We start from the raw sequence: 115,343 nt of genomic DNA, 5'->3' as shown, positions 1-115,343 counted from the left end.
CGCAGAGCTGTTGCAGCATCTCTGATTTCAAAGTCAGCTAAGGGGTAGTAGTCTTCAAGCATCCGCAGCACAAGATCAGTAGCACCGACCTTGAGCATAGTGGTTGTCTGAGACATATTCGAATCGCCGTTAATCACGTGCAGACGGCGGTAGAGTGAGGCGTCAGCATGCGGTTCATCACGGGTATTAATCAGGGGGCGGGCACGCGTTGTCGCCGTTGAGGAGCCTTCCCAGATATGGTCGGCACGCTGAGAGAAAGAAAAACTAGGTTCATTCTGAGGCCCCAGCGGACGACCGGACCACTCTGGCGGACCGGAAGGGTGAGTTTTGCCCGCCCCGACCATAATCTGACGTGTAATCAGAAAAGGGATGAGCGAGCGTACCAGTCTGCTAAATTCCACTTTTCGTTCAAGCATATAATTTTCATGCGACCCAAAGGAGTTACCCGCTGAATCCACGTTGTTCTTGAAAAGGAAAATCCGCCCGTCAAAGCCTTCAGCTTCGAGGTTATCCTGAGCCTGGTTCACCAAATCGTTGAAGAGGTATTCACCGGCTTTATCGTGAGCGAGTAAATCACGCAGGGTAGCGGTTTCGGCCGTTGCATATTCAGGGTGAGAACCAACATCAAGGTAGAGACGACCGCCATTGGGCAAAAAGATATTGGTGGAGCGCCAACTATCAACCACAGGTTTGAAGAGCCTACGGGCCGCCTCCTCCGGTGCAAGAGGCCCAAGCCCGCGTGGGATATATCTGATTCCGAATTCGGTTTCAACACCAAAGATTCTACGTTCCATCATTGCCCTTCTTTACGTCCTCTTCGATGAGGGCAGTATTTTATTCGCCGCCCTTTTGAACGAATCCCTTGACGAAGTCTTCAGCATTTTCTTCCAGAAGACCGTCAATTTCAGCCAGAATGTCATCGACTTCTGACACTAGGTTCTGATTAACCTCTGCGGTCTGGTGAGAAATTTGAAGCTGACTCTGCTCAAGGGGCGCACTGGAGCTCATCTGCTGTTGAGCTTGCTGTTGTTGACGTTCCACGGTGGAATCTCCTTATAAGTTCTTGCTCTGAATGGTATCGGTTATAAATTTTAGCCGTTGAGGATTTCAAATAGCTGGTCAGCATGCTCCAAGCCTAGATGAGGTTCTACCACCTCAGCGTTGAAGCCAAGAGGTTCATCCATCTGCAAGCGGTGCAGGTCTACCGAAAGAGGGTTACGTACTGAAAGCGTATCCCAGTTCGCCCCCACCACCTCGTCCGGCCAGGTAGTAATCAGTTTGCCGCGCAAAAAAGCGCGGGTATCACGCGGTGGGTTGGCAGCGGCCTCAGCAATCTGTGACTCGTCAAAGATGGTGCCCAGCCGCCCCAGAGCGACCAGCTTATGGTAGAGACCCTTTCCGGGCCGGACATCTGAATACTGCAGATCAATGGCTGCAAGTTTGGGGTCACTCCACTCCAGGCCTTGCTTTATATAGCCCAGCATCAGTGAATACTTGGCCACCCAGTCGAGGGTGCCAGCCAGTGATAGGGGGTCATGTTCGAGCGCATCCAAAATGTTTTCCCACAAATCCAACACTTCGGCCGTAGCAGTATCTGGGGTTTCTTCCAGGGATCGAGCAGCCTGTAGGTAACTGCGTTGAATATGCAGCGCAGTCGTCTCTCCCCCGTCAGCTAGGGGCAGTGTAGCTCTTAGGGTGAGGTCATGGCTCACCGTATGCATAGCTGAAACCGGGTCAGCCAGGACGATAACCGGCGCTGCCCCCGCTTCAATGAGATTGAGTACCAGCGACATCGTTCCAAACTTCAGCAGATTAGAATAGTGCGCCAGATTTGCGTCCCCAGAAATCACGTGAAGTCGCCGGTACTTTTCGCTGGATGCGTGCGGTTCATCGCGCGTGTTAACCATGGGGCGGCGAATGGTTGTTTCTAAACCAACGGTTCGTTCAAAGAAGTCCGCTCGCTGGGAAATCTGGAACCCAGCTTTTTCACCAGCTGGGCCGATGCCCACCCGGCCGGCCCCAGTCATGATCTGACGGGTGGCAAAAAAGGGTAAGAGAGCCTGAGTTAGAGCTTCAAAGTCTATGTCTCTGGGCAGGAGGTAGTTTTCGTGGGAACCGTAGGACTGGCCCTTACCATCGGTGTTGTTTTTATAAAGGTTAACCACTGGCATAGCCGACTGCTCGGTGGCCGCTACGCCTTCAATCGTAGCCACGGTCCGCGCCGCTATATAATCCCCCGCAGCGTCCCACAGGACACAGTCCCGAGGGTTACTGGTCTCGGGAGATGAGTACTCAGGGTGGGCATGATCCACATAAAAACGTGCACCGTTGGGCAAAATGGAGTTCATAGTGACAGCATCCCAGTCAATGCGTTCGGCGAAGTGACCGGCCTGGCTCAGAGCCTCAGCCGCGATGTCCTCGCTGGTGAGCACCCTAGACTCATGAGTGAGTTGGCTCCGGTGGGCGTCCTGACGTGCCATGCTAAAGCCGCGGGCATCATCCAAGGGAGTCTCTGAAGCATACTCCCACTGGGCTTCAACCTGGGCAGCTAGCTCTTGTTTAAAGAGCGTGTCGTAAGTGTTAACAACGAAAGCTGAAAGAACCGTGGGGTTAGCGCTTGGTTTCTGGGGTGCAAAAACCCCGTATTCAGTTTCGGCCCCCATAATGCGTGAAACACTCATCACTAAACCTCGCTCACAGCTCTAGCCGGCGCAACGTTGATGACCCGTTGGCGAACGTTGAGAGTCGAGAGAACATCTTGAATTTCAGAAATCTGAGGAACCTCAACCTGGTCTTCAAATTCAACACGGGCAGCCTCCAATAAGTGCTGAGTGGTAATACCTTTGGCCCCGCCGGCTAGAAATGACTTAATCGCTTGCTTCTTGGCATGATCCACGATATTTCGCACGACAGCGCCCGAGAGGAAATCACCGCGGGTCAGCCAACGGCTCACCCCATTTTCAAGGTTAACGCGAATATAACGGTTCTTAGGATCAGCTGAAAAGAGTGCATCAACAACCGTTTCAATCATGGTCTCGATCGCAGCCTGCTTGGAACCGGCACGGGTTACTTCTTCATCATTGATGGGGAGACCCTCGGTGAGATAGAGAGCAAAAATTTCGGTAGCGCCCGCTCGATCAGGTCGGTTGATGCGGATCTTCACATCAAGGCGGCCCGGGCGAAGGACTGCGGGGTCAATCATATCTTCACGGTTGGTCGCGCCAATGACAATCACGTTGTCTAGGGACTCGACACCGTCAATCTCCGCTAAAAGCTGCGGGACGATTGTTGTCTCAACATCGGAGGACCGGCCGGTGCCACGGGTCCTGAAGAGGGATTCCATCTCATCGAAGAAAACTACCACCGGGTTGCCTGCTTGAGCTTTTTCGCGCGCTGCTGAGAAGATATCGCGAATCTGCCGCTCGGTCTCCCCTACATACTTATCTAAAAGTTCTGGGCCCTTGATATTCAGGAAGTAGCCAGTCTTCTTACTCTTTCCTGAAAGTTCAGCAGCGCGTGCAGCTAATGAGTTGGCCACTGCTTTGGCAATCAAGGTCTTGCCGTTGCCGGGCGGGCCGTACAGCAAAATACCTTTGGGAGGAGTCAGTTCATGCTCTCGGTAGACTTCAGGGTGCAAGAAGGGAAGCTCGACCGCGTCCCTCATCAGAGCAATCTGAGAACTAAGACCACCAATATTTGAATAAGTGATATCGGGGACTTCTTCAAGAACTAGCTCCTGAGCATCAGTAGATGGAACTAGAGATGTAACCATTTGCAGCCTGTTGTCATAAGTCACCGAATCCCCCGTCGTCAGGGTACCGGCATCCAGAGCACCAGAAATACGAGCTACGGCTTTCATCTGATTGGGCATATCGACCACAACGTGCTCTGTATCGAGCACCTCCCGGATCGTAACAACATCCCCATAACCTTCAAAGCCCAGAGAGAGTACCGCTTGGGTGTTCTCATTGAGCAGGACGGTCATCCCCGGCTTGACCTCAGACAGTGAAAGGAGCGGAGAGGCCGTGATACGCACCAATCGTCCTCCCAGCAGTACATCAAGGTGCTCCTCACTTTCAGCCGGGGTCTTACCTTCCGCTAAATCCTGATACGTTATGGCGCCATCATGCACAGATATCACCAGGGCAGAGTTCAGCGGGGGTGCAACATCCTGAGATAGTGCTAGGCGCAAATGCTCCATCTCGTTCTTGGTTTTCGTCAGAGCATTCACCAGTTTTTGGTTGCGCTCCCCCGCGACCCGTAGCTGACGGTCCATGTTGCGGCGATTATCATTAGCGATATTAAGCTGTCGTAGCATCCGGTCATAGTCCTGCTGCGATACATTCCGCTGCTGGTTATTCTCGCTCATGAAACCCCTGCCTTCTCTCTTCTCCACGACCCCGGTAAAAACCTACTGCCCTGCGCTCGCAGTGAGTACACGGCAAGGCCTCTCGTTACTGTTCGCCCGTCTGAGCCTGTTCGGTTGCCTGAGCAGCTTTCACCGCTAGATTTTGGGCATCACGCCCGGCACGGCGCAGCTTACGATCAGATACATTTCGCTCACCTAGTGATGCCGGAGTCCAAGCATTCATATCTTCTTCCGAAAAATCAGTCTTAGAAGCTCTGCGTTTGGGAGCTAGCCGCTCCGCACCGTCAGCAAGACGACGAGAGGTAATAAGAAAGCCGGTGTGGGCCACCATACGGTGGTCGGGTCGAACTGCAAGACCTTCTACATGCCAGCCGCGCACCATAGTCTCGTGGGACTCAGGCTCGGTATAACGACCATCAGCTCGCAGGGCTTCAGCCACACGTGAGAGCTGGGTAACGGTAGCAATGTAGCAGATTACCACGCCGCCGGGTGCCAACGCTGTAGCTACCGCGTCTAAGCACTCCCAAGGGGCGAGCATATCAAGCACAGCTCGATCCACTGAGCCTGGCTGCTCAACGGAGCCCAGCTCTTCTGCCAAGTCCCCCAGCGTGAGTGACCATGCGGGGTGCTCGCCACCAAAGAAAGTTTCGATGTTTCCTCTAGCAATATCGGCAAATTCTTCACGACGTTCAAAAGAACGCAGGTGTCCATAGTCACCAACCGCACGAAGCAGAGCGATTGATAGAGCCCCAGACCCAACGCCGGCTTCAATAACGCGAGCCCCAGGGAAGATATCAGCCATCGCTACAATCTGGCCGGCATCCTTGGGGTAAACGACCGCGGCGCCGCGAGGCATCGACAGCACAAAATCCTTGTAGAGGGGGCGCAATGCCTGGAACTTAATGCCCTCAGAGTTCTCGATGACCGTACCCTCAACGTTGCCGATCAACTCGCTGTGGTTAAAGAAACCGCGGTGTGAGTGATAGGCACCGCCTTCGGTGAGGGTGATGGTGGTGATGCGTCCACGCTCGTCAGTGATCTGCACGCGCTCACCAGCGCGGAAGGGGCCTCGGCGGTTGATGCTGCCGGTAGGGGTGGTCATAGGGTTATTATCTTCCGTCAAAAATAGGTTTTCTACATTATCTCAGATTGCACCAGGTAAGGCACACCAGCGGATATTGCCCAACTAAGCGGGGTGCGGTGGGCGCTTCACAGAGGCAAGAAGCACCTCGGTAATATCCTTATGACTAATCACGCCAATCGTAGCTCCCCGATCTGTAACCGCCCACAGAGGGGCATTCTGCCGGTAGTGTGCCGGCAATTGATGGTAGCGGTAACCGTTATAAGCATCCATAATGTCTACCGATGAAGCTGAACCGGGGATACTACCAGGAGCAAGGGGGCTAGCTATCGATGCCAATGGCTGGTTGGCTAGACTCAGGGCAGATCGTAGAACGATAGGTTCTACAACAGACGACGGCGAGGCGGCAGATCCATCGTTCAGGAGCAGGTATGACCTTCCGTCCCATCTCGCTAAGACCTCGCCAATCTTTACTTCGGAGTCAAAGTATTGAACTGGTCTCATGAGGGAGGCCGCGGTCAACGGATTATGAGGGTTCCTCTCCTGGGAGAGGATTTTAAGGGACCCAGAAGCACCACTCCAGAGGAAATAAGCTAACGCCAAGGTAGCTACCACGATCACCGGTGAATTCCACAGCCCTAGGAAGACAACAATTCCAACCATCAGAGCAGTCACTGCAATACCGGTGTAGGAAGTCACACGCATGGCTAGGCTGCGGCTTCTTGAAACGTGTGCCACAGCTGCTTCAAGGGCGTGTCCGCCATCCAACGGGTAAGCAGGGATGAGGTTGAAGGCTCCAATTGCCACATTGACCTGGGCTGCTATTGAAAAACCCAAAAAATCAGCTGTTCCAGTGAGAGACCACACGAGCTGACAGACTCCGGCCATAAGAAAGTTCGCTAGTGGCCCCACCAAAGACACCATGAGCGACGTCATGGGAGTACCGGTGTTCATGCTGGTTTGCCCGCCCCAAACTGTCAAGGAGATGGATCTGACCTCTAACCCCCTTTGAGCACCAACTACCGCATGAGCCAGCTCATGCAAAAAGACACCCAGCGCTAGTGTTACTGCCACCACCGTTGCAGCCGTAAACCCGTCAGCAACGGTAAGAGCGGGCCAGGCGGAGAGATGAGATCCATACCCCACAATAAGAAGAATCATGAATATGAACCACGATGCTTTGAGATAAATGGGAGCTCCGCGATAAGAGCCAATCTGCAGTCCCGAATGCTGATTCACTGGTGAGTTACCTTCCCAGAGTTTCGTTTACTTGCTCCATCAGTCTACGGGTGATTGCTGTAGTTTTTTGGCGTAGCATATAACGGTGATGCACCAGCAAATACCTCAAGACATTCTTGCCCAGACGAGCGCCCGTCAGGGAAGCCCAGACGATAAGCCCTTAACTGCACTTCTCATCGCTTTCGAAGGGTGGAATGATGCAGGTGAAGCCTCAACGGAGACCTTGAGGCTGATTTCATCTCACTACGGCGCCTCCCCTCTCCCAGGGTTTGAGACCTCTGATTACTTTAGCTACCTGAACACCCGCCCCATGTTTGAATCCTTCAGCGATGGAACCGGGGCGGTTAGATGGCCGGCCATCACCTTTTCAGAAGTTAACCTCAAAAGCCCAGAGCGCCGATTACTGATTCTCACCGGACCAGAGCCCTCCCTCAGGTGGCAGAGCTTTATTGATAACATCTTCAACTTCGCCCAAGAGCAGGGCGTTGACCTCATCCTGCAATGCGGTGCCCTTCTTGATGAAGTCCCCCACTCTCGCCCCTTTCCGCTCAATATCACCAGCATGAACCCCGATGTTCTCGCCGTTGAAGGAGTGAAGAAAGTAACCTACAGCGGACCTACCGGGATTATTGGGGTCACCGCTCACGAGGCAGCGCAGCGGGGCTTAACCTCCGCGTCACTCTGGGTATCAATCCCCCACTACATCAGCCACCCGCCCCATCCTAAGGCGGTCTTCACCCTCATGAGCGCTCTGGAGAGCATGCTGGGGATCTCGCTACCGGTAGATCAACTGGCTGAAGACATCTTGGCCTGGGAACGAGGGGCAACCGAACTCCTTGAAGAAGAACCCGAGCTACGCTCCTATGTTCAGCAGCTCGAAAGCTCTGCCGAGGCTGAGGACGATCTCGCAACCTTTGACCATGTGGATATTGCAGCTGAGTTTGAAAAATTCCTCAAACGCAGAGATGACTCCTAAATTTAGGTGAAACGCTAGGGACGCCGGTGGTTGAACCACCGGCGTCCCTGTCTCTTCTTGAGTTAAACCTATATAGCTAGACCAAGCCGAGCCATCAGCAAATTACCGACCAGCTCGCTACCGCCGCCACCGTGCTCAAGCACAGAAAAGGCCCACTGATCGATAGCAATCAAGGCAGCAGGGACGTTGAGGTCATCGGCAAGAAGTTCTCGCACCGATGCCAAAAGCTTAAGAGCTGCTTCATCTTCCTGTGTGTCAGCGTGTTCCAGAGCTGCAGCATAGGTGTCAAAGCGCCCCTGCGCTTTCTCTAGTAAATCTTCGGTCCAGAACCAGTCGGTGCGATAGTGGTTATCCATAATGGCAAGCCGTAGGACAGCGGGATCGATTCCCTCTTGCAGAAGTTTAGAGACTAACACCAGGTTACCTCGTGACTTGCTCATCTTCTCGCCCTCTAAGCCCACCATGCCAGTGTGGGCGTAATGCCGTGCCATGGGCCGCCCGGTCAGAGCGAAACCGTGGCTGGACCCTAAATCGTGGTGAGGGAACTGGAGGTCAGAACCTCCGCCTTGCACAGAGAAGGGAGAGCCCAAAAACTCCTGAGAGATGACCGTACATTCAATATGCCAACCAGGACGCCCAGCACCCAGCTCCCCCCCTTCCCAGGAGGGCTCACCGTCACGCGCTACCCGCCACAGAAGCGGATCTAAGGCATCTTTCTTTCCGGGGCGTCGAGGGTCACCGCCGCGCTCCCCAAAAACGGTGAGCATCTCTTCATGACTCATATGCGCAACATGGCCGAGAGTCCAGCCCGAGCCCAGTCTCTCATTGAGCTGCGCTGCTGCCTCCAAATCAAAATAAATATCGCCATCAGGGTGCACCGTGCCATCCTCAGCGGTAAAACCCGGGACTCGGTAGGCATAACCCTGTTGCATCAGCTTTTCAACAGCGTCAACCACCAGCGCAATTGAATCGACAACGCTAACATAGTGGTCAGGAGCAATGATGTTGAGCGCTTCCATATCAGTACGGAAAAGTTCAGTCTGCTCTTCGGCTAGCTCAACCCAGTCAACGCCCGTCGCTGCAGCGCGCTCAAGCAGAGGGTCATCAATATCAGTCACATTCTGCACAAACTTCACGGGTACCCCAGCATCGCGCCAGGCCCTATTGAGCACGTCAAAAGCAACATACGTTGAAGCATGACCCATATGGGTTGCATCGTACGGTGTAATACCGCAGACATAAAGCCCCGCCTGCTGCTCACGCTCGAGTTCCACATGCTGTTGGGCAGCTGTATCAAAAATATAAGGTAGAGGGGCTGCCCCCGGCAATGATGGAATAGTGGGCTGATCCCAGGCTCTCATGGACTTCCTAACAGTGATTCTCTTAAAACAGTTATATAAAACAATACCCGCCCGGTAATCATTCCGAGCGGGTAAAAAAGGTGAGCCAGATTAAGCGGTGAGGACGCCGGTGCCCAGCAGGATGTAAAGCACTAGACCGAGCGCAATACGGTACCAGACAAAGAGGCTGTAGCTGTTGTTAGAAACGAATTTCAAGAACCAACCAATGATGAAGTAGGCAACAACGAAACCAACTGCCGTTGCAAGCATGGTCGAGCCAAACCCGTAATAGCCGGTGAAGCCATCTCCAATACTGCCAACAAGCTTGTAGAGGCCAGAGGCAAAGACTGCCGGGATAGCCAACAAAAAGGAATAGCGCGCTGCAGCTTCACGGGTATAGCCCATAAGCAAGCCAGCAGTGATGGTGCCACCTGAGCGGGAGACACCTGGAATCAGCGCCAGTGCCTGCGCGAAACCAAAAAGAATACCGTGCTTAACGGTGAGTTCTTTTAGCTCTCGCTGCTCTTTGCCAATACGGTCTGCAATACCAAGAATGATCGCAAAGACAATCAGCATAGTGGCAGTGATCCATAGGCTACGGAAGGAGGTGTCAATGTACTCTTCTAGCAGGAGTCCGAGGATACCGATGGGCAAAGAACCAATAATAATGAACCAGCCCATACGAGCATCTGGATCCTTCTTATCGACCTTACCGGTCAGTGAGCCAAACCAGTTCTTGATAATGCGCATGATGTCTTTCCAAAAAAACACCAGTACCGCAGTTTCAGTACCTAGCTGGGTAATCGCAGTAAAAGCAGCACCAGGATCTTCGTTGTTCGGCAGGAACTGCCCCACGATTCTGATGTGCCCCGATGAAGAGATCGGCAAAAATTCTGTTAGACCCTGGACTAGACCCAGGATTATCGCTTGTAACCATTCCACGTTTGAAAACTCTACGGGAGAAAAAGGGAAAGCACAGCACCCAAAAGGGTGCTGTGCCGGGAATAACAGAAAAACCAGACCCTCAATCAGCCCATAAAGCTAGATGAGAGGTCAGTTAGCGAGTCTACTTTTCTGCGTCCTGAGATTCGAAGTCCTGGTCGTCTTGATCCTCGAAGTCGTAGTCAAACTCTTCTTCGTCATCATCGTCTTCAATGAATACCTCAAGAGGAGTTACCTCTTCAAAGGTTTCAAAGAGGGCTTCTTCATACCGTTCGAAGGCGTTAGCGATAGCAACGTATGCATTTTCGATAGAGGCATCCTGCTCACCTCGGCTGTTTGTGATGGCGGTAAGGTGCTCTTCGAGAGCGGACGTCAGAAGTGCCAGTTCGGCGCGAGGATCATTACTCATACAATAGACGTTATCGTGAAAAGTCTATTCCGCGAAATACCCCGGGAGGTTAATTTTGAGGGAACACACCATTGGCTATGCAGAAGAGCAGGTTGCTGGCTCTCAGCAACGCTTTGAGTACATGATCGTAACGGTCGAGTCTCACGAAAATCTCAAGGACGCACGGGCAAGGTTACGAGAGCACTCTGAATACGGTCGGTGGGAATTAGCACGGTCCGTTATTCTTTACGGCGGCCGCCGAAAGTACTGGTTACGGCGACGGGTAATGAAGCTGCAAAAGACAGTTCATTTTGTCTAGATTCTTACAGCTTCTTTTGCGCTAGCTCAGAGTTTCTGCATACAGAAAAGGTGGAGGTGTAGCTAGCTACACCTCCACCTCTATCACCAGAAATCTCTGTTGCTTTAGAAACCCAGCGTCTTGAGTGATTTATTGATTGCCTCAGCTGATGCACGCAGGCGCCCTACCTCGGCTTCGTCCATGGGGACATCAAGGACGCGCTTGACGCCTTCTCGGGAAACGACTGAAGGGAGTGAGAGAGCTGCTTCACCTTCGATGCCGTAGCGTCCCCTAATCTGGGTGGCGACATTGAGTACAGCATCTTCACCCTTGAGGACGGCCTCTGCAATTCGGGTAGCTGAGATACCGATGGCGTAGTTGGTTGAGCCCTTGCCTTCAATCACCTTGTAGGCAGCTCGCATCGCCTGCTCAGCAAGTTCTTCCTTGACCTCATCGGTAAATACTTTTTCGCCAGCTTCGTTGGTCCAGTCATTGAGAGGAACCATGCCGATGTTAGCTGCTGACCACACCGGGAATTCTGAGTCACCGTGTTCGCCGACAACATTGGCGTGAACTGATTTGATGGAAACACCGGCCTTTTTAGCTATGAGCCAGCGCAGGCGTGATGAATCAAGGACGGTACCAGATGCGAAGCAACGCTCAGTGGGCAGACCAGTGATGTTTTGGGCAACTACTGCAAGCACATCGCAGGGGTTGGTAACAATCATAAGAATGGCATTTGGGGCCACTTCCATAACTCGGGGAAGCATAGCCTTGAAAATATTGACGTTGGCTTCTGCTAGTTCCAGACGCGGCTGACCCGGCTTCTGGCGAGCACCAGCGGTGACGATAATCAAATCAGCGTCACGAAGAATCTCAACGTCGCCGCTACCGGCAACCTGAGCTTCATGAGCGAACATAGTGCCGTGGGCAATGTCTAGCCCTTCAGCTTCAGCGCGATCACCGGCAATATCGTAAATGACGATTTCGTCTGCCGCACCGCGCAAGGTTGCTGCGTATGCTGTAGCTGATCCAACACCACCAGCGCCGATTACGCCGAGCTTGGTGTGCTTCTTATCGAGAGCCATGATGGTCCTTTCAAGGGGACTTTAGTAGTCGAATTATTGTGTTCGGTACTTCTCCAGTATGCCACTAAAAAATGATGGTTTTCGTTGTTTTACCTGTGGTTAACTTTGGGTTTTCCCTACCATAACCAAACAAAGCTCACAAAAACAAATATGTGCATCGTGACCCTTTGTTGAAGGTCACACTGCATCCATCGTGACCAACAACAAACCACCAACGTGAATTTTTCTGCAGAACTGCAAATAGTATTGTTAGGTTCCTTCAAAAACTTAACACTCCTATCTTAAAGGTTCTCGTGACTGCTACCTCTGTACCACCTACTGCCCCATTGATGACCCGCCGGCAAATTATGTTGGTCATTGCGGGCCTGATGGCAGGCATGTTCCTGTCTTCACTCGATCAGACGATTGTTTCAACCGCGATTCGCACCATCGGCGATGATTTGCACGGCCTTGAACAACAGGCCTGGGTCACTACCGCTTATATGATTACATCGACGATCACTACTCCCATCTACGGAAAGCTATCTGATCTCTTCGGCAGAAGACCTCTATATCTTTTTGGCATCGCTGTCTTTATTGCGGGCTCGTTTCTCTCGGCTTTCTCAAGTTCCATGGCTATGCTGGCTGCTTTTAGAGCATTTCAGGGTATCGGTGCTGGAGCCCTGATGTCACTCCCTATGGCAATTATGGGCGATATGCTAGCCCCTCGTGAACGCGCAAAATATCAGGGCTATTTTCTAGCGATCTTTGGTGTTTCTTCTGTGCTGGGCCCGCTGATTGGCGGCCTTTTTGCAGGAGCTTCAGAAATCCTGTGGGTCACCGGCTGGCGCTGGGTCTTCCTAATCAACGTACCGATTGGCTTCATTGCTCTGGCAATGGTGTGGAAATTTTTGCATCTCCCCCACCGAGCAACGCCCTCTACCAAGCCTCGGGTGGACTGGTGGGGTTCAACCGCCATCATCGTCGCCCTCCTGCCTCTTCTTCTGGTAGCAGAGCAGGGGCGCGAGTGGGGCTGGAGCTCCGCTATCTCCGTTACCTGCTTTGCGATCTCGGCGGTCGGCCTTGCTGCTTTTATTATCATCGAGTCAAAGATGGGGCCGGACGCCATCTTGCCACTGAGCCTATTCAGAGCAGGGGCATTCAGCATGTCCTCCATCCTCGGTTTTCTGGTTGGTTTTGGCATGTTCGGTGCCATGATGACCATTCCTCTCTACCTACAGATTGTCGTTGGACTAACCCCCACTGAATCAGGCTTCGCCACCTTGCCCATGACACTCGGGATCATGATTGCTTCGATTGTTTCTGGGCAAATCGTGGCACGCACCGGCCAGTACCGTATCTTCCCCGTCGTAGGTACCGCCCTCATGGCAAGCGCCTACTTCTATCTAACCTTCCTCACGGCTGATCGCCCCTTCTGGTTCCTCATAGTAGGCATGTTCATCATGGGTCTGGGGCTCGGCCAGCTGATGCAGTCCATCACTCTTGCCGCCCAGAACTCGGTCTCCCCTGCCTATATGGGTGTGGCGTCTTCAGGTGCTACCTTCTTCCGACAGATTGGTGGCACCATGGGCACCGCAGTGCTCTTGTCCATTCTTTTCACCGCTATGCCGGCAAATATCACTTCAGCGATGTCCAATGAGCATGATCTCAAGAACGGCCTGGACGCAGCCCTCACCCCCTCTGTAGCCCAAGCTTCAGAGAATCAGGGGGTTATGCAGCAAATATGGCGCCCCATAGTTGACCCCCTACAGACTGAAGTTCAAGAGCAACTAGATCAGGTCACCCAGCAGGCTCGTACTGCTGCAACGGATGCTGTAGGTCAGCAGATTTCTGCAGCCGCTCAAGCACAGGTAGATGCAGGTACGATCCCTGCTGAGTCACTGCAGACTTATATTGACGACCAGGTTGCACAGGCTGCCCCGTCTGCAGAGGAGCAAGCTTTAGCCACTGCCGCTGACCAGGCTCACGCTATGATTAGGGACGGGTCGCTTGCCGTCGACTGGTCAGATGAAGAGCAGCGAACTTATTGGGTTGATTTGCTGGCGCCCAAGATTGCTGAGTCTATCAATGAGCAGTCTAGCGATGAGGGCGGGCAAAACGACTCGGCATCTACGTCAGATACCTCGTATCTCAACGGTGCCGACAGCCGCCTTACACGCCCCTTTATGGTGGGCTTTACTCAATCGGCGCTGTCTGTTTATTGGGTGGGTCTGATTGCTACCCTACTGGCCTTTGTGTTGGCGCTTTTCTTCAAGACCCCACCACTACGTACCGCCTCCGGCCTTCAGGAGTCTGCGGACGCCGCGCGTCGCGGTCAGTCGGAGCAGATAAGCTAGAGCGACTGCACTGAGGTAGTAGAAGCATTGAGGAGGGTTCCCCACAGTTGGTAGCCCTCCTCGAGCTTTTGAGGTGTGATGCAAAAAAATCCCCGGTTCATAGGAACCGGGGATGATCTCTGTGCGCGAGGGGGGACTTGAACCCCCACCCTCTAATACGAGGACTAGCACCTCAAGCTAGCGCGTCTGCCTATTCCGCCACCCGCGCAAGGTGTTTACTCAAGCTATAAAAGCTCTCGTAGGCAACGAATAGATACTTTACATGTCTCTGAGCGAACTGGCAAATCAAAGCCCCCCACGCCGTCCGAAGCTTTAATCCGTACCCTTGCAACTTGCGTGCTCGAGCAAAAAAAATTCACCAAAAGCGCCCACCAAAAATAATCAGTTTAACTGATTAGATAACTTGCTAAAAAAATCCCCGGTTCATAGGAACCGGGGATGATCTCTGTGCGCGAGGGGGGACTTGAACCCCCACCCTCTAATACGAGGACTAGCACCTCAAGCTAGCGCGTCTGCCTATTCCGCCACCCGCGCAAGGTGTCTTACCAGCAAGCTTTGCAGCCCACTCGTTTGGCAACAAGTAATAACTTACCCCCACCTGACCGCCGCCCGCAAATCAAAACCACCGCATTTACCTTAAGATGCGTCACACCCAGCTTTCACTCTTTTGCCCTCCGACTACTTCCCTGCTTCTTTACACAACTCTGTCGAGTGATGAAGGAGTTTTCGGCTGTCTGCAACTACGATAAGTGATGTGAATAACGAGAATCTGACCCAAGAAGAAGCCAGCTACCGCGCCAGCATCATCACCGTAGACACCTACGATGTACATGTTGATCTGACCAACGCGACAAGTGACTTCGACACCTACCCCACCGCAACCACCGTCAAATTCGCCGCTACCCCCGGTGAATCAACCTTCATTGACTACATTCACCATTCCCTGGATTCAGTCAAACTCAATGGCGAAACGCTGAATACAGAGGATGTCGTCGAAGGCTCACGAATTACCCTGCCCAACCTACAGGCAGAAAACCAGCTGACCATCAAAGGGCGCTCCTACTTCAGCCGTTCGGGCGAAGGTCTACATCGGTACGTTGACCCCGCAGACGGCAAAATCTACCTCTACACTCAGTACGAACCAGCTGATTGTAGACGTGTCTTTCCTGTTTTTGAGCAGCCTGACCTCAAAGCGATCTTCAACTTCCGTGTCACCGCCCCAAAAAAGTGGGTGGTGAGTTCCAACGCTGAACTGGACCGTGAAATTGAGGACCCCTCAGATTCCAGCATCACCAAGCGGGTATTCAAACCAACCGCCAAGATTTCCACCTACATCACCACCATCCTGGCAGGTGAGTACTTCACTGCGTTTGATACATACACCCCTCAAGCCAAGGTCAATTCAGGGACAATCCCGCTGGTTGTTTACTGCCGCCAATCTCTCAAAGAACACTTTGACTATGGGAACATCTTCACCGTTACCAAGCAGGGCCTCGACTACTTTCAAGACCTCTTTGACTACCCCTACCCCTACCCCAAGTACGAACAGGCCTTTGTTCCCGAATACAATCTGGGGGCCATGGAGAACCCCGGACTGGTGACCTTTACCGAGGCTTATATCTACGTTTCTGGTGCCACAGCATCTCAGTATGAATCCCGTGCTAACGTTATTTGCCACGAAATGAGCCACATGTGGTTTGGTGATTTAGTCACCATGAAATGGTGGAACGATTTGTGGCTCAAAGAATCCTTTGCCGACTTCATGGGCCACCTGGGTGCCCGTGAGGCTAACGGGTTCGAGGACGCCTGGGTCACCTTCGCCAATTCACGTAAAGCTTGGGCCTACCGGCAGGACCAGCTACCCACCACGCACCCCATCGTGGCTGACATACCCAACCTTGAAGCTGCCCGCCAAAACTTTGACGGAATTACCTATGCTAAGGGTGCCTCGGCTCTCAAACAGTTGGTTGCTTACGTGGGCTTTGACCGCTTCATTGAAGCCGCTCGGATGTACTTCAAACGCTTCGCGTGGGGTAACACCACGCTAGAGGATTTTCTGGGTGTACTGAATGAAGTCTCAGACAGGGACGTGCTCTCCTGGGCCAGCGCCTGGCTTCAGACCAGCGGGCTTTCAGAGCTTTCAACCCGCCGCGTTTTTGACGATGCCGGTAAGCTCTCCGAGCTGCGTCTGACCCAAACACTGCCCCCCGGCGTCCCCCCAGAAATCGGACGCCCTCACCAGCTTAAGCTTGCGACCTATAGCCTCAAGGAAGATAAGCTGCAGCAGACCGGGCTCGTCAGTGTTGAGGTTCCAGCAAATACCAACAATGTCATCCTGGATCTAACCAATGAAGAGAAGTCTCTGGTCGAAACCGCTGATCTGCTTCTGCTCAACGCTGAGGATCTGACCTACGCCAAAATCAGTCTGGCCGAGAACGAAGGCCGCGCTCTAGCACTGATTCACGTTTCCACCATCGATGATGCCCTTTCCCGCGGCTTAATATGGGTTAGCCTGTGGAACCAGGTGCGCGATGGCAAGCTACCCGCTCGTCTTTTTGTGAATGCGGTGGCGCATGCCGCCTCCCAAGAGAGCTCTGCAACACTGCTCTCTAATTTATTGAATCAAGCACAGGGAGCCATCTCGCTTTACACACCGGCAACCCAGCGTGCGGAACTCTGGGATTCTCTCTATTCTGCATTGGAACACGCCCTTGAAACAGCAGCACCCGGCAGCGACACCCAGCTCATTACTCTGCGTGCATTACTTGCTATCTCCGCCCACTCCCCACTGGGGTTGGAGCTCCTCACTGATGTAGCCCGGGGCGCCTGCCAAAGCGTGCCCGGTGATATAAGCGCAGCACCGGGTGTTAGCTACAACCAAACCCTTGGCTGGAATGCTTTGGGAGCCTTGGCAACGCAGGATGCACTAACTCGTGAGACTCTCCATCAGGCGCGTGGCTACAATTCATCTGCGACCTCGGAACGAGGTTTTGCTTATGCTGTGGCAGCCGCTCCGAGGGCCGAAGCAAAAGAGGCAGCTTTTGAAGCTGTTATAGGTGACGAGGATCTGTCTAATGAACTTCTCTCAGCAACCGCCAGCGGCTACCAGCAGGGCCCAGAAAGTCTCCGTACGATTCACCGTGACCGTTACTTCGAGCTGTTGCTGCCCACGTGGGAGCAGCGTTCAATCGGCATGGCTACGCGAGTTATTCAGGGGCTCTACCCTAACGCAGATATCGCCGAAGGGACGGTCAACGAGAACCCGCTGATTGCAGCCACCGAAGAATGGCTGGCAAAGAACCCAGCAGCGCCAACAGCGCTGATACGCGTCATCCTTGAACTTCACGATGACGCCGTTCGTATTCTGAAAGCCCAGGCCACCTCGCACTAAAAAGAGTGCGAGACTTTGGTTACTAGCATCCTCAGAAAACCGTGAGAAACTGCTATTGACGCCGGTTTTGGTGGGGCACTTACCCGCCAAAACCGGCAAACCGTGAGAAGCTAGATACAGTAAAAACTTGCAGCTAAGGAGCGGACTTTGACCGACTACGTACTAGGCGATCGCGGCACCGTGCACATCATTACTGATGATTTCTATGATGCCGAAATTCTTCAGGTATTTGAAGAACTCCAGATTGATCGTGAACGTGTTTGGAACGGTGAAGCCCGTCTAGTGCCTGAACCGGATAACCCCTATCAGCCTCACACCATTGCTGTATATGTAGATGACCTCAAGGTAGGCCGTTTCTCTGAAAAAGACGCTGACAGCTACTGGGCCCCCATTACCCGTGTGGTGGCATCGGGTTATGAAGCTGTAGCTCACCTGCAACTGACCGCTGTGCTACGCAGGCTGAGTGGGGATAGCTTTATTGAAAGTGCCGGTACCCTATCTCTGAGCGCACCAGGTTCCCTCTTCCCGCTTAATCAAGCACCAACTCAGGCAGCTCTTTTGCCCCAGGGCTCCTCCATCAAAGTACTGGACGAGAAAAACCACTCAGAATACCTGCACGGCATTCTGCCTGGCTCAGGCGAGGGTCGTTTGATCCTCTCCCTAGAGAACAATCCCATCAAACACAGCGATGGTCGGCTAACAGAGTGCGTTGAAGTTTTCCATGACCGCAAAATGGTAGGACGCCTTTCAACCCAAATCTCTGAGCAACTCGCCCCTGTCATTCGTTATGCCTACGATCACGATAAGCTAACCAGCGCTTGGGGTACGATTCGCGGTAATGCCTTTGAACTTTCGCTGACTGTTCAGGCTGTGCGCCCCAGTGAAATCAGTGACGAGTGGTTTGAGCACCTGCCAAACAACGTCCCAGAGCTCCTGCCTTTGGCGGATACCTATGATGTTCCAGATGCCTATGTGGCAACCGACGGTGAACTTCACAGAGCGAGCACAACTAAGAAGAAGAGAGGCTTCATTGGCTCACGGCCTGCCTCTGAAACCGATAATGTTCAGGATTCCCAGGATCAGGATTCCACTGCTCCAGGTGCCCCGCTAGGTTTACAGCGCATTGCTGTGCTCTTGGGCGTGGTAGGCGGCATTGTGTTGGTAATTGGTCTGGTCCTCATTTTCTACAAACCCATGCTCGGGATCCTTGGAGTAGTTTTGGGCGCCTCAGTTGCTTTCCTTGCTCTCTTCTTTGGTAGGGAGAACTCCTATGATGAAGAGGCAGTTTCTGAAGACCCCCTTGAACACTAGATTGGCCTAGATATCACCCTTATCCCAACGAATAAAGCTGTGGCGGTCCTCCCCTGGGGGGAGGACCGCCACAGTTTTTTAGCAGCTATACTGTTGAATCGCTAGAAGCTCACGGGCTTAGTCAGCACCGTAGCTTGAGATGTAGCTACCCATCGTGTTGGTGCGCAGTGCGTTCGATAGAGCGCCGGTAGCTTGACTATCGAGTACCACGATCGACTGACCGTCAGCAGACCAACCGGTGCCAGCATTAGGCAGGGTCATTGAAACTAACTGGGTGTTACCGTTGCTGAGAACAGGTTGAGCAATGCCCACAATCTGACCGGCAGATAAACCTGAATCTACTGTCATGTAGGGAGAAATGGATTCAATGACCGGTAAGAGCTTGGATGCCGAGGACAGTGCACCCTCGGAGCGCATCTGGTTATAGACTCCGCGTAGGAAGGCACGCTGGTTACGCACTCGCTGGTAGTCACCGTCCGAGAAGTTATAGCGTTCGCGAACAAAGACCAGGGCCTCGCCACCGGTCATCTTATTGGGGCCCTGAGTAAAACTGTAACCTGGTGTTGATGCGGTAAAAGCTAGCGGAACATCGACGGTCACGCCACCGAGAGTATCTACCAAGGCTTTAAATCCTTGGAAATCAATCTCAGCTACGTGGTCCATCTTGATTCCTAGTAGCTGCTCAAGAGTGGCTACCTGCAGTGAGACCCCACCGTAGTTTAGGCCGGCATTAACCTTTGCTGAACCATAGCCGGGGATGTTGACCCAGGTATCTCGCATGATGGAGATGAGATAGGCAGCAGAGCCGTCCTCAGGAATGTGCAAAACCATGATGGTATCTGCGCGTGCACCTGAGACCTGTGCAGCTTCAGCACCGGAACGCTGATCAGATCCAAGGAGCACGATGTCAGTAGAGCCGGTCTCTACGGGTTGGCTGGTTGCTACGCCACCTTCAAGTGCATCGGGAATACCGTTACCGTTGGCATCTCCTTCGCTGGCATTGGTATCTGCCAAATCTGAGCCGTCAGCATTAGTAATTTCCGTGTCAGCTCCGCTCTCAACGAGATCACGCAGGGCAGCATCGTCACTAATTGATAGGGCTGATCGGAATTCTTCAAGATCAACACCCTCTAAAGAAGTACCCGGAATGGTTTCTCCGTTGGCTGCAATTGAAGGTGAGAGAGCTTCACCCTCAAACTTCTCGGTACCATTGACGGCCCTAACCACTGTGAAAATGTAAACGCCTAATGCTAGCAGTAGCGCAAGAAGCAAAATAAGCAGAACGAGCAGAATTTTATTGCGTTTTTTCTTAGGTTTTACTTCGACCGCACTAACAGACACGGCACCTCCTGGGGTATGCAAGCGAAATAAACGCACCTATAGCGGGGCTGGTGCGCTTTGAATTGAACCTAATTCTACTGTTTTTAGATACAAAAACACCCCGCCAGCGACAAAAAATCGCGTTGCGGGGTGTGATGTTCAGCCTGAACTGCTGAAGAAAACTTATGCCTTCTTGCCGAAGTTAGCGAAGCGAGCATTGAAGCGCTCAACGCGGCCGGCGGCGTCCATGATGCGCTGCTTACCGGTGTAGAAGGGGTGTGAAGCTGATGAGATTTCAACTTCAACGAGGGGGTATTCGTTGCCGTCTTCCCACTTCTCGGTCTTCTGTGAAGTCATGGTTGACTTGGTGAGGAAGCTTTCGCCTGATGCGAGGTCGCGGAACAGAACGTAGTTGTAATCCGGGTGGATATCCTTCTGCATTTCTTACCTTTTCCTGCCCTGGATTTTGCCAGTGCATTTTTTGTAGCTACCGGGGCTGGTGCCTACCGGTGGTTGCGGTTTAACAACCGAGGATCAACTTTACCACGGCTGTGAGAGCTTGTAAGCGGTCGTGAGACGGTGCTTGGTCACTTTCCAACTGGGTCAGGCTCAGGACGCAGTTGGGCGGGTTTCCCAGAAAGCTACGGCACTGGCTGCAGCAACGTTCAGGGAGTCGACGCCGTGGCTCATGGGAATCATGACAGTGTATTGGGTAGCTGCAAGTGTTTTTGGTGAAAGCCCATGCCCCTCAGTGCCTAGAATCAGAGCTAGTTTCTCGTCTTTTCTAGCCGAAAGTTCCGAGAGGGTTAAAGAGTCAGCTTCTAAGGCTAGGGCAGCCGTGGTAAAGCCGGCGCGGTGAAGGATATCCAGATCAGCTGGCCAGTTCTCAAGACGCGCCCAGGGGACCTGAAAGACCGTTCCCATGGACACACGGATGGAACGGCGGTAAAGAGGATCAGCGCACCTGGGCGTCACCAGAATGAGGTCTACGTTAAGAGCAGCGGCTGACCTGATGATGGCACCGACATTGGTGTGGTCAACGATATCTTCAAGAATGGCGATGCGGCGGGCATCCTTGACGAGCTCTTGAAGATCTGCAGGTTCAGGGCGTGCTATCGCGGCCAGTGCTCCGCGGTGCAGGGCGTATCCAGTGATGTTTTCAAGTTCTTGGTCAGTGCCGATATAAACCGGGGTGTTGGGATAGTGAGCGAGAACGTCGTGCAGGTCGTCCGCCCATTTTTCGCTCATCATAAAGGCGATCGGTTGGTGACCTGCTGCCAGCGAACGGCGGATGACTTTTGAGGATTCTGCTATGTAGATGCCCCACTGGGGTTCCTGCTGGGCACGGAGTTTAACGTCTGTAAGGTCGTTAAAATATCTACTTTGGTGCTGCGGCGCGCTGGTGAGGGGCTGAGTGTTGGGAAGGGCTTGGACGCGGGCACTACGGTCTGCCAGGTCTTGGGCGCTGAGCTGTTTGGGTTTCATGAAGGCTTTCGGCACTGGGTATGAGTAGGCCCCGGTGGTTGATACCGGGGCTACTGGAAGTAGTGGGGTGAAATTAACGGGCGAAGGCGCTGAATCTGCCGTTGCTGTGGGTGGTGAGGTCGAGGTCTAGCCCATAGGTGGCGGAGACATTTTCAGTAGTGATGGTCTCTTCGATAGGGCCAGCTGCCACTACTTTGCCGTCGCGTAGAAGAAGAGCGTGAGTAAAGCCAGCGGGGATTTCTTCGAGGTGGTGGGTGACTAGGATCGTCGCGGGAGCCGCTGGGTCCACGGCAAGGTTGGTCAGGCGGCCAACTAGGTCTTCGCGTCCTGCGATATCCATGCCCGCACCAGGTTCATCGAGGATGAGCATTTCGGGGTCGGTCATGAGGGCTCGGGCGATCAGGGCTCGTTTCTTTTCGCCTTCTGAGAGGGAGCCGAAAGTACGATTAGCCAGGTGGCCAATACCCCAATCGTCAAGGAGAGCCCTAGCCTGGTGATCGTCGAAAGAATCGTATTCTTCGTTCCAGCGCCCCGCAACACCGTAGGCTGCAGTGATGACCACGTTGAGCACGGTTTCTTTGGTAGGAATTTGAGCAGCGACGGGGGCCGATGAGATGCCGATACGGGGGCGTAGTTCGAAGACGTCGACGGCTCCGAGGATTTCATCCAAGATATCGACCTCGCCAGCGGTCGGGTGCAGGCGGGCGGCTGCGATGGAGAGCAGGGTGGTTTTTCCTGCACCGTTGGGGCCTAGTACCACCCAACGTTGACCGTCTTGGACGGTCCAGTTAATGGTGTCGAGAATATTTTTGTTCCCTCTGCTGACGGTGACCCGGTTGAGTTTTAGTACTGATGCCATGTTGGCTATTTTAGTCTTTTTTGTTCTGGGGTGGGTAGTTAGTGTCGATGATGGTTTTTTAGCGTGGTGGAATTGGTCAGTGTGCTGGGTGGTGGGGTGCTGCACAGTAATATGGGGGTATGTCTACTTCTTTTAATATCGTTGCAATTTCCCGTGTTGATGCTCCTGTGCTGGCTAGTGAGGAGCAGATTTTTGAGACTCTGAGCGCTGTTCCCGGTTTGGAGATTTCAGCTGGTCTGCTAATGGAGGTCCCAGAATCCTCCGTGGAGGGTGAGGTTCATGGCCCCGCTTACCGAGTGTATTCTGCTGCTGCTGAGTATTCTCAGGGCACATTGGAGGATGCCCGCGGGTCGGTAGGGCTACTGAACCCTGCAGATACTTTGGGTTTTGATGTCAACATCGTTCCCGCTCACCTGGCTGAGGATGAGAAAAAGTTGCTCATCATGGATGTCGATTCAACCCTCATACAGGCTGAGGTTATTGATGAGCTTGCCCTGGTGGCTGGCTCTGGTGAGCAGGTGGCTGACGTGACAGCACGTGCGATGGCTGGTGAACTGGATTTTGAAACCTCCCTCCGCGAGCGCGTTGCTACCCTTGAGGGTTTGGATGAGTCTGCGCTGACCGGTGTTGCTTCTTCGGTGCGTTTTTCAGCTGGTGCCCAGAAGTTGGTGGAGGTTTTCTTGAAGGCAGGTCACGAGGTGTGTGTGGTTTCGGGTGGTTTTGTGCAGGTGCTCTCCCCTATCGCTGGCAAGCTGAATCTGTCTAAGGCTCGCGCTAACCTTCTGGAGGTCGCAGATGGGCGTCTGACGGGCGGGGTTACTGGGGAGGTCGTGACTGCTGAGATTAAGCGGGATTCTTTGAAGGAGTGGGCTAAGGAGTTTGATGTGAAGAAGCAGCAGGTTATCGCTGTGGGTGATGGTGCGAATGACATTTTGATGCTGAATGAAGCGGAGCTGGGTATTGCTTTCAATGCTAAACCGGCCCTCGCTGAGGTTGCTGATGCCCAGCTGAACCTGATGCGTTTGGACGCTGTCCGACACTTTGCGGGGCTCTAGTTAGATTCCTTATTGGTACATTCACTAAAGGACGCCGCCCCGTAAGGGACGGCGTCCTTTTGTATTCAGCTCGGTGGTTGGGTGGGGCTACTTGATGAAGCCGCCAGCGCCGCCTACGAGTTCGACGTGGCCGGTTTCTACATCAGCGGTGACCATCTTGGCTACCTCGGCTGCGAACTCGGCAACGGTGTAGAGCTTGCCAGCTTCTTCGCGGCGGGCCTCAATAGCACCGGGGTGCAGGCGGTTGAGCAGAGCAGCGGTCACAGTGCCTTCGATCATGTCAGCGGACACTACTACCAGGGAGATGTCTTTCTCTGCGAGCGCAGGGACCTCTGCTAGTAGGGCGTCTTCGCCGGCGCGCTTGGATTCTGCGACGGGGGTGTATTCGGCCATGGTGGGCACTTCGCGGATGAAGTGTGCCTGGTGGCTGGTGACGAAGACGATGCGACCGCCGGGGTTCATCTTTTCTGCGGCTAGGCGGGCTAGGCGCAGTTGGGAGTCGCGGTTGAGGGTCATGGCATAGTCTTCGGGCATGCCGGATTCCATGCCGCCGGATGCGTTGAGGATGAGGTAGTCGAGTCCACCGAAGTTTTCGATGGCGGTATCGACGAGGGCCTGAGCATCCTCTGCTTGGGTGACGTCAGCGCCTACTGCAATGGCCTTGCCGCCGGCTTCTTCAATGCCTGTTACAACCTTGTTGGCGCGGGGCGCTTTGGATCGGTAGTTAACGACCACGTTAGCGCCTTCACCGGCAAGCAGGGCAGCTGTTTCGGCGCCGACTCCGCGGGAGGAGCCGGTGATGATGATGGTTTTATTGGTCAGTGTCATGTTTGGTCCTTGCTTGTGGGTTGGGTGCTGGGTGGTTAGTGGCCCATACCTAGGCCGCCGTCGACGGGAATCACGGCGCCGCTGATGTAGCCTGCGCCGTCACCGGCGAGGAAGAGGGCAACGTCTGCGATTTCTTTGGGTTCTGCAAAGCGGCGGGCGGGGATGGCGTCGGTGTACTGCTTTTTGAGGTCATCGGCGAGGGCGTCGGTCATGTCGGTTTTGATGAAGCCGGGTGCGATGACGTTGGCGGTGATGTTGCGTGAGCCCAGTTCGCGGGTGATGGAGCGTGCCATACCGACGAGACCAGCCTTGGAAGCTGAGTAGTTGACCTGGCCGGGGTTGCCGTAGAGGCCTGAGACGGAGGAGATGAAGATGATGCGGCCGCGCTTATTTTTGAGCATGCCCTTGGTGGCGCGCTGGGCGACGCGGAAGGCTCCGGTGAGGTTGGTGTCGATGACGCTGGTGAAGTCGTCTTCGCTCATGCGCATGAGTAGGGTGTCTTTGGTAATGCCGGCGTTGGCGATAACAACACCAATGGGGCCGAATTCTGCTTCTACTTCTTTAAAAGCGGCGTCGATGGAGGCGGTGTTGGTGACGTCAGCTTTGACGGCGAGGAAGTCTTCGGGGGCGTTGCCGGAGCGGTAGGTGATGGCTACGTTGTAGCCGGCGTTCTTGAATTCGGTGGCAATGGCTTTGCCGATGCCGCGGTTGCCGCCGGTGACGAGGACGGTCTGGGTTTCTGTCATGGGTTCACCTTCACGTGATGGGGTGGGGTTTCTGGGTCTATCTTACGCCGCCTGACATGGGTGTGTGTCATTGGGCCAAGGGGCGCGTGTTATTTGCACCGGTCTGTTTAGATTGGTGGTTGGCTAGGGATGGAGTGGCAGGTGGGTCTAGACTGGTGTTGTTAGATAAAAAGGGCTGTGCAAGGGGTGGGGTTGTGGCTCAGAAGCACTGGACGGCTGATGACTTAACGGCTGCCGGTTATACCGGTGGGCGTGATGAGGTTTATTCCATTACTGACGCTTCGGCACCTCAGTCAGAGGGAGTCGATGTCCGCGCTAAGAGCTATGCCTTCAAAATGTTTCTGCGTATTATCTGTATCATCGCCGCCGTGTGGGTGGGTGAAGGTATATGGCAGTGGGTTTTCCTTGCTGGTGCTGCGATTATCCCTTGGTTGGCCGTAGTAGCGGCTAATGGGGACACCCGGCAGCAGGGTTCGGGTTTTTCTGCTTTTCTGCCGGAGGATCAGCGTCTTGCTATCGAGACGGCCCAGGCCGATCGAGCGGCAGACGCTGAGGGGCAAGCCGGTCATACAAACGCGGGTAGTGAAGATGACTCAGAGGTTCATACGGTGAACCACCAAAGCTCTGTGCCTGAAAATGATGTGATCATCATTGAGGGTGAAATTGTAGAACCAGGCGCAGACCAACAAGCTCAGTAAACAGACACAGGAGAAAGTCAGCGGTAAAAGTTATGGATCTTCTAGGTTCTCTTGCTGGAGGGCAACCCCAGCAGTCACATGAGACCGACAGCGGCGATTTCCTCAAGTGTTCCCGAAAAGGGTGCACCGCTGAGGCGGGTTACCGGCTTCTATGGAACAACCCCAAAATACATAGTCCTGAGCGGCGCAAGGTCTGGCTGGCTTGCCCCGAGCATACTGGCTATCTGCAGGACTTCCTGCATGCGCGCGGTTTTTGGAAGTCCACCGAGCCCCTAGGGCCAGCTGATTCATAGAACCTAACCCAGGCGTCCCTGCTCAGCCTGCACGGTTTTCGTGCAAAGGGTACAGTTGATGGAGTTTGTAGCTCAGGTTGGCAAGTGAGGTTTTGTGAAAAAATACGGGTTTTTACTCTCCGGTAAATGGATGAGCCTTTTTGCGCTCACCATTCTTGCTGCGCTCCTTTGCCTCTACCTCGCTAACTGGCAGATGAGCCGTAAGCACGAACTGGACTTCTCTAACTCCCGCATCAGCACCAACTACTATGCTGATCCGCTGAATTTCGCCGAGAACCCCGATCTCTTTGCTCAACCTCACCCCGATTTACGCTGGCACCCGGTTGAACTTCACGGCACCTACCTGCCCGAGCACCAACTACTAGTGCGCAATCGCCCCTACAACGGTCTAAACGGCTACGAAGTGCTTGTTCCCTTTGTTACTGACCAGGGAAAGACGGTGCTGGTGAACCGCGGTTGGATGGAGGCCGCCTTCGGAGACGCCTCCTCTACCGCACATGACGTTCCTGCGCCCCCAGCCGGGCAGGTAACCGTCATCGTGCGTCTGGTGGAAGGCGAAATCGATAATGGTCTCAGCGGAATCACCGGCCAGGTCTCTTCTATCGATCTACCAGAAATCGCTGAAATCACCGGCACCGACCTGGACACCGTCAACTACGGAATTATGGGCTCTGAGGACCCGGAGGTACCAACACCTGTCATCCAAGATAAGCCCGAAGAAGATTACGGACCCAACCTTTCGTACTCGGTGCAGTGGTACTGCTTTGCGGTCATGTTCTTCATCGCCTATTTCTGGTCGGCTCGCCAAAAGGTGCGCAACGATGAGCTGGACGCCCAGGTAGCTGCCGAGCTTGAAGCCTATTACGCGCAGTTTTACGACGCTGAGGGTCGGTACATCGGTGATGAAGACGAAGAAATAGTGCGCAGGCGCATGGAGTTTGTGGACGATATGCCAGCACATATGAAATCTATCGTGCGCCCACGCCCGGCGCGTAAGAGCAACAAAATGACCGATGAAGAGGCAGAGGACGCCATCATCGACGGCTACCTCTAGGCCGCTTAACTCCTAGCCAGTCAGCCCCAGCGTTGACAGCATAAAAGAGCCCCCGCATCTCAGAAGGTGCGGGGGCTCTTTTACACGAAGTCTTTTTGAACCTAAGCCTGCTCTAGCTCGTGGCTGAAGATTACACCGTCATCGACGAAGTGATCAATCATGGCCAGTGAGTACACGTCGTAGCCGCGGTCGCGGAATTCTTTACCGCCACCCTGAAAGACTTTTTCGATGACGATACCGAAGCCTACTACGGTCGCCCCGCCCTGTTCGCGCAGGTCGGTCAGACCGTGAAGAGCTTGCCCGTTAGCGAGGAAGTCATCAATGATGAGGATGCGATCTTCAGGAGTAATAAAGCGCTTGTCGACGCGAATATCGTATTCGATTTTCTTAGTGTAGGAGAAAACCTTGGAGTGGTAGGTGTCGGTGGAGAGGGTTTTAGAAGAGATTTTCTTGGCAAAAACCATGGGCACACCCAGGTGCAGGGCGGCAGTCATCGCCATAGAAATACCGGAAACTTCAAGGGTGAGGACGCGGGTAATGCCAGCGTCCTTGAAGTGGTCGGCAAAGTCTTTGCCCATCTCCATCATCAGTTGGGGATCCACCTGGTGATTGACGAATTGATCCACTTTGAGGATGTTACCGGGCAGGATATATCCGTCGTTGCGGATGCGGTCTTCAAGCAGTTTCATCGGGTTTCCTTTGTCTTTCGATTCACCAGGACGATGTTGAGCAGCAGCGCTACCAGTGTTCCGGTTGAGATACCGGATGAGAGGATCATCTGCAGAGCTGAGGGCAGATTGGCCAGCATATCAGGGCGGACGGTCACACCAATACCCAGCGCAAATGCAACGGAGACAATCAGCAGTTCACGGTCGCCCAGGTTGATGGTTGCGAGGGTCTTGATACCCTGAGCTGCCACCAGGCCAAACATGATGACGCCAGCACCACCGAGCACGGGCTGAGGCATCACAGCAATCAGTGCTGAGAGTTTGGGGAAGATGCCCAGAGCCACCAGAATCAGACCCGCAATAATCATGACTCGGCGGGAGGCCACCTTAGTCAGGGTCACCAGGCCTACATTTTGCGAAAAGGCTGTGTTAGGGCCAGCACCAAAGACACCAGCGATTGCCGAGCCCACGCCGTCCGCCAGTACACCCCCTGAAACGCGCTTACTGCTCATGGTGGTACCGGAAGCCTGGCCGATAGCCATCATGATACCCACAGTACCGATGGTGGACACGATGTAGGCGGGCACAAAAGCCAGGGTTGAAGCCCAGTTAAAGTGAAAGCCGTAGGCAAAAATATTGGGCAGAGCGAACCAGGGCGCATCACCCACAGCTGAGAGGTTAACCAGACCAAGAGGGATGCACACCAGGTAGCCGACCACCATGCCGATAAAGACGGCGGCAGCACGCAGGATACCGCGCCCAAAGTGAGCAATGGTAAGGGTCAGTGCCATCACGCCAAAGGCAATGCTGAGGTTCTGGAGGGAACCGTAGTTCTCGGAGCCAACTCCCCCAGCGGCCCAGTCCATGGAAACCGGCAGGAGGGTGATACCGATGAGCGCAACGACAGTACCGGTAATTAGCGGCGGGAAGAAGCGCATCAGCGGTTTAATGAAGCGGGAAAGGACGATTTCCACGAGGGAGGCACTGAGAGTTGCAGCGACGATACCTGCCATACCAAACTGGGAGCCCACAGCGATGGTGGGGTTCACAAAGGTAAAGTCAGTTCCCATCATACCCGGCACGCGCGCGCCCACGGGGCCAATACCCTTGGACTGGATGAAGGTGGCGATACCCGCTACGAAGATGGAGGCTGAGACCACTAGGGAGGTTTGGGGAACGGAGAAGCCGAGCGCAGTACAAACAACCAGGGGCACTGCAATAATGCCAGCAAAAGCTGCAAGGATGTGCTGTAAAGCCAACTAAACGGAGACACCCATGGGTGGGAGGTCCTCGAGTTGGTAGAGCATTTCGGTTGAAGTTTCAGCAGGGGTCGAAGATTCTAACCCTTGGGTATGTTGGTTCAACGGTTGACTTTCGATATGAAGTTAATAGAAAAGGCCGCCCTTGGGTGTGCTGGGCGGCAAAGCACTGTTATATATTACTCTCATTAGTCTCGCTCTGGGCGAACAGGGGGCTGTTTTCGTTGGGGTTTTGGATGTAGATGATCTGCTCACCGTCAGTTTTAGAACATATATTCGATAATATGTTAAGGTTGTGCTTTCAACCGCTGTAGAAGGGCCAGATCGCCATGATGGGCTACTCCCACTCCGTTAGCGCTGCCGCCATCTGGCTAGCACTGAATGAAAGCGGGCTCATTCACATTCAAGACACACCCGCCCTCATCGTCACCACCCTGGTAGCAGCCGGTGCCGGTATGCTGCCTGATATTGACCACCACAGTGGCACCATCGCCCACTCCATCCCACCCGTTAGCCAGTGGGTAGCCCGGTTAGTCTCATCCATATCAGGTGGGCACCGTAAAGGCACCCATTCTCTCCTTGGACTGGCCGTTTTCTGGTATCTAGCCTATGGCGCTAATCAACTTCTTTATCAGGGTATTCCATTACTGGCCCTAGCTCTCACTGGATTAGCAGGCGGTCTGGCACTGAGAGTATTCAAAGCACCGGGCGGCTGGCTAGGTGCCATTAGCCTCTCGGTAGCTACACTCCACCTGGATGCTCTAGCCTACATGCCCTGGGCAATCTTGGCAGGTGCCACCGCGCACGTCCTAGGGGACGCTCTCACAGTGCGGGGAATCAACCCTTTTTGGCCACTAACGGTAAAACCTGCTGTTGCTAGCATGCTCTGGCGAAAAAGTGGCTATATGGCTCTACCCCTGCTGGGCGAAGCAGGCAGCGGCCGAGAAAATCTTCTGACCAGCATCTTGACGCTATATATTGGAGGCTATGCCCTGGCAGAGCTGGGAATTCTCAGCACATATCCCCTGGAAGGTGCGAGAGCCCTCCTGAGCATGTAGGCCCAGGGTCAAGAATCGGAGCTTAAAAAAGAAGGCGAACCCCGCATCTGTGCGGGGTTCACCTTTATAGAAATCGTTGAAGATGAGAGGCAGGGTTCTTACCCCTCGGTCCAGAAAACGTCGACCTCTACTCCGTCTTCAGCGATTTCGGGGTAACGTACATCGTGTGATTCCAGCATTGAATCATCCCTTTCAAGTAGCGGCCAACAACGATGTTGACCTATTTAAACCGTGACGACCTGTTTGTCACGGTCTTCTTGATTGGCAACTGAACCATTGGCTCATCTGCTGGTTATAACTCTACGCACGGTGTCCAAGGGGTTCCACCCCTTTTCTTTTGTTATCAAACTGTGACCTTTGTTTGGAGAAGCGAAACCCACAGAACGCAATATTAATTATTCTTTAACGTGACGGGGCAAACAAAGAGCGTCGGTAAGAAACGGACATACAAGAATTTTGGTACGGACCAAGGTTAGATTTAAAGAGGCCCGCATACACGGGGTATGCGAGCCTCTGCCTTCACCGCTATAGGCTAGGTAGCTTATCGGCTTAAGCTAGGGAGATGAGGTCCTGGTATTCCTTGCTCCACAGATCCTCGACCGCATCTGGCAAAAGCAGCACGCGCTCAGGGTTCAGAGCTTCTACAGCACCTTCATCGTGGCTCACCATCACAATGGCACCCTGGTAGTTCTTCAGTGCGTTAAGGATTTCCTCGCGGGAGGCTGGGTCAAGGTTGTTCGTCGGCTCATCTAACAAGAGAACATTAGCGGATGAGGCCACCAGGGTTGCTAGTGACAGGCGGGTCTTTTCTCCACCGGAGAGCACACCGGCGGGCTTATCAACGTCATCTCCGGAGAACAAGAAGGAGCCCAGAACAGTGCGAACCTTGGTGTCATCAAGATCTGGAGCAGCAGTCTTCATATTTTCATAGACGGTGCGGTTGCCATCCAGAATCTCGTGTTCCTGAGCGAAGTAACCTACCTTGGCCCCGTGGCCGTAAACAACCTCCCCCGTATCAGGCTGAGTGGTTTTGGCGAGCATGCGCAATAATGTGGTTTTACCGGCACCGTTGAAACCGAGCACCACCACACGCGAACCGCGGTCAATAGCCAGGTCGACATCGGTAAAGATTTCTAGTGAACCGTAGGACTTAGACAGCCCTTCAGCCGACAGGGGGGTTTTGCCACAGGGTGCGGGGTCAGGGAAACGGATAGCGGCAACCTTGTCCACCTGACGCTCGTCCTCAAGGCCGCGCATCATCTTCTCTGCTCGTTTAATCATCTGCTGGGCAGCAACAGCCTTGGTCGCCTTAGCGCGCATCTTATTAGCCTGCTCCATGAGTGCTGAGGCCTTTTTCTGGGCATTGGCGCGCTCACGCTTGCGGCGGGCTTCGTCCTGCTCGCGCTGCAAGAGATAGGTTTTCCAACCCATATTGTAAATATCGATGACGCAGCGGTTAGCGTCCAGGTAAAAGACCTTGTTCACCACCAGTTCCATCAGTTCCACGTCGTGGCTAATCACCAGAATGCCACCCGAGTAGTTTTTGAGGAAGTCTCGCAACCAGACCACCGAATCAGCGTCCAGGTGGTTGGTCGGTTCATCCAGCAACATGGTATCTGCATTGGCAAAGAGAATGCGGGCTAGCTCAACACGGCGACGCTGGCCGCCAGATAGCGTTGAGAGAGGCTGGTTGAGCACGCGCTCAGGCAGGTCAAGGTTGGCGGTAATGGTTGCAGCTTCTGACTCCGCGGCATAGCCGCCACCGCTGATGAATTCAGCTTCTAGGCGGTCATAGCGGCGCATCCCCTTGTCGCGAGTAGCCGGGTCTTCACTAGCCATCATTTCCTGTGTCTCGCGCATCTTCCGCGCTACACCGTCAAGCCCGCGAGCAGAGAAAATGCGGTCCTTGGCCAGCTGGCTCATGTCATCGACTTTAGGGTCCTGGGGCAGATAGCCGATAGTGCCACCGCGAGTCACCGAACCGTCAGCCGGCAGGGTTAGACCAGCCAGAACCTTTGTCATGGTTGTTTTACCCGCACCGTTACGCCCCACCAGGCCCACCTTGTCACCCTTATCAATACGGAAGTTGACGTCTTCCATCAGCAGGCGGGCGCCAGCACGAAGTTCTAGATTAGTAACGGTGAGCAAGGTCATCCTTTGGTTAGGGGTAATGCGCGCATCGGGCTGTGCGCCAACTTTCCATTCTAGGGGGTCAAGGCTAGTGCGTCAGCGCCCAGCACCGGCGTGGTTACTCACACCCACCAGCTACAGACCACGGGTCGAATAACACCAACATACCCTGACGCTTTGAACACTGTTCAAAAAAAGGTTTATAGTAGTTCCCATGACATCAACCCACCACCGCACTGATACCACGAATCTCGGACGCGACCTAGCCCTGATCGCAGTCTTTGCCGCCTTCATAGCGGTCTGCGCCCTTCTGCCCGCCGTGCCAGTAGGCCCTGCCGCTGTTCCCATCACCTTGCAAACCCTGGCCATTTACACCACCACCCTCATCCTGGGCGGTAAACGTGCAGCTTTCGCCGCGACCCTCTACCTCGTAGCGGGCCTACTAGGTCTGCCCATCTTTGCGCGCGGCGGCGCTGGCTTTGGCACCATTGCCAGCCCCTCATTCGGCTACCTGCTGGGCTTCATCCCAGGTGCCTTCATTGCAGGCTATCTCTCCCATCTGGCTCTGCGCCTGTACGGTAACAGGAAGTCTCAATTCATCCACCAGCTAGGAGCAGTCCTGGCAGGTTTCGCTGTCATCCAGATTTTCGGTATCGCGGGCATGATGATTAACGCAGATCTCTCGTTCCAAGCAGCAGCTCTAGCGGCCGCCGTCTACATTCCCGGCGATCTCATTAAATGCGCCCTTGCCATTGTGGTCGCTCTAGCAGTACACCGCGCTTTCCCAGCTCTCTCCCGTTAGGTCAACCCACGTGTTCTTTCGCCGCAGCGAGGCCAAAACACCGTCTGTAGAATTTTCTATGGACGGTGTTTTAGCAACCCGTAACGCCACTGTCACCGTTGAGACAGGCACTGAGCAACGCACCATCTTGCACGATATAACGGTGAGTCTTTCTTCCCCCACCACAGCGGTATTGGGTCTCAACGGCTCCGGCAAATCCACCTTTTTGAGGCTATTCAACGGGTTGAGCGAGCTGAGTTCTGGCGGGGTGACAGTGCACGGTGTTGATGTCTACACCAATATTCGGGCAGTGCGCCAGCAGGTAGGTTTGCTCTTTTCAGACCCGCAGGCGCAGCTGATTATGCCCACCGCTGCCGAAGATGTTGAACTCTCCCTGCAGCACATCAAAGACAGGGACGCCCGCAGGGCAGCTGCTCTGGACGCCCTGCGAGCGCGGGGTCTTGAGCATAGGGCTACTGATTCGGTGTTTAGCCTGTCAGGTGGAGAAAAACAGCTGGCCGCACTAACCTCGGTGTTGGCGGTTGAGCCTCGTGTCCTGCTACTTGATGAACCGACCACTCTCTTGGATCTGCGCAATAGGTTGAGGTTGTCAGCCCTACTGAAGGATCTGCCCCAGCAGTTAGTGATCTCAACTCATGATCTGGAGCTAGCAGCTCGGTGTGAGGAGGCTTTGGTAATTCATGAGGGGCGTTTGCTGGTGCAGGGGGCTGCAGGGCAGGTCATTGATGCCTACAGGGACTGGTGTGCGGGCGGGTTCCCTGGTCCTTGGCAGCCCAGTGTGTTAGAGGTTTCACATACGGATGGCCAGGTTGATGAATGAAACTGACCAATCATCTATTTGGCACTTATACCCCCCTCGATAGCCCCCTCCACCGGCTAGCCCTGAAGTATAAGGGCGCTTTTATCTTTCTTTTAGCTCTGTTACTTGCTGCAACACAACACTGGGGGGTTGGCTTGGGTGCCCTGCTCCTGGTGATAGCGTTGGGGTTTTGCGCTCGCATTCCGGTCTCTCACTGGTGGCAGGCAGTGCGTTCGCTCTGGCTTCTTCTAGCAATCCTGACGGCCTACTATCTCTTTTCAGGCAAAGTAGAAACTGGCGCTGATGTTCTACTGACACTGCTGACCATGATTTTTGCCTCCAAAATTTTGCTCTGGAGCACCCCTATGCCGGTCATCATTGACGGTTTTATCTGGCTCTGCACCCCTTTGCGGTGGGTGGGTGGTAGCCCGGAGACCGTTGGCTTAGCCTTAGCACTCATGGTTCGATCCATCCCCGTCATCATGGACCAGTGGAATGCACTGACGGTGGCAGTTATTGCACGGGGTGTGCGGGTCAGTTCATTCAGGCTCTTCACTCCCCTGGTCATTGCAACAGTTGCTTACGCCCATGAAACCGGCGATGCACTCGCTGCAAGAGGTCTGGACCGTCCCGGTCACTAGGACTATTTCACCCCACCATCTGCTAGCGCCGTGCCCTCTAGGTGATGTGGAAAACTTTTGCTCGTGTCGAGCGGAGCGTAAGGGTCTGATTTCAATATGCTGTACTTATGATGGCTTTCAAAGAAAATTCACAGCTTAATACTGACCGGGTACGCCGCAGCGGTGGCGGGGGTAGCACCGGTATGAAGGTGGGCGGCGGCTTGGGCGGCATGCTACTTGTCTTAGCCGTAGGCGTGTTCTTCGGCCAGGATGGCCTGAACATGCTCAACCAGGTCACCGGCGGTGGCTCTTTTGATTATTCGAATGTGAGCACCGATTCTGAGGACCAGCTCCAGAATGAATGCAAAACCGGTGAGGATGCTAATAACATCACCGACTGCAACATGGTGGGTACCGCTAACTCTCTGGATTACTTCTGGCAAGATGCTCTGCCTGCAGCTACCGGGACTGCCTACGCACCGCCGGTACTCCAGCTCTTTAGTGGTGGAGTTAACACCGGCTGCGGTGGCGCGTCTAGCGCTGTTGGCCCCTTCTACTGCCCAGTAGATCAGACTGCGTATGTGGATACCAGCTTTTTTGAGACCATGAAGACGCAGTTGGGCGCAACCGGCGGTCAGGCGGCCGAGCAGTATGTGCTGGCCCACGAGTTCGGTCACCATATTCAAAACCAGCTGGGCGATTTGAAGTACTCTCAGTATGACCCCAAGGGCGCTGACTCGGGTGCGGTACGTGTTGAGCTCCAGGCAGATTGCTACGCAGGTCTTTGGGCCCGTGAAGCGCAGAACGACACCGAATCTCCCGTTCAGCTGGAACCTCTCACTGAAAGTGAACTGGAAACCATTATCAACGCCACCGAGGTGATTGGCGATGACCACATCCAGATGACCAGTCAGGGCCACACCGACAGCTCTACCTACACCCACGGCACCAGTGCTCAGCGCACCGCCTGGTACATGGCAGGTTATAACTCGGGTGATATGGCTCAGTGCAATACTTTTGAGGCCAAGGATTTGAACAACCCGGGTGCCTAGAACCTTCTAGCTCATAGCCAAGGACGCCGAGGTACAGCTTAGATTGTTGAGCTGCACCCCGACGTCCTTTTGCTTTTCTTATCCCTCCTAATGCCACAACGTGGCAGAGAGAACAGTGCAGAAGTGAAAGATACCTGCCCAAGGTCATCTTTTGCAGGAATAATAGAAGAGATTTAAAAATACTTAGCTGTCTCTCGCAGCATTCAAGGGCGGGTCAAGAGCACTCAGTATCTACCTGTTGAAACGGACACCATGAAATTTCATCATTTTATTCATCGGCGGGAGTGGACGCTCGCGCTACTCGCTGTGCTGATGATTGTTGCCCAGGTTTATCTTGACCTGCGGGTTCCTGAGTATATGGAACACATTACCGTCACCATCTCTACCCCGGGCAGCCAACTGGCTGATGTCATGGAGCACGGCTGGCTCATGTTAGCTGCCGCAGCGGGGTCTATGGTGGCGGCCATCATTACGGGTTTCTGCACAGCCCTGTTCGGAACTACCGTAGCCCGCCGCATGCGTGCCGGTGTTTTTGATAAGACTTTTGATATGTCCTCGGCAGAGGTCAACTCCATTGGCACCGACAGCCTCATTACCCGCTCCACCAATGATGTTACCCAGGTTCAGATGTTCATCGTCATGGGTCTGCAAATGAGCGTGAAAGCTCCGATTATGGCGGTCTGGGCAAGCTCAAAAATCGCTAGTGAATCGGTCACCTGGACCATTCCCACCGCCGTGGCTGTTGGCCTCACTCTGCTGGTCTTGGGCATCGCCATGGCACTGGCTATCCCCCGCATGATGCGCATGCAGAAAATTACCGACGGACTCAACCGGGTCACCCGCGAGCACCTAACCGGCCTGCGCGTCATCCGTGCCTACCTGACCCAGAGCTTCCACCGGAAGCGGTTTGAAGCAGTCAACATGGACCTGCGCAACACCACTCTGTTCGTCAACACCACCATGGCCTTTATCATGCCCATGCTGACCGCGATTATGACTGGTCTTTCTCTTTCCATCTATGTGCTGGGCGCTGTGCTCATCAATGACACCTCCGATGTTAACCAGCGCATCACCCTCTTTGGGCAGATGGTGGTTTTCTCAACCTATGCCCTGCTAGTGGTCACCAGTTTCATGATGATGACCGTCGTCTTCATCATGGGGCCAAGGGCGCTCGTTGCCTGGCGCCGTATTAGGGAGGTTCTGCGCACCGAGCCCTCCATTACGAGTGGTTCAGTCACCTCGGGCAGCGCCACCGCTGGCACGGTGGAGTTCCGTAACGTGAGCTTCCGATACCCAAGTGCTGATGGGGACGCCCTCCACGAGCTCAGCTTCATGGCCTCCCCCGGCGAAACCGTCGCTCTCATTGGTTCAACAGGTTCTGGCAAGTCTTCAGTGGTGAACCTCATTCCCCGCTTCTACGATGTTCGTGAGGGTGCAGTTCTGGTGGACGGCGTGGACGTGCGCGAGTGGAATCTCGAAGAACTGCGCAACCGCATTGCCTACGTCCCCCAGAAAAACACACTTTTCTCTGGCTCTATCGCCTCCAACATCGCGCTGGGCGAGAACGGGCGGGCCATGAGCACCCAGGACGTGGTCAGTGCAGCTACCGCAGCAGCAGTGGCTGAATTTGTGGGCGGCAAAGAAGACGGTTACGCCTCGGTGGTGGCCCAAAACGGTAAGAACTTCTCGGGCGGTCAGAAACAGCGCATCTCCATGGCACGGGCTCTTGCACGTGGGGGAGAAATCCTCATCTTTGATGACTCTTTCTCAGCACTGGACTACAAAACCGAGCGAGATATCCGCCAAGCCCTCAAGACAGCAGCAGCCGGTGCCACAGTGCTGGTGGTAGCCCAGCGCATTGGTACCGTGCGCGATGCTGACCGGATCTTAGTATTGGATAAGGGGCGGATCGTAGGCAATGGCACCCATGAGACCCTTATGGCTACCAACGAGGTCTATCAGGATATCGCCCGCTCCCAGCTCTCTGATGAGGAACTCGCATCATGACCCAGCAAACACCAGCAGCTCAGTCCTTTTCTGAGCAAGATCTAGAAACTGCCGCTCGGGGCATGTCCGCGGCGGGACAGCTACGCGATAGCCAGCTAACCAGCGATAAGGGAATGATGCGCGGTGGGCACGGCGGGCCACCTGGTGCCCCTGCCGTATCAGCCCCTAACGCTCCCTTCAAACAAACCATCGGCAAGCTCCTTGCCTACCTGCGTCCAGTTTTGCCGGCCATGGTTCTTGCGATTATCGCGGCAATCATTGGGGTAATCCTCAATATCATCGCTCCTCAGTTCCTTGCCGACATCACCGATGAAATCCAGCAGGGCTTCATGGGCGATATCGATATGGCAGCCGTAAGCCGGCTCATGTGGATTTCCATCGCTCTTTTAGTCTGCTCGCTACTCCTCAGCTTGGTGGAAGGCGTCATTATGGCGCGCTCTACCGTGTGGGTCTCTCAGAACATGCGCTCTGATCTAGACCGCAAAATCGATGCGCTCCCCCTTTCCTACCTCGATCAGGGATCAACCGGTGACACGCTCTCTCGCGTCACCAACGACGTTGATACCCTGCAACAGACTCTCAACAACTCACTGGCCACCACCATTACCGGTGTAGTTACTCTGGTGGGCTCAACGGTCATGATGTTTGTGACTGACTGGCGTATGGCGCTGGCTGCTATCCTGGCTTCTCTGCTGGGTATCGCGGCTTCCGGCTTTGTGCTCAGCAAGAGCCAGAAGTACTTTGTGGCGCAACAGCAGTTGTTAGGGCGCCTCAACGGCCATATTGAAGAAAGCCTCTCGGGGCACAGCATCATCCGCGCCTATAACGGCGAGCGCGGGGTGCGCCAGGAGTTCGCATCACGCAACGGACAGCTCTACGCGGTGGCATGGAAGTCCATGTTCTTCTCGGGTCTCATGTTCCCGCTGATGAGCTTCATCGGCAACCTCGGCTACGTGGTGGTCTGTGTGGTCGGTGCAATGCTGGTTCTTAACAACACCATTACCTTCGGTGTGATTGTTGCTTTCATTGTCTACGTCCGTCTGTTCACCAATCCCCTCGGTCAGCTAGCGCAGTCGGCGACCAGTTTGCAGTCTGCGGCTGCTGCTGGCGGTCGCGTCTTTGACTTCTTGGAGGCTGAGGAATTAGCCGACGAATCACATAAGGCACTAATTCTCGATCCGGATGTCCGCGGCGCTGTTGACTTTGAGAATGTGAAGTTCAGCTATGAGCCGGGTAAGGAAATCATTCACGGTTTTACCGCCTCCGTTGAGCCAGGGCAGAAAGTTGCCATTGTGGGGCCAACCGGTGCCGGTAAAACGACCCTGGTGAATCTTTTGATGCGCTTCTATGAGGTGGACTCAGGTGAGATTCGCATCGACGGAGTACCCGTTTCTTCGATGACCCGAGAGCAGGTGGATGGCATCTTCGCTATGGTGCTTCAGGATACCTGGATGTTTGAAGGCACCTTGCGCGAAAACGTAATCTATGGAACCGGTGAGGTTTCCCCAGAGCGCTTGGATGCTGTGATGAAGTCCGTGGGCCTGGACGAGCTGGTAAGCCAGTTACACGATGGTTACGACACGGTACTCACTGATTCAACTGCCTTATCTGCCGGGCAGAAGCAGCTGGTCACCATTGCCCGCGCCATGATTGCTGATAAGCCCCTGCTCATTTTGGATGAGGCCACCAGCTCGGTGGATACTCGCACCGAGTTGCTGATCCAGCGCTCGCTAGGTCAGCTGGCCCACGGCAAAACTTCCTTTGTGATTGCCCACCGTCTTTCTACCATTCGTGATGCTGATGTTATCTTCGCGATGAAGGACGGGGATATCGTCGAGTCCGGCTCTCACGCTGAGCTGTTAGAACGCGGCGGGTTCTATGCAGAGCTCTACACCAGCCAGTTCGCGCAGTAGAGCATTCGCGGAAATCTTAGAAGCGGCACTGAGTACAACGTACCTGGTGCCGCTTCTACTATGTCCAGACTTGTTATGCTGGGCTCATGAAGACACCCTTAGTTGATCCGCCGCTTGCGGGCAACGAAAAAGAGGTCGTGCTGGGCTACATCGCCTTCCAGCAGGACGTTTTCTTGCGCAAACTTCAAGCATCTGACGGAAGCTGGTTGGCCGAGGATGCTCTCAGCCGCGCCTTGCCACCCAGCAGCATGACGCTGAAAGGTATGGCCGCCCACCTCTGGTTCGTTGAAGACTACTGGCGGGACTACATCCTGCTGGGCAACCCGGAAATGGAGTCCTGGGCATCTACCGACTGGGACGCTGATCCGGATGCTGACTGGCACAGCACTCTTTCCATCGAAACTATCATCGAAGAATTGAAACTCAGCACGAATAAGACCCGCAAGTTGCTACAGGGTACTGACTGGGATGACGTGAGTAAGAGAGCCACCGGGGAAGGCAACCACTTTTCCTACCGCTGGGTGGCTCTACATCTCATCGAGGAATGGGGCCGTCATCTGGGGCACGCCGACCTTCTGCGAGAAAATATCGACGGAGAAACCGGCGACTAAGCGCCGCTCATAGCTCATAGACTCGCGGGTTTATTTTGCCCCACCATCACTTAGCTCGTTCAAGAGACCAGGCCAAGAGAAAGACAAAAGATGTCAGAAAAACTAGCGATTATCACAGGAGTTGGCAGAAAGAAGGGTATCGGTTTTGCAATCGCTCAAGAACTGATGAGTGCTGGCTATGACCTAGTCATCAGCTATTGGTCAGCCTACGATGAACGGTTGGGCCTCGACCGCTCCCCCACCGACTTTGACGTTTTGAAGGCTATAGGCGAGCAACTGGGCCGTTCGATTCACTGTGTGGAAGTTGATTTAGCCGAGCCGCACTCAGCTACTGAATTGGTCGATAGAGCATTTTCTGACGGGGATGTAAGGGCAATGGTAATGTCCCACTGCGAATCGGTCGATAGTGACGTCCTCACCACCAGCCTGGAGGCCTGGGACCAGCATTTTGCGGTCAATGCTAGGGCGCCGTGGCTGATGATCAAAAGATATGCCGAGCTCTCCAATCCCGACCCCGAATGCATCAAGTCTGTTATTGCCCTGACCAGTGACCATACTGCCCATAATCTACCCTACGGCGCGTCCAAGGGAGCGCTGGACCGCTTGGTGATTGCTAGTGGCGTTGAACTCGGTAGCCGGGGTTTCAGGTGCAATGTGCTTAACCCTGGCCCTGTGAATACGGGCTGGATGACCGGTGAGCTCGAGCAGCAGTTGACAGCGATGACTCCAGCGGGAAGATTGGGCACAACCGAGGACGTCGCTCATCTTGTGGGCTTCCTTTGCTCAGAAAAGGGGTCTTGGGTCAATGGCCAACTGCTGCAAACAAACGGGGGCTTTAATGCTGGTTAGCAGTGGCGCTGATATGTCAGATGAAAAGGAAATCGCAGTTATCCTCTTCGATGGCTTTGAGCTTCTGTACGTTTTTGGGCCGGTTGAGCTGTTGCAGTTTGTACCTCATTACCACCTTGAGTTCTATGCACCCTCCCCCGGAAAAGTAAGCAGTTCTCAAGGTATTGAGGTCATAGCCCCTCGTTCGTTGGCAGACCTAGAGAGCGCCGATCTGCTCCTCGTACCTGGAGGTAAAGGAACCCGTGCCCTGGTGAATGATCAAGATTTTATTGGGCGGCTACACCTTCTTGGCAAAAATAGCGCCACAGTTGTTTCGGTCTGCACCGGCGCAGCTTTGCTAGCACAGGCCGGCCTGCTCTCGGGGTACAGGGCAACCACCAACAAACGGGCCTACCACTGGGTCACAGGTTTTGGTCCTGACGTTTCGTGGCAGCCTTCAGCCAGATGGGTACAGGACCGTAGCCGCTGAACATCCTCTGGAATTTCAGCCGGTATCGACATGACAGCGGCTCTCATCGGTCACTTCGAAGGTCACGTGGTATTGCAAGAAATACTGGATCGAGCAGAACTCACCGTAGCACCAGATCCCTCACACGACCCCTTCGCAATCACGCCGTAAAGAAAAGCGACCCTCCTGGTTTTAGCCTGCAAACAAAGCAGGCTAGACACCAGAAGAGTCGCTCTCAATACTTAAGGTTAACCTTCGCTTAGTTTTAGTTCAGCTCACTCAGTACGCGGAAGCCGAACATATTGGTCACAGTATCTGAAGAGTAGTAAGCACTGCGGTAGTCCAGACGCAGATTCTAGGGTTGGGTAGTTCCAGGCGCCACCGCGCACCTAGTATCCGGTATGATCCACACAGGCCTGGAACCGGTTCACGGCCACTACGGTCTGGGACATCGCAAACTGCTGGTCAATGGTGACTTGGCGCTGAGGGGTTTCAAAGTCACGGCGCGCTTCAGGCACGTTCCATTCAGCGTGTTCTTCAGCCGTTAATCCAGCCAGTTAAGAACCCGCTGGGATGACCACCATGGTGGGGGTAGCTGCGCTACTTGAGAGAGCAGAGCACCTTTAAAAGTGAACAATCAGGGTCTATCCCTGCTTTAAGGGGGATATGTTGATCTTTCGTTAGATTCCTAGTCATAGTGTTTTATTGGCTCAGTTAGCGTGCATTCGCGGCCAATAAATTCACCTATATTGTAGGTGAAATCTACACTCCTAATACCATTATTCCTTATGACCACTAGTGCAGACTCTGCGCATACAGCCCCTATAAAACCTCAACCAGAAATAGAATTTAATTGAGAATTGTAAAACTGTTCAAATTTTTAAAGTTCCATTAATTTTAGGGATAGGTTTCAAATAATCGTTATTTAATTTTTCAACAAAAAATTAGCCCGGAACTGGTGTTATCGGTTCCGGGCTAATTTAGAATTGTGGGTTTAGATGTTGAACCCGAGGGCGCGCATCTGATCACGGCCGTCATCAGTGATTCGTTCGGGGCCCCACGGGGGCATCCACACCCAGTTGACGTGCCATTCATCAATCATGGTTTCCAGATTCTGCTGAATCTGTTCCTCGATGACATCCTGCAGGGGGCAGGCGGCGGTCGTAAGGGTCATATCGAGCACCAGTGCGCCTTCGTCGTTCCAGCGCATGCCGTAGAGCAGGCCCAGATCAACGATGTTCACACCGAGTTCGGGATCGATGACGTTACTGAGGGCGTCCTCGATTTCCTCTTGGCTGGGGCGACCAGCTGGGGTTTCGCTCATGAGCGGTCCCTTCCTAAAAGCAGTGGTTACTTCTTACCGATGTAACGCTCGTAGCCTTCTTCTTCAAGGCGGTCAGCGAGCTCGGGGCCACCCTGCTCAACCATCTTGCCGTCAACGAAAACGTGCACGAAGTCAGGCTTGATGTAGCGCAGAATGCGGGTGTAGTGGGTAATCAGCATAACACCCATGTCGTTAGCCTGATGAGCGCGGTTCACGCCTTCAGAAACAACCTTGAGCGCGTCAACGTCCAGACCGGAGTCAGTCTCATCGAGGATGCCGAACTTGGGCTTGAGCAGTTCAAGCTGCAGGATTTCGTGGCGCTTCTTCTCGCCGCCAGAGAAACCTTCGTTAACATTGCGGGCGATGAAGGCGGGATCAATGGAAAGGTTTTCCATAGCGCCCTTAACGTCCTTGGTCCAGGTGCGCAGTGCGGGGGCTTCGCCGGCCACAGCGGTCTTTGCTGAACGCAGGAAGTTAGACATGGTGACGCCGGGGATTTCCACGGGGTACTGCATGGCCAGGAAGAGGCCGGCGCGGGCACGCTCGTCCACTGACATTTCGGTGACGTCTACGCCGTCCAGCAGGATTTCACCGGAGTCTACCTGGTACTTGGGGTGACCGGCGATGGTCGCAGCAAGCGTTGATTTGCCGGAGCCGTTGGGGCCCATAACGGCGTGAATTTCACCGGAGTTGATGGTAAGGTTCACGCCCTTGAGGATGGGCTTGGTGTTTTCATCATCGAGGATGACGGATACGTGCAGGTCCTTGATTTCAAGGGTTGCCATGTTGGTTCTCCTAGAGAGGGTAAAAGTTTAGTTGTTGCTGATGGAGAGTTCGGCTTCAAGAGCGTCCATGAGCTGCTCTTCGAGCGAATCGATGCGAATCTGCTGGATGATTTCGTTGAGGAAACCGCGGACCACCAGGCGGCGAGCTTCTTCAGCTGGGATACCGCGTGCCTGCAGGTACCACAGGTGGTCCTCATCAAGCTGCCCGGTGGTTGAAGCGTGACCGGCTCCAGCGATCAGGCCGGTTTCGATTTCCAGGTTGGGCACGGAGTCCGCACGGGGGCCGTCCTCAAGAATGAGGTTGCGGTTAAGTTCGTAGGTGTCGGTGCCTTCAGCTTCCTTACCAATCAGAACATCGCCAACCCATACAGCGTGGGCACCTCGACCCTGCAGAGCACCCTTGTAGGTCACGCGGGACTTGCAGTTGGGCACGGTGTGCGCCACAAAGAGACGGTTTTCAATGTGCTGGCCGGCGTCTACGAAGTAGAGGCCGTACATCTCAGTTTCGGCACCGGGCGCGCTGAAACGTGTGGAGGGGGTGACGCGCACGGTCTTGCCTCCCAGAGAGATGTTCACGTGCTTGAACTTGGCATCACGGCCCAAAGCAGCGTATTGAGCGGACGCATGGACGGCGTCATCCTCCCACTGCTGCAGGGTGATGACGGTCAGCGATGATGAGTCACCTACCTTGAATTCAACATTCTGGGACACCACGGCTGAACCGGTGTGGCGCAGTACGACCACAGCCTTCGAGAAAGGCTTGGTTTCTACCAGGATGTGCTGGGCAGCTGGTGCCATTTCGGTGCCCTTGATAGCAACCTCAATGTGACTTTCAAGCTCAGCTTCAGCAGGTACCGTAATGACGGTAGCCTCGGAGAAGTTGCTCCACGCGTTAGCTGCTACACGGTCCTCGGGAATACCGGCTGAGCCGATACGTGAATCCTCACGACCAACAGTTTCCACGGTTACACCGGCGGGGGCTTCAACCTCGATGACGGGGGCGGTTCCGGTCAGAGCGTCAGTGTGCAAACCAGCAAGACGCTTAAGCGGGGTAAAGCGCCAATCTTCTTCACGGCCGGTCAGCGGCGCGAAATCTTCAACCTTGTATGAGGTCTTGCGCTCAGCGCGTGAGCCGTCAATCTCAGCCTTGTCGGTGTTGTGCTTTGAGACGCGGATGGTGTCATCAGCGGTGAGCTCTGAAGCGAGCTTCTCGCCTTCAACATCCATACCGGGAATCGCGGGGTTGTTGTGCCCCTGGTTTTCTTCGTTAGCCATCATTTAGCCTACGGATCCTTCCATCTGGAGTTCAATCAGGCGGTTCAGTTCAAGTGCGTATTCCATGGGCAGTTCACGCGCGATGGGCTCCACAAAACCGCGCACAATCATAGCCATCGCCTCGTCCTCAGGCAGACCGCGCTGCTGAAGGTAGAAGAGCTGCTCTTCTGACACGCGTGAAACGGTTGCCTCGTGACCCATGGTGACATCGTCTTCACGGATATCTACATAGGGGTAGGTATCTGAGCGCGAGATGGTGTCTACCAACAGGGCGTCACAAACGACTGAGCTCTTGGCGTGGTGGGCGCCTTCGCGCACCTGGACCAGACCGCGGTAGGCGCTGCGTCCACCGTTACGTGCCACCGACTTAGACACAATGGTCGAGGAGGTGTTCGGGGCAATGTGAACCATCTTTGAGCCGGTGTCCTGGTGCTGACCTTCACCTGCGAAAGCGATGGAGAGGGTCTCACCCTTAGCGTGCTCACCGACCATGTAGACAGCGGGGTACTTCTGGGTAACCTTAGAGCCGATGTTCCCATCGACCCATTCCATGGTGCCACCTTCGTGCACGATGGTGCGCTTGGTGACCAGGTTGTAGACGTTGTTGGACCAGTTCTGGATCGTGGTGTAGCGAACGCGGGCGTTCTTCTTGACTACGATTTCAACAACTGCTGAGTGCAGGGAGTCCGATGAGTAGATGGGGGCGGTGCAGCCTTCAATGTAGTGAACGTAAGAGCCTTCATCAGCAATGATGAGGGTACGCTCAAACTGGCCCATGTTCTCGGTATTAATGCGGAAGTAAGCCTGCAAGGGAATATCAACGTGGACGCCCGGGGGGACGTAAACGAAGGAGCCACCTGACCATACAGCGGTGTTCAGCGCAGCAAACTTGTTATCGCCGGCGGGAATCACGGAGCCAAAGTACTCTTCGAAGAACTCCGGGTGCTCTTTAAGGGCGGTGTCGGTGTCTAGGAAGATCACGCCCTGAGCTTCGAGGTCTTCGCGGATCTGGTGGTAGACAACCTCAGACTCGTACTGGGCAGCAACACCTGCGACCAGGCGCTCGCGTTCCGCTTCTGGAATACCCAGCTTCTCGTAGGTAGTGCGGATATCCTCGGGCAGGTCATCCCATGTCTTAGCCTGACCCTCGGTTGAACGCACGAAGTACTTGATGTTATCGAAGTCGATACCCGAGAGGTCAGCACCCCAGGTGGGCATGGGCTTGCGGTCGAAGAACTTCAGCGCCTTGAGGCGAAGGTCCAGCATCCACTGGGGCTCGCTCTTCTTGGCAGAGATGTCGCGCACGACGTCCTCATCCAGACCGCGCTTCGCGGACTGGCCTGCCTCATCGGAGTCAAACCAGCCGTACTCGTAGGTACCGATGCCTTCGAGCTCGGGGTTTGCCTCCAGAATTTCGGAAATGACGGTGTTGTTGGCGTTCTGCTCAACCTGATTAGTCATTACGGCCTTTCTTGGTGGGTTTGCTTTCACGAGGTATGCGTGAAAGGTGTCTATCGTCCTCCGGCCGGTATACCCGGCCAGTGGGCGGAAGTCTGTGGTGCTGGCTTAGGTGCCCGTCTGGTCCTGTGTCTTTGGTGTTGGTAGGACGCTTGGTTCTGGTAGCTCCACCCTGCCCAGGGGGATGTGGGTGGTGCAGACGTGGGCGCCCTGAGCCATGGTGGATAGTCTGCGTACATCCACCCCTAACAGATCAGCGATAATCTGTGTTTCCTGATCGCAGAAGACTGTGAAGTCCTGAGCTAGATCCCGCACAGGGCAGTGACCTTGGCAAAGCTGAATACTGGCCAGTAGGTGCTCAGGGAGGCGGGCAGCCGCAGAGGTTGGAGGGCTCATCACATTAGCGCTGGCCACGAATCCGTCGCGGGTCATGGCTTCTGCTAGAGCCCTGGCGCGGTCGGCAATCTCTGAGCCAGCCGCCTCAACGATGGGGCGGTAGCGGGCTTCCATTTCTGCTGCCCGCGCAGTGGCGAAGGACCGAAGAGCGTCGTCCCCTACCGCCTCTTGCAACATAGTGAGAGCTGAGCGGGCTATATCAAGGTAGTCGTTGCCCAGCTCTGAGTGCCCTCTGGGGGCGATGACGTAGCGTCGAGCTGGACGTCCGGCACCTGCACCTGGCTGCCGGTGGGTGGCGACCTCAATGAGGCGGTCTTTTTCAAGAGCGTCGAGGTGCCGCCTGACCGCTGCCGGGGTCAGGTTCAGGAGTTCACCCAGGTTGGCTGCAGAAACAGGACCGTGGGTGAGAACTCCTTGTAGAACACGGTCTCGTGTTCTTTCCTCTGTTTCTGCAGGGCGCGCTGCTGTTACTGTCTGCTTGCGAGCTTTATCTGCGGAATACACAAGTAAAGTATGTCCTAATTCCCCCTGTGCGGTCTAGTTAGGTGTACCTATTTCTAAGGTCTTTCCAGTCACATTTTATGAATTACTCATAATTATCCTGGAGAAAGAGGGTTTAAAACCTATACCCCTTCCCTCCGTCATCTGACAGCAAGGACGAGCAGAAAAGACTAGAATGGTCTGGTGACTATCCCGGTACTATCTCATCAGAATTCTGCGCGCGCCAGTGCGCCCGGCCCTGCCTTGCTGATTAATTCTCTGGTGAAGGAGTTCAAGCCCTCCAAAGAATTTGCCGCTAAAAACCCGCACCGTCTTACTGAAGATGGCTTGCACAGAGCCGTTGACGGAGTAAATCTCACCATTAACCGCGGCGAAGTCACTGTTCTACTGGGGGCCAACGGTGCTGGGAAAACCACCACCCTAGCCTGCGCCCAGGGTCTACTCAAACCCGATGGTGGCAGTGTAGAACTTCTCGGCAGCTCACCTTGGGGTGCGTCGCCAGAACTACGCTCACGCGTTGGGATTATGTTGCAGGACGGCGGCCTACCTCAGCACATGCGCCCCATACCCTTACTGCGCCACATCGCTCGCATGTACGCCCAGCCTCTTGATCTCGATGCCCTCGTAAAGAGACTGGGCATTGACACCTTCAACGGAACTACGGTACGCCGGCTTTCGGGCGGCCAGAAACAGCGAGTAGCACTTGCTGCTGCCATCATCGGTCAACCAGAACTTCTTTTTCTCGATGAGCCCACCGCGGGGCTTGATCCTCAGTCGCGTTCCGTCGTTTTTGATATCATCAGTGAGCTACGGGACGCAGGGGTTGCGATTGTACTTACCACCCACCTGCTCGATGATGCCCAAAGAATTGCGGACCGGGTTTTTATGATTAAGCGAGGCACGGTGGTTCTGTCAGGGAGCATGGCAGAGGTGCTTGCCGCCGGCGGGAAGAATCAACAAACCCTAACCTTTACCGGTGGAACAGATCTTCAGTTGGTGGACTTCCTCCCCCAGGCCCAAAGTGATGGCCTGGTCCTGCTTGAAAAAGCAGCGGGCCGCTACGAGATCAGCGGGGATATCAAGCCTCACCATTTGGTGGCTCTCACCAACTACTGGCAGAAACTCGGGGCAATCCCCACTGAATTCACGCTGGCACCGCGCACCCTTGAAGATATCTTCCTCGAACTATCCGGTAACGAGATCCGATGACACAGACCCGAACTCACAATGCCGCCTCACCCGTCACCCGCGTGCTGGCTCAAGGCCTCTACGAGACCCTCGCTATGCTCAAAAACGGCGAGCAGCTCATGGTCAACCTCGCCTTCCCTATCATGGGCCTCTTGGCGCTCAATTACACTGCTTTCCTGGACCCCTGGGCAGAGCGTTACGGTATCTCCCGCATTGACGTAGCCGTCCCCGGCGTCCTCGCTTTGTGCGTCCTCTCAACTGCCCTATCAGGTCAGGGGATCGCCACCGGTTTTGACCGGCGCTATGGCGTCCTCCGGTTCATCTCTACCACCCCCCTCGGCAAAAGCGGCCTGATTCTCGGCAAAGTTTGTGCGGTGTTGACCATGCTGGCGCTTCAGTATTTTGTGATTGGAGCACTGGGCCAGCTTTTGGGGTGGACAGCCACTGTGCCCGGAGTCCTGCTCTCTTTACCTACGCTTTTGTTAGGGGCAGCCTGCTTCACCTCATTGGGGCTGTTCATTGCCGGAACAGTAAGGGCTGAAGCCACCCTGGCCATCGTCAATATGGCATGGGTTCTTCTGGCGGCACTCGGTGGCATCCTCCTGCCGACCGACCGATATCCTGCCGCCATTGCACCGCTCGTAGATGCACTGCCATCAGCCGCTCTGGGTAACGCCCTCCGCGGGGACTACATTTACCAAGATTTTTTTCTCATCCCCCACCTCATTCTTCTGCTCAGCGCGCTAGTCTTTAGCGCTCTGTGCGTTCGCTTCTTCAAATGGTCCGCCTAACAACTGTGAAGGTCGCACGTTCATGACTAACACCACCGGGGTAGAACCCGACACCCGCCCTACTTTCGGCGAGAAACTGGTACCCCATCGTTACACCTCCTGGGTCAAAAAAATGGCCTGGGCCGTAGCCATTGCAAATATCTTCCTCATTGTCTCCGGTGGTATTGTGCGCCTCACCGGCTCTGGGCTGGGCTGCGATGCCTGGCCGCGTTGTACCTCTGACGGGTCATGGACTACCACCCCCGAGATGGGCGTGCACGGTTTGGTTGAATTCGGCAACCGTCTGCTGACCTTTGTACTGATGGCCGTCACCATCCTTGCCTTCCTCTCAATTCTCCGAATCGTCTTTCCGCAACGGATGAAGCCCAGTGCCTTCATCCGCACACTTTTTACAGGCCTACGAGCTCATGAAAACCGTTACTCTGATCTCTACAACCTGGCTCTCCTCTTGCTCTGGGGCATCCCACTCCAGGCAGTTGTAGGTGGCATATCAGTCTGGCTCAAGCTCAACCCCTGGATGATTACCGCGCACTACATGCTCTCTGCCCTCATGATCGCTATCGCAGCTATCTATGTGAACCGCGTCTACCGCTACTTCAGTGGCACCTACAGGGCAGAGGAGCTCACCTCAGCTGATCTGCCGGCAGGTACCTCGCTCCTGCGCGCTCTGGGCTGGCTGGGTGTCATCCTGGTCTTTATCCTCATCTTCATGGGCACCGTCACCACCGGCACCGGCCCCCATGCGGGCGATGCCAACACCCACCGTCATGCTTTTGACCCTGTTCTGATCACCCGCACCCACGGCATGACGGTGTGGATCTACTGCGCCAGCGTCCTTGCTGTTTTCGTAACCGTCAAACGATATGCTCTGCCTAAAATCTTGTTGAGGTCCCTGCTCTTCGTCCTGGTGGTCTTGGCCTACCAGGCAATCGTCGGGTATACGCAGTACTTCAACGGTCTGCCTATTTGGCTGGTGGAACTGCACCTGCTCGGTTCAGGTATCTTCACCCTGGCTGCCGGCTCACTAATCGAACGGCAGCTCACACTCACTAACCCCAAGCAGCGAGAGCTTGCCCTGCAACGTATCCAGCACTAAAGCTGCAAAACCCGCACAGAAAAAGCCCTCGGTTTCCCATCAAAGGAAGCCGAGGGCTTTTTACATATGAAGATCTAAAAGATGGGTGCCAACACTGCTGAGCCGACAAAGGGATCAACCGCAAGAGCGATGAACAGAACGGTGAGATAGGTAATTGAGCCGTGGAAAACCACCATAGCTGTGCGGCTGGTTGCCTTCTGGGCAAGAGCAAGGCGGTGCAACTTATGGCAGTGATAAAGGAACCAGGCGCCACTTGCACAAGCAGTGAGAGTGTATACCCAACCAGCACCACCGAGTGGGATGAGAAGCAGAGAGCAGGCCACCATTGCCCAGCCGTAGAGAACTACCTGCACCGAGACGCTCTTGGCAGAGTCAGTAGCACCCAGCATGGGGATGCCTGCAGCACGGTAGTCCTCTGCATACTTCATCGACAGCGGCCAGTAGTGAGGAGGGGTCCATAGGAAAATCACCATAAAGAGCACAACAGCAGCCCAGGAGATGGTGTTCTCGACGGCAGCCCAGGCGATAAAGACCGGCATACAGCCAGCCAAGCCTCCCCAGACAATGTTCTGCTTGGTACGCTTTTTGAGCCACAGCGAGTAGAAGACAACATAAAGGAAGATTGCAACGACACCCAGCCCCGCCGCTAGGGGGTTAACGAGGAAGTAAAGGTAAACGATGGAGACCAGCGATAGAATCCACGAAAAGACAAGGGCCTCGCGGTCCGTCAGTTCACCGGTCACCAAGGGGCGCTTCTCGGTGCGCTTCATTTTGCGGTCAGCTTCGCGGTCGATGTAGCAGTTAAAGGCACACGAAGCGCCAGCTGCGAGCGAACCACCAATCATGGTGTTGAGCACCAGCCAGAAGTTGGGGAACCCACCGGCAGCAAAAATCATGGTGGGCGCAGTCGTCACTAGCAGAAGCTCAATAATTTGAGGTTTCGTCAGATGGATATAAGCCCTGATTTTACGTCGCAGGGAAATTTTGCCTGCAGCTCCCGTCGATTCAGGCAACAGCCCGCGATGTTCTTGGCGATCAATCACGCTCTTCATGCCATGGCCCTTCACGTATGCAGGTTCCCTTACAGATGGTGTGCGGTACCCCAGGCGCTAAATGATGCTGTGACAAGAGTTGTGGAGCGTTGGCTGACTGGTTGAAATGCTGAGCAAGAATTTCCCGTATCAACCGGTGAGATTACAAGTGTGGCGGTCATCACGCTCACCCTTTGCCAGTGCAATAATTGGGCGCACAAGGGGACTTTCGGTCAACTTATATCGTATAACGACTTACCTTTGAGACCTAATACCGATTCTTCTCATTACCCATATCTCTCAGCTATCAGACAAAACCGAGCACCGCTTGCCATGGTGAACTATTGTTAAGAACTGGGTCACTTTCCACAGGTTTCACCTCGGCAAACTTCTGCCTCCCTGTGTTCTCAGTGTCCAAAGAACTATCCGCATATTTCTGGCAGGATGCCAGAGCAGAGAGGATTACTCGTGCCCAACCTTAATCAGAAGCTTGAGTGGACCGAAAAAGATCAGCGGGCAGTTGATACTGCGCGCGTACTAGCAGCCGATGCCGTCGAGAAGGTTGGCTCGGGCCACCCCGGCACTGCTATGAGCCTAGCACCTGTGGCCTACATGCTCTTCCAGAAAATCATGCGCCACGATCCCACCGATGATCGCTGGGCCGGCCGTGACCGCTTTATCCTCTCACCTGGACATACATCTTTAACGCTCTACAACCAGCTTTTCTTGGGCGGTTTCGGCCTGGAGCTTGAGGACCTCAAGAGTCTTCGCACCGCACGCGCTTTGACCGCAGGGCATCCCGAGTACGGCCACACTAAGGGCGTTGAAATCACCACTGGACCTCTCGGCCAGGGCCTAGCGTCCGCAGTCGGTTTTGCTTACGCCCAGCGTCGCATGCGCGGTCTGTTTGACCCCCAGGCACCTGCTGGCACTTCTCCCTTTGACCACACCATTTTTGCCATTGCTTCTGAAGGTGACATTCAGGAGGGCGTGACCGCTGAAGCCTCTGCCCTCGCAGGGCACCAGCAGTTGGGCAACCTGGTTGTCATTTTTGACCGTAACCATATCTCGATTGAAGACAACACCGATGTTGCCTTCACCGAGGACGTCGCAGCCCGCTACGAAGCTTACGGCTGGGATGTCACCAAGGTGGACTGGACCGTCAGCGGTGAGTACAAGGAAGACCTTGAGGCTCTCTACGACGCTATCGTTGCCGCCACCAAGGTCACCGATAAACCCTCTTTCATTGAGCTGCGCACCATCATTGGCTACCCCGCCCCCACCAAGCAAAACACCGGTGGCATTCACGGCTCCAAGCTGGGTGCCGATGAAGTTGCAGCCACCAAGGAAATTCTGGGCTTCGATCCCGAAGCTCACTTTGTAGTTGAACCTGAAGTTCTTGAACACACCCGCGCTCTGGTTGAACGCGGGGCAGCAGAGCGTAAAAAATGGGAAGCTTCACTGAAGACCTGGAGAGCTGCTAACCCTGACGCAGCCCAGCTCTTTGACCGCCTTGAAGCTGGTGAACTCCCCGAAAACTATGCAGATGCCTTCCCCACCTTCGAAGCTGGCACTTCCCTTGCTACCCGTGCGGCCTCCGGTAAGGTCATCAATGCGATTGCATCGACTTTCCCCGAGCTCTGGGGCGGCTCAGCTGACCTGGCCGGTTCAAATAACACCACCATCGATACCGAGAAGTCCTTCAACCCCGAATCACGTACCACCAAGACCTGGACGGCTCACCCCTACGGTCGTGTACTGCACTTCGGCATCCGTGAGCATGCAGCAGCAGCCATTACCAACGGCATCGCGCTCTCATCGCCCACCCGCCCCTTCTCAGGCACCTTCTTTGTCTTCACCGACTACCAGCGCCCCGCCGTCCGCCTGGCAGCGCTCATGGGGGTGCCCAACATCTTTGTCTGGACCCATGACTCCATCGGTCTGGGCGAAGACGGCCCCACCCACCAGCCTGTAGAGCACCTCACCGCTATGCGCGCTATCCCCGGCCTGGACGTCGTGCGACCTGCTGACGCCAACGAAACCGCTGTTGCCTGGCGCAAGATTCTGGAAATCAAGGATCACCCCGCCGGCCTGGTGCTCTCACGCCAGAACCTAACCACCATTACGCGTGAGGATCTGCACCCCGATGCAGACGGCGAGAAATTCGCTTCAGCCGAGGGCGCCGCCCGCGGTGGTTACGTGCTGGCTGACACCGAAGGCACTCCCGATGTCATCATCATCGCCACCGGCTCAGAGGTAGAAATTGCATTGGATGGCCGCGCCAAGCTGGCTGAGCAGGGTATCGCTGCTCGCGTGGTATCCATGCCCTCTCGCGAGTGGTTTGCCGCTGAAAGCGCTAAATACCGTGAATCCGTGATCCCTTCAGCTATCAAGGCACGCGTTACCGTAGAAGCCGGTCTACGCATGACATGGAACGATCTGCTGGGTGATGCCGGCCGCGCTGTTTCACTAGAACACTACGGCGCTTCTGCATCGGCTGAAGAGCTTTACCAGCAGTTTGGCATTACTGCTGAAGCTGTAGCTCATGCTGCTCAGGAATCTATCGAAGCTACCCGCTAAAACCTAGCTGTGTCTGCTACTGGAAGCCCGGTAGCAGACACGGTCTTCACCAGAACTTTTGCCACCGTAGCACCGTGTTCGGTGGCCCTATTGAAAGGGAAAGAATGACAACCCCTACCCAGAAGCTTTCTGACGCCGGCGTTTCCATCTGGCTCGATGACCTCTCGCGCGAGCGCCTCACCAGTGGCAACCTCCAGGAACTCATTGACACCAAGAATGTTGTTGGCGTCACCACCAACCCCAGCATCTTTGCCTCCGCACTCTCCAATGGTGCCGCTTACGCTGAACAGATGAAGCAGCTAGCAGCAGCCGGTGAAACCGCTGAAAACGCAGGTTTCGCTGCCATGATCGACGACGTCCGTGACGCCTGCGATGTCTTCGCCCCCATCTACAACGCTAGCCAAGGCTTTGACGGCCGCGTCTCCATTGAAGTCAGCCCCCTACTAGCCCGCAATGCTGAAGAGACCCTTGCTCAGGCTAAGGAGCTCCACTCAATCGTTGACCGCGAAAACGTCATGATTAAGATTCCCGCCACCCTTGAGGGCCTTGAACCAATCGCTCAGGCTCTGGCTGAGGGTATTTCCGTCAACGTCACCCTCATCTTCTCACTGGAGCGCTACCGCGCCGTTATCAACGCCTACATGCTCGGTCTTGAAGAAGCGCTGGCTCAGGGCAAGGACCTTTCAAAGATTCACTCCGTAGCCTCCTTCTTCGTTTCCCGTGTAGACGCTGAAGTTGACAGCCGTCTGGATGCCATCGGCACTGAGGAAGCGCTGGCACTCAAGGGTAAAGCCGGCGTAGCTAACGCCCGACTGGCCTTTGAGGTCTACGAGCAGGCTTTCGAATCTGAGCGTTGGGCCCGTCTTGAAGCTGCGGGTGCCAACCGCCAGCGTCCCCTCTGGGCATCAACCGGCGTCAAGAACCCCGCTTACCCTGATACCCTCTACGTCACCGAAATCGCTGCCCCCGGTACCGTCAACACTATGCCCGAAGCGACCCTCAATGCGACCTTCGACCATGCAGAAATCACCGGCGATGCCATCAAAGGCACCTACGAAGAATCCAATGAGATCCTCAACGCGCTTGAAGCCCTAGGCATCTCTTACAACGACGTTGTAGAGAAGCTGGAAGCTGAAGGTGTAGAAAAGTTCGAGGTTTCTTGGCAGGAGCTTCTGGCAACCGTTGAAGGTGCCCTCAAGAACTAACGGCAAAATGGTCACTTACCCTGGTGGCCTGAGGCGGCGGTAGGTTCCCCTGCCGCCGCCTTCATCAATAACAAACCAAAGGATTCACGACGGTGTCACAAACCTTCGAATCAAACCCGCTGCGCGATCCACGTGATCGCAGGCTTACCCGCATTGCAGGCCCCAGCTCTCTGGTCTTCTTCGGCGTCACCGGCGATTTGGCACGCAAGAAGCTCCTACCAGCTGTCTATGACCTGGTCAACCGTGGGCTCCTCCCGCCCAGCTTTGCTCTGGTGGGCTTCGGTCGGCGCGAATGGAGCCATGACGATTTCCGCGCAGAGGTACGGACGCACGTCGAAGCTCACGCCCGTACCCCCTTCCGTGAGGACGTCTGGACTCAGTTTTCCGCAGGGATTCGCTTTGTTACCGGAACTTTTGACTCCAATGAGTCATTCGAGAAGCTTAAGGGGACCCTGAGCCAGCTCGATGAAACACGAGGCACCCGAGGTAACCATGCTTTCTATCTCTCTATCCCCCCTAAGGATTTTGACCAGGTTCTGCAGAAACTTGCCGACCACGATTTAGCCAACCACAACCAGCACGAAGGCTGGCGCCGGGTGGTCATTGAAAAACCCTTCGGCCATAACTTGGAATCTGCCCGTGAGCTGAATGCGATTGTGGAGCGGGTCTTTCCCGCCGATTCAGTCTTCCGAATCGATCACTACTTGGGCAAAGAAACCGTGCAGAACATTCTTGCCATGCGCTTTGCTAATCAAATGTTCGAACCGGTCTGGAATGCCAACAACGTGGACCACGTTCAAATCACCATGGCCGAGGATATCGGTATTGGTACCCGAGCCGGGTACTACGACGGTGTTGGCGCAGCACGCGATATTATTCAGAACCACTTACTCCAGTTGTTGGCTCTCACCGCGATGGAAGAGCCCATTAGCTTTAACGCTGAGCACCTGCGCGCCGAAAAAGCTAAAGTACTTGAAGCAGTCGAAGTGCCAGCTGATATCGCCAGTGCTTTCGCTATCGGTCAGTATGAAGGGGGTAACCAGGGCGGCGAAGAAGTTAACAGCTTCTTTGAAGAGAACGATATCCCCGCAGATTCCCGTACCGAAACTTTTGCTGCTCTCAAGCTCAATATTAAAACCCGCCGTTGGAACGGTGTGCCCTTCTATTTACGCGCCGGTAAGCGTCTGGGGCGCCGCGTGACCGAAATCGCGGTAGTCTTCAAGAAGTCACCCAACCTGCTCTTTGGCGGTGCCTCTGATGATTCAGGGCAGAACGCCATCGTCATTAGGGTTCAGCCCGATGAAGGCATGACTCTGCGCTTCTCATCCAAGGTGCCCGGCACTCAGATGGGTATTCGCGATGTCAATATGGACTTTGGCTACAGCCATTCCTTCACCGAGGAGTCCCCTGAAGCCTACGAGCGCCTCATCTTGGATGTCCTACTAGGCGAGCCGCCGCTCTTCCCCCGCCACGAAGAAGTAGAGCTGTCCTGGAAAATTTTGGACCCCTTTGAGGAATACTGGGCTGAACACAAGATTAAGCCCGAAGGCTACGCTCCAGGTTCCTGGGGCCCCACTTCAGCCCACGAAATGCTCAAACGTGATAACCGCGCCTGGAGACGCCCGTGATTAAGAACATTAAAGACACCACAGTTGGCCAAATCGCCAAGGAACTCTCTGACCTTCGTAATGAGGAAGGAGCCACCACTACCAGCCGTGTGCTCACGCTGGTTATCCTTGCCGATAAGGGTCATTCTAAACTAGCAGTTGAAGCCGCTCTCAAGGCTTCCTACGAACACCCCAGCCGTATCATTGTGCACGTGGGTTACGGAGAAGAACACGAGGACCGCCTCGATGCCCGCCTTTACTTGGGGGGCGATGCCGGTGCCGCTGAACTTGTTATTCTGAGAGGTTACGGTAGCGCATCTGTACCTACCGAATCGTTGATTTCGGGCTTGCTCCTACCTGACTCCCCCATCGTGGTCTGGTGGCCCCACTCGGTCCCACAGAACCCCGCTGAACACTCCATTGGCCGTATTGCTCAGCGTCGCATTACCGACTCTGCCCGGTCCTATGACCCTGAAAGCGCGCTTGAAGCGCTGTCAAGTTGTTATGTCGATGGTGATACTGACTTGGCCTGGATTAGACTGACGCTCTGGCGCATCCAGATTGCCGCTGTTTTCGATCAGCTGCAGCCTTCACCGGTCAAAAAGGTGACCGTCTGGGGTTCAGCTAAATCACCGTCGGTGGTGCTGCTGGGAGGCTGGTTAGGTAGCCGCCTCGATGCGGACGTTCACCTGAAGACTACAGCTGTTGACCGCGGACTCTTCCGGGTCGAGCTGGAGCGAGAAGATGGGACGGTGACCATTCACCGTCCGGGCAAGAAAATTGCCACCGTCTCTTCCCCTGGCTCTCCTGACCAGCAGATCTCCTTGCCGGTACGCTCCCTCGCGGACTGCCTAGCTGAGGAGCTGCGACGTCTGGACCCCGATGAGGTCTATGGTGAGGTGCTACGCAGCTGTGTCTACAACGAAAGAATGGTCATTGAACACGATGACCAACAGACACCTGAAGAATCTGCTGATTACACGGAGGTTTTTGATGCCTAACCCCATTCTTGTTCCCCATGCTGATAAAGGCCAACTGGCTCTTGCCGGGGGCAGCCGCATCATTAACGTCCTTTCAACCGCAGTGGCAGAACAGGGCCTAGCCCACCTTTCGGTCACCGGGGGCACCATGGGGATCGCTGTACTAGCTAACATTGCCGAGAACCCTCTGCGTAGCACCGTTGACTGGTCAAAGGTGCACTTCTGGTGGTCAGATGAGCGTTTCGTTACCACCGGTCACGAAGATCGCAATGAGCAGCAGGCCAAAGACGCTTTCCTAGGAGCACTCAATCTACCGGCAGAAAACCTGCATATTATGGGTGCCAGCGATGTATTCGAGACCGCTGAAGCAGCTGCAGAAGCCTACGCTAACGAGTTAGCTCAGTTTGCTCCGCACGGCGAGGCGTCCCCCCGTTTCAGTCTCACCCTATTGGGCATGGGCCCTGATGGGCATATCGCGTCTCTTTTCCCGGGCCGCACCGAGATTCTGGAAGCTCAGCGGGTAACTCTTGCGATTCAGGATTCCCCCAAGCCCCCGCCCACCAGGGTGACCCTCACCCTGCCAGTTATCAACTTCTCAGAGCGTATCTGGTTCTTGATTGCGGGGTCTGACAAAGCCGAAGCGACAGCCCGTCTACTGAAAGCTAGCCAGCTGGCTGAAACTGAGCTTACCGCACAGATTCTGCAAGAAACCCCGGCGGCAGGCGCTCGAGGCATGCTTGAGACTTTGGTTCTAGTAACCCAAGACGCCATCTAGTCTTAGACCTTTAAACATTTAGCCCCCGGCTCCTGTGAGAACCGGGGGCTAAATGTTTAAAGAACACATGTTTTATAGTAGCGCGGTGGTTTCAAAACGAAGCACCAAAGCGTAACCGATGATGGCGAAAACCCATAGCAGAATAATGGTGACCGTCATGCGGATAAGGTTCTTAGATGCCATACCTGAAGAGTTGAGGGAGGTAGTCATACCGCCACCGAACATATCAGAAAGACCGCCACCCTTACCGCGGTTCAGCAGAACCAGCAGGATGGTCATAACGCTCAGAATTGCGATAACGACCATCAGAGTAATCTTAAGAGTTTCCACGCAGAACCTTTCACTTCAAAAAATCTTGGAGCCTATTACTGGCATCCACAAAAACTATACGCGCATACTACGCCAAACGCACCTTTTACACGAGAGGGTGCGTTCACCCTTAGCGGTAAGTCTGAGTGAAACACGGAGAGGACGCCGAACCGCGCCAGCTGCCCAGGGGGCAGAAACGGCACGGTTCGGCGTCCTCGCTCAGAGCTACTTACGCGTTAAAACGTGCAATGTTAGCGAATTCGGTGGGATCAAGCGATGCGCCACCCACCAGCACACCGTCAACGTCCTGCTCACCCATAATTTCGGGAGCTGAAGCAGCCTTGACTGAGCCGCCGTAGAGGATGCGTACTTTATCAGCGATCTCTGCTGAATAGAGCTTGGTCAGCTCGGCGCGGATTGCTGCGCTCATCTCCTGGGCATCAGCTGCGGTAGCAACCTTGCCCGTGCCGATAGCCCAAACGGGCTCGTAAGCAACAACCAGGGTTTCAGCCTGCTCAGCGGTGAGCCCCTCGATGGAGCCGCGAAGCTGTTCTAGGGTGAAGTCAACGTGCTCGCCAGCTTCACGCTTGTCCAAACCTTCACCTACGCAGAGCACGGGTACCAGCTCGTTGCGGTAAGCAGCCTGAACCTTAGCGGCGCAAACCGCGTCAGTTTCACCGTGAATGGTGCGACGCTCTGAGTGACCCACCAGAACGTAGGTAGCTCCCAGCTTGTTGAGGAAGACACCGGAGATGTCACCGGTGTAGGCACCGGAATCCTGGTCTGAGAGATCCTGTCCACCGTAGACAATGTTCAGCTTATCGCCGTCTACCAGGCTCTGTACCGAACGGATGCCGGTAAAGGGAGGGAAAACAGCTACTTCTACAGTGTCATAGTCAAAGTTGGTGTCATCGAGGGTCCATGCCAGCTTCTGCAGCAGAGTAACGCCCTCAGTGTGGTCCATGTTCATTTTCCAGTTACCGGCAATAAGCGGTTTGCGAGTCATAGGCTCGTCCTTTCTGGTTATCCCATTGTGTCTGGGATGAGTGCACCAAAGGTACACAGTTTGAAAAATTTGGTGAAAGTGTGGCAAGGGCGGGCTATTTTTCGATAACCCGCCGTTGACAGGCCTTAGGCGCCCAGGGCGTCCAGACCGGGAAGAGTTTTACCCTCAATGTATTCCAGGGAAGCGCCGCCGCCGGTGGAGATGTGGCCGAACTGCTCATCTGCGTAGCCCAGGTTGCGCACTGCTGCTGCTGAGTCGCCGCCACCGATGATGCTGAAAGCGTCCTTGTTAGCAACAATAGCTTCAGCTACAGCCTTGGTGCCGTGTGCAGTGTTGGGGAACTCTGCAACACCTACGGGACCGTTCCAGAAGATAGTCTTAGCACCGGCGATTTTTTCTGCGAAGAGTTCACGAGTCTTGGGTCCGATGTCCAGGCCGTCAGCCTTTTCGCCCAGCTCGCCGCCTTCCATATCTTCGATGGGACGGATTTCGAAGTTAGCGTCATTCGAGAAATCATCGCCGCAGACAACGTCCAGAGCGGTGACCAGCTCAGTGCCCCTCTCTGCTGCTTCTGCCAGGTAACGCTTACAGGTTTCTACCTGATCCATTTCGAGGATGGAGGTGCCAACCTTGTAACCCTGAGCAACAGCGAAGGTGTAGCCCATGCCGCCACCGATCAGGATTGAGTCAGCCTTGCCGATGAGGTTATCAATGACAGCCAACTTATCGGAGACCTTAGCGCCGCCCATGATGACCACGAAAGGACGCTCCGGGTTGTTGAGGGTCTTCTCAAGGACGTCGACTTCGGTCTTCACTAGGTCGCCCAAGTAGGCAGGCAGAACCTTAGCAATATCAAAGACAGACGCATGTGCGCGGTGAACAGCACCGAAAGCGTCGTTGACGTAGGCGCCGTTATCACCGGTCAGAGCAGCCAGCTCAGCTGCGAACTCTGCGCGCTCAGCCTCATCCTTTGAGGTTTCACGAGCATCAAAACGTACGTTCTCAACGACCAGCAGCTCACCGTCAGCCAAAGCTTCAGCCTTAGCCTTGGCGTCATCGCCCACCAGGTCGGTGGCGATTGCTACGGGGAAGTCAGCCAGTTCGGCAAGACGCTGCGCAGCAGGTGCGATGGAGTACTGAGGATCAACCTTGCCCTTAGGGCGGCCCAGGTGAGCGGTTACAATAACGCGCGCGCCAGCCTCGGTCAGCTTCTTGAGTACGGGCAGGGATGCGCGCACGCGACCGTCATCGGTCACCTTGCCATCTGCCAAAGGTACATTGAGGTCGGAACGAACGAGCACGCGGCGGCCAGCAACGCCGCCAGCAATCAGGTCTTCAAGGGTCTTAGCCATGATATTTTGTCTCCTCTAAGGGAAAGTTTGGGTAATGCCTACCATATGTAGGCTGATACAGCACGGGTTAGCGAACCGCATACATCACCAGTATGCCCGTTCGCTAACCCGTAGCTAGTGTCTTATGTTCAAGACAATTTAGTTTTTTACAGCTTAGAGAGCTGCGACAACCTTGTTGGTGAACATAACGAGACGTGAAACGTAACCGAACTCGTTGTCGTACCAAGCAATAACCTTGACCTGGTTACCAATAACCTTAGTCAGGGGAGCATCGAATACGGTGGAGATAGCTTCACCTTCGATATCCTTAGATACGATGGGCTCTTCGTTGTACTTGATGATGCCCTTGAAAGCACCCTCGGCTGCTTCCTTCATGGCTGCGTTGACTTCTTCAACGGTAACCTCGCGTGAGGTTTCGATGGTGAGGTCGGTGATGGAGCCGGTGGGGGTGGGAACGCGAACAGCGAAGCCGTCCAGCTTGCCCTTGAGCTCGGGCAGAACCAGACCAACAGCTGCTGCTGCGCCGGTTGAGGTGGGAACCATGTTCAGAGCTGCTGCGCGTGCGCGGCGAAGGTCTGAGTGAGGGGCATCCTGCAGGCGCTGGTCAGCGGTGTAAGCGTGGATGGTGGTCATCAGGCCCTTTTCGATACCGAACTTGTCGTTCAGTACCTTTGCCATGGGTGCCAGGCAGTTGGTAGTACATGATGCGTTTGAAACGATGTTCATTGAAGCTGAATCGTACTGGTCGTCGTTGACGCCCATGACGAAGGTTCCATCGATGTTCTTACCGGGTGCTGAGAGGATAACCTTCTTAGCGCCAGCTTCGATGTGAGCCTTAGCCTTCTCACCATCGGTGAAGAAGCCGGTGGACTCGAGAACGACGTCAACGCCCAGCTCTGCCCAGGGGAGGTCAGCGGGGTTACGCTCTGCGAGGACCTTGATTTCCTTGCCGTTGACGGTCAGGCCGTTTTCTGAAACAGCAATTTCACCGTCGAAGCGACCCATGATTGAGTCGTACTTGAGCAGGTGAGCCAGGCTTGCAACGTCGGTCAGGTCGTTGATTGCTACAATCTCGAAACCTTCGCCGTGCTGCTGAGCTGCGCGGAAGAAGGTGCGGCCGATGCGGCCGAAGCCGTTAATTGCTACGCGTACAGTCACTGAAATCAAACTCCTAGATACAGTTAAGTGACATTCATGGACGGGTTTGCCTTGCGGCTCCCCCAGCCGAACTGTGATGGCCTTGACCATGCTTAGCTCAGCTATTGAGCTCCCGTCCGGTTCTCTTACATCCTACCCTGTTTATGTGAGTTTTGGTGTGTTTCTGTCGTTTTTACCGGTGAATTTTGGGGTATTTTGCCAAATATTGCATCATTTTCACACATAAACGGGTTCTTGAAGAGAAAAATGCCGAAAATGCACTTATATAACCTCACAAAACCAAATAAAGCCACACAAGGGTCATGGATGAAGCCTGGTCGTTAAAGTCAGCTGTCGGCTGGTGACTCACCATTTTTGCTCACAAGAGACGCCGGCGCTCTGCACATCAGGAGAACGCCGGCGACTTAACTCGTGCACGTTTACTTAATAACCGTGAATGATGGACTCTGTGCCGGGAAGACCCTGCTCCTGGGCTCGTTTATCTGCCATCGCGATAAGCCTGCGAATCCGACCAGCAATAGCATCCTTGGTCATCGGCGGGTCAGCAAGCCTACCGAGTTCATCGAGCGAAGCCTGCTTGTGGGCTACCCGCAGTTCGCCAGCGTAGCGCAGGTGTTCAGGTACCTTTTCCCCCAGAATTTCGAGGGCACGTTCAACCCGAGCGCCAGCGGCAACAGCGGCCTGGGCACTGCGGCGCAGGTTTGCGTCATCAAAGTTAGCTAGGCGATTAGCAGTAGCGCGTACTTCTTTCCGGGCTCGACGCTCGCGCCAGTTATCGAGCGCATCAACAGCGCCCATGCGTTCAAGCAGAAGGCTAATGGTCTCACCGTCGCGGACGACCACACGGTCCACTCCGCGGACCTCACGAGCCTTAGCAATCACGTCAAGGCGGCGAGCGGCGCCGACCAGTGCAAGAGCAGCTTCAGCACCCGGGCAAGTAAACTCTAAGGCCGAAGAACGGCCGGGTTCGGTGAGGGAGCCATGAGCCAAGAAAGCGCCGCGCATGACCGCTGCAGCGTCAGCCAAAGAGCCGTTGACGACAGCCGGCGGCAAGCCTCTGACCGGACGACCCCGCCCGTCCAAGAGACCAGTTTGGCGTGCCAGGGCCTCGCCGCCCTGGTCTACGCGCACTACAAAACGCCCACCGCGGCGCAGACCGCCGCCAGACACTGCAGTGATAGAAGCCTCATGCCCATACATCTCAGAGATGTTGTAACGCAGCCTCTCAGCCGTGGCCTCTAAATCAACCTCGGACTCCACCACTATTTTTCCCGCTACCAGGTGTAAACCGTTGGTAAATCGCAAGATCGTGGCTACTTCTGCTTTACGCACCGATGAACGGCTAGCCTCACACTGTGCGAGTTCTTCTTTAACCGAAGCCGTCAGGGCCATACGGTTCTCCTCCAAATATCAATAGCCCCCAGTTCAGGGGCGCAACGTGTGATCTGCGATCAGTGTTTAAAAACTTGTTTGTAGGCTGCTGCGAGTTTCAGCGGATCATGCACACCCGGCTGATCGCTTTCACTCACTGAAGCCCACAAGACCTTAGCACCCACCGCGCTTGCAGCGTCTTCAAAGACTTTTTTGTCTTGAACAGTCGATGGGTCAGAAATCACAGTGTTAACCCTAATTTCTGGAGCGTATTCACGCAAAACGAGCAAGTGCTCGGCAGCCGTCATCCCCCGGGTCTCGTTAGCGTTAAGGTCCAGGTTCATTACCAGACAAATTTGGGCGCTCGTCTGCATAATAGAGTCGCGCAAACCCGGCAGAAGAAGGTGGGGCAACAAGGAGGTGTAGAAAGAGCCGGGGCCCAGGACCAGCCAGTCGGCCTCTTCAACAGCTCTTACCGCCTCAGCACAGGGTTCGGTATCTTCAGGTAACAGACGCACGTTCTCAATGGTTCCAGCCTTAGCTAGTTTTGCCTGCCCCCGTACGGTTTCACGAACCGGCTGGCCGTCACCGTCTACAGAAAGAACTTCTCCCTCAATCACCATGGGTATTTCAGCCATGGGTAGCACCCTGCCGCGAGCATTGAGAAGAGCACCGGCCCAGTCTAAACCCGCCACGCAGTCATCAAGTAACTGCCAGAGAGTAACAATCAGGAGGTTACCCAAGGCATGATTTTCAAGGCTGGATGGGACGCCCTCCTTAGAAGAGCTGAACCTGTGTTGCATCGCATCACGCCAGGTGCGGCCCCAGTCAGTATCATCACAGAGCGCTGAGAGCGCCATGCGCAAATCACCTGGCGGTACCACATCCATCTCCTGACGGAGCAGACCAGATGAACCGCCGTCATCGGCTACCGTCACCACTGCGGTGAGCGACCCCGTTACCAGTTTGAGCGCAGAGAGGGAGCTCGATAGGCCGTGCCCGCCCCCCAGTGCGGTCACTTTAACCGACCGCCTTTGGCCGCTACCAATGACGGGGATAAGACTGGTTTCAGGCGGTCGAGCCGTGGTAGATTCAGCCATTATTCCCTCCCCATATCACGGTGGTGAATATTGATAATGACATCATCAAGCTGCTCTAAACGGCGGGCTATCTCTTCTGAAACCGCCACTGAACGGTGCTTACCACCGGTGCAACCGATAGCGAAGGTTGCGTAGAGTTTGCCCTCCCTACGGTAGCCCTCGATAACAGGTCGTAGCGCGCGGATATAGTTTTCGATGAATTCCTCAGTGCCAGCCTGCCCAAAGACATAGTCTCGTACCGGGGCGTCCTTACCGGTATGCGGGCGTAAATCTGGCACCCAGTGAGGGTTAGGTATAAAGCGCATATCAGCCATGTAGTGAGCATCGGTGGGCGTGCCGTATTTGAAGCCAAAGCTCATAACCGTAATACGCATGAGCCGCTCGTTATCGGGGGCGTAGGTCTCGCGGATTTTCTTGGCCAGCTGATGGACGTTGTAACCGGATGTATCAATGACATAGTCAGCTGCATCCCGCAGTTCAGAGAAGATTTCACGTTCCCGAGCAATAGCATCTGCGACCATACCACCCTGCTGTAGGGGGTGAGGGCGGCGCTGAGCCTCATACCGGGCAATAATGTCTTTATCTGATGCATCCAAGAAAAGCATGGAAAAATTGACATCGGATGCCCGCAGTTTGTTAATCGCAGCCGGAAGATCGCTTAAGAGCCGGCGAGCTCGCACATCGATACCCACAGCCAACTTGGGCATGGTCTGTGGTGACTTTTTGACAAGCTCAGCCAAGGATTCAAGCATCTGGGGTGGAATATTATCGACGACGTACCAGCCCTCATCTTCGAGGGTATTGGCAGCGGTGTTACGTCCAGCACCCGAAATGCCGGTAATCACTAAAATTTGCGGTTTCGAAGCCTCATCAGCGTTCAGGAGGGACATGCTCTGCCTTTTCATTTGTGAACGACTCACTCGGTTTTAAGCCTACCGCACCGGTCAAGAACCGGGAGCAACACCAGTGATTTGCCTGCCGGCATCAGGCTGCCTAGTCTGTTAGCACCTCACCGGTGGTCACGTTGATCCCGCCCTGCGGTATCTCAGCTTTTCCCGACTGCTGTGCTACTCTCTGTCCTTCAAAATGAGCATGAATTTTAGCCGCCATAGCTGATCCGACCCCATTGACCTCCTGCAGTGCCTCTTCAGAAGCCTGTGATAGCTGTTTCAGTGAACCAAAATGCTTAATAAGTGCCTCCCGTTTAGCTGGCCCCAGCCCATCCACGCCATCTAAGGCTGAAGCGACCATTGCTTTCCCTCGTTTGGTGCGGTGAAAGGTGATTGCAAAACGGTGGGCCTCATCGCGCACTCTCTGAATCAGATAGAGAGCATCTGAGGTTCGGGGCAAAATAACGGGGAAATCATCCTGTGGCAACCACAGTTCTTCAAGACGCTTAGCAATACCCACCACATAGATATCGGAAATACCCAGGTCTGCCAGTGCAGCCGCCGCGGCGTTGACCTGAGGCTGCCCGCCGTCCACCACCACGAGATTCGGTGGGTAAGCAAATTTAGCGGGTTCTGCGGCAGCAAGACGGTCAGCGTCAATTTCACCGGATTTCTGTTTGCCAGGCAGCTTCTTTTCATCCGTGAGATAGCGCCTAAAACGGCGGTAGATCACGTCATACATGCTGGCTGTATCATCACGTGCTGCATCCCCAGTGATAGTGAACTTGCGGTAATCCCCCTTCTTCGGCAGACCATCCTCAAAGACCACCATGGAGGCCACCACATTGGTCCCCTGAGTGTGGGAGATGTCGTAGCACTCAATTCTCATGAGAGGATCAGGCAGCTCAAGGGCCTCTTGCAACTCGACGAGGGATGCTGAGCGCGTGGTGATGTCTCCTGCCCTGCGCGTTTTGTGGAGTGCAAGCGCCTGCTTGGCGTTTTCTTGCACGGTGTTCATGAGCTCAACCCGTTCACCGCGTTGCGGCACGCTAATAGTCACCTTGGCACCGCGTATACCGGTCAGCCACTGCTCAAGGTGGTGCTGGTTGTCGGGAAGCACAGGGACATTAATAGTTTTAGGGATTTCATGCTCATTGAAACTCTGCTCGGACGCCGTTGTTCCGGCAGCCAGCGAGACGGCAACTTCGCCGTAAACCTGAGCAAGTAGCTGTTCGGTCAGCGCCTCAGGGGTTGAATCTTCAACCTTTTCAACAATCCACCCCCGCTGACCACGGATTCGCCCACCGCGTACAAAGAACACCTGGACCGCTGCCTCAAGATCGTCTTCTACAAAATTGAAGAGGTCAGCGTCCACGGAATCTGAAAGCACCACTGCATTGCGTTCAAAGGCTTTAGTCAGAGCTTCAATATCATCGCGAAGTCGAGCCGCTTTTTCAAAATCGAAGTCTACAGCAGCGTCTTTCATCTCACCGGTCAGCTGAGCAATATATTTTTCTGCGCCCCCCGCCATGAAACGGCAGAGCTCCTCAGCAATCTCTTGGTGATCCTGCATGGAAATTTTGCCAATACAGGGGGCAGAACATTTATCGATATAGCCCAGTAGACAGGGCCGACCGGAAGCCTGGGCCCGGTTAAAGACCCCTGTAGCGCACGTGCGTACCGGGAAAACACGCAACAGGGCATCAAGTGTCTCACGAATCGCCCATGCCTGGGAGTAGGGCCCGAAATACCTAACCCCCTTCTTTTTTTCACCGCGCATCACCTGAGCGCGGGGAAACCTGTCTTTGAGTGTGACCGCTAGGTAGGGGTAGGACTTATCATCGCGGAAAGCAATGTTAAAACGCGGCTTGAACTCTTTAATCCAGGTGTACTCAAGCTGTAGTGATTCAAGCTCGCTGCCCACCACCGTCCACTCAACCGATGCTGCGGTGTGCACCATGGCATAGGTCTTAGGAGTCAGCCCCGAGGGGTTAGCAAAATAGGAGTTGAGGCGATTACGGAGATTTTTGGCCTTACCCACATAGATAATGCGCCCGTACTCGTCACGAAACCTGTAGACCCCCGGTGAGGTAGGGATGTGCCCCGGTGCGGGCCGGTAATCTGCAGGGTTCGCCACTGTGATCGTCCTTGGGTTCTAAGCTCCACTGTCGCGTTCAGCCGACGGGGATACATTGTAGTCATTCTTGCGAGGCTGGCCGGAGAGCTGAGCAATAGCGTCCATGATGGTATCGGTGGTCTCTCGGCGCTGCTTGCCGCTCATCGCTGATCCCAGCTTTTCAAAGGTCATGGGCTCCCCTACCCGCACGGTAAAGCGGTGAGGATAAACCATATTGGAGCCCGGCTTCTGGATCTTATCAGTACCGATTAAACCGACAGGAACCACCGTTGCCCCGGTCATGTGAGCCAACCAGGCTACCCCAATCTTTCCCTTGTAAAGGTAGCCATCCCGGGAACGCGTGCCCTCGGGGTAGATGCCGAAAACCTTACCGTCGTTGAGCCTTTCAAGCGCCTTATCGAGCGCTTTCATGGACTCTTTCTTGTCACTTCGGTTGACCGGGATAATATCGATGACCTGAAAGAGGGTCTTCATCAGTTTGCCGCGGATACCCGGGGAATTGACGTACTCAGCTTTAGCGAGAAAAGCCACACGCCTGGGCATGAGCGCTGAGATAATCACCGAGTCCAGGAAGGCCAAGTGATTAGAGGCCACAATGACCGGGCCCTCTTTGGGAAAGTTTTCAAGCCCGGTCACGCGAGCACGAAACACAGTTCTCAACAAACCCTCAATACTTTTTTGGGTTGCTTTGTATTTCAGGGACATGGGGGAACTCCTTGACGTGCGTGACCTACTGCCGATGATAACTACCCGGTCTACCTGTTTAGCATACCCCCGTTTTCGCGAAATTCATGGCGAAAAGGGGCTAGGTAGCACTGAGTATCACGAGGTGAGCATTTCCGCTAAAAAACGTCCTGTGTGAGAGCCATCCACCCGAGCGACCTCCTCTGGTGTGCCGGTGGCAATGACGGTACCGCCGCCGTCACCACCTTCAGGCCCCATATCAATCAGCCAGTCGGCACTCTTGATAACATCGAGGTTGTGCTCAATGGTGATGACCGTGTTGCCCTTATCAACCAGGCTCTGCAAGACCACCAGCAGCTTGCGGATATCCTCAAAGTGAAGGCCGGTTGTCGGTTCATCCAACACATAGACTGACCTGCCATTGGACCGTTTCTGCAGCTCGGTAGCTAGCTTGACGCGCTGGGCCTCGCCGCCTGAGAGGGTAGTTGCTGACTGTCCCAGACGCACATACCCCAAGCCCACATCCACCAGAGTGTCCAGGTAGCGAGCAATCTTAGTGAAGGCTGCAAAAAACTCTGCCGCTTCAGCAATGGGCATTTCTAAGACATCCGAAATAGTCTTGCCTTTATAGTGCACTTCTAGAGTCTCGCGGTTATAGCGTTTGCCCTTACAAACCTCACAGGGAACATAAACATCGGGCAAGAAGTTCATCTCAATCTTGAGAGTGCCGTCACCGGAACATTCCTCGCAACGCCCGCCCTTCACATTGAAGCTAAACCTTCCGGGCTGGTAGCCGCGCATTTTAGCTTCGTTGGTCTCAGCAAAGAGCTTGCGAATATGGTCAAAGACGCCGGTGTAGGTAGCCGGATTGGAACGTGGAGTGCGCCCGATGGGTGACTGATCCACATGAATAATCTTGTCTAACTGATCAAGACCTGTAATGGTCTTGTGGCGCCCCGGAACCTGCTTGGCCCCGTTGAGCTTGTTAGCAAGAGAAGTGTAGAGGATGTCGTTGACCAGGGTTGATTTACCCGAACCTGAAACACCGGTCACCGCGGTAAGGACGCCCAGGGGGAACTGAACATCAACGTTCTTGAGGTTGTTTTCGCGAGCACCCACCACTTTGATGGTGCGTTTTTTATCGATGGGGCGACGTTGTGCCGGCACCTCGATGCTCTTTCGCCCCGCCATGTAATCACCGGTGATGGACCTCTTGTTGGCCAATAGTTCAGCATAGGTGCCAGAATGTACAATATCGCCGCCGTGTTCACCGGCGCCGGGGCCAACATCCACGATCCAGTCGGCCTCTTTCATGGTGTCCTCATCGTGCTCCACCACAATCAGGGTGTTGCCCATGTCGCGTAGCTTAGTGAGGGTTTCGATGAGTCTGCGGTTATCACGCTGATGCAGACCAATTGAAGGCTCGTCGAGCACGTAGAGGACGCCTACCAGACCCGATCCGATCTGCGTAGCCAGGCGGATACGCTGCGCTTCACCGCCGGAGAGGGTGCCAGCAGAGCGCGCCAGGTTGAGGTAGTCCAGGCCTACATCCAGCAGGAATTGCAGACGGGCATCAATTTCTTTGAGCACTAGCTCAGCGATTTGCGCTTCGCGAGTGCTGAGGAACAGCGAGCGCACAAAAGAGAGGGCATCACGCATAGGCATCTCGGTGACATCGGCGATTGAGCGGCCTCCCACCTTGACTGCCAAAATGGTGGGGTTAAGACGCGCTCCGTTACAGGCTTCGCACGCCACGTTACGCATGTACTGCTCATAACGGTCTTTAGACCAGTCAGATTCGGTCTCTTCGTGCTTACGTTTGATATAGCCGTAGACTCCTTCGAAGCCCGACGTGTAGCGGCGCTCACGGCCAAAACGGTTTTTGTAGGCAACGGTGACTTTGTAGTCCTTACCGTGCAGGATTGCTTTTTTGATTTTGGCGGGAAGGTTCTTCCAGGGGGTGGTGAGCTCAAAGCCCAGTTCATCACCTAGACCTGCTAGTAGCCGCAGCCAGTATTCACTGGTTGACTTACCCTGGGACCAGGGGGTGATAGCGCCTTCAGCAAGTGAGAGGTCCGGGTTGGGGATGATAAGGTCTTCATCCACCTGGAGCTTAGACCCAATACCGTCACAAGCTGAGCAGGCTCCAAAGGGGGAGTTGAAGGAGAAGGCACGGGGTTCAACCTCGGTCACCTGCAGTGCATGTCCTTGAGGGCAAGCCAGGTTTTCACTAAAGCTGCGGGTGCGGTCAGCTGCTGCTGGGTCGACATCCACAAAATCAATCAGGACTTTGCCATCAGCCAGGCCGAGGGCTGTTTCCACTGAGTCGGTGAGACGCTGATGCACGCTTTCTTTGATGGCGATACGGTCAACAACCACTTCAATGGTGTGTTTGTACTGTTTTTCGAGCTTAGGGGCGTCCTGCAGCTGGATGGTCTCCCCATCAACTCTGGCTCGTGAATAGCCCTGATTGCTCAGCTCTTTGAAAAGGTCAACGAACTCGCCTTTTCGGGCTGACACTACCGGGGCCAGTACCTGAAGTTTGGTCTTTTCGGGGTAGCCCATGAGGATGTCCACGATTTGCTGGGGTGACTGCTTAGAGATTTCCTCACCGCATTCGGGGCAGTGCGGGTGGCCCACGCGGGCCCAGAGCAGGCGCATGTAGTCGTAGATTTCGGTGATGGTACCCACAGTAGAGCGCGGGTTCTTGGAGGTCGATTTCTGGTCGATTGAAACAGCCGGTGACAGGCCCTCAATGAAATCAACATCGGGCTTATCTACCTGGCCCAGGAACATACGGGCGTAGGAGGACAGTGACTCTACGTAGCGGCGCTGGCCCTCTGCGAAAATGGTGTCAAAAGCCAAGGAGGACTTACCTGAACCGGACAGTCCGGTGAAGACGACCATGGCGTCGCGCGGAATATCCAGGTTCACGTTCTTAAGGTTGTTCTCACGGGCGCCTTGAACGCGGATGTGTGAGAGATCCTGCTTAGTCTTTTGTGGGGCTGAGCCTGCCATAGTTCACCTATCGTCTGCGGGTTTCGAATATATATTCTATACCCCAGATGCACCCTGTGTCTGCACGTTGGGCACCGGTCAGTCTTAGGCTGGTGGCATAAAATCCTCAGTGAGGGTGGTGGTCTGCAAACCCATAAGGTGAGGGCTTAGGTCCATTGTAGGTTTGCCCCGTGTGAATACCTGGGTTTCTTTTAATCTCTGTGAGAGATTGCTAGGTTTTCTCTCTATTCTTTGTAGCTCTTGGAATCTACCATGGGAGTATGACTGAAGCTGGAAAACTAATTTTTGACTCTGCCACCGTTTCCGTTCGTTCACTCTCGGTCTCGGAGATGGAGAACAACGTCTATCTCATTACCGCTAAGAGTGATGGCAGACAGGTATTAATCGATGCTGCTGACGAGTTTGAGCGCATCAACACCTTCGTGCTGGCTGCAGCCGGTGAGGACGGTGCAGGCGGGCTCCGCGAGCAGGGCGACCCTCGTATAGAAGCACTCATCACCACCCATTCGCACTGGGACCATATACGGGCGCTCCCCACCGCGGTTGCAACCTACTCCCCCGCAACCTACTGCGGTGCAGCTGACGCTCCTTCCATCCTTGAGCAAGAAGATGTACAGGTCGAACACCTCTTACAGGGCGGTGAAACCCTCACTTTTGGCGACATCACCCTTGAGGTCATTAGCCTGCGCGGTCATACTCCCGGCTCTATCACCCTGGTCTACCAGGAGCCTGAGGATGACGGCACCCCGGTGCTCCTTTTCACCGGCGATTCCCTCTTCCCCGGCGGTGTGGGTAAGACCGACACCCCTGCTGATTTCAAGCAGCTGCTGAATGATGTGCGCGAGAGAATCTTCAGCGTATTCGACGACAACACCGTGGTACTTCCCGGTCACGGTCAGCACACCACCCTGGGTGCTGACCGCGGCAACCTTGACGAGTGGGAAGCTAGAGGCTGGTAGCACAGGCAAAAAAGGACGCCGGGGCTTACTCACGGCGTCCTTTTTGCTTTAACTCTGGGTTAGAAAGCGGCTTAGAAGAGCCCTACCAACTGGCCGTGCTCATCAAAGCCGATGCGCTCAGCAGACGGCGAAGCGCCCAAACCGGGCATGGTGCGCATCGTGCCGCAGATAGCGTACACATAGCCAGCGCCAGCAGCCAGACGCACTTCACGAACCGGTAACGTCCAGCCGGTGGGGGCACCCTTGAGGGAAGCATCTGATGAAATGGACAGGTGGGTCTTAGCGATAACCACCGGCAGATGGCCGAAGCCCAGCTCCTCAAACTTAGCCAGCTGCTGAGCAGCAGCGGGGGCAACCTCGATACCATCAGCACCGTAGACCCCCTGTGCGACCTTCTCAATCTTGGTTGACAGTGAGTCAGAGTCCTCATAGGTGTAGACCAAATCGCTCTTATCGTCGCAGGCAGCAACAACAGCCTCAGCCAGCTCCGTTACGCCAGCACCACCCTCAGCCACACCGCGGTGGATGGCCACGCGAGCGCCAGCTTTTTCAGCAATCGTGCGGATTGCCCCGTGCTCGGAGTCAAAGTCGCTGGGGAAGGCGTTGATAGCAACAACCGGCTGAACACCAAAGCTCCGAACAATCTCGATGTGCTTAACCAGGTTTGCGGCCCCTGCCATAACGTCAGCGGGTGATTCCTGCAACATTCCTTCGGGCAGTGGTTTGCCCGGAACGATCTTGTAGAGGCCCGAGTGGGACTTCAGCGAGCGCACCGTGACCACCAGGACGGCGGCGTTGGGCTTGAGACCTGAGGTGCGGCACTTGACGTTGAAGAAACGTTCAGCACCCATGTCGGCGCCGAAGCCGGCTTCGGTAATCACGTAATCGGAGTGTTCCAGTCCCACGTAGTCAGCGACTACTGAGGAGTTACCGGTGGCGATGTTGCCGAAGGGGCCGGCGTGAATCAGTGCCGGGGTGTGTTCCAAGGTTTGCAGGAGGTTGGGGTTGAAGGCATCCTGCAGGAGGGCTGCCATGGCGCCGTCAGCCTTGAGGTTCTGAGCAGTGACAGGCTCACCATCCATGGTGTAGCCGATCACGATGCGGGCTAGGCGCTCACGCAGGTCGGTAAAGCTAGAAGCCAGAGAGACAATAACCATGACTTCGGAGGCAGGGGTGATATCGAAGCCGGTCTCGCGGGGCACGCCGTCCATGCGTTCACCCAGACCCACGATAATGTTGCGCAGGGAGCGGTCATTCATGTCCATCACGCGGCGCCAGGAGATATTCCGGACGTCAATGTTGAGCTTATTGCCGTGGTGCAGATGGTTATCAATCATGGCTGAAAGTAGGTTGTGCGCGCTGGTGATGGCGTGGAAGTCACCGGTCAGGTGCAGGTTCAGCTTCTCCATGGGGACAATCTGCGAGTAGCCACCGCCCGATGCTCCACCCTTGACACCAAAGACCGGGCCGAGAGCGGGTTCACGCAGGGTCAGCGTTGCCTTCTTGCCAATATGAGCCATACCCTGAGCCAGGGAAACCGAAGTAGCGGTCTTTCCTTCGCCCAGGGGTGTGGGGGTCACAGCAGTGACCACAATGTACTTGGAGCCCTTCTTCAGAGCGTTCTCAGCGGTGGTTGTTTCGTCCAGAAGAACTTTGGCAACATACTTGCCGTAAGGTTCTAGGCGCTCTTCGCTGATGCCAGTTGATGCTGCAATCTCTGCAATCGGCTGCATGGGTGCGGCCTGCGCAATTTCGAGGTCTGAAGGGAAGGGCTTGCTCATGGTGTGAACTTCCTTGTTAACGTGCTGGGTTTGCCACCCCCAAGTTTAGTGTGCCAGCTCATCTTTACCGTATTGGTTAAGGCGTTTGACGGCTGTGTTCAAAACTTGCTCTGCGGCGCCCTACCCGTGACCGTGGGCAGGACGCCGCCGATTAGGCTCGGGCAAAGATTTCAGCCGGGCTGCCCTCAGCAACCAGCTCGCCCTCCTCTAGGAGTACGGCCCGGTCAGCAAGGGAAGCGATGCGGGCATCATGCGAAATGATAATGACCGCCCTGCCCTGCATGACAGCCCTCAATGATGCACGGGCGTCCGCCAGATCGAGCTGGGTGGTGGATTCATCCAGGATGACGGCGTGCGGGTTGGCTGCTACGATACGCGCCAGGGCAAGTTGCTGGATCTGATCCCGTGTTAGCTCATGGGCGCTACCACCTACCTCTGTTTCGAGGCCGTTGGGCAAATCAGCAACCCAATCAGCTCCCACAGCTTCCAGGGCATCTAGCTGCTGCTGGTGGCTGGCTGCCGGCGCCGCTACCAGCATGTTCTCTGAGACTGTACCCAGAAAGAGGTGGGCTTCCTGGGTGCAGATCAGCAGGGCAGGACGCCCAGCTTGGTCTACCTGGGTGGGGTAGAGCCCATTGCCCACCGGTTGGCCTTGCACCACGACACTCCCCCGGTCAGCAGTTAGTGAACCCGCGATAAGTCGCGCCAGGGTGGTTTTACCTGATCCCGAGCGCCCCACCAGAGCAACCGTTTCACCGGGAAGCAGTTCCAAACTAATGGAGCGAATCACCGGGTTCTGCGCCGAATAACCGTAGGTGACACTGCGCAAGCTCACCACGCCACCTTGGCCGGAGCTGGGAGCTGCATCTGCGGTCGCCGCAACTTCTGCTGATTGATGGGAGGTCTTCTCAGCGCGGGCTGCGCGCCCTTGAGCCTGATGCTCAGCTAGGTCAATGACGCCGAAGACGCGACCCATGGTGACTGACATTTCCCGCAGCTTATCTAACCAATAGGTGAAGATATCGGCGTTGATCCGCATGTTAAAGAGCAGGATTGAAGCCGTGGCGGCGTCCCCCCAGGTTGCCCAGCCATTTTGAACGCAGATAGCACCCCACATGATGGAAAGTACCAGGGGCAGGTAAGAGTTGAAACCGTCCAACGCCCAGTAGGTTGAGCGAATAACAACCAACCGGTCAGCGATTCGGTAAACATCCTCGGCCCGGTCTTGTTGCACCCTCAGACGTGCTTGCTGAACACCCAGCTCCTCAATGGTGGAGGCACCGCGGATGTTCTCGGTGGACGCTACGGTGAAAGCAGAGACAGCCTCAGTCTTTTGTTTGATGCGCGCCCCGATTCTGGGGAGAAAAATGGAGAGCATTACGGTCATGACCAGTACCATGGGCACAGTGACCAGACCAATGTAGGGGTTGACTGCGAAGATGGAACCAATGGTTACCAGCATCATCACCACAATGAACCCAAACTCAGGTAGACCCTGAGCCAGTACCTGCCTCACCGAGTCGATGTCGTCGGTAAGACGCGAGAGCAGATCGCCAGAACCCGCATCCTCCACCGTTTGCGCATCCAAGCTGAGGGAGGCGTCCACCAGGTCGATACCTAGGTCCCGGTTCAAACGCACACCCAACCTCTGGCCCTGAAAAGTCCAAGCGCGGGTCAGCAGGGCTCCAACTATAGTCGCTACAGCAATAGCACCCAGGAAACCCCAGGGAAAACCGGTGAGCTGGCCGGTCGAAGCCCTGTCAATGAGGAGGCCCACTGTCAACGGCATGACCAAGGAGATCAGAGAGCTAGCCACAAACAGCAGGATGAGCAGGGCGAACTGCCAGGGGGTCTTTTTGACAGAACGCCATAGCAGCGCCCAAGTTTTACCTGTGGGGGTTACCGGTAGGAGTTGAGCCACGGTGATCACCGTCCTTAGCCTGTACGGTCAGCCCCAAGCTCTGCGGGTCTTTGACCTGAATGAATTCAACTTTCTGGATGGAGGCCGTAATAGCCTCCTGCACCTCCTGGACTCTGACGTGAACAGGCTGGCAATGACCGGCAGCGATACGCCGCTCAGCTTCCATCGTGGTACTGACAATGTAAATTTGCTGGAACTGGCTGAGAGATCCCCTGCCCGCCCTTGTTTCCAGCCGATCGAGAATAAACTTCTGGCTGGGTTCATCCACCGAGTTCAACGGCTCAGTGAGGACCAGAATCTCAGCCTGTTGAGCCAGAGCCCTTGCCAGCGCCAAGCGCTGACGCTGGCCACCTGATAGGTTGGTGCCTTCAGAGCTAATCTCTGCTTGCAAGTAAGCCTGAGGTTCTCTGCCGCCTAGACGGAAGGCGATTTCTTCAGAGTCAGTGATTTTCAGAAGTTCGATCATCAGCTCATCGTCTAGCCCCGCTGTGCCCAATTGCAGGTGATCGCGCAGGGTTCCTGCAAAGATCATAGGGTTAGGTTCTGAGAGCAGGACGCGGCGCGGGGTGTTGTTCCTCATTTGGGCTTCACGTTTGCGCAGGGAGGCAGTGAGCGCTTCGGCGCAGTCCTGGGCTGTCAGCTGATGGTCACGAGGGTTGATGTAGTGAACAACGGTGTCGGTCTTAGGAATGTCAATGTACGCGCCCTCGCTTCGAGCATGGACCTCATTCGCGTCATCCTGGGCCGCGCTTTCGACGTCAGCTTCTAGTCGGTTTACGCGTTTAAGAGCCACCCGGGCATTACGCCAGGAAAAAAGCAGCATCTCAACTGACCAGATGGGGCCCGTCAGCGTGTTGACCAACCCAACGATAGTGACCAACTGCCCGGCGGGAATATCAGTCATCCATACACCATCCTGCAGTACACCGCGCAGGGCAAAAGCGATGGCCAGCATAGTCACGGTGCCCACCAGGAAGTTGCGAGCGGCAAAGGACCAGGTTTGCACGCTCTCAAGTTTGAGCTGAGCTGAATAAACTTCCTGCGCTGTGTGCCGGTAGCGGCCCATCATGCGATTCTGCGCCCCCAGGCCCAGAATGGTACGGATAGATGAGGCGATGTCGCTAGCCTTTGATGTGCTCTTACCGACTGTCTCACGGAAGGCGTCCGAGTGTTTCTCGAGCACCTTAGAAATCCAGGTCAAGATGCCCAGAGTCAAGAGCAAACCCACCAGAGAAACTAGCGCAACAGCCGGGTTAATACGCCAGAGCTGGTAGGTGCCAAAAACAGTGACGCCCAGGGAGGATGACGCTAGAAGCATGGGGTGCCAGAGCATGGACAGGCTCCGAGAATCCTTATTCAAAATTGCGATCAACGCACCGGTGTCACGCTGAGTGGATTGACGCATCAGCTGACCAATGTAGAGCTTCCAATCCCGTTCCAATTGTGCCACCACACGGAATGTGATGCCCCAGGCAGCCCGCTCGTTGAAGGCAAAGTAGAGGATGATAGCAACCATCCACCACATGAGCTGCCAGGCCCGCTCTGTATCCCCAGCCAAATGCAGGTCAATAATACGGCCCACCAAAACTGGTAGATAAACCAGCGTCAATGATGAGATCAGGTCAAAGACAAAGGGTAAAAAATGGACGGGTCGCCAACGCCACCCCGGTGGAGCCAATCGGAATTTTTGTTTACGGTCTTGGTCTTCTGCTATCTCTGCCACGGTTGCATCCTAAAATCTCTGATATAAAGCGTCATTGTACGGTGTTGACGGTGAAGCTCCCATCAGAGGTAGGCCCCTGCCGCACCAACCCTCATCTCTTCGAAGGATGTGCGGGTTAGGGCATGAAAAAACCTACCGGTGAAGAACTTCGCTCACCCGGTAGGTCACAGCACTAACAACTAGCTTAACCAGTTCTAACTGGGGAAACCCGCGGGGAGATGTTCATGGTTCCATATTTTGTATTCATGGTTTTCTCCCCCTTTCAAGATTTAGTGTGCGGTTGTGTCTACAGCTACAGTACAGATACATCTCAGGGTTTGACAAGGGTCACACTGAATTTCTTGAGCGCATATGCCAAGGAAGGCAATGTGAGGGGCTCCCGGCATCGGGTGTGCTTCTAGCCTACTGAACTTCACCCTCCTCGCACGGGCGCACCCCGCGTTTCCTCCCCCAACGAAGCCAGGCCTCATCAAACAGTGCCCTATGTGCAAGGTGACGCACTAGAATGGGAAGCATCATGAAGATCCTTGAATATCTCTCCCCTTCCCTTGCCGATCCCCAGAATAAGTACTTCCGCGGGGACTTTGCATCTAACCCGCTGACCGGCGATGAAGCCTACGAAGCGTTTTTGGGCTGGATTGCAGCCCGCGGCATGGAGCTCTATCCTGCCCAGGACGAGGCGGTTCTTGAGCTGGCTAACGGCAACAATGTGATTCTGGCGACCCCTACCGGTTCCGGTAAGTCGACGGTTGCGGTGGCGGCGCACTTTATCGGTCTGGCTGCCGGCCAGCGCTCCTACTACACCGCGCCGATTAAGGCGCTGGTATCTGAGAAGTTCTTTGATCTCTGCGAAATTTTTGGGGCTGAGAACGTGGGTATGGTGACCGGCGATTCATCCATCAATGCCAACGCCCCCATTATCTGCTGCACCGCAGAAATCCTTGCCAATATCGTTCTGCGCGAGGGCGAGGGCGCAGACCTCACCCAAGTGGTCATGGACGAGTTCCATTTCTACTCTGACCCTCAGCGCGGGTGGGCTTGGCAAGCTCCCCTGCTGGATCTGCCCCAGGCACAGTTTTTGCTCATGAGCGCCACCCTGGGCGATACCCTGCGCTTCGAGCGGGAAATGACAGAGCTGACCGGCAGGGAGTCAGTGCTGGTCACCAGTGAGACCCGCCCCATCCCGCTGAACTACACCTACAGCCGCGAACCGCTGGTCGAGACCGTCAATGAGCTGGTCAGCACCCACCAAGCCCCGGTCTATATTGTTCACTTCTCTCAGGTGCAGGCCATTGACACTGCGGCCTCCCTGATGAGCCTGCCGATTGCGTCCAAGGATGATAAAGAACGCATTAATGAGCTCACCGCTGGTTTCCGCTTCTCAGCGGGTTTCGGCAAGACCTTGCAGAAGTACATCAAGAACGGCATCGGCATCCACCACGCCGGTATGTTGCCCAAGTATCGCCGACTGGTAGAGCAGCTGGCGCAGGCGGGTCTGCTCAAGGTCATTTGTGGTACTGACACCCTGGGCGTGGGTATCAACGTCCCCATCCGCACCGTGCTGATCACCGCCCTCTCTAAGTTTGACGGCCAGCGCACTCGCCGCCTCAAATCCCGTGAATTCCACCAGATCGCAGGACGCGCAGGCCGAGCCGGCTTTGACACTGCCGGTTATGTGGTGGTGCAGGCACCCGAGCACGAGATCGAAAACGACAAGCTCGAAGCTAAGGCACGTGCCAAGTTTGATGGCGATGAGAAGAAAATGGCTCAGTCCCTACGCGGCAAAAAGAAGAAGCCGCCCCAGGGCTTTGTGGCGTGGAGTGAGAAAACCTTTGAGCAGCTGGTTGAAGCTGAACCCGAGGCGCTTACTTCCTCCTTCCAGCTCACCCACTCCATGATGCTCAACATGCTGCAGCGAGAGGCTGACCCTTTTAAGACCGTCATGCTCTTCCTCACCGCCAACCACGAGCCACCGGTCAAGCAGCGGGCGCTTAAGCGCAAGGCGATTGGTATCTACCGTGAGCTACTCAACGGTGGCGTGGTCGAACGTCTACCGGAACCCGATGAGTTCGGCCGCACCGTCCGCCTGACCGTCTCCCTGCAGGAGAACTTCGCCCTCAACCAGCCGCTCTCCCCCTTCGCGCTGGCATCCCTGTCCCTGCTGGATAAAGAATCACCGGACTACGCCCTGGACGCTGTCTCTATCATCGAAGCTACCCTTGAACGCCCCCGCCAGGTGCTCATTGGTCAGGAGAAAAAGGCTAAGAGCGAAGCACTCGCTGAGATGAAGGCTGAGGGCATGGACTACAACGAACGCATGGCCGAGCTGGACAAGATCACCTACGCCCAGCCTCTGGCTGACCTGCTGGAGCAGGCCTTTGAGACCTACTCAGCTGGTGCGCCTTTCATGAAGGAGTTCGAGCTAGAACCTAAGAGCGTGGTGCGTGATATGTACGAGCGCGCCATGGGCTTCGGAGACTTCATCAAGTACTACGGCTTAGAGCGTTCAGAAGGCATTCTGCTGCGCTACCTATCGGATGCCTACAAGGCATTGCGACAGACTGTGCCACTCTCGGCTCTGACCGACGAGCTGACCGATATTATCGAGTGGCTAGGCGAGGTCATCCGTCAGACCGACTCCTCCCTGGTAGATGAGTGGGAACGCCTGGCAAACGGTGAGGACGCCATGCCGGTGCAGGATTCTCTGGAGGAACTGGTTGCTGAATCAGCTCCCAAGGTGACTGCCAATCCGCGTGCTTTCAAGGTGATGGTGCGCAACGCCCTCTTCCGTCGTGTCGAGCTATTTGCCGACGAACGCGAGAAGATTCTGGGTGAGCTGGACGGCGAGCGCTCTGGCTGGGACGCCGACCGTTGGGCCGATGCTATGGATGACTTCTTCGACGATCACGAGGATATCTACACGGACGCTGATGCGCGCTCACCCAAGCTTTTCGAGCTGGATGACGATGTTGCTGAGCACCCCGGTGTGTGGAAGGTCCGCCAGGTACTGGCTGATTCTGATAATGACCATGACTGGGCGATCACTGCCGAGATTGATCTTGCCGCTTCAGATGAAGAGGGCTCGCCGGTGGTACGCATTCTTGATGTGAAGGCCGCCTAAGTCACTGTGCCTCCCGGTGCAGAATTACTCCGGTTGTACATAGAAAACCCCTGGCCCCACCTTTCAGTGGGGCCAGAGCTTGAGGTTCTAGAGCAGGCCGCGGCGCTTGAGCAACGGCTGGATGTCAGCCTCTCTACCGGTTAGCTCCTTGAACCCTTCGGGGATGGGCTTAGACCCGCCGATAGCCAGGATGTTGCGGCGGTAGGCATCACCGTTCTCACGGGACAGCCCGCCGTTGGCTTCGTACCAGGCAACTGTGTCCGCATCAAAGACCTCAGCCCACAGATAGGAGTAATAACCAGCTGCATAACCACCCGAGAAGGTGTGGTTGAGGTAGCTGGTACGGTAGCGGGATTCGACCAGTGGGTGCCAGAGCCCGGCGTCCTGCAGTGCCTGCTGTTCAAAGGCCAGCGGGTCAGCCACGGGTTCCCCGGCGGAGTTCGCCGGGAGGGTGTGCCATGCCCAGTCCAGCACTGCAGCGCGCAGGTATTCTACGGTTCCCTGCCCCTCGCCCCACTGCTCAGCTTTCTTGACGCTGTCAATAAGCTCCGCAGGCACGGGCTCGCCGGTCTGGTAGTGCAGGGCATAGTTGGGCAGAATCTCCGGGTGAAGAATCCACATTTCGTTGACCTGGCTGGGGTACTCCACGATGTCCCGCTCCACGTTGGTGCCGGAAATCGAACGGTAGGTGGTATCTGAGAGAAGACCGTGCAGAGCGTGCCCAAGCTCGTGGAAAAGGGTCCTGAGCTCGTCAAAGTTAACGAAAGCTGGCTGACCAGGTACCGGGGCTGAAATGTTGAGGTTGTTGACTACCACCGGCTTGGTGCCCTCAGCATGAGACTGGTCGACCAGGTTGTTCATCCAGGCACCGCCACGCTTGGTCTCACGGGTAAAGAAGTCGCCCAGGAAGAGACCGATGCCCGTACCGTCAGCATCAAAGACCTCCCAGATACGCACCTGGGGGTGGTAGCCGGTCAGGTCGGTGCGCTCGGTAAAGCTCAGGCCGTACACTCGCTGGGCGGCATAGAAGACGCCATCTTCCAGTACACGATCTAGCACGAAGTAGGGCTGAAGGGCAGCTAGGTCAACGGCATATTCTGCGGCTTCAACCCGATCACTGTAGAACATCCAGTCCCAGGGTTCAATCTTGTCGATACCGTCGGCAGTTGCGGCAGCAGCAATTTTCTCTGCCTCCCTGTCAGCGTTCATCATGGCAGGGGCGCTGGTCTGAGTGAACAGACGCTCCACGGCATCAGGGGTCTGGGCAGTACGGTCTGCCACCGCGAGCGCAGCAAAGGTATCAAACCCCAGCAGAGCGGCTTTCTGAGCACGCAGGTCAGCAATTTTTGCCGCCAGGATCCAGGTGTTATCACCACGCTCGGTACTGGCTTTGTAGATGCGCTCACGCAAACTACGGTTCTCTAACTGAGACAGAATAGTTTGCTGGGTAGGTAGACCAAAGGTAATTAACCAACCGTTTTCATGCCCGGCGTCTTTGGCTGCTGCCCGTGCGGAGGCTCGCCCGGCCTGGCTGAGCCCAGCTAGATCCTTCTCGTCGGTCACCAGCACTGCAGCGGCGTTGAGATCCTTGGTGACCTGCTGGCCGAACTCTGTTTCGGCACGGGCGATGGTGAGGTTCAGTTCAGCCAGGGTAGCCCGGTCTTCTTCAGATAGAGCAGCGCCTGCCAGCACAAATTCCTGGTGGTACTTCTCAGTGAGGCGAAGCTGCTCCCCTACCAGCCCCAGTGCGTGGCGGCGGGCGTAGACGGCGTCCAGCTTGGCAAATACAGCGGGGTTAAGATGCAACTCGTTAGCTAGCTCGGTCAAAAGCTCGGTAACGGTGCCTTCTAGTGCCAACAGTTCATCGGTACCATCCGCTGAAGTGATGTTATAAAAGATGGTCACCGCACGGTAAAGGGTGTCCGAAGGACCTTCCAGAACGGCTACTACGTTATCGAAAGTCGGCCCATCTGTGCTCTGGGCAATACGGGTGTAAGCCGCCCGAGCTTCAGACAGCCCGGCTTTAATGGCAGGGAGGTAGTGCTCCGTGCGGATGCTTGCAAAGTCAGGGAGCTGGTAAGGCAGGGTGGAGGCTGCCAGCAGGGGGTTCAGTTCAGTCATACCCACCAGGTTACTGCACAGTCCATCCCGGCAACCCTCATCTGTCACTAAAAAAACTTGAGTCTGCACCTGCATAATAGTCAGCTGGAGACAGTAGTTGGCTTTTCCCATGGAGTTAACTTCAGCAGCAGCACAGCAGAGGGAAAGACCGCCTGATGAATGCGCAGTGCTTCCTCGGCGCGCCCATCATGACGCAGCCCAAGTCGATCAGCCCAGAAACTTCGGGGGGGCCCACCGAATTGACTGGTCACCGTCAGGATTTTGGCTAGAGTAGAAGCGAAATATCTCATAACCGCCCCCCATGCAAAGGAGCATCATGGCAGCCCCCTACCACCCAACTTTTCCCGCAGCAACTCACAGGGTGGGAGCTACCCACAGCCTCGGTAATCTCAAACTCGTTGACCACTGGTTCACTGTGCCCGCCACCCACGGTCTCGTCTATGGCAAGGGAGCGGACGCCGCGGCGTCCTCACGTTTTGCACCTCACAGCATCACCGTTTTCGCCCGCGAAATTATTGACACTTCCTCAGCCCTTACAACCGAAGTGGAGAGCCGCCCCTACATGGTCTACCTACAGGGAGGGCCAGGTGGTAAAAGCCCGCGCCCGGTCTCAGACGGAGGCTGGGTTGCAGAGCTTGCTAAAACCCACCGGCTAGTCCTCTTGGATCAGCGCGGCACGGGTAACTCCACTCCCCTCACTGCACGCACTCTTTCGGCGCTGGGCAGCTCCGACATTCAGGCCGAGTACTGCGAACTTTTCAGGGCGGATTCCATCATCGCCGACGCTGAAGTGGTGAGAGGTTTCCTCCTAGCTGACCGCAGCGATCAGCGGTGGAGCACCATGGGTCAGAGTTATGGCGGTTTCCTCACCCTCAGTTATCTCTCCTTCGCCCCCGAAAGTATCAAGGATTCGCGGATGACGGCAGGTTTGGCGCCCATCCGGGCTCACGTTGACGAGGTCTACCGCCATACCTATGACCGGGTGGCAGAGCGCAACCGAGAGTATTACGGGTGGTACCCCGAAGATGAAAAGCTAGCTGTTCGTATTGCTGACCACCTTGCACATCGAGAAGAACTCCTGCCCACCGGCGAGCGCCTCACCCCGCACCGCTTCCAGATGCTGGGTCATCTGTTGGGCGGCAACGGGCGGGTGCACGGGCTGCACTATATTCTTGAGTCGGCTTTCGCGGAGTCCGGGCAGTGGCTATCGGACCAGTTCTTGGCGGATGTCAACGCCCTAGTTAGTTTTCAGGGTAACCCTCTGTACGCTCTCATGCACGAGACTATTTACGCCGATGGTACCGACTCCCCCTCCGCTTCTCCCACGAGTTGGTCCGCAGCGCGTATGCACAGTGAAAGAGAAGATTTTGCCCCCGACGCTACCACTCTACTTTTTACCGGCGAACATATATTCCCCTGGTATTACCAGGAAGACCCTGCCCTGCGTCCCCTGGCGGAGGTGGCGGAGATACTAGCGCAGAAGGATGACTGGGGACGTCTCTATGATCACCAGCAGTTAGCTGCTAACCAGGTACCGCTGGTAGCTGCAGCCTATGTTCCCGATATTTACGTGGACTACCAACACTCCATGGCAACCGCCGATTGGGTGGGCAATACTCGGGTTTGGACATCTCAAACCCACCACCACGATGGTCTGGGGCAAGACGGCATTCTGATTCTGGGACACCTGAAAAACCTGCTGGCCGATATGTGCTAATCATCCCAGAGAGGCCCCGTGATGGTGCAGTAAAATTGTTGGTGGTCCGGTGGAGCTATTTTATGGAGTGCAAGAATTGCCGATAGCCCACCATCCAGCACGTGCTGGCAGAATATTGGGGGATCTTTGCCGACACGCGCACAGTTTCTGGGTGGGGGCGCACTAGCTCTCCTTGCATCTTCGATGAACGCTTCACCCGCGTCAGCTAATACCGGTTCCCGTCTGCTCATCGCCACCGACGAGGGCGTGGTAAATGATGGCTCTACACCGGTCAATGCAAGAATCAACCAGCTCTCCACGACCCTGGCTGAGAACGGTGGCGGTGCTATCGTCTTCCCTCCCGGGCTCTATGCAGTGGACGATGAGGGCATCGAAATGCGCCACCAAGTCAGTTTTCTTGGTTTGGGTGAATCCACCCAGTTTATGCCGGTGGGCACCTGGAGTGAGCTTGCTGGTGTCTTTCGCATCGGAACAGACAAGAAGAACAACGCCGACCCGGTCTATCGCTCAGGGCTACACGACCTCAGCATTAAGCCCGGTCAGGACGCTTTCCAGCACGCCGATTCTGTAGAAAACGTAGTCGGTATCCTCTATAACACTCACAATGGGCCCAAGCCGCCCGATCCTGACGCTGCTCACCGCGTTTCAGGTATCACGCTCTGGGACCTGGATATGGGCATCAAATTGAAGGGAGTTGATGACCAGGGCATGACCGTGGAGCGTATCCGCGGTAGAAGATTCTTACGCTCTGCCCTGGTGGTAGGCGAATCCTTTGCGGCAGGTGCTGCGGACAACATGTTCTCTATGATTGACCTCTCCTCAGCCAATCTCGCTAAGGTGGACGCCGCTACGGTTGAAGTTTATGCCACCAACACCAGCTGGTCCCAGGTTAAAACCTGGTACTCCAAACGGTCTGTTGCTCTGCAGGGTGATGAAAAATCTGGCGCCGGTTTCTACATTAAAGCCACTAGAAACACCTTCAGCCAGTGCGAAGCGCAGGATAACGGCGGGCACGGCTTCCTCATCAAGTACGGCAATAACTCCTTTGTCAGCTGTATAGCCGACTCCAATGGTTACAAGGATAACCTCAGTGGCAACGCCACGCTAGGTGAAGCACACGGCTTCCACATCTCTAAAGATGCACCTGGCACCCAGCTCATCGGATGTCAGTCCTTCAACCGAGATTCAGAGAATCCCGGCCAGGGGGTAGGTTTCTGGGTAGAAGACGGCAACCAGGAGGTCATTGTGACGGGTAATGCCTTCGGCAACACGAACCAGAACAGTATGGCATCAGACGTTGAGAGCGAAAAGCAACAGGTGATTGACGGGGGGACGCAGTAAGGCTCTCTTTCGCCCCTCAGCACCAAGCTGCACCTCAAGAAAATCCCCTCATGACTAAACAGTCATGAGGGGATTAGTGTGAGGTTTTAGCTCATGTAAGTCTCGTGTTCACCGCGAGCTCGAGCTACCAGGTCTTGGTACTCGGTCTCAGATTCGATGAGCTCATCACGGTACTTCTGAGGAATTTTCCGGGACTTGGCGGTTGCTTCCTCAAGCTGACTCTGAATCTTAGCGCGCTCCTCAGTTGAAGCGTCCGCGGGCAGGTCCAGGTACTTCTGGGACAGGGTTTGGACGCGCTGGATGGTGCCCAGCGCCTTGCCCTTGGGGCTGTAGAGGGAAGCCAGCACGGTGATGACCAGAACGCCAACAATCACAATGAGTGAGTGGTGGATTTCAATCTCAAAGACGTGAACCGGCTGGCCATTATTGATGAAGCCCAAAGTGTTCTCGTGCAGAGCGTGCAGGAGCAGCTTGACGCCAATGAAGGCGAGAATGATGGACAGGCCCCAGGAGAGGTAGATGAGGCGATCCAGCAGGCCGTCAATCAAGAAGTAGAGCTGACGCAGACCCATCAGGGAGAAAGCGGTAGCGGTGAAGACGATGTAAGCTTCCTGGGTCAGACCAAAAATCGCGGGAATGGAGTCCAACGCGAAGAGGATATCGGTACCACCGATGGCAACCATGACCAGCAACATGGGGGTCATAACCTTCTTACCGTTTTCAACGGTGAAAAGCTTATCGCCATCGTAGTAGTCCACGGTGTGGAAAAGTTTCTTCGCTAGACGGACCACAAAGTTGTTGGCCTCGTCCTCTTCGGTATCAGTGATTTCGCCCTTGATGAGGTTACCTGCGGTGTAAATCAGAATAAGACCGAAGAGGTAGAAAACCCAGCTCCAACGCTCGATAGCAGCAGCACCCAACAGAATAAAGATGGTGCGAGCAATTATCGCGAAAATGATACCGAAGAGCAGAACTTTCTGCTGATCAGCTCGCGGCACCTTGAAGGAGGCCATAATAATCAGGAAGACAAAGAGGTTATCGACGCTCAAAGCCTTCTCGGTGATGTAGCCGCCATAGTATTCGGCAGCAAACTGGGGGCCGTCCCACCAGAGAATCACCAGACCGAAGGCCAAAGCTAGACCAACATAGACCGCAGACCAAACTGCTGCTTCTTTGATGGTCGGTTCATGCGCCTTACGCACATGGAAGAAAAAGTCATAGGCCAAAAGCCCGAGGATGAACGCAATCGTTACACCCCACTGCAAATCAGTAATATGCATGGGAGCCTTTCTTGTGGTTGGTTTGCCAAAGTCCACAAGTCTCTCCCACCACCTGAAATGTGGTTCTCTGCCCCGGTCGGGCGTCATCGGCCAACGTGCTGACGAAACAGAGATTAGTGGGATACTCCCTTGCTCGTTGTCTGAGTTTACCTCATATGAGAACAAGGGAGTATCCCCTACGGAGTTCGCTTCGCTCACAGATAGCTATTCGCATCACTCTTACAAGCTCGCACGCTCGCTTCTGTGATGCTCATCTCCCTTGCTCGTTGTCTGAGTTTAGCTCATATGAGAACAAGGGAGTATCCCTTACGGAGTTCGCTTCGCTCACAGATAGCTATTCGCATCACTCTTACAAGCTCGCACGCTCGCTTCTGTGATGCTCATCTCCCTTGCTCGTTGTCTGAGTTTAGCTCATATGAGAACAAGGGAGTATCCCTTACGGAGTTCGCTTCGCTCACAGATAGCTATTCGCATCACTCTTACAAGCTCGCACGCTCGCTTCTGTGATGCTCATCTCCCTTGCTCGTTGTCTGAGTTTAGCTCATATGAGAACAAGGGAGTATCCCCTACGGAGTTCGCTTCGCTCACCGTCTGACGCATACTTCCAGGCTGCACTGTGGGCGTATTATCAGCATCCACCGCGAAAACCACACGTTGATATAAGAAGAATATGACTCAGTGAGTAAACTGGCTCTCCCCTACCCTCCGTGATCCGTTCGCATCTAGCACACCCACCACCAGCGCAAAGAAGGCAAGGACAGCGGCGCTCAGCAACCAGGCAGCACTAAAGGTAGCTACCTGGGCGAGCGCTCCAATAGCAAGAGCACCGAGACCCGTACCAACATCAAAGCAGGCGTTCCATGCCACCGAGGCGCGTTGAGTTTCTGCTGGCCCGCCGGCATCATTGAGCGCACGGACCATGGTGACCGACTGCAGGAAGCCGTACCCGAAACCAATCATCAGCGCACCACCGATGAGCAGGACGGTCGAACCTACACCGGCTCCCTGCATCAGCCCTACCAATACCGTGCCCACGGCTGCAAAGGCGAGAACCGGGGTCATCAAACGACGGGTTCCCCACCTGTCAGTAATCGAACCGCCCCACAGACGGGTTGGGGTAGCCATGGCGCAAAGAGCGAGCAGAGCAACGGAAGCAAGAACCGGGGTTGGTGCTATCTCAGTAGAAAAGGTCAAAAAGGCGCCACCCACACTAGTCATGAGGGTCAGGGTTAGCAGAGCAGGCCAAATACGGCGCAAAATTTCACCTGTACTTGCAGCCTGCGAAGAACCAGTTGAGGTAGTGACCTGTTCAGCTAGGTATCGGTCTACCTGGCCGCCCAACTGAGCAGCGAACGGAGTGGCGAGGGCCGCAATCACGCCGGTCATGATGACCGGGCGGAAACCGAAAAGATCGAGTGCAGCTGGAGCTAAGGGCGTAAAAATCAGCTGGGCACCGGCTGCTGCCAGACCATAGAGGCCAACAGCTCTGCCCCTGTATTCCAGGGGGATGAGGTAGGACAGGGCACTGGCACAGCAGACCGTAAGAATACCGAACCCAACACCCCGCAGCCCAGAGCTGACCAACACGTTAACCAGTGAGGGGCTAACGGCCTGAAGCAGTGAGGGCAGACCCATGAAGAGGGCGCCGGCTGGTAACACCTTTGCCCAGCCAAAACGCCGGGTTAGTGCAGGAACCATAAACTGGGTCAGCACGGTAACGATCATCAGCACCGCATTGGTCATCCCGGCGCCCAGGGACCCAGCACCACCGTGGATGGCCCAGGCTGGGGAGGCTGGCAGCAGAATTGAGAGGCTACAGATACTCAGCCCAAAAGTGAGCAGAATCTGGGACATCCCCGGCAGTCGAGCAACGCTTGGGTTCATGGAACTCTCAATCATAAGTGTAGGCAGTCTGGGCAAACTCCCCTATTATAGTAGGTTCGGCTCCTTGAGCCTACCGATGAGCTCATCGGATCTAAGCGTGCCCTGCCTGCTGCATCTGGCGCAGTTCTTTTTTCAATTCGCCAATCTCATCACGGAGTCGGCCCGCTAGCTCAAACTTTAGTTCCTCAGCAGCCTGCATCATTTGCGCGGTCATTTGGTCGATCAAATCGAGCAGGTCCTCTGCGGGGGCTGCGGCTAGGCCGTCCTCTCGCACTCGCTGTTCTGCTTTCTTGAAAAGCTCCTCAGCTTCAGGTGAGGACGCGGCGTATTTGGTGCCCTTCTTGACCGGAGCCAGCTTGCCGCCGGCTGCCTTACGGGCTGCCAGTAGCTCAGCGGTGTCTTCTTGCTCCCGAGTCAGTGTGTCGGTAATGTCAGCAATTTTTTTGCGCAGGGGCTGAGGATCAATCCCGTGTTCGAGGTTGTAAGCCTTCTGGATGTCGCGGCGGCGGTTGGTTTCCTCGATAGCGGTACGCATGGCATCCGTCATTTTATCGGCGTACATGTGTACCTGGCCGCTCACGTTACGAGCTGCTCGTCCGATGGTCTGAATCAGGGAGGTAGTGGAGCGCAAGAAGCCCTGCTTATCCGCGTCCAAAATGGCAACCAGAGAGACTTCGGGGAGGTCCAAGCCTTCGCGTAGCAGGTTGATGCCCACCAGTACGTCGAAGGAACCCATGCGCAGCTCACGGAGTAGCTCAACGCGCCGCAGGGTATCAACGTCCGAGTGGAGGTACTGCACCTTGACCCCGTGCTCCAGCAAGTAATCAGTCAGGTCTTCTGCCATTCGCTTGGTCAAAGTGGTAATCAGAACACGCTCATCACGGTCGACGCGGAGCCTGATTTCTTCTAACAAATCATCAATCTGCCCCTGGGTAGGCTTAACCACAATCTCAGGGTCAATCAGACCGGTGGGGCGAATAATCTGCTCAACAAAGCCATCAGCTTGCGAGAGTTCGTACTTACCCGGTGTTGCCGAAAGGTAAACGGTCTGCCCGATGCGCTGTAAGAATTCCTCCCACTTCAGCGGCCGGTTATCCATGGCTGAAGGCAGGCGGAAACCGTGTTCTACTAAGGTACGTTTGCGGCTCATATCCCCCTCGTACATGGCACCAATCTGGGGAATGGTGACGTGGGATTCGTCCACAATAAGCAAAAAGTCATCGGGGAAATAATCCAAGAGACAGTGTGGGGCAGTCCCCTTAGCACGTCCGTCAATGTGACTGGAGTAGTTCTCGATACCGTTGCAGAAACCCATCTGTTCCATCATCTCAAGGTCATACTGGGTACGCATACGCAAGCGTTGGGCTTCTAGCAGCTTGTTTTGGGATTCTAGCTCAGCTAGACGGTCTCGTAGCTCGTTCTCAATGGACCGGATGGCTCGCGCCATACGCTCAGCACCGGCAACATAGTGGGAGGCAGGAAAGACATACATCTCGGTTTCTTCACGGATTACATTTCCGGTCAGCGGGTGCAGAGTGTAAATAGCCTCAATTTCATCGCCGAAGAACTCAATTCGAATCGCATTTTCTTCGTACATGGGAATGATTTCAACGGTATCCCCGCGCACGCGGAAGGTGCCGCGATGAAAGTCCATATCGTTACGGACGTACTGCATGGCAACAAATTGGCGCAGCAACGTGTCCCGGTCCATCTCTTCCCCCTGGCGTAGGGTAACCATTTGAGCCACATACTCTTCAGGGGTTCCCAAACCATAGATACAGGACACGGTTGCCACTACGATGGTGTCACGGCGGGTCAGTAGGGAGTTGGTCGCTGAGTGGCGAAGTCGCTCAACTTCCTCATTGATGGACGAGTCTTTTTCAATAAAGGTATCGGTCTGAGGCACGTAGGCTTCGGGCTGATAGTAGTCGTAGTAGGAGACGAAATACTCCACCGCGTTGTTGGGTAGGAGCTCTCGCAGTTCATTAGCTAGCTGGGCGGCTAGCGTCTTATTCTGTACCATGACCAGGGTGGGCCGCTGAACGGCCTCGATGAGCCAGGCTGAAGTTGCCGACTTGCCCGTACCGGTGGCTCCCATCAGCACAATGTCTTTCTCACCGTTATTGACCCGCTCAGTGAGCTCAGCAATAGCTTTGGGCTGATCGCCCGCCGGCTGGTACTCAGAAATAACCTCGAAAGGGGCAACTACTCGTTTGATTTCTTGCGCAAGACTCATACTTCTACCCTACCCTCAGCGCTCAAAAAACCCTAGAACAGGTGTACTAATTTTCCTCCACCTGCTCTACGAGAAAACGCCCTGCCTTTCAAACTGAAAGGCAGGGCGCATGATGCCCGAAGGTTAGATCAGAGTTACTTTTCACTCTGCGTAGGATTGAGCTTTACTGCATCAGGTGAACCGGTTACTACCGCGGTGTGCGTGCCCTGCAGTTCAGCAGGTACATCGGACATCTTTTTGGCAGCTGCATCAGAGGCAATATCTTCAGCAGTGACCACGGGAATCTGACCGGTGTTAGGAACCAACCCTTCAAACTCGGGTTCGGTGCCTACTTCATATTCGGGGCGCATCGTCACTTCTTCAATTGAAGAGAAGTCCTCCTGAGCTCGGCGGTGGTACTCCTCAATGGGGATGACTTGCTTCCACTGGCGAGTGCGCATGGGAGGGAGTTCGCCGGCGTCCTCGCGCAGTGCACGCACCAGCATCCATATTTGCAAGAAGCCTAGAATCCATACGGGGAAGCCGACCACAATAATGACGTTTTGCAAAGCCTGCAAACCATCGTCTCCTGCGGCCACGAGGATGGATGCAGATACGGCGCCGATTGAAACGGCCCAGAAAACTCCCTGCTTCTTAGGTGCCGGGTCTTCATGCCCATTAGCAATAGCGTCCATCACTAGAGCGGCTGAGTCGATGGAGGTGATAAAGAAGATAGTAATTACTAGCAGGGTGAGTGCTGCAATCACCGGGAACCAGGGGAAGAAGCCGAGGAACTCAAAGAGAGCGGCGGGAATATCCCCTTCTTCGACGACGGTCTCCACGAGGTGTCCGCCCCTGTTTCGTTCGATGTCAAAGGCGCTCATGCCAAAGACACCGATCCACATCATGGTGAACACCGAAGGACCAGCCAGAACACCCACCACGAACTGACGGATGGTGCGACCCTGTGAAATTTTGGCTATGAAGAGGCCGACAAAGGGTGCCCATGTCACGGTCCAGGCCCAGTAGAATACAGTCCAGCTTCCCAGCCAGCCGCTATCTGAGAAAGTCTCATTGAAGAACATCATTTCGGGCAGCTTCTGAGCGAAGTAGCCGGCGGACTCGATGGTGCCCATGGTAACGAAGCGGGTTGACCCGGTCATCAAAATAAAAATCATCAATGCAATGGCGAGCAAAATATTGATGTAGGACAAACGCTTAATGCCCTTATCCATCCCCATCAGCACTGAGGTAACGCCCGCTGCGGTGATGACTGCGATGATACCCGCCTGGATGTAGCCGCCAAAGGGCACACCGTACATAATGCCCACACCAGAGTTAATCTGGAGGGCACCAAAGCCCACGGAAACGGCGATACCAAAAACCGTTGAAACAATGCTAATGCAATCAATGGTTTTACCAATCGGGCCGTGGATACGTTCACCCAAAAGTGGCTGGAAGATAGACGAGATGCGCGGTGGCAGCTTACGTTTGTAGGTAAAGTAGCCAAACGCCAAACCCGGGACGGTTAAGATAACCCACATGAACAGACCGATGTGGAAGTTAGAGATGGCCAAAGCCTCGAGTGCCGCTTGATCACTCAGAGGCTCTACGCCATCGTAGGGAGGATTAGCGTAATGCGAAAGGGGCTCGGCGGCTCCCCAGAAGAGGAGTACGGCACCAACACCAGCAGCAAAGAGCATACCGAACCAGACTAGACCTGAGTAGGCAGGCTCAGCGTCATCCGGCCCCAGCTTGATTCTTCCAAACCTGCTCATAGCTATATAAATGAGGAAGATAAAGAAGATGGCATTACCCAGGACGTAAATCCAGCCCAGGTATGTAATGATGAAGGTAGATATCGTCCCAAAACCATCAGACATGGCGGTGGGAAACACTACCATCAGTGCGGTAAAGAGCAGAATGAAACCTGCGGATCCAAAGAAAATCGAGGGGCTAGTTCGCAGCCCCAAAGCATCGTGTATTTTGTTGAGCACGGGGGTTACCCTGTGGATGATCTATTCTCTTCGCGACCTCTATCCACCAGTCGCGTAAGAGCCGCCTCTTTGGAGGCAACCTATTAATAATAGGTGGGACAAAGCTCGATAGCCACCCGAGCTCTCAACTCAGCCCCTCCCCAGCGTCCACGGACTGCCTGATTCTGCTAGTCAGCTTAGGCTTTATCCATTTCTTCAGGACGTAATGATATGTGCTTAACCGTATCTTGCATTTCAAGAATCTGGCCGTAAACAGTCTCAACCTGCCTTCTGGTTTCCTCAAGGCTGTGGGAGTTGTCCACTAACCAGGTGGCGATTTCCCTTCTTTCTTGATCACTTGCCTGGGCTTGAATACGCGCCAGAGCATCTGCTCTGCTCATACCCCGCTGATCCACCAAACGTCGAAGTCTCTCAGCTAAAGCTGTCTCCACCACAACAACTCCGTCAAACCGGTGCACTTGACACGTCTCTACTAAAAGAGGGATATCTTCGATTAGGACTCCGCTGAATCCTGGGTCAGCTTGAACCGCAGCAGCTTGCCGTTCAGCTTCAGATCGGACCGCCGGATGAACAATACTGTTCAGCTCCTTCCTTTTAGCTTCATTCTCGAAGATGACCGAGGCTAGTGCTGCCCGATCCAATCTGCCGTCAGCAGTCAGAATCGCCGGGCCAAATGCCCTGACTGTTTCATCCAATACATCGGAACCGGGCTCCATCAATTCTCTGCTAATAGCGTCAGCATCGATAATGACCGCTCCTCGGTCAGCTAGCATCTGAGCTACCGTAGACTTACCAGACCCGATTCCACCGGTCAGACCAATACGTCTCATTCTGCCTCCTTTATGTGCACCTAGCCTACTCCCCTTACTCAGCTCATGTGCGTCAGAAGAAACTAAGATAGAGAGCATGACGCAAGAAACACGAGCTAATCGCTATACCGTACTGGCTACCCAAGCTCCCGTTCAATCTCTGCTTGAGATTAAACGATCCGAGTTCATTGGTTTCGTCCAGAGAGTTGAGAGCGAGCAAGAAGCACGGGCATTTATTGAATCTGTCCGCAAACGCTACCACGATGCTCGACACGTCTGCTCAGCTTTCGTTATTGGCGCTGACCGCGACGTCCAGCGTTCCTCAGACGACGGCGAACCTGCCGGAACCGCCGGCATCCCCATGCTCCAGGCTCTGCTAGCACGCCGTACCGAGGGAAGGGACGGTGCTGAGACAACCGACCTATCGGATATTGTCGCAGTGGTAGTGCGCTACTTCGGCGGCATCAAACTAGGTGCTGGCGGGCTAGTACGCGCCTACACAGAGGCCGTAGTGCAGGTGCTCGACGCGGCACCCTTGACACCCAGAGAACGCCTGCGCTTAGGCACCCTTGAAGTTGGTCATCACGAGGCAGGCAGGCTGGAAAATGACCTGCGTTCACTGGGCTACGCGGTGTTGAGCACCGACTATCTTGCTGATGGCGCACGCCTTACCTTAGGTGTCTTCGACCAAGACGCCACCCGTACAACTACCGAAGAACAACTTGCCTCACTCACCGCCGGCAGCACCACCATCCACTGGCGTGGCAGCAGCTGGGTGGATCTCAGCTAGATACCGCTCGGTCAACCCGCCTACCCGTGGGATAAGAGCATAAAAGTCCGGGTGCCCTGCTCAAGGAGGGCACCCGGACTTTGTATCACTGGGACTAAGAGAAGATAGCGGTAATAGCTAGCACGCCACCGGCACCAATAGCCGCCGAAATTGGCAGGGTAATAACCCAGGCAAGCGCGATGGGCCGCATCAGCTTCCAGTTAGCGCTCTTATTCACCATACCGACACCCAGAACCGCACCGATCAGAATGTGGGTTGATGAAACTGGCAGGCCAAGTACCGAAGCGGTCATTACGACCCCGGCTGCAGCAAGCTCAGCAGCGAAACCTGAGGAGGGGTGCATCTTGGTCAGACCGTGGCCTACAGTAGCAATAACTCTACGTCCAACGAACCAAAGACCGACGATAAGAGCTACACCGAAGGTAATAAGTGCGGGCAGGGGTACCACAGCTTCATCACCGATGGAGTCGGTCCTGAGGACATCCAGAATTGCAACGAAGGGGCCGATAGCGTTTGCGATATCGTTAGCCCCGTGGCTGAAGGCGAAAGCGGCTGCGGTGAAAACCTGGAGCCAAGCAAAAATAATGAATGTTGCGCGCGATAGTTCCTGCTTCTGCAGGCTGCGAGCAAAAACGGTAACGCTAATCCAGACGAGAATACCAATCATGGTCATAATCATGATGTTCCCTGCGGTTGTGATACCGAGGTTGAGATTGTCCAAGCCCTTGAAGAGCATCATTGCTGAGATGACCACAGCCCCGAAGGCGGCTAGAAGGGGTACATAAACCTCAAGAGCACGGTGTGAGTCCTTGCGCTTTGCCTTCACATCAATTTTGTGGATTTGACGGTAGTACTCGGTTTCAACAGCCTCAGGGTCCAGCTTCTTCAGCTTGAACTTCTTTTTGCTGGACATGGCATTGATGTAAGCGTCCTGCTGAAGATCAGTGATGCGCTGGAAACCATCGTGGTCCTCGATAGAGCGTTGCTCATCAACGTTCTTTTTGATTTCAAGCAAGGCTGCATCAGCCTTCTCGTTATAGCCTAAGATGTACTTTTTAATCCACCCGAAAAGGAGCCAAGCGAAAAAACCACCCAGCAGGGGCGATAGAACCCATGACACAGCAATCTGACCGATAGCGCTCCACTTGACCATATCCCAGCCGCCGGTACCGGTAGTAAAACCGGTCATGAGAGCTGCACCAACAATACCGCCAATAATGGAGTGAGTTGTCGAAACAGGCCAACCCATACGGGTAGCAACCAGCAGCCAAATAGCAGCACCCAGGAGAGCAGCCATCATGATGTAGACAAACTGCATGGGATCAAGGTCAATAGCGTCAAGATCGACGATGCCGCTTCGCACGGTATCGGTCACTGACCCACCTGCAATCACAGCACCTGAAACCTCAAACACGGCTGCAATGAGTAGGGCCTGTTTGATGGTTAGGGTGCCTGCACCGACGCTGGTGCCAAAAGAGTTAGCCACATCGTTACCACCGATGTTGAAGGCCATAAAGAGCCCCAAGAACACCGCCGCCATCAGCACCATAGTGTGGGAGGACTGGTCAACATAACTCAGTGACCAGATAGTAAAAAGTGTCAAAGAGACGGCCATGATGCCGCCGAAGGCCAGGTGCCACCACTTATCAGTGGTGTCTCGCTGCAACGCAGGGGTTGCAAGTTTTGAACCGGAATCCACGTTGGAATTCACGAGTCCCCCTCACAGTGGGATACATCTTGTCTTACGGCTCTAAACGAGCCCTGTTAATACTCTTGCCAATAGGTTAACTAAAGGTTAACAAGCACTGGAAACAGTGTTAACTATAGCCCGACAGGAGGGTGATTGTGGCTACTTTATTGGGGCTGAGCACCCCGAGAGAAGTTGGGCTCTACCAAAAGGGGCCCTTCCACCGTAGTGGAAGGGCCCCTTTCAAGCCTAAAGCTCTCACTCATCCTGCAGAGGATTAGTTGCCGGTCAGCTTCTTACGCAGTTCCGCAAGTGCCTCATCGGAAGCCAGGGTGCCGGTTTCGGCGGGCTTCTCAGATGAGTATGAGGTGGGTGCTGCTTCAGCGGGAGCTGAAGAAGATGATGACGCGGGTGCAGCAGTAGCTGCCTCTGCGTCAGCCTCAGCTGCCTTAGCAACCTGAACCTTGTGTGCTTCCCAGCGAGCCTGAGCGTCAGCGTATTCCTGTTCCCAGGTAGCGCGCTGTGCTTCAAAGCCTTCGAGCCATTCGTTGGTCTCGGGATCGAAGCCCTCGGGGTACTTGTAGTTACCCTCGTCGTCGTATTCTGCAGCCATGCCGTAGAGAGCGGGATCGAATTCGGTTGACTCGGGGTCAACACCTTCGTTTGCCTGCTTCAGTGACAGGGAGATACGGCGGCGGTCCAGGTCGATGTCGATAACCTTGACGAAGAGTTCGTCGTTAACTGAGACAACCTGCTCTGCGAGGTCCACGTGGCGAACTGCGAGTTCGGAGATGTGAACCAGGCCTTCGATGCCGTCTTCAACGCGAACGAATGCGCCGAAGGGAACGAGCTTGGTGACCTTACCGGGAACAACCTGACCCAGTGCGTGGGTGCGGGCAAATGCCTGCCAAGGATCTTCCTGAGTAGCCTTCAGTGACAGTGAAACGCGCTCGCGATCCAGGTCAACTTCGAGTACCTCTACGGTTACTTCGTCGCCAACTTCGACAACCTCTGAGGGGTGGTCGATGTGCTTCCATGACAGTTCGGAAACGTGGACGAGACCGTCAACGCCACCGAGGTCAACGAAAGCACCGAAGTTAACGATGGAGGATACAACGCCGGTACGAACCTGGCCCTTTTCGAGCTGGTTGAGGAAGGTTGAGCGAACCTCTGACTGGGTCTGCTCGAGCCATGCACGGCGTGACAGAACAACGTTGTTGCGGTTCTTGTCGAGTTCGATGATCTTCGCTTCGATTTCCTGGCCGATGTAGGGTGCCAGGTCACGAACGCGACGCATTTCAACGAGTGATGCGGGGAGGAAGCCGCGGAGGCCGATGTCGAGGATAAGACCACCCTTGACAACCTCAATGACGGTACCGGTAACGACGCCGTCTTCTTCCTTGACCTTCTCGATATCGCCCCAGGCGCGCTCGTACTGTGCGCGCTTCTTGGAGAGAATCAGACGGCCTTCCTTGTCCTCTTTGGTGAGAACAAGAGCTTCAACGGTGTCACCAACGGAAACAACTTCGTCAGGATCTACGTCGTGCTTGATGGAAAGTTCACGTGAGGGGATGACACCTTCGGTCTTGTAACCGATGTCGAGCAGAACCTCATCGTGGTCAACCTTGACAACTTCGCCTGAAACGAGATCGCCGTCGTTGAAGTATTTGATGGTTGCATCAACTGCTGCGAGGAAGTCCTCTTCAGTGCCGATGTCGTTGATTGCAACCTGGGGAACGTTGGTGCTCATAAAGTAAAGGGCTCCAATATGGATAGGATTCTAGGTCAGTGCAGTCGGTTTCTTGCATTTCCACGAGCTAGCTGTGCTGCCCCTGGGGTAAGACGCCGGGTGGTTCTCTGTACTGAGCGTTGATATGGACAAAATGGGTGCAGATGAACTGTGCGCAGGGCACAGTTCAGCCACATATATTAGTCTAAGGGGCGTCACGGCGCAGGTCAACGTTTTTGACCGTGGCGCCCACCCCTTTAAGTTCCAGTTAGCGGGTGATGTTCATCTTAGTTGGGCGCTTGGGTTCACAAAGCGCTAGATGTTTAGTAACTGGGGCGCAGTGCTGGATGAGCGAGAAATTGAACAGCGCTTATCCTAATGCCCAGCCTCGTGCCAGGTACGTCCCCAGCCCACCTGCACATCCAGCGGCACACGCAGATCAGCTGCCTGACTCATCTCTTCAGTCAGCACCTTCTCGGCTACCGCCTCTTCACCGGGGGCAACTTCAAGAATAAGTTCATCGTGGATCTGCAGAAGCATACGTGACGTGAGACCCTCAGCTCGAAGGCGTTCATCAACGCGAATCATGGCGATCTTGATGATGTCTGCAGCGGTGCCCTGAATGGGCGAGTTGAGAGCGGCTCGCTCGGCAGCGTCACGACGCTGGCGGTTTGAGCTGCCCAGATCAGGCAGGTAGCGGCGGCGTCCGAACATGGTCTGGGTGTAGCCATGGTTATGCGCTTCTTTGACCACGGTACGTAAGAATTTACCAACCTTGCCGAAGCGCTTGAAGTAGTTGGTACGTAGGCTGGTTGCCTCATCCACCGAAATACCTAACTGCTTAGACAATCCGAAGGGTGAAAGACCGTATGCGAGACCATAGGACATCGCCTTTACCTTAGAACGCATCTCAGAGGTGACATCTTCTGGCTCCACACCGAAGACTTCCGAACCAACGAAGCGGTGCAAGTCTTCACCGTCAAGGTAGGCCTCGATGAGGCTTTCGTCCCCCGAAAGATGCACCATGATGCGCATTTCAATCTGAGAGTAGTCGGCGGTCAGCAGGGTTGAGTACTCATGCCCGTCAATCGGCCCCGGTGCAACCACGAAAGCCTCACGAATCTTGCGGCCTTCCTCGGTGCGGATGGGGATGTTCTGCAGGTTGGGGTCTGTGGACGAAAGACGACCGGTCGCTGCCACGTTCTGCTGGAAAGTGGTGTGGATGCGTCCGTCAGCTGCAGTCGCCTTCTGCAAACCTTCAACTGTCTGCTTAAGTTTAAGGTAATCCCGGTAGGTCTGCAGTTGTACCAGGAACTTGGCTCCGGCGGTCTCCTCGTTCACCTGACCCAAAATGCCCTGCAGTGAATCAGCATCCGTTGAGTAACCGCTCTTCAACTTACGAGTGGTGGGCAGCCCCAACTCTTCAAAGAGGACCCCCTGCAACTGCTTGGGTGAGCTTAGGTTAACCTCGTGACCCAGTACCGAATAGGCAGCCTCAATAGCGCTTTCAACGTGCTGACCGTAGTAGTCCTTGAGCTCCGATACGTTATTACTATCAAGAGCAATGCCAAGGATTTCCATGCGGGCAAGGACGCTTGCCATCGGCAATTCAATGTTCTCGTAGAGAGCGAGCTGCTCCTTGGCCACCAGATCAGCATGTAAGGCGTAAGCAATTTCTTGGATGTAGCGTGCCACCAATCCATAGTACTCAAGGTCAACCACAGGCCCTACAGCAAATAGCTCTCCCTGAGCCGGTGCCTGCTGAGGTTGTGGAAGGCTGAGCCCCAGATAACGGTCACTGAGCTCAGTGAGCATACCGTTAAAGGTGCGCTGCTTAGCCGCAGGAATGTAACCGCAGACGTAAGAAGAAAGCACCGGGTCTTCGATGACACCGTGTGGGGGATAGCCGTATGCAGAAAGAGACTTAAAGTGCTGTTTTAGGTCAAAGATAGTTTTGGTGGCAGTTGAATCTTCAAGCCAGGTAGTGAGCGCCTGTTCCAGGTCATTGGTTAGAGAGCCAAAATCAACGTAAGCCGCACGAGCTCCAGCCAGCAAGACTAGACCGTGAATACTCTTTTCATGAGCAAAACCATTATCAGGAGAATCTTCATCAATAACCGGCACAACAGTAACAGCTGACTCTAGACGGTCCGGCACGGGAATCGTGCGCTCTACAGCTGCAATGCTAGCGGCCGCCCCGTTCAGGAACTCCAAAAGCTGAGCGGCGGAGTCAATCTGCTGGCAGTTCTCTACGCTCATCTCTACCATCGGCATGGCTTCCTGTTGAGTAGCAAAAACCTCAGCCACTCGCTTGCGAATAGAGTTAAATTCTAAGTAATCGAAAAGTTCTTCTAATTCTTCAGCTTCAGGACCATAGTGGTCAGCATCAGCTAGCGTGGTCTCGAGTTCAAGGTCATCAACTAAGCGGTTCAGGCGACGGTTGCGCAGCACATCCTTAACATGCTCCCGCAGTGCCTCACCCTTTTTACCCTTAATTTTTTCGGCGTTTTCTAACACACCGTCAAGATTGCCGTACTCGTTAATCCATTTTGCGGCAAAGCCGGGGCCCACTCCGGGGACGCCGGGAAGGTTATCGGCTTGCTCCCCCGTCAGTGCTGCTAAATCGGGGTAGAGGTGAGGTGCAACCTTATATTTCTCTTCAACGGCTGCTGGCGTCATGTACTTAATGCCTTTAGAGGGGCCGGTGGTGACGGGGTAGAGAACCGTTACGGTGTCGGTGACCAGCTGAAAAGCGTCCCTATCGCCTGAAACAATTGCAACCTCAAAACCGGCCTCGCGGCCCTGGCGGGTGTAAGTGGCCACGATGTCATCTGCTTCGTAGTTCTCCAGGGTAACCGCTGGAATGTTCAGGGCTTTTAGAACTTTCTGAATCAGCTCAATCTGCCCCAAGAATTCAGGCGGCGTCTCATTGCGACCGCCCTTGTATTCTTCGTACTGCTCGGTGCGGAAGGTGCCGCCTGAGAGATCGAAAGCAGCAATAATATGGGTGGGTTGCTCGCTTTTGACGAGACTCAAGAGGGTCGATAAAAAGCCATAGACAGCGTTAGTATGCTGCCCTTCAGCGTTGACAAAGACATCCACCGGCGCCCCGTAGAAGGAGCGAAAGGCAAGAGAATGCCCGTCAATGATCATTAATTTTTGATGGGGCTGGGCTGGAGTTTCGCTAGAGTTAGTCACATACCCATCCTACCGGGCTGCTCTACCCCTGTCTGCAACCCTCTGATGAGGGTGCGTTCCCCTTGTCCACCCCTCTGACCGACCTCTGTCTAAGGATTCTCATGGCTACTTCTGAACCCCCTATCACTGATCAAAGACTAGCCGAGCTAACGTCCGCCGGCATCCCACCCCACTACCACACCTATTTTGCTGGTCTAAGGCTCGACGGTCTCACTGAAAAGCTGGGTATAAAATTCCAGCACCTTTCACCAGAATATTCTGTAGCAACGATGCTGGTAGAAGGTAATACCCAAGTAATAGGATTGCTGCACGGAGGGGCCACAGCCGCCTTAGCAGAAACCTTAGGTTCTGTTGCTGCTTTTCTTTCGGTAGCAGAGCAAGGCAAGGTGGCCGTGGGTGTTGATCTCAATATCACCCACCTACGCCCGGTGTCCCGAGGAGTGGTAACCGGAGTATGCCGTTCCCTCAAGCTAGGCAAAACGGTGTGCGTACACAGTGTGGAGATCACCGATGAATCGGGCAGGGTCATTAGCACTGCACGCATCACCAACCAGATTATTGACGCACCTCACCGCTAGCTGCAAGGTCAGTGAGAGGTGAGCTCTCACCTAGCACCAGATGGCCCTGTTGCCGGTATCTAGCCCAGCATTTCTCAGTATGGAAAATAATAGGCGTGATACCACCCACGAATAGACCTAAAAAACACTCTGAGGTGCCCTTTAACAGGGCAATGTGCCTAAACTGAAACTTCTAAACCATCGTGCACACACGCACCCAACACCAACCCGTGAGGAACCATGAAGAAGATCCCTCTGCTGGTGTGGATTATCGTTGCAATCGCTAGCGGTATTCTCATCGGCGCCTTTACCCCCGGCCTTATCGATGGCCTCAACAGCGCCTTTGGTAGCAGTATCCCCACCGACCTAGTGGTTCAGCTATTCGTGTCGTTCTCCACGATTTTCAGCGCCTTCCTCAGCTTCGCTATTCCTCTCATTATTATCGGTTTTATCGTGCCCGGTATTGGCTCTTTAGCTAAGGGAGCGGGCAAGCTTCTTGGCACGACAGTGGGCCTCGCCTACATCTCGAGCATTACCGCTGGTTTCCTCGCCGTGACCGTAGCTCACTTTATCTACCCCATCATCCTAAAGAGTCAGCAGCTGACAGTTTTTGAGAACCCTGAAGAGTCACTGTCTTCGGGTTACCTTGAGTTCACTCTTGACCCCATCATGTCGGTGATGAGTGCCCTCATCCTTGCTTTCATTCTGGGTCTGGGTCTGACCGCGCTAAAAACCAAGAATATGCTGGAACTCTTCCAGGACTTCCAAACCATCATTGAGAAGCTACTGGGCCGCGTCATCATTCCTCTGCTACCGGTCCACATTGTTGGAGTTTTTGCCAACATGACTCTGGCAGGTCAGGTCGGTCAGATTCTGGCTGTCTTTGGCAAGGTCTTTATCATGGTCATCATTCTGCACTGGGTTATGTTGACTTTTCAGTATTCCGTTGCAGGTGCAGTCAGTAAGCGTAACCCCTTCAGCATGCTCAAGGGAATGCTCCCTGCTTACTTCACCGCTATTGGTACCCAGTCCTCAGCAGCTACTATCCCAGTCACCGTTGACTCAGCGAAAAAGGTGGGTATTAAGGGCAGAATCGTGGACTTCGCGATCCCTCTGTGCGCTACCATCCACCTTTCAGGCTCCATGATTACTATTACCTCCTGCGCGGTAGCGGTTATCTACATGACCACGGGCTCGCTGTCCTTCCTGGATATGATTCCCGTGGTCCTCGTATTAGGCATTATGATGGTGGCAGCTCCCGGCGTCCCCGGTGGCGCTGTCATGACCGCTATCGGCCTGCTACAGTCCATGCTTGGTTTCGATGACGCGATGATCGCGCTGATGATTGCTCTTTACCTGGCCCAGGATTCCTTCGGTACTGCAACAAATGTCACCGGTGACGGCGCAATTGCAAGCCTCACCGAACGCTTTGCTCGGGCCTTCGGGGCTGACAAGGACCTTGACAGTGATGAAGTAGCTGAGAAGCCCGCTTCAGTTCAGGCCTAAAAAATACACGCTGAACCCCGTTCCTTAGAGACTAAGGAGCGGGGTTTAGTTCATTTCTGCGATGTATTCCATGGCCTGGGCTGCACGGTAAAGTGGTCAGGTAACTACCGTTCACTTTTAGGAAGTTCTGTGAAACCTTCAACGCGTAAGATGCTGGGCAATATCTTTTTGGTCATCACCATCATCGTGACGACCCTAGCAATTGCCGAAGGTGGCCTCTGGTGGGCAGCAGTCACCGTTAGTGCAGCCCTTGCCCTCTGGGGAATTAATGGCGCTCAGAAGGGCCGCGAAGAACTTTAACCGAAGTATCGAGTACAAAAGACCCGCTGATATTGAAATCAGCGGGTCTTTTGCGCGGTCTTATGTGGACGGTTTTTATTGAACCTGTTTGACGATGGTCTCGGCAACCTCACGCATTGAGAGCCTACGGTCCATTGAAGTTTTCTGGATCCAACGGAAAGCTTCGGGTTCGCTCAATCCCATCTTAGTAATGAGCAGCGACTTGGCGCGGTCAACCAGCTTGCGGGTTTCAAACTGTTCCTTGATGGAGCTGACTTCGCTCTTGAGTGCACGAAGCTGCTCGTAACGGCTCATGGCAACTTCAATAGCGGGAATGAGGTCATTGGGTGAGAAGGGCTTGACTACATAAGCCATAGCGCCGGCCTCGGTTGCGCGATCTACCAGTTCTTTTTGGCTAAACGCGGTCAGCAAAACTACGGGTGCTAGCTCCTTCTCATTGATGAGGCCGGCAGCTTCGATACCGTCCATGATGGGCATTTTGACGTCCATCAGCACCAAATCTGGGCGGTGCTTTTCTGCTAGTTCAACCGCGGTCTTGCCGTTATCGGTCTCAGCAAGCACTTCAAACCCCTGGTCTTTGAGAATTTCTACGATATCTAGGCGAATGAGCGCTTCGTCTTCAGCTACAACGACGGTGCGTGCCGGCTGCTGATCGTGGTTCTCGGATTCTAGGGGGGTCTGCTCTGACATTCCCGTGGCTCCTTAAGTCAATTCAGCGTCACAAGTTTAACTCTGTGTCTTTATTTTCGCACGAACCGAACTTAATGCGCTTCTTTATGCGGGTGACGGTGCGTACTACCGTTCTAATTGTATGTTTAATATTTGGTCTTAGAAGGGTGATTGAGTACTGAACCTTGCCACAGTCCACTCCAATTCGCTTTTCTGAGCAGGCTTGTGTACAGTAGAAGTGCTCTCAAGAGCAAGCCCAAGTGGCGGAATTGGCAGACGCGCCGCACTCAAAATGCGGTTCTTAGGAGTGTGGGTTCAAGTCCCACCTTGGGCACAATAAAACGCCTAGCCAGGCAAACATCAAACACCTTCCTGTTGACAGGAGGGTGTTTTTTGTTGACACAGAACCCATACTTTAAGCTTGGCAAGCATCAGAAAACGGGCCCGCAAGGTTGGCACTTTCACCTGGGCTGTCCTATGGCGTGACTCTGATACGGGCAAGCAGACCTCGCGCTCTTTAGTTTCTGAGGCTGATGCAAAGATGCTCAAAGACTTCCTAGATGCCAACGGGCAATCATTCTCCATGGCCGCTGAAGCCGCCTCACGCATGACCTCAACCGCCCCTACGGTGCAGCAGGTGGTTTCTGAGCATATTGAGACGCTGACCGCTGCTTCTTCTGGCACCCGGCGCACCTACAGAGGGCAAGCTAGGATTCATATTTACCCGGTGCTGGGCGCCGTCCCGGTGGATAGGTTGACGCGTGCTGAAGTGGCGCGCTGGTTCAACGGCATGACGATTTCGGCTAAATCGAAGAAGAATGTGCATGCCATTCTTTCGGCTGCTTTGAAGACGGCGGTTGCTGATGGGCTGATCTCTGAGAATGTGGCTCTGGGTATGAGGGCTGCTGATGAGGTGAGCACTTTTGAGCCGGTTTTCCTTTCTGAGGCTCAGATGAGCATTATCTATAGCGCGCTCCCCCAGCGGTGGCGTCTTTATGTGGAGCTCTTGGAGAATACTGGTTTGCGCTATGGTGAGGCGACGGCGCTGCGCTGGCAGGATGTTCAGCAGCGTGATGGCCGTGCGGCGTTGAGAGTGACGCGGGCTTGGCGTCGTGGTGATGATGGTGAATATATTGGCCCGCCGAAGACTAAGCGATCTAGGCGCACTGTGACGCTCCCTTTGTGGCTTGGTGATGCGCTGTTGGGTGCTCGTGGTGATGCTGCTGCAGGTGATTTGATGTTCACTCGGCCGTCCGGGTTGCATCTGAGTAATTCCTATTTTCATCTGAGTGTGTGGATGCCACTGATGAAAGAGATCACTGGACAGTTGGGGGCTAAGCCTAGGATTCACGATCTAAGGCATACTCATGCTTCTAGGCTGATTGCTAAGGGGTTCCTTTACCGGTGATTCAGGCGAGGCTTGGTCATGAGTCAATTACTACCACAGTGAATACTTATGGGCACTTGGCTGGTGATGCTGATTCTTTGGCTGCTGCTGTTCTGGATTAGCTTCATTGCTGATCTCTGCTGAGCGGGTGGTTGGGTTGGTTAGCCTGCTGCACAGGAAGAGACTAGGGCTTGCGCTACGCGGGGGCTTTGTAATCCCATCCTCCAAAAGAAACCCGAGGTTTCGAGCACCAGAGCCTCCTGGTGATACGACAATTAGACCCCTTATTTCTTCCCTACAGAAAGATCAAGGCAGTCTTATCGTATGCATCAAACCCAGGGAGCTACCCCAAGCATGATTCCTTTGTATGCCAATCCCGGTAATGGCCCTATCTCAAGTGACCCAGCTCCAGCGGGTCTATCCAGGCGTCTATTTGTGTTCGCTGCTCATTTGCAAGATGTGTAGCCAGGATTCAAAAGACGTAAAGAGAAAATGACTTCCTGAGTGGGTGAATAATCACCCATTACTAAACAAGATACACATATAACAGGTGAAAATAAAGCCGTAAAGCTAAAAGGGTGGCAAAAAATCACCCAAGCGATACAATAGAATACATGAATACACCCGCCTGGACCTTCCAAGACCGACTCCGCAAAGCACGCGAACATGCCGGCATGACTCAAAGCGAACTCGCAGAAGCAACAGGGGTATCACTCAACAGCCTCAACCGATACGAAAAAGGGCAGCGCTCGCCAGGTGAGGACATCGTCAAATCTATTTCTGATGCAACAGGCGTACCTTTCGAATGGTTCTATCAGGTGGACACCGCGGAGGGGGGGCGTGTTGCTCTCCCGAAGCGTCTAGTCCTAAATCTGGAGGGCGAGGTCTACAGGGTTGTCCAGGAGTAACCGGTAGAGATGGCCACTCGAAAAAAGGGAAAGCTGTACCTCTTAGGCGTGGTCTTGTGGTTTATCGTCATGTTCTACGCGGCAGCACGAATCATTGCATGGTTCTTCACTTCCATAATCGTTCTGCCTGTAGAACAATGGCAGCTCCTTGGTGACGTTTCACGGAACACCAACGCACTTGCAGTTTTTGCTGCATCCATTGCAGCTTATATTGCCTGGCGCACCAACCAGTCACGGGCTCGGGAGGCTGTGCGCTCTGACTTCAAAGACCGCATCAACTGGGCTGCACAGAACTACACCGGGGACCCCACTTTGACATCTATCGCAGCCGGAAGGTTCATCGATAACTTTGCGAAGAGTAACACCTTACATCCAGAAGATCTAGCAACAGCCAAGACCCTCTCAGCCAAGAAGCAAGAAATTGCTCAGGATAGAGAACGCAAGATGGAAGTTGTACTCAAGGCCCTCTTGTCAGGATTGGACAACTACGAAGCTTTGGCAGAAACAACTCAATCTGTCCTAAGCAAGCGAGATACCTTTGACGATACTTTGGAAAAACTCATTCATGATCTTGAAAAAGCCGACTTTGAACATAGCATCATCGCAGCTGGGACGAAGCAAGCAGATACTTTGGAGTCTCTAACTTCACGCTATTACGCTATGAAAAAGCATCAGGATATATTGGTAAAGGTTGCTAAACACTTGCTGGTATTAGAGGATAGAGATATAGATGGGAGGGTGAAAGATGACCCAGGTACAACAGACTCTGCAAGATAGTCTCAATAATATTGATGAACAGCGTCAGCAAATTGAAGAAGCCTTGAAGTTTCATAGAGAGCATGCTCTTGAGGAGTACAAGCATAATCAAGAAATCATTGAAAGCCTAGATGCTCGAATCGCTGAAGTTGAACGCTACGAAAGTATGAATGAATTTCAGAAATTCTGGTACCGGTTAATGCACCGTCCCAGTTGGCTCTAGATTTTTGAAATAGGTATTAGCCCCGGCACTCATTGAAGAGTGCCGGGGCTTTTTGTGCGGGTGGCCGGTGTGCCGTCGCTGGGGGCGGTGGGTTAGTCTTGCTTTTCCATGCGGACGGTGGTGGTTGTTCCTAGGGCGGTGAGTTCGTAGGAGAGTTCTTCATCTTCGTAGGTGAAGTCTTTGGTCTCGCTGCTGGATGCCATCATGGCCGTGCTCATTTGCTCGGTGTCGCCTTGTGAGGTGATGGTGGTTTTTGCGGTGGTTGCTGGGGCCTCGAAGGTGCCTACCCAGTACAGGGACTTGGTGTCACCGTTGTTGGAAATCCAGTTGACGGTGATGGTGTCACCTTCGATGGTGGCTTCTTGGTAGGAGTCTTCAGATTCGGAGTTGGTCTGCTTCCAGGTTCCATCGAGTGAGGGGGCTTTCTCTACAGCAGGGGCGGATGAGGTTTCAGCTTGAGCAGCCGGTGAACCAGTATTGCTGTCTTCGGATGCGCCGCATGCGGTAAGTCCCAGCATGAGGGCGGCTGCAGCGGTGAGGGCGAGTGTTTTCTTCACGGTATTCTCCATGGTCGTTGTGTGCGGGGTTACTTAAGTGTAGAGCCTTGTGGGTCGGTTGGTGGGCATTGGGTACAAGAAGCCCCGGCACTCGATAAGTGCCGGGGCTTTCTCAATATCTTAGTAGATCTTTCTTATAGGACTCTCTGTCGACTCTAAGCCACCAGGCCGTGCTGAGCTTGGGGTGCTTTTATTCTTGAACTCGATTTATAGGGCCCGCCCACATATCGAAGCTAGCGTGATTTGAAAACAGTAGTGGAATTAATTGATTCCTTAGAGAGGAACTTTCTTCAGCACCGTCAAATTTTTTCCAAGATGACGTCACTGAACCTACAATTTCCCTAGGTGCTGCTTTATTGTATCTATCGGTTCTTAGTTCGATGAATTTCTCCATCAGCCGTTTTAGCCTACACCCTAAAGGTAACTGGACTGAAGACCAGCCCTCTAGAACTTCAACATCGTACTGCTCGGATATCGTATCTATGAGAAGTTCCAAAGATAATTTAAAAGCGGTACCTGGACCATCATTGTTTATTTGCAGATACCAATCTATTGGGTACCCAAGTAAGTCGCTTCCGTTCACAACCTCGGTCTTAGAGCCTCGGAGCATAGGAATTAGAGCTACGGAAATTTCAACGTATCCTCTGCCCATCTCTCGCTCATGGGAGAGCTCTGAATATTCGTTAGCTTGCCGTGAGAGCTTGTTTGCCTCTTTGGCTATCTCGAGAGATTGAACGCCATGTTTGTTAGCCGTTTGTGAGATTTCGTTTGCTGCTTCTGATTGCTGTTTTGCCTGTTCGGCAATCAAGTTCGCTTTGTCGGCCGCTTCAGCTTGCTTTTTGGAATAATCCAAAGCCCTGTAAGCTATCAGCCCCGAGAGCAGCGCTATCACGATGGAAACGAAGCTAAGCACGTCGGTTACTTCTATTGAGCTCCATATCGAGTATGCGATAGGCAGTGTTGTCAGTTCAACAACTACTGTGGCCATGACGCTGGGTGGAAGAAACATGCCTATTCTCCGAAATCGATACTCGGGCTACTGTACTTCTACGGCGTTTAGTAGCTCGGCAGTGCCAACGTATTGACCGACGGTAGCGGTGGTGGTTTTTGTTGCTGCAGCAGGGTCAACGGAGTGTACGAGCACGCATTTCTCGTCTCCACCTTCCACTCTCGCTTCTGCTTCGTAAGCTTTGTAATCAGCTTCGCTGCCGAGCCCAGGCACGCCGGCTTCAGGTAGTGCGTAGTTGATTGATCGCCACACGTGGCCCCCGTCGGTCAGGGCCCCGGTTTCATTGAGTTGCTCTTCAGTTGCGGCCACTGAGCACAGGGCACCCCATGCACCGTTGAGAGCTTCTGGCATTTCAGCATTTAGCTCTTTTTGGTAGTTGGGGTTGTAGATGCCAAAGCGGATGTCATTGCCTTTGAGTGTGGTTCCTCGCAAATCCGCCAGAGCTTCATTACTGCCAACTGGTTCGGTTGGCTCTGGTGCGCCAGTGGCCTTGTCGGTTTCAGCAGTTTTATCTGTTGGCGCTAGCGCAGTCATACCATTGACTGCCGCATTGGTAACCTGCTCCGGAACCTTACTTTCACTGGCTAGAATGACGGTCTTTTTCTGACCTACCGCAACTTGATACTCGTCGGCAGTAAAAGCATTATGAACTTCAATTACTCGATTAGATGCGTCGACGCTCAGCTCTTCTGCTGCCTCTTGATAATTCAAGAAGTTGCTGAGTGTTGAGTATTGAACGAGACTGCCATCAGGATCCGTAAATGAAACCTCACCAACCGATGCAGGCGCGCTCCCCTGCCTGTTATCTACAGTCACAGCGACATAGCTCAGCTGCTTACCCGAAGCTCCCATGAGCTCGCGGGCCTCATCCACACCTGACGGCGCAGTGGTGCCCGTAGTCGCCACATAGGACGCCCCTAGGTCGTCTGTACCTTCCCAGTTAGCAACACCAGTGTGAACCGTTGACTGCCCTTGGGCACTGTTTTGCTCAGATGTAGGGGTGTCAGTTGAAGATTCATTGAATGAACCGCAGGCGGTGAGGGCCAGCGCGGCAACGGCAAGAGGGATAAATACTTTACGCATGGGAGTGCTCCATAGAAGCTGGTGGAAACGTGTGTACACCCCAAATATAGTTCACATCACAGGTAGACCTAAGAATGATTACATAAGAACGACCCCGGCACTTCATCAGCGCCGGGGCTTTGTTTTGCTCCATGAAAGGTCTTTTGCGCTCGCTGGCTAGCAGGATAGGACGGCGCCAGGCAAGCCGTTCTGCTGGCGCACACGGTTATACTTCAGTGGCAGAGGGTGGGCAGCCAGATAAGCGCCTAGAATCCACCCACTGACCTTCCACTGGCGCCCTATCTTCCTCTCTCAAGATTGAGTGGATCCCTTCCGGCATCAAGGTAGCCCCATCAGGCATATAGACCCACAGGCGGGCACATGAAGTCCCGGTACTCGCTCGGAGTGCTGAGGCTTCTTTAAAGTACAGCTTTAAGAATATTGAGAAGGTGCGAACAATCCCACGTTCTTTCTGATCATAAGAATCTATAAAGGCATACCTGGGTGATAGCAAGCGAGTAAGGTAAAACCTATGACTGAATACAAGATTTACGGTTTCGGCTATGAGGGCAAGACTGCAGAAGAACTCATATCAACTCTTAAAATATACGAAATTTTGACGCTGGTTGATGTGCGACTAACGCCAATTTCACGCAAGAAGGGGTTATCAAAAACTAAACTACGTGAAGCTATTGAAGCCAATGGAATGGGTTACGTTCATCTGCCAGCCCTTGGCAATCCAAAAGACAACCGTGAAGGTTTTGCTTCTCCTTACACCGCGGCATGGTCTGACGCAAGGCACCGCTTTGAAGAGTTGCTGCGAAACGATAACGCTCAGGATGCCTTGGATGAGGTGCGCTCGCTAATGCTGAACGGCAACGTTGGTCTATTGTGCTTTGAAGCGAATACTAAATACTGCCATCGTGATGTTGTCATAAATGAACTGTCGCACGGGGTATTCGCGCGCCAGTACACGTAGACCTATACGCTCCTTTGGACACCTAACACACTGTAGGCAAGTGCTGCCTTGAGCTGGTTGCCCACATAAAGCAAAGGCTTTTTGTCGCTATCCAGAACGTTATTCCATCGCTCCCGAATGGACTGCACGGCTTCCGAATCAGATAAATCATTACACCTGCGAGTGAATGCTTCGAGTTCCCAGTCTAGGAAGAGCTGCGAGTGTTCTTTACAGGAGCGGCTTTCACAGAGATATCGGAGATGCACCTCGAAGCGTGGCTCTTCCAGCATGACTTTCTCGGGCTCGCCATTGAGCATATCCATCAGGTCGCCTTGAGTAGCGCTGTTGTTGATGGCGTTACGCTGCTTTTCTGTCCAGCCCTTAAACGGTTTGATATCCAGACCCTTGATTTCTCGGGGCCTAATAACCGCAAGGGAGGGGTACATCTTTTCAGCGTTTTTACTGCGTCCAATGGCGAGGATTTCGCACATGCTGAGGTCACTAATCAGTGGCTCGATATACCGCATCCTCTCAGACACCTTTTTAATTGGAAGGTCTGATTCGATGTGTAGCTTTTCGCGGTCTGGCCTGAAGCTTTCTGATCGGAAGTCATCCTTAGCTGGGATAATCGGGACGTTGATAAAGGTGTATTTCTTGAATTGCTTATAGTGTTCAAGGCTCCTAAAAGGAATAGGATACAAACGAACCCAAGAGTATTCCTCTTGATCTACACGTATTCCAGCAACGCAAACAGTATCGCCATATTGCGTTGAAGGCTCAGGCCTGGCTTTGACAAGAATAAGGACCCTGGCATCTTGTCTTGTCTTGGCGTAATCCTTGGGGTACAGCTTGATTGCTGGGTGCAACTCTTTTGGGAGTTCGAAGAGTGAGTCTTGGGTCATGGTTAAAAGATACGATTAAAATCGCCATTCCCAGGTATCTCCCTGGTTTTATTCGAAAACAGCCCCGGCACTTCATCAGCTCCGGGGCTTTGTTTCGTTCCATGAAGGGTCTTCAGCGCTCACCAGTTATCCACTTAGGAGGACATGATGAAGCCAGGCTGATGGTTCTGCTGGGCCATCGGACCATACTTGACCGGTAGCGGGTGAGCAGTCAGATAAGCCCCTAGAATCCACCCAGTGACCTCCAGGGCGGCCGCCCACTCCCCCATATCCTCATATGCGCTCGCTGTGCTGAGCAGGGTCTCACGGTCGATGAGGCGTTCTGCTGCGATACGGTCGCACCTGGCCTCGCGTTTGACTGACCATACGCCGTCGAGGGTCGGCTCGTCCTCGTATTCAGCGTGTACGATCTCGTGGGCTAGGGCGCAGCGTTCTACGCGGGCTGATAGGCCGGCACGCAGGATAATAGCCCGACTCCTATGGATGTAAAGCCCTAGAAGCCCGGTGCCTGGGTTGCCATAGTGCACTGTGAGCCCTAGCTGATCTGCGTGCTGGTATGGGTCATAGGCCATGCGGGGGCTCACCGCCTTCAGGGAGGTTATAAGAAAATATTTAGATGGGCTTAGAAGAGTTTAGAAGTAGTCTTCATCGTTAATGTCCGCACCGACACCAGGGTCATGCTTAGCCGCAAGCCCGAAGGACGACTGGCGCGAGTTCTGTTCTGCAGCAAGAGCTCGCTCAGCTCGCCGCAGCACCTCTGAAGGATCATCATTCAACGCGTTACATGCCATGTCTAAGTGAGAAACAGATAGAGACGATTCGTTCTTGAAAATCATCTTTGAGACTCTACTTTGACTTATGCCCAATGCCTCAGCAAGCTGCTGCTGCGTCATACCCCGTCGCCCCATAAAGGCACGAAGTTCTTCATTTACTAGCTCACTGAAATGCGTTGCTGGCTCCGAGTTCACTGACCCTGGGTACGCTTCTAGGAAGTAACCTTTATTGACCCCTGGTCACCATTTGGTGGCTGAGGGGGTCTTTTTTGTTGTGGTGTTCTTATGGTGCATTTCGGGAGGGTAATCCAAGGTTCTCGCGGGCTCTTCAGGGCAAGACCACGAAAGGTTGCCCTGCAAACCGTCAAGTCCGGCCGCCCGCATCACTGGACAAAAGGGGTCGCAGGGACAAAATAGATGTTGACGCCGTCAACATTACTAATCAAATTCATTGGCCTAGGTTCGTGTAAATCGTGCTATATCGCGGAAAATATCCGTAAAAAGTGCGGGCTAGAGTTTTCAAGTCCCACCTTGGGCACAGCTACCCCGGTCAGGTTAAACCTGATCGGGGTTTCTTTTTGTAGCTGGCTTTTTTGCTGCACAACATCTCTAATACGCACCGAAAATATAAAGCTCGCCCCGCTCTATTACGAGCGAGGCGAGCTTTAGCTACCTAGTCTCAATCGACAAAGGCTTAGTCGTGGATGGGGCCAACCGACTCACGGTCTTCGGGCAGCACCGCCCCGGCGTCGTCCAGGTCGCCAACACGGTGAACCTTCACAGTGTTGGTGGAACCGGCCACCCCGGGAGGTGAACCGGCAGCCATAACAATCAAATCGTTAGCCTCAGCCAGGTTGTTAGCCAGCATGTAGCGGTCAACCACGGCGGTCATCTCATCGGTGTCATTAGCAGCAGGAGCCAGCACAGCCTCAACGCCCCAGAGCAGCGACAGGAAGGCACGGACCTCAGGCTTAGGAGTCATCGCCAGCACGGGCTTCACAGGACGCAGACGCGCCAGACGGCGGGCGGTGTCACCGGACTGGGTGAAAGCAGCAATGTACTTGACGTCCAGCTGGTCAGCAATATTGACCGCCGCACGGGTAATAGCGCCACCGCGAGTCTTGGGTGATGTACCCAGCTCAGGAACACGGAAGAGACCGCGCTCCTCGGTGGAGCTAATAATGCGAGCCATGGTCTGGATGGTGATGATGGGGTATTTGCCCACAGAAGTCTCACCAGAGAGCATGACAGCGTCCGCGCCATCAAGAATAGCGTTAGCGCAGTCAGATGCCTCTGCACGGGTGGGAATGGGGTTCTGAATCATGGTTTCCAGTACCTGAGTCGCCACGATAACCGGCTTTGCCCAGCGGCGTGCAAGTTCAATCGCGCGCTTCTGAACGAGGGGGACCTCTTCGAGGGGGAACTCAACACCCAAATCACCACGAGCCACCATGATGCCATCGAACTTGTCAACGATATCCTGCAGATTTTCAACAGCCTGAGGCTTCTCGACCTTAGCGATAACCGCAATACGGCGGCCTTCTTCTTCCATGATTTCGTGAACGCGGGTGACGTCATCGCCGCTACGCACGAAGGAAAGAGCGATGATATCGACACCCATGTTCAGGGCAAAACGCAGGTCGCGCTCGTCCTTTTCGGTCAGCGCAGGAATCGATACGGCAACGCCAGGCAGGTTGATACCCTTGTTATTGGAGATTGGGCCACCCACGACAACGCGTGTAGTGACGGTCGTAGCGTCAACTTCAATAGCTTCTAGACGAATCTTGCCATCATCAATCAGCAGGGTATCGCCGGGCTTGACGTCGCCAGGCAGACCCTTGAAAGTGGTTCCACAGATTTCCTTGGTGCCTTCAACATCTTCAGTGGTGATCTTGAAAGTGTCACCGGGTTCCAGGACTTCAGCGCCGTTTTTGAAGGTTTCTAGGCGAATTTTAGGGCCCTGCAAATCAGCAAGGATTGCAACATTCTTACCCAGCTTCTCAGCTTGCTCTCGAATTGTTGCGTATGAGTTAGTGTGAACCTCGTGGTCACCGTGGCTCATGTTTAGTCGGGCAACATTCATGCCAGCTTCGATAGCAGCTGCAATTTTCTCGGGGGCAGAAATTGCGGGGCCAATGGTACAAACAATCTTTGCGCGTCTCATCAATCAACC

At 54.5% G+C, this 115,343-nt stretch carries 96 protein-coding genes and 3 tRNA genes (1 of these 99 only partly in view); 41 read left to right on the top strand and 58 right to left on the bottom strand.

The window, feature by feature from the left end; translation table 11 throughout:
• The 6 genes from pafA to VVR27_RS07770 form a co-directional block, all read right to left on the bottom strand.
• Positions 1-794 carry the 5' portion of a Pup--protein ligase gene (gene pafA / locus VVR27_RS07795; protein WP_368547852.1) on the bottom strand. Its footprint begins 640 nt before the window's first position, so 794 of the gene's 1,434 nt are visible here — the first part of the coding sequence; the start codon lies at positions 792-794; its stop codon lies beyond the left edge, outside the window.
• Between the two features lie 40 nt (positions 795-834).
• Positions 835-1,041, bottom strand: a complete 207-nt coding sequence (locus tag VVR27_RS07790; RefSeq protein WP_251380068.1) for a ubiquitin-like protein Pup — start codon at positions 1,039-1,041, stop codon at positions 835-837.
• 50 nt (positions 1,042-1,091) lie between these two features.
• Positions 1,092-2,681: a depupylase/deamidase Dop gene (gene dop / locus VVR27_RS07785; protein WP_368547828.1), complete on the bottom strand. Its 1,590-nt coding sequence runs from the start codon at positions 2,679-2,681 to the stop codon at positions 1,092-1,094.
• Positions 2,682-2,683: 2 nt separating this feature from the next.
• Complete coding sequence (arc, locus tag VVR27_RS07780) at positions 2,684-4,369, bottom strand: proteasome ATPase (protein WP_368547827.1); 1,686 nt, start codon at positions 4,367-4,369, stop codon at positions 2,684-2,686.
• An 85-nt stretch (positions 4,370-4,454) separates the two neighbouring features.
• Positions 4,455-5,471 (bottom strand): tRNA (adenine-N1)-methyltransferase, encoded by a 1,017-nt coding sequence (locus VVR27_RS07775; RefSeq protein WP_368547826.1) that lies wholly within the window; start codon positions 5,469-5,471, stop codon positions 4,455-4,457.
• A gap of 84 nt (positions 5,472-5,555) precedes the next feature.
• Complete coding sequence (locus tag VVR27_RS07770; RefSeq protein ID WP_368547825.1) at positions 5,556-6,689, bottom strand: site-2 protease family protein; 1,134 nt, start codon at positions 6,687-6,689, stop codon at positions 5,556-5,558.
• A gap of 88 nt (positions 6,690-6,777) precedes the next feature.
• On the opposite strand from VVR27_RS07770, the gene VVR27_RS07765 reads away from it, so the two are divergent.
• A complete protein-coding gene (locus tag VVR27_RS07765; RefSeq protein WP_368547851.1) occupies positions 6,778-7,665 on the top strand; it encodes a PAC2 family protein in 888 nt (295 codons plus the stop codon).
• A gap of 68 nt (positions 7,666-7,733) precedes the next feature.
• Here the strand turns inward: VVR27_RS07765 and mshC are convergent, their stop codons facing one another.
• The 3 genes from mshC to VVR27_RS07750 all read right to left on the bottom strand — a co-directional run bounded on the left by mshC (position 7,734) and on the right by VVR27_RS07750 (position 10,356).
• Complete coding sequence (mshC, locus tag VVR27_RS07760) at positions 7,734-9,026, bottom strand: cysteine--1-D-myo-inosityl 2-amino-2-deoxy-alpha-D-glucopyranoside ligase (RefSeq protein ID WP_368547824.1); 1,293 nt, start codon at positions 9,024-9,026, stop codon at positions 7,734-7,736.
• Between the two features lie 90 nt (positions 9,027-9,116).
• Positions 9,117-9,947, bottom strand: a complete 831-nt coding sequence (locus VVR27_RS07755; RefSeq protein WP_368547823.1) for an undecaprenyl-diphosphate phosphatase — start codon at positions 9,945-9,947, stop codon at positions 9,117-9,119.
• Between the two features lie 124 nt (positions 9,948-10,071).
• Positions 10,072-10,356, bottom strand: coding sequence for a hypothetical protein (locus VVR27_RS07750; protein WP_368547822.1), 285 nt, complete (start codon positions 10,354-10,356; stop codon positions 10,072-10,074).
• A 55-nt stretch (positions 10,357-10,411) separates the two neighbouring features.
• Between VVR27_RS07750 and VVR27_RS07745 the strand changes: the two genes are divergently transcribed.
• Positions 10,412-10,654 carry a DUF5703 family protein gene (locus VVR27_RS07745; protein WP_409349942.1) on the top strand — a complete coding sequence of 81 codons (243 nt, stop codon included), beginning with the start codon at positions 10,412-10,414 and terminating at the stop codon, positions 10,652-10,654.
• Between the two features lie 104 nt (positions 10,655-10,758).
• Here VVR27_RS07745 and VVR27_RS07740 read toward each other — a convergent pair whose 3' ends face one another.
• A complete protein-coding gene (locus VVR27_RS07740) occupies positions 10,759-11,721 on the bottom strand; it encodes an L-lactate dehydrogenase (protein ID WP_368547821.1) in 963 nt (320 codons plus the stop codon).
• Positions 11,722-12,050: 329 nt separating this feature from the next.
• On the opposite strand from VVR27_RS07740, the gene VVR27_RS07735 reads away from it, so the two are divergent.
• On the top strand, positions 12,051-14,057 hold the full coding sequence (locus VVR27_RS07735; RefSeq protein WP_409349944.1) for an MDR family MFS transporter: 2,007 nt from the start codon (positions 12,051-12,053) through the stop codon (positions 14,055-14,057).
• Between the two features lie 122 nt (positions 14,058-14,179).
• Here VVR27_RS07735 and VVR27_RS07730 read toward each other — a convergent pair.
• Together VVR27_RS07730 and VVR27_RS07725 are read right to left on the bottom strand one after the other, a co-directional pair.
• A tRNA-Leu gene (locus VVR27_RS07730) sits at positions 14,180-14,265 on the bottom strand.
• A 240-nt stretch (positions 14,266-14,505) separates the two neighbouring features.
• Positions 14,506-14,591, bottom strand: a tRNA-Leu gene (locus tag VVR27_RS07725).
• A 220-nt stretch (positions 14,592-14,811) separates the two neighbouring features.
• Between VVR27_RS07725 and pepN the strand changes: the two genes are divergently transcribed.
• Both pepN and VVR27_RS07715 read left to right on the top strand, forming a co-directional pair.
• Complete coding sequence (pepN, locus tag VVR27_RS07720; RefSeq protein WP_368547819.1) at positions 14,812-17,448, top strand: aminopeptidase N; 2,637 nt, start codon at positions 14,812-14,814, stop codon at positions 17,446-17,448.
• 147 nt (positions 17,449-17,595) lie between these two features.
• Entirely contained in the window at positions 17,596-18,759 is a 1,164-nt protein-coding gene (locus VVR27_RS07715; protein ID WP_368547818.1) for a hypothetical protein, read from the top strand.
• A gap of 117 nt (positions 18,760-18,876) precedes the next feature.
• Here VVR27_RS07715 and VVR27_RS07710 read toward each other — a convergent pair whose 3' ends face one another.
• The 4 genes from VVR27_RS07710 to VVR27_RS07695 form a co-directional block, all read right to left on the bottom strand.
• Positions 18,877-20,100: an LCP family protein gene (locus VVR27_RS07710; protein ID WP_368547817.1), complete on the bottom strand. Its 1,224-nt coding sequence runs from the start codon at positions 20,098-20,100 to the stop codon at positions 18,877-18,879.
• Positions 20,101-20,262: 162 nt separating this feature from the next.
• A complete protein-coding gene (locus VVR27_RS07705; protein ID WP_237202714.1) occupies positions 20,263-20,520 on the bottom strand; it encodes a type B 50S ribosomal protein L31 in 258 nt (85 codons plus the stop codon).
• A gap of 168 nt (positions 20,521-20,688) precedes the next feature.
• Positions 20,689-21,564, bottom strand: coding sequence for a TrmH family RNA methyltransferase (locus VVR27_RS07700; RefSeq protein ID WP_368547816.1), 876 nt, complete (start codon positions 21,562-21,564; stop codon positions 20,689-20,691).
• Between the two features lie 73 nt (positions 21,565-21,637).
• Positions 21,638-22,423, bottom strand: coding sequence for an ABC transporter ATP-binding protein (locus VVR27_RS07695; RefSeq protein WP_368547815.1), 786 nt, complete (start codon positions 22,421-22,423; stop codon positions 21,638-21,640).
• A 119-nt stretch (positions 22,424-22,542) separates the two neighbouring features.
• Between VVR27_RS07695 and serB the strand changes: the two genes are divergently transcribed.
• Complete coding sequence (gene serB, locus VVR27_RS07690; RefSeq protein WP_368547814.1) at positions 22,543-23,478, top strand: phosphoserine phosphatase SerB; 936 nt, start codon at positions 22,543-22,545, stop codon at positions 23,476-23,478.
• A gap of 87 nt (positions 23,479-23,565) precedes the next feature.
• On the opposite strand, the gene VVR27_RS07685 is transcribed toward serB, so the two are convergent.
• Complete coding sequence (locus tag VVR27_RS07685; protein ID WP_368547813.1) at positions 23,566-24,306, bottom strand: SDR family oxidoreductase; 741 nt, start codon at positions 24,304-24,306, stop codon at positions 23,566-23,568.
• 35 nt (positions 24,307-24,341) lie between these two features.
• Positions 24,342-25,052: a beta-ketoacyl-ACP reductase gene (locus tag VVR27_RS07680; protein ID WP_368547812.1), complete on the bottom strand. Its 711-nt coding sequence runs from the start codon at positions 25,050-25,052 to the stop codon at positions 24,342-24,344.
• Between the two features lie 194 nt (positions 25,053-25,246).
• Between VVR27_RS07680 and VVR27_RS07675 the strand changes: the two genes are divergently transcribed.
• The 3 genes from VVR27_RS07675 (at position 25,247) to VVR27_RS07665 (ending at position 27,097) form a co-directional block, all read left to right on the top strand.
• On the top strand, positions 25,247-25,750 hold the full coding sequence (locus VVR27_RS07675; RefSeq protein WP_368547811.1) for a DUF3099 domain-containing protein: 504 nt from the start codon (positions 25,247-25,249) through the stop codon (positions 25,748-25,750).
• Positions 25,751-25,782: 32 nt separating this feature from the next.
• Positions 25,783-26,043, top strand: coding sequence for an acetone carboxylase (locus VVR27_RS07670; protein WP_346872958.1), 261 nt, complete (start codon positions 25,783-25,785; stop codon positions 26,041-26,043).
• Positions 26,044-26,173: 130 nt separating this feature from the next.
• Complete coding sequence (locus VVR27_RS07665) at positions 26,174-27,097, top strand: SURF1 family protein (RefSeq protein ID WP_368547810.1); 924 nt, start codon at positions 26,174-26,176, stop codon at positions 27,095-27,097.
• 101 nt (positions 27,098-27,198) lie between these two features.
• Here the strand turns inward: VVR27_RS07665 and VVR27_RS07660 are convergent, their stop codons facing one another.
• Both VVR27_RS07660 and VVR27_RS07655 read right to left on the bottom strand, forming a co-directional pair.
• Positions 27,199-27,786 carry a xanthine phosphoribosyltransferase gene (locus tag VVR27_RS07660; protein ID WP_368547809.1) on the bottom strand — a complete coding sequence of 196 codons (588 nt, stop codon included), beginning with the start codon at positions 27,784-27,786 and terminating at the stop codon, positions 27,199-27,201.
• The gene (locus VVR27_RS07655) at positions 27,783-29,024 is read right to left on the bottom strand and encodes a nucleobase:cation symporter-2 family protein (protein WP_368547808.1); all 1,242 of its coding nucleotides are present in this window, start codon (positions 29,022-29,024) and stop codon (positions 27,783-27,785) included. The genes VVR27_RS07660 and VVR27_RS07655 overlap by 4 nt, the downstream gene beginning before the upstream one ends.
• Positions 29,025-29,353: 329 nt before the next feature.
• On the opposite strand from VVR27_RS07655, the gene VVR27_RS07650 reads away from it, so the two are divergent.
• Positions 29,354-30,082 (top strand): metal-dependent hydrolase, encoded by a 729-nt coding sequence (locus tag VVR27_RS07650; RefSeq protein WP_368547807.1) that lies wholly within the window; start codon positions 29,354-29,356, stop codon positions 30,080-30,082.
• Between the two features lie 549 nt (positions 30,083-30,631).
• On the opposite strand, the gene VVR27_RS07645 is transcribed toward VVR27_RS07650, so the two are convergent.
• Positions 30,632-32,230, bottom strand: coding sequence for an ABC-F family ATP-binding cassette domain-containing protein (locus VVR27_RS07645; protein WP_368547806.1), 1,599 nt, complete (start codon positions 32,228-32,230; stop codon positions 30,632-30,634).
• A gap of 196 nt (positions 32,231-32,426) precedes the next feature.
• Between VVR27_RS07645 and VVR27_RS07640 the strand changes: the two genes are divergently transcribed.
• The 9 genes from VVR27_RS07640 (at position 32,427) to VVR27_RS07600 (ending at position 41,334) form a co-directional block, all read left to right on the top strand.
• A complete protein-coding gene (locus VVR27_RS07640) occupies positions 32,427-33,014 on the top strand; it encodes a biotin transporter BioY (RefSeq protein WP_368547805.1) in 588 nt (195 codons plus the stop codon).
• Between the two features lie 58 nt (positions 33,015-33,072).
• Positions 33,073-33,834, top strand: a complete 762-nt coding sequence (locus VVR27_RS07635; protein ID WP_368547804.1) for an energy-coupling factor ABC transporter ATP-binding protein — start codon at positions 33,073-33,075, stop codon at positions 33,832-33,834.
• The gene (locus VVR27_RS07630) at positions 33,831-34,454 is read left to right on the top strand and encodes an energy-coupling factor transporter transmembrane protein EcfT (RefSeq protein ID WP_346872950.1); all 624 of its coding nucleotides are present in this window, start codon (positions 33,831-33,833) and stop codon (positions 34,452-34,454) included. The genes VVR27_RS07635 and VVR27_RS07630 overlap by 4 nt, the downstream gene beginning before the upstream one ends.
• A gap of 107 nt (positions 34,455-34,561) precedes the next feature.
• Complete coding sequence (locus tag VVR27_RS07625) at positions 34,562-35,485, top strand: neutral zinc metallopeptidase (protein ID WP_368547803.1); 924 nt, start codon at positions 34,562-34,564, stop codon at positions 35,483-35,485.
• Between the two features lie 252 nt (positions 35,486-35,737).
• A complete protein-coding gene (locus VVR27_RS07620; RefSeq protein ID WP_368547802.1) occupies positions 35,738-37,492 on the top strand; it encodes an ABC transporter ATP-binding protein in 1,755 nt (584 codons plus the stop codon).
• Positions 37,489-39,405: an ABC transporter ATP-binding protein gene (locus tag VVR27_RS07615; RefSeq protein WP_368547801.1), complete on the top strand. Its 1,917-nt coding sequence runs from the start codon at positions 37,489-37,491 to the stop codon at positions 39,403-39,405. Before VVR27_RS07620 ends, VVR27_RS07615 begins: the two co-directional genes overlap by 4 nt.
• Before the next feature lie 86 nt (positions 39,406-39,491).
• A complete protein-coding gene (locus tag VVR27_RS07610) occupies positions 39,492-40,016 on the top strand; it encodes a DUF664 domain-containing protein (RefSeq protein WP_251379983.1) in 525 nt (174 codons plus the stop codon).
• A gap of 90 nt (positions 40,017-40,106) precedes the next feature.
• Entirely contained in the window at positions 40,107-40,865 is a 759-nt protein-coding gene (locus VVR27_RS07605; protein WP_251379982.1) for an SDR family oxidoreductase, read from the top strand.
• 13 nt (positions 40,866-40,878) lie between these two features.
• Positions 40,879-41,334, top strand: coding sequence for a DJ-1/PfpI family protein (locus VVR27_RS07600; protein ID WP_368547800.1), 456 nt, complete (start codon positions 40,879-40,881; stop codon positions 41,332-41,334).
• Between the two features lie 368 nt (positions 41,335-41,702).
• Here the strand turns inward: VVR27_RS07600 and VVR27_RS07595 are convergent, their stop codons facing one another.
• From VVR27_RS07595 to VVR27_RS07570, 6 genes are all read right to left on the bottom strand, one after another.
• A complete protein-coding gene (locus VVR27_RS07595; protein ID WP_368547799.1) occupies positions 41,703-41,831 on the bottom strand; it encodes a hypothetical protein in 129 nt (42 codons plus the stop codon).
• Between the two features lie 476 nt (positions 41,832-42,307).
• Complete coding sequence (locus VVR27_RS07590; RefSeq protein WP_251379979.1) at positions 42,308-42,637, bottom strand: metal-sulfur cluster assembly factor; 330 nt, start codon at positions 42,635-42,637, stop codon at positions 42,308-42,310.
• A 26-nt stretch (positions 42,638-42,663) separates the two neighbouring features.
• A complete protein-coding gene (gene sufC / locus VVR27_RS07585; RefSeq protein ID WP_251379978.1) occupies positions 42,664-43,422 on the bottom strand; it encodes a Fe-S cluster assembly ATPase SufC in 759 nt (252 codons plus the stop codon).
• Between the two features lie 27 nt (positions 43,423-43,449).
• Complete coding sequence (sufD, locus tag VVR27_RS07580; protein ID WP_368547798.1) at positions 43,450-44,700, bottom strand: Fe-S cluster assembly protein SufD; 1,251 nt, start codon at positions 44,698-44,700, stop codon at positions 43,450-43,452.
• Positions 44,701-46,158 (bottom strand): Fe-S cluster assembly protein SufB, encoded by a 1,458-nt coding sequence (gene sufB, locus VVR27_RS07575; protein ID WP_251379976.1) that lies wholly within the window; start codon positions 46,156-46,158, stop codon positions 44,701-44,703. It abuts the gene before it with no gap.
• Positions 46,159-46,263: 105 nt separating this feature from the next.
• Positions 46,264-47,055, bottom strand: coding sequence for a helix-turn-helix transcriptional regulator (locus VVR27_RS07570; RefSeq protein WP_368547797.1), 792 nt, complete (start codon positions 47,053-47,055; stop codon positions 46,264-46,266).
• A 180-nt stretch (positions 47,056-47,235) separates the two neighbouring features.
• On the opposite strand from VVR27_RS07570, the gene VVR27_RS07565 reads away from it, so the two are divergent.
• The 3 genes from VVR27_RS07565 to VVR27_RS07555 are packed head-to-tail and all read left to right on the top strand — an operon-like array spanning position 47,236 to position 50,127.
• A complete protein-coding gene (locus tag VVR27_RS07565; protein WP_368547796.1) occupies positions 47,236-48,261 on the top strand; it encodes an ABC transporter ATP-binding protein in 1,026 nt (341 codons plus the stop codon).
• Positions 48,258-49,031 carry an ABC transporter permease gene (locus VVR27_RS07560; RefSeq protein ID WP_251379973.1) on the top strand — a complete coding sequence of 258 codons (774 nt, stop codon included), beginning with the start codon at positions 48,258-48,260 and terminating at the stop codon, positions 49,029-49,031. Before VVR27_RS07565 ends, VVR27_RS07560 begins: the two co-directional genes overlap by 4 nt.
• 22 nt (positions 49,032-49,053) lie before the next feature.
• Positions 49,054-50,127, top strand: a complete 1,074-nt coding sequence (locus VVR27_RS07555) for a heme A synthase (RefSeq protein WP_368547795.1) — start codon at positions 49,054-49,056, stop codon at positions 50,125-50,127.
• 74 nt (positions 50,128-50,201) lie between these two features.
• On the opposite strand, the gene VVR27_RS07550 is transcribed toward VVR27_RS07555, so the two are convergent.
• Positions 50,202-51,179, bottom strand: a complete 978-nt coding sequence (locus VVR27_RS07550) for a heme o synthase (protein ID WP_251379971.1) — start codon at positions 51,177-51,179, stop codon at positions 50,202-50,204.
• A gap of 423 nt (positions 51,180-51,602) precedes the next feature.
• Here VVR27_RS07550 and tkt point away from each other — a divergent pair, with 423 nt between their 5' ends.
• The 5 genes from tkt to pgl all read left to right on the top strand — a co-directional run bounded on the left by tkt (position 51,603) and on the right by pgl (position 58,305).
• The gene (gene tkt / locus VVR27_RS07545) at positions 51,603-53,738 is read left to right on the top strand and encodes a transketolase (protein ID WP_409349941.1); all 2,136 of its coding nucleotides are present in this window, start codon (positions 51,603-51,605) and stop codon (positions 53,736-53,738) included.
• A gap of 104 nt (positions 53,739-53,842) precedes the next feature.
• Positions 53,843-54,943, top strand: a complete 1,101-nt coding sequence (gene tal, locus VVR27_RS07540; protein ID WP_368547793.1) for a transaldolase — start codon at positions 53,843-53,845, stop codon at positions 54,941-54,943.
• A gap of 92 nt (positions 54,944-55,035) precedes the next feature.
• Entirely contained in the window at positions 55,036-56,571 is a 1,536-nt protein-coding gene (zwf, locus tag VVR27_RS07535) for a glucose-6-phosphate dehydrogenase (RefSeq protein WP_368547792.1), read from the top strand.
• On the top strand, positions 56,568-57,551 hold the full coding sequence (locus VVR27_RS07530; protein WP_368547791.1) for a glucose-6-phosphate dehydrogenase assembly protein OpcA: 984 nt from the start codon (positions 56,568-56,570) through the stop codon (positions 57,549-57,551). Before zwf ends, VVR27_RS07530 begins: the two co-directional genes overlap by 4 nt.
• The gene (gene pgl, locus VVR27_RS07525) at positions 57,544-58,305 is read left to right on the top strand and encodes a 6-phosphogluconolactonase (protein WP_368547790.1); all 762 of its coding nucleotides are present in this window, start codon (positions 57,544-57,546) and stop codon (positions 58,303-58,305) included. Before VVR27_RS07530 ends, pgl begins: the two co-directional genes overlap by 8 nt.
• 72 nt (positions 58,306-58,377) lie before the next feature.
• Here pgl and secG read toward each other — a convergent pair whose 3' ends face one another.
• The 10 genes from secG to uvrA form a co-directional block, all read right to left on the bottom strand.
• A complete protein-coding gene (secG, locus tag VVR27_RS07520) occupies positions 58,378-58,635 on the bottom strand; it encodes a preprotein translocase subunit SecG (RefSeq protein ID WP_368547789.1) in 258 nt (85 codons plus the stop codon).
• A gap of 208 nt (positions 58,636-58,843) precedes the next feature.
• Positions 58,844-59,620: a triose-phosphate isomerase gene (gene tpiA, locus VVR27_RS07515; RefSeq protein WP_368547788.1), complete on the bottom strand. Its 777-nt coding sequence runs from the start codon at positions 59,618-59,620 to the stop codon at positions 58,844-58,846.
• Between the two features lie 125 nt (positions 59,621-59,745).
• Positions 59,746-60,972 carry a phosphoglycerate kinase gene (locus VVR27_RS07510; protein ID WP_368547787.1) on the bottom strand — a complete coding sequence of 409 codons (1,227 nt, stop codon included), beginning with the start codon at positions 60,970-60,972 and terminating at the stop codon, positions 59,746-59,748.
• A gap of 153 nt (positions 60,973-61,125) precedes the next feature.
• A complete protein-coding gene (gap, locus tag VVR27_RS07505; protein ID WP_251379963.1) occupies positions 61,126-62,130 on the bottom strand; it encodes a type I glyceraldehyde-3-phosphate dehydrogenase in 1,005 nt (334 codons plus the stop codon).
• 423 nt (positions 62,131-62,553) lie between these two features.
• Positions 62,554-63,522 (bottom strand): DNA-binding protein WhiA, encoded by a 969-nt coding sequence (gene whiA / locus VVR27_RS07500; RefSeq protein ID WP_368547786.1) that lies wholly within the window; start codon positions 63,520-63,522, stop codon positions 62,554-62,556.
• Between the two features lie 59 nt (positions 63,523-63,581).
• On the bottom strand, positions 63,582-64,601 hold the full coding sequence (gene yvcK / locus VVR27_RS07495; RefSeq protein ID WP_368547785.1) for a uridine diphosphate-N-acetylglucosamine-binding protein YvcK: 1,020 nt from the start codon (positions 64,599-64,601) through the stop codon (positions 63,582-63,584).
• A complete protein-coding gene (gene rapZ, locus VVR27_RS07490) occupies positions 64,601-65,491 on the bottom strand; it encodes an RNase adapter RapZ (RefSeq protein ID WP_251379960.1) in 891 nt (296 codons plus the stop codon). The genes yvcK and rapZ overlap by 1 nt, the downstream gene beginning before the upstream one ends.
• Positions 65,492-65,594: 103 nt before the next feature.
• Entirely contained in the window at positions 65,595-67,628 is a 2,034-nt protein-coding gene (gene uvrC, locus VVR27_RS07485) for an excinuclease ABC subunit UvrC (RefSeq protein WP_368547784.1), read from the bottom strand.
• 18 nt (positions 67,629-67,646) lie between these two features.
• Positions 67,647-68,333: a lysophospholipid acyltransferase family protein gene (locus VVR27_RS07480; RefSeq protein WP_368547783.1), complete on the bottom strand. Its 687-nt coding sequence runs from the start codon at positions 68,331-68,333 to the stop codon at positions 67,647-67,649.
• A gap of 117 nt (positions 68,334-68,450) precedes the next feature.
• Complete coding sequence (gene uvrA / locus VVR27_RS07475) at positions 68,451-71,330, bottom strand: excinuclease ABC subunit UvrA (RefSeq protein ID WP_368547782.1); 2,880 nt, start codon at positions 71,328-71,330, stop codon at positions 68,451-68,453.
• Between the two features lie 260 nt (positions 71,331-71,590).
• Here uvrA and VVR27_RS07470 point away from each other — a divergent pair, with 260 nt between their 5' ends.
• The gene (locus tag VVR27_RS07470) at positions 71,591-72,289 is read left to right on the top strand and encodes an MBL fold metallo-hydrolase (RefSeq protein ID WP_368547781.1); all 699 of its coding nucleotides are present in this window, start codon (positions 71,591-71,593) and stop codon (positions 72,287-72,289) included.
• A gap of 71 nt (positions 72,290-72,360) precedes the next feature.
• Here the strand turns inward: VVR27_RS07470 and VVR27_RS07465 are convergent, their stop codons facing one another.
• The 3 genes from VVR27_RS07465 to VVR27_RS07455 form a co-directional block, all read right to left on the bottom strand.
• On the bottom strand, positions 72,361-74,070 hold the full coding sequence (locus tag VVR27_RS07465; RefSeq protein WP_368547780.1) for a formate--tetrahydrofolate ligase: 1,710 nt from the start codon (positions 74,068-74,070) through the stop codon (positions 72,361-72,363).
• Positions 74,071-74,221: 151 nt separating this feature from the next.
• Positions 74,222-75,991, bottom strand: a complete 1,770-nt coding sequence (locus tag VVR27_RS07460; protein WP_368547779.1) for an ABC transporter ATP-binding protein — start codon at positions 75,989-75,991, stop codon at positions 74,222-74,224.
• Positions 75,957-77,714 (bottom strand): ABC transporter transmembrane domain-containing protein, encoded by a 1,758-nt coding sequence (locus VVR27_RS07455; protein ID WP_368547778.1) that lies wholly within the window; start codon positions 77,712-77,714, stop codon positions 75,957-75,959. Before VVR27_RS07455 ends, VVR27_RS07460 begins: the two co-directional genes overlap by 35 nt.
• A 517-nt stretch (positions 77,715-78,231) precedes the next feature.
• On the opposite strand from VVR27_RS07455, the gene VVR27_RS07450 reads away from it, so the two are divergent.
• The gene (locus VVR27_RS07450; protein ID WP_368547777.1) at positions 78,232-80,835 is read left to right on the top strand and encodes a DEAD/DEAH box helicase; all 2,604 of its coding nucleotides are present in this window, start codon (positions 78,232-78,234) and stop codon (positions 80,833-80,835) included.
• 87 nt (positions 80,836-80,922) lie between these two features.
• On the opposite strand, the gene VVR27_RS07445 is transcribed toward VVR27_RS07450, so the two are convergent.
• Complete coding sequence (locus VVR27_RS07445) at positions 80,923-82,956, bottom strand: M3 family metallopeptidase (protein WP_368547776.1); 2,034 nt, start codon at positions 82,954-82,956, stop codon at positions 80,923-80,925.
• Positions 82,957-83,272: 316 nt separating this feature from the next.
• Here VVR27_RS07445 and VVR27_RS07440 point away from each other — a divergent pair, with 316 nt between their 5' ends.
• On the top strand, positions 83,273-84,673 hold the full coding sequence (locus VVR27_RS07440) for an alpha/beta fold hydrolase (protein ID WP_368547775.1): 1,401 nt from the start codon (positions 83,273-83,275) through the stop codon (positions 84,671-84,673).
• A 183-nt stretch (positions 84,674-84,856) separates the two neighbouring features.
• Positions 84,857-86,014: a right-handed parallel beta-helix repeat-containing protein gene (locus VVR27_RS07435; protein ID WP_368547774.1), complete on the top strand. Its 1,158-nt coding sequence runs from the start codon at positions 84,857-84,859 to the stop codon at positions 86,012-86,014.
• Positions 86,015-86,100: 86 nt separating this feature from the next.
• Here the strand turns inward: VVR27_RS07435 and VVR27_RS07430 are convergent, their stop codons facing one another.
• From VVR27_RS07430 to coaE, 5 genes are all read right to left on the bottom strand, one after another.
• Positions 86,101-87,294: a TerC family protein gene (locus VVR27_RS07430; protein WP_368547773.1), complete on the bottom strand. Its 1,194-nt coding sequence runs from the start codon at positions 87,292-87,294 to the stop codon at positions 86,101-86,103.
• A gap of 675 nt (positions 87,295-87,969) precedes the next feature.
• Positions 87,970-89,193: an MFS transporter gene (locus tag VVR27_RS07425; RefSeq protein ID WP_368547772.1), complete on the bottom strand. Its 1,224-nt coding sequence runs from the start codon at positions 89,191-89,193 to the stop codon at positions 87,970-87,972.
• Positions 89,194-89,269: 76 nt separating this feature from the next.
• Positions 89,270-91,414, bottom strand: coding sequence for an excinuclease ABC subunit UvrB (gene uvrB, locus VVR27_RS07420; RefSeq protein ID WP_368547771.1), 2,145 nt, complete (start codon positions 91,412-91,414; stop codon positions 89,270-89,272).
• 134 nt (positions 91,415-91,548) lie between these two features.
• The gene (locus VVR27_RS07415) at positions 91,549-93,390 is read right to left on the bottom strand and encodes a BCCT family transporter (RefSeq protein ID WP_368547770.1); all 1,842 of its coding nucleotides are present in this window, start codon (positions 93,388-93,390) and stop codon (positions 91,549-91,551) included.
• A 176-nt stretch (positions 93,391-93,566) separates the two neighbouring features.
• On the bottom strand, positions 93,567-94,220 hold the full coding sequence (gene coaE, locus VVR27_RS07410; protein WP_368547769.1) for a dephospho-CoA kinase: 654 nt from the start codon (positions 94,218-94,220) through the stop codon (positions 93,567-93,569).
• 76 nt (positions 94,221-94,296) lie between these two features.
• Between coaE and VVR27_RS07405 the strand changes: the two genes are divergently transcribed.
• On the top strand, positions 94,297-94,989 hold the full coding sequence (locus VVR27_RS07405) for a YigZ family protein (protein ID WP_368547768.1): 693 nt from the start codon (positions 94,297-94,299) through the stop codon (positions 94,987-94,989).
• Between the two features lie 94 nt (positions 94,990-95,083).
• Here the strand turns inward: VVR27_RS07405 and VVR27_RS07400 are convergent, their stop codons facing one another.
• The 3 genes from VVR27_RS07400 to polA all read right to left on the bottom strand — a co-directional run bounded on the left by VVR27_RS07400 (position 95,084) and on the right by polA (position 101,558).
• Entirely contained in the window at positions 95,084-96,688 is a 1,605-nt protein-coding gene (locus VVR27_RS07400; protein WP_368547850.1) for an inorganic phosphate transporter, read from the bottom strand.
• Positions 96,689-96,953: 265 nt separating this feature from the next.
• Positions 96,954-98,426 carry a 30S ribosomal protein S1 gene (rpsA, locus tag VVR27_RS07395; protein WP_237202648.1) on the bottom strand — a complete coding sequence of 491 codons (1,473 nt, stop codon included), beginning with the start codon at positions 98,424-98,426 and terminating at the stop codon, positions 96,954-96,956.
• A gap of 354 nt (positions 98,427-98,780) precedes the next feature.
• Positions 98,781-101,558 (bottom strand): DNA polymerase I, encoded by a 2,778-nt coding sequence (polA, locus tag VVR27_RS07390; RefSeq protein ID WP_368547849.1) that lies wholly within the window; start codon positions 101,556-101,558, stop codon positions 98,781-98,783.
• Positions 101,559-101,704: 146 nt separating this feature from the next.
• On the opposite strand from polA, the gene VVR27_RS07385 reads away from it, so the two are divergent.
• From VVR27_RS07385 to VVR27_RS07375, 3 genes are all read left to right on the top strand, one after another.
• On the top strand, positions 101,705-102,181 hold the full coding sequence (locus VVR27_RS07385; RefSeq protein WP_368547767.1) for a PaaI family thioesterase: 477 nt from the start codon (positions 101,705-101,707) through the stop codon (positions 102,179-102,181).
• 219 nt (positions 102,182-102,400) lie between these two features.
• The gene (locus VVR27_RS07380; protein ID WP_368547766.1) at positions 102,401-103,666 is read left to right on the top strand and encodes a dicarboxylate/amino acid:cation symporter; all 1,266 of its coding nucleotides are present in this window, start codon (positions 102,401-102,403) and stop codon (positions 103,664-103,666) included.
• Between the two features lie 129 nt (positions 103,667-103,795).
• Positions 103,796-103,966: a hypothetical protein gene (locus VVR27_RS07375; protein ID WP_346872904.1), complete on the top strand. Its 171-nt coding sequence runs from the start codon at positions 103,796-103,798 to the stop codon at positions 103,964-103,966.
• Positions 103,967-104,041: 75 nt separating this feature from the next.
• Here the strand turns inward: VVR27_RS07375 and VVR27_RS07370 are convergent, their stop codons facing one another.
• Positions 104,042-104,656, bottom strand: coding sequence for an ANTAR domain-containing response regulator (locus tag VVR27_RS07370; protein ID WP_237202644.1), 615 nt, complete (start codon positions 104,654-104,656; stop codon positions 104,042-104,044).
• Positions 104,657-104,889: 233 nt separating this feature from the next.
• Between VVR27_RS07370 and VVR27_RS07365 the strand changes: the two genes are divergently transcribed.
• The 5 genes from VVR27_RS07365 to VVR27_RS07345 all read left to right on the top strand — a co-directional run bounded on the left by VVR27_RS07365 (position 104,890) and on the right by VVR27_RS07345 (position 107,909).
• Positions 104,890-104,969: transfer RNA gene (locus tag VVR27_RS07365), tRNA-Leu, on the top strand.
• An 87-nt stretch (positions 104,970-105,056) separates the two neighbouring features.
• Entirely contained in the window at positions 105,057-106,043 is a 987-nt protein-coding gene (locus VVR27_RS07360; protein WP_368547765.1) for a tyrosine-type recombinase/integrase, read from the top strand.
• A 593-nt stretch (positions 106,044-106,636) separates the two neighbouring features.
• Entirely contained in the window at positions 106,637-106,930 is a 294-nt protein-coding gene (locus tag VVR27_RS07355; RefSeq protein WP_368547764.1) for a helix-turn-helix domain-containing protein, read from the top strand.
• A 9-nt stretch (positions 106,931-106,939) separates the two neighbouring features.
• A complete protein-coding gene (locus VVR27_RS07350; RefSeq protein ID WP_368547763.1) occupies positions 106,940-107,707 on the top strand; it encodes a hypothetical protein in 768 nt (255 codons plus the stop codon).
• Positions 107,676-107,909: a hypothetical protein gene (locus VVR27_RS07345; RefSeq protein ID WP_368547762.1), complete on the top strand. Its 234-nt coding sequence runs from the start codon at positions 107,676-107,678 to the stop codon at positions 107,907-107,909. Before VVR27_RS07350 ends, VVR27_RS07345 begins: the two co-directional genes overlap by 32 nt.
• Before the next feature lie 92 nt (positions 107,910-108,001).
• On the opposite strand, the gene VVR27_RS07340 is transcribed toward VVR27_RS07345, so the two are convergent.
• The 3 genes from VVR27_RS07340 to VVR27_RS07330 all read right to left on the bottom strand — a co-directional run bounded on the left by VVR27_RS07340 (position 108,002) and on the right by VVR27_RS07330 (position 110,558).
• Positions 108,002-108,466: a hypothetical protein gene (locus VVR27_RS07340; RefSeq protein ID WP_345445483.1), complete on the bottom strand. Its 465-nt coding sequence runs from the start codon at positions 108,464-108,466 to the stop codon at positions 108,002-108,004.
• Between the two features lie 190 nt (positions 108,467-108,656).
• The gene (locus VVR27_RS07335) at positions 108,657-109,454 is read right to left on the bottom strand and encodes a hypothetical protein (RefSeq protein ID WP_368547761.1); all 798 of its coding nucleotides are present in this window, start codon (positions 109,452-109,454) and stop codon (positions 108,657-108,659) included.
• 48 nt (positions 109,455-109,502) lie between these two features.
• Positions 109,503-110,558: a hypothetical protein gene (locus VVR27_RS07330; protein WP_368547760.1), complete on the bottom strand. Its 1,056-nt coding sequence runs from the start codon at positions 110,556-110,558 to the stop codon at positions 109,503-109,505.
• 511 nt (positions 110,559-111,069) lie between these two features.
• Here VVR27_RS07330 and VVR27_RS07325 point away from each other — a divergent pair.
• Positions 111,070-111,516 (top strand): DUF488 family protein, encoded by a 447-nt coding sequence (locus tag VVR27_RS07325; RefSeq protein ID WP_368547759.1) that lies wholly within the window; start codon positions 111,070-111,072, stop codon positions 111,514-111,516.
• A 2-nt stretch (positions 111,517-111,518) separates the two neighbouring features.
• On the opposite strand, the gene VVR27_RS07320 is transcribed toward VVR27_RS07325, so the two are convergent.
• The 4 genes from VVR27_RS07320 to pyk form a co-directional block, all read right to left on the bottom strand.
• A complete protein-coding gene (locus VVR27_RS07320; RefSeq protein ID WP_345445490.1) occupies positions 111,519-112,397 on the bottom strand; it encodes a hypothetical protein in 879 nt (292 codons plus the stop codon).
• A gap of 134 nt (positions 112,398-112,531) precedes the next feature.
• Complete coding sequence (locus VVR27_RS07315) at positions 112,532-112,969, bottom strand: ImmA/IrrE family metallo-endopeptidase (RefSeq protein WP_368547758.1); 438 nt, start codon at positions 112,967-112,969, stop codon at positions 112,532-112,534.
• A gap of 60 nt (positions 112,970-113,029) precedes the next feature.
• On the bottom strand, positions 113,030-113,365 hold the full coding sequence (locus VVR27_RS07310) for a helix-turn-helix domain-containing protein (protein ID WP_368547757.1): 336 nt from the start codon (positions 113,363-113,365) through the stop codon (positions 113,030-113,032).
• Between the two features lie 499 nt (positions 113,366-113,864).
• A complete protein-coding gene (pyk, locus tag VVR27_RS07305) occupies positions 113,865-115,334 on the bottom strand; it encodes a pyruvate kinase (protein WP_368547756.1) in 1,470 nt (489 codons plus the stop codon).
• Positions 115,335-115,343: the final 9 nt, after the last annotated feature.

The sequence above is a fragment of the Rothia sp. LK2492 genome (assembly GCF_040946345.1).
Classification (GTDB): domain Bacteria; phylum Actinomycetota; class Actinomycetes; order Actinomycetales; family Micrococcaceae; genus Rothia; species Rothia endophytica.
This window is presented reverse-complemented; position numbering and strand designations above follow the sequence as displayed.

Excerpts from the sequence above, each read along its gene's own strand:
- dop (WP_368547828.1), bottom strand. The coding sequence starts at position 2,681 with ATGAGTGTTTCACGCATTATGGGGGCCGAAACTGAATACGGGGTTTTT.
- arc (WP_368547827.1), bottom strand. The coding sequence starts at position 4,369 with ATGAGCGAGAATAACCAGCAGCGGAATGTATCGCAGCAGGACTATGAC.
- VVR27_RS07775 (WP_368547826.1), bottom strand. The coding sequence starts at position 5,471 with ATGACCACCCCTACCGGCAGCATCAACCGCCGAGGCCCCTTCCGCGCT.
- VVR27_RS07765 (WP_368547851.1), top strand. The coding sequence starts at position 6,778 with ATGCACCAGCAAATACCTCAAGACATTCTTGCCCAGACGAGCGCCCGT.
- mshC (WP_368547824.1), bottom strand. The coding sequence starts at position 9,026 with ATGAGAGCCTGGGATCAGCCCACTATTCCATCATTGCCGGGGGCAGCC.
- VVR27_RS07750 (WP_368547822.1), bottom strand. The coding sequence starts at position 10,356 with ATGAGTAATGATCCTCGCGCCGAACTGGCACTTCTGACGTCCGCTCTC.
- VVR27_RS07740 (WP_368547821.1), bottom strand. The coding sequence starts at position 11,721 with ATGGCTCTCGATAAGAAGCACACCAAGCTCGGCGTAATCGGCGCTGGT.
- VVR27_RS07735 (WP_409349944.1), top strand. The coding sequence starts at position 12,051 with ATGACCCGCCGGCAAATTATGTTGGTCATTGCGGGCCTGATGGCAGGC.
- VVR27_RS07705 (WP_237202714.1), bottom strand. The coding sequence starts at position 20,520 with ATGCAGAAGGATATCCACCCGGATTACAACTACGTTCTGTTCCGCGAC.
- VVR27_RS07700 (WP_368547816.1), bottom strand. The coding sequence starts at position 21,564 with ATGAAACCCAAACAGCTCAGCGCCCAAGACCTGGCAGACCGTAGTGCC.
- VVR27_RS07695 (WP_368547815.1), bottom strand. The coding sequence starts at position 22,423 with ATGGCATCAGTACTAAAACTCAACCGGGTCACCGTCAGCAGAGGGAAC.
- serB (WP_368547814.1), top strand. The coding sequence starts at position 22,543 with ATGTCTACTTCTTTTAATATCGTTGCAATTTCCCGTGTTGATGCTCCT.
- VVR27_RS07685 (WP_368547813.1), bottom strand. The coding sequence starts at position 24,306 with ATGACACTGACCAATAAAACCATCATCATCACCGGCTCCTCCCGCGGA.
- VVR27_RS07680 (WP_368547812.1), bottom strand. The coding sequence starts at position 25,052 with ATGACAGAAACCCAGACCGTCCTCGTCACCGGCGGCAACCGCGGCATC.
- VVR27_RS07670 (WP_346872958.1), top strand. The coding sequence starts at position 25,783 with ATGGATCTTCTAGGTTCTCTTGCTGGAGGGCAACCCCAGCAGTCACAT.
- VVR27_RS07665 (WP_368547810.1), top strand. The coding sequence starts at position 26,174 with ATGAGCCTTTTTGCGCTCACCATTCTTGCTGCGCTCCTTTGCCTCTAC.
- VVR27_RS07660 (WP_368547809.1), bottom strand. The coding sequence starts at position 27,786 with ATGAAACTGCTTGAAGACCGCATCCGCAACGACGGATATATCCTGCCC.
- VVR27_RS07650 (WP_368547807.1), top strand. The coding sequence starts at position 29,354 with ATGATGGGCTACTCCCACTCCGTTAGCGCTGCCGCCATCTGGCTAGCA.
- VVR27_RS07640 (WP_368547805.1), top strand. The coding sequence starts at position 32,427 with ATGACATCAACCCACCACCGCACTGATACCACGAATCTCGGACGCGAC.
- VVR27_RS07635 (WP_368547804.1), top strand. The coding sequence starts at position 33,073 with ATGGACGGTGTTTTAGCAACCCGTAACGCCACTGTCACCGTTGAGACA.
- VVR27_RS07630 (WP_346872950.1), top strand. The coding sequence starts at position 33,831 with ATGAAACTGACCAATCATCTATTTGGCACTTATACCCCCCTCGATAGC.
- VVR27_RS07625 (WP_368547803.1), top strand. The coding sequence starts at position 34,562 with ATGATGGCTTTCAAAGAAAATTCACAGCTTAATACTGACCGGGTACGC.
- VVR27_RS07620 (WP_368547802.1), top strand. The coding sequence starts at position 35,738 with ATGAAATTTCATCATTTTATTCATCGGCGGGAGTGGACGCTCGCGCTA.
- VVR27_RS07615 (WP_368547801.1), top strand. The coding sequence starts at position 37,489 with ATGACCCAGCAAACACCAGCAGCTCAGTCCTTTTCTGAGCAAGATCTA.
- VVR27_RS07610 (WP_251379983.1), top strand. The coding sequence starts at position 39,492 with ATGAAGACACCCTTAGTTGATCCGCCGCTTGCGGGCAACGAAAAAGAG.
- VVR27_RS07605 (WP_251379982.1), top strand. The coding sequence starts at position 40,107 with ATGTCAGAAAAACTAGCGATTATCACAGGAGTTGGCAGAAAGAAGGGT.
- VVR27_RS07600 (WP_368547800.1), top strand. The coding sequence starts at position 40,879 with ATGTCAGATGAAAAGGAAATCGCAGTTATCCTCTTCGATGGCTTTGAG.
- VVR27_RS07590 (WP_251379979.1), bottom strand. The coding sequence starts at position 42,637 with ATGAGCGAAACCCCAGCTGGTCGCCCCAGCCAAGAGGAAATCGAGGAC.
- sufC (WP_251379978.1), bottom strand. The coding sequence starts at position 43,422 with ATGGCAACCCTTGAAATCAAGGACCTGCACGTATCCGTCATCCTCGAT.
- sufD (WP_368547798.1), bottom strand. The coding sequence starts at position 44,700 with ATGATGGCTAACGAAGAAAACCAGGGGCACAACAACCCCGCGATTCCC.
- sufB (WP_251379976.1), bottom strand. The coding sequence starts at position 46,158 with ATGACTAATCAGGTTGAGCAGAACGCCAACAACACCGTCATTTCCGAA.
- VVR27_RS07560 (WP_251379973.1), top strand. The coding sequence starts at position 48,258 with ATGACACAGACCCGAACTCACAATGCCGCCTCACCCGTCACCCGCGTG.
- VVR27_RS07555 (WP_368547795.1), top strand. The coding sequence starts at position 49,054 with ATGACTAACACCACCGGGGTAGAACCCGACACCCGCCCTACTTTCGGC.
- VVR27_RS07550 (WP_251379971.1), bottom strand. The coding sequence starts at position 51,179 with ATGAAGAGCGTGATTGATCGCCAAGAACATCGCGGGCTGTTGCCTGAA.
- tkt (WP_409349941.1), top strand. The coding sequence starts at position 51,603 with ATGCCAGAGCAGAGAGGATTACTCGTGCCCAACCTTAATCAGAAGCTT.
- tal (WP_368547793.1), top strand. The coding sequence starts at position 53,843 with ATGACAACCCCTACCCAGAAGCTTTCTGACGCCGGCGTTTCCATCTGG.
- pgl (WP_368547790.1), top strand. The coding sequence starts at position 57,544 with ATGCCTAACCCCATTCTTGTTCCCCATGCTGATAAAGGCCAACTGGCT.
- tpiA (WP_368547788.1), bottom strand. The coding sequence starts at position 59,620 with ATGACTCGCAAACCGCTTATTGCCGGTAACTGGAAAATGAACATGGAC.
- VVR27_RS07510 (WP_368547787.1), bottom strand. The coding sequence starts at position 60,972 with ATGGCTAAGACCCTTGAAGACCTGATTGCTGGCGGCGTTGCTGGCCGC.
- whiA (WP_368547786.1), bottom strand. The coding sequence starts at position 63,522 with ATGGCCCTGACGGCTTCGGTTAAAGAAGAACTCGCACAGTGTGAGGCT.
- yvcK (WP_368547785.1), bottom strand. The coding sequence starts at position 64,601 with ATGGCTGAATCTACCACGGCTCGACCGCCTGAAACCAGTCTTATCCCC.
- rapZ (WP_251379960.1), bottom strand. The coding sequence starts at position 65,491 with ATGTCCCTCCTGAACGCTGATGAGGCTTCGAAACCGCAAATTTTAGTG.
- VVR27_RS07480 (WP_368547783.1), bottom strand. The coding sequence starts at position 68,333 with ATGTCCCTGAAATACAAAGCAACCCAAAAAAGTATTGAGGGTTTGTTG.
- uvrA (WP_368547782.1), bottom strand. The coding sequence starts at position 71,330 with ATGGCAGGCTCAGCCCCACAAAAGACTAAGCAGGATCTCTCACACATC.
- VVR27_RS07470 (WP_368547781.1), top strand. The coding sequence starts at position 71,591 with ATGACTGAAGCTGGAAAACTAATTTTTGACTCTGCCACCGTTTCCGTT.
- VVR27_RS07465 (WP_368547780.1), bottom strand. The coding sequence starts at position 74,070 with ATGAGCAAGCCCTTCCCTTCAGACCTCGAAATTGCGCAGGCCGCACCC.
- VVR27_RS07450 (WP_368547777.1), top strand. The coding sequence starts at position 78,232 with ATGAAGATCCTTGAATATCTCTCCCCTTCCCTTGCCGATCCCCAGAAT.
- VVR27_RS07445 (WP_368547776.1), bottom strand. The coding sequence starts at position 82,956 with ATGACTGAACTGAACCCCCTGCTGGCAGCCTCCACCCTGCCTTACCAG.
- VVR27_RS07440 (WP_368547775.1), top strand. The coding sequence starts at position 83,273 with ATGGCAGCCCCCTACCACCCAACTTTTCCCGCAGCAACTCACAGGGTG.
- VVR27_RS07435 (WP_368547774.1), top strand. The coding sequence starts at position 84,857 with ATGAACGCTTCACCCGCGTCAGCTAATACCGGTTCCCGTCTGCTCATC.
- VVR27_RS07430 (WP_368547773.1), bottom strand. The coding sequence starts at position 87,294 with ATGCATATTACTGATTTGCAGTGGGGTGTAACGATTGCGTTCATCCTC.
- VVR27_RS07425 (WP_368547772.1), bottom strand. The coding sequence starts at position 89,193 with ATGATTGAGAGTTCCATGAACCCAAGCGTTGCTCGACTGCCGGGGATG.
- uvrB (WP_368547771.1), bottom strand. The coding sequence starts at position 91,414 with ATGAGTCTTGCGCAAGAAATCAAACGAGTAGTTGCCCCTTTCGAGGTT.
- coaE (WP_368547769.1), bottom strand. The coding sequence starts at position 94,220 with ATGAGACGTATTGGTCTGACCGGTGGAATCGGGTCTGGTAAGTCTACG.
- VVR27_RS07405 (WP_368547768.1), top strand. The coding sequence starts at position 94,297 with ATGACGCAAGAAACACGAGCTAATCGCTATACCGTACTGGCTACCCAA.
- rpsA (WP_237202648.1), bottom strand. The coding sequence starts at position 98,426 with ATGAGCACCAACGTTCCCCAGGTTGCAATCAACGACATCGGCACTGAA.
- polA (WP_368547849.1), bottom strand. The coding sequence starts at position 101,558 with ATGATCATTGACGGGCATTCTCTTGCCTTTCGCTCCTTCTACGGGGCG.
- VVR27_RS07385 (WP_368547767.1), top strand. The coding sequence starts at position 101,705 with ATGGCTACTTCTGAACCCCCTATCACTGATCAAAGACTAGCCGAGCTA.
- VVR27_RS07380 (WP_368547766.1), top strand. The coding sequence starts at position 102,401 with ATGAAGAAGATCCCTCTGCTGGTGTGGATTATCGTTGCAATCGCTAGC.
- VVR27_RS07370 (WP_237202644.1), bottom strand. The coding sequence starts at position 104,656 with ATGTCAGAGCAGACCCCCCTAGAATCCGAGAACCACGATCAGCAGCCG.
- VVR27_RS07355 (WP_368547764.1), top strand. The coding sequence starts at position 106,637 with ATGAATACACCCGCCTGGACCTTCCAAGACCGACTCCGCAAAGCACGC.
- VVR27_RS07350 (WP_368547763.1), top strand. The coding sequence starts at position 106,940 with ATGGCCACTCGAAAAAAGGGAAAGCTGTACCTCTTAGGCGTGGTCTTG.
- VVR27_RS07345 (WP_368547762.1), top strand. The coding sequence starts at position 107,676 with ATGACCCAGGTACAACAGACTCTGCAAGATAGTCTCAATAATATTGAT.
- VVR27_RS07335 (WP_368547761.1), bottom strand. The coding sequence starts at position 109,454 with ATGGCCACAGTAGTTGTTGAACTGACAACACTGCCTATCGCATACTCG.
- VVR27_RS07330 (WP_368547760.1), bottom strand. The coding sequence starts at position 110,558 with ATGCGTAAAGTATTTATCCCTCTTGCCGTTGCCGCGCTGGCCCTCACC.
- VVR27_RS07325 (WP_368547759.1), top strand. The coding sequence starts at position 111,070 with ATGACTGAATACAAGATTTACGGTTTCGGCTATGAGGGCAAGACTGCA.
- VVR27_RS07320 (WP_345445490.1), bottom strand. The coding sequence starts at position 112,397 with ATGACCCAAGACTCACTCTTCGAACTCCCAAAAGAGTTGCACCCAGCA.
- VVR27_RS07315 (WP_368547758.1), bottom strand. The coding sequence starts at position 112,969 with ATGGCCTATGACCCATACCAGCACGCAGATCAGCTAGGGCTCACAGTG.
- pyk (WP_368547756.1), bottom strand. The coding sequence starts at position 115,334 with ATGAGACGCGCAAAGATTGTTTGTACCATTGGCCCCGCAATTTCTGCC.